The organism is Amycolatopsis sp. NPDC051903 (assembly GCF_044452505.1).
Taxonomy (GTDB): Bacteria; Actinomycetota; Actinomycetes; order Mycobacteriales; family Pseudonocardiaceae; genus Amycolatopsis.
Genome location: NZ_JBITBT010000042.1, coordinates 1 through 81,311, shown reverse-complemented (window position 1 = coordinate 81,311; position 81,311 = coordinate 1). Strand labels below are relative to the sequence as shown.

76 protein-coding genes and 3 pseudogenes are annotated in these 81,311 nt (G+C 72.3%); 40 read left to right on the top strand and 39 right to left on the bottom strand.

The features are described 5' to 3' along the window. Positions 1-69 precede the first annotated feature (69 nt). Entirely contained in the window at positions 70-1,053 is a 984-nt protein-coding gene (locus ACIA77_RS44470) for an Acg family FMN-binding oxidoreductase (RefSeq protein WP_395892212.1), read from the bottom strand. Positions 1,054-1,197: 144 nt separating this feature from the next. Between ACIA77_RS44470 and ACIA77_RS44465 the strand changes: the two genes are divergently transcribed. The 3 genes from ACIA77_RS44465 (at position 1,198) to ACIA77_RS44455 (ending at position 5,096) form a co-directional block, all read left to right on the top strand. Then, positions 1,198-2,925 carry a GAF domain-containing protein gene (locus ACIA77_RS44465; protein ID WP_395892211.1) on the top strand — a complete coding sequence of 576 codons (1,728 nt, stop codon included), beginning with the start codon at positions 1,198-1,200 and terminating at the stop codon, positions 2,923-2,925. Between the two features lie 153 nt (positions 2,926-3,078). Continuing rightward, positions 3,079-4,086 (top strand): Acg family FMN-binding oxidoreductase, encoded by a 1,008-nt coding sequence (locus ACIA77_RS44460; protein WP_395892210.1) that lies wholly within the window; start codon positions 3,079-3,081, stop codon positions 4,084-4,086. Between the two features lie 23 nt (positions 4,087-4,109). Next, positions 4,110-5,096: an Acg family FMN-binding oxidoreductase gene (locus tag ACIA77_RS44455; RefSeq protein WP_395892209.1), complete on the top strand. Its 987-nt coding sequence runs from the start codon at positions 4,110-4,112 to the stop codon at positions 5,094-5,096. 8 nt (positions 5,097-5,104) lie between these two features. Here the strand turns inward: ACIA77_RS44455 and ACIA77_RS44450 are convergent, their stop codons facing one another. Continuing rightward, positions 5,105-5,545 carry an HPP family protein gene (locus tag ACIA77_RS44450; protein WP_395892208.1) on the bottom strand — a complete coding sequence of 147 codons (441 nt, stop codon included), beginning with the start codon at positions 5,543-5,545 and terminating at the stop codon, positions 5,105-5,107. A gap of 198 nt (positions 5,546-5,743) precedes the next feature. Between ACIA77_RS44450 and ACIA77_RS44445 the strand changes: the two genes are divergently transcribed. Beyond that, entirely contained in the window at positions 5,744-6,199 is a 456-nt protein-coding gene (locus ACIA77_RS44445; RefSeq protein WP_395892207.1) for an SRPBCC family protein, read from the top strand. A 454-nt stretch (positions 6,200-6,653) separates the two neighbouring features. On the opposite strand, the gene mftR is transcribed toward ACIA77_RS44445, so the two are convergent. Continuing rightward, positions 6,654-7,286, bottom strand: coding sequence for a mycofactocin system transcriptional regulator (gene mftR / locus ACIA77_RS44440; RefSeq protein ID WP_395892206.1), 633 nt, complete (start codon positions 7,284-7,286; stop codon positions 6,654-6,656). Positions 7,287-7,408: 122 nt separating this feature from the next. Here mftR and mftA point away from each other — a divergent pair, with 122 nt between their 5' ends. The 11 genes from mftA (at position 7,409) to ACIA77_RS44385 (ending at position 18,007) form a co-directional block, all read left to right on the top strand. Beyond that, positions 7,409-7,522, top strand: a complete 114-nt coding sequence (mftA, locus tag ACIA77_RS44435) for a mycofactocin precursor MftA (protein ID WP_395892205.1) — start codon at positions 7,409-7,411, stop codon at positions 7,520-7,522. Continuing rightward, positions 7,512-7,820, top strand: a complete 309-nt coding sequence (gene mftB / locus ACIA77_RS44430) for a mycofactocin biosynthesis chaperone MftB (protein ID WP_395892204.1) — start codon at positions 7,512-7,514, stop codon at positions 7,818-7,820. Before mftA ends, mftB begins: the two co-directional genes overlap by 11 nt. Continuing rightward, positions 7,820-9,004 carry a mycofactocin radical SAM maturase gene (mftC, locus tag ACIA77_RS44425; protein WP_395892203.1) on the top strand — a complete coding sequence of 395 codons (1,185 nt, stop codon included), beginning with the start codon at positions 7,820-7,822 and terminating at the stop codon, positions 9,002-9,004. Before mftB ends, mftC begins: the two co-directional genes overlap by 1 nt. Positions 9,005-9,006: 2 nt before the next feature. Further along, positions 9,007-9,696, top strand: a complete 690-nt coding sequence (gene mftE / locus ACIA77_RS44420; protein WP_395892202.1) for a mycofactocin biosynthesis peptidyl-dipeptidase MftE — start codon at positions 9,007-9,009, stop codon at positions 9,694-9,696. Next, positions 9,693-10,487, top strand: a complete 795-nt coding sequence (locus ACIA77_RS44415; protein WP_395892201.1) for a mycofactocin-coupled SDR family oxidoreductase — start codon at positions 9,693-9,695, stop codon at positions 10,485-10,487. Before mftE ends, ACIA77_RS44415 begins: the two co-directional genes overlap by 4 nt. Next, positions 10,484-11,950: a mycofactocin biosynthesis glycosyltransferase MftF gene (gene mftF / locus ACIA77_RS44410; protein ID WP_395892200.1), complete on the top strand. Its 1,467-nt coding sequence runs from the start codon at positions 10,484-10,486 to the stop codon at positions 11,948-11,950. Before ACIA77_RS44415 ends, mftF begins: the two co-directional genes overlap by 4 nt. Further along, positions 11,947-13,143 carry a pre-mycofactocin synthase MftD gene (gene mftD, locus ACIA77_RS44405; protein ID WP_395892199.1) on the top strand — a complete coding sequence of 399 codons (1,197 nt, stop codon included), beginning with the start codon at positions 11,947-11,949 and terminating at the stop codon, positions 13,141-13,143. Before mftF ends, mftD begins: the two co-directional genes overlap by 4 nt. A 56-nt stretch (positions 13,144-13,199) precedes the next feature. Beyond that, positions 13,200-14,849 (top strand): sigma-54-dependent Fis family transcriptional regulator, encoded by a 1,650-nt coding sequence (locus ACIA77_RS44400; protein WP_395892198.1) that lies wholly within the window; start codon positions 13,200-13,202, stop codon positions 14,847-14,849. 175 nt (positions 14,850-15,024) lie between these two features. Further along, positions 15,025-16,146 carry an NDMA-dependent alcohol dehydrogenase gene (locus tag ACIA77_RS44395; protein WP_395892197.1) on the top strand — a complete coding sequence of 374 codons (1,122 nt, stop codon included), beginning with the start codon at positions 15,025-15,027 and terminating at the stop codon, positions 16,144-16,146. Beyond that, positions 16,143-17,078 carry an AAA family ATPase gene (locus tag ACIA77_RS44390; protein WP_395892196.1) on the top strand — a complete coding sequence of 312 codons (936 nt, stop codon included), beginning with the start codon at positions 16,143-16,145 and terminating at the stop codon, positions 17,076-17,078. The genes ACIA77_RS44395 and ACIA77_RS44390 overlap by 4 nt, the downstream gene beginning before the upstream one ends. Then, a complete protein-coding gene (locus ACIA77_RS44385; RefSeq protein WP_395892195.1) occupies positions 17,075-18,007 on the top strand; it encodes a VWA domain-containing protein in 933 nt (310 codons plus the stop codon). The genes ACIA77_RS44390 and ACIA77_RS44385 overlap by 4 nt, the downstream gene beginning before the upstream one ends. Before the next feature lie 31 nt (positions 18,008-18,038). Here the strand turns inward: ACIA77_RS44385 and ACIA77_RS44380 are convergent, their stop codons facing one another. After that, on the bottom strand, positions 18,039-19,664 hold the full coding sequence (locus ACIA77_RS44380; RefSeq protein WP_395892194.1) for an amidohydrolase: 1,626 nt from the start codon (positions 19,662-19,664) through the stop codon (positions 18,039-18,041). 99 nt (positions 19,665-19,763) lie between these two features. Between ACIA77_RS44380 and ACIA77_RS44375 the strand changes: the two genes are divergently transcribed. Beyond that, entirely contained in the window at positions 19,764-20,138 is a 375-nt protein-coding gene (locus ACIA77_RS44375; RefSeq protein WP_395892193.1) for a hypothetical protein, read from the top strand. 9 nt (positions 20,139-20,147) lie between these two features. Here the strand turns inward: ACIA77_RS44375 and ACIA77_RS44370 are convergent, their stop codons facing one another. Together ACIA77_RS44370 and ACIA77_RS44365 are read right to left on the bottom strand one after the other, a co-directional pair. Further along, positions 20,148-21,467, bottom strand: a complete 1,320-nt coding sequence (locus tag ACIA77_RS44370) for an MFS transporter (RefSeq protein ID WP_395892192.1) — start codon at positions 21,465-21,467, stop codon at positions 20,148-20,150. A gap of 117 nt (positions 21,468-21,584) precedes the next feature. Beyond that, the gene (locus ACIA77_RS44365; protein ID WP_395892191.1) at positions 21,585-23,063 is read right to left on the bottom strand and encodes a flavin-containing monooxygenase; all 1,479 of its coding nucleotides are present in this window, start codon (positions 23,061-23,063) and stop codon (positions 21,585-21,587) included. A gap of 95 nt (positions 23,064-23,158) precedes the next feature. Here ACIA77_RS44365 and ACIA77_RS44360 point away from each other — a divergent pair, with 95 nt between their 5' ends. Further along, positions 23,159-23,638: a MarR family winged helix-turn-helix transcriptional regulator gene (locus ACIA77_RS44360; RefSeq protein ID WP_395892189.1), complete on the top strand. Its 480-nt coding sequence runs from the start codon at positions 23,159-23,161 to the stop codon at positions 23,636-23,638. A gap of 288 nt (positions 23,639-23,926) precedes the next feature. On the opposite strand, the gene ACIA77_RS44355 is transcribed toward ACIA77_RS44360, so the two are convergent. From ACIA77_RS44355 to ACIA77_RS44335, 5 genes are all read right to left on the bottom strand, one after another. Then, positions 23,927-25,207 (bottom strand): APC family permease, encoded by a 1,281-nt coding sequence (locus tag ACIA77_RS44355; protein WP_395892188.1) that lies wholly within the window; start codon positions 25,205-25,207, stop codon positions 23,927-23,929. A gap of 28 nt (positions 25,208-25,235) precedes the next feature. Continuing rightward, complete coding sequence (locus ACIA77_RS44350; RefSeq protein ID WP_395892187.1) at positions 25,236-25,625, bottom strand: VOC family protein; 390 nt, start codon at positions 25,623-25,625, stop codon at positions 25,236-25,238. Further along, positions 25,622-26,386 carry a metalloregulator ArsR/SmtB family transcription factor gene (locus ACIA77_RS44345; protein ID WP_395892186.1) on the bottom strand — a complete coding sequence of 255 codons (765 nt, stop codon included), beginning with the start codon at positions 26,384-26,386 and terminating at the stop codon, positions 25,622-25,624. The genes ACIA77_RS44350 and ACIA77_RS44345 overlap by 4 nt, the downstream gene beginning before the upstream one ends. Before the next feature lie 88 nt (positions 26,387-26,474). Beyond that, positions 26,475-27,749, bottom strand: coding sequence for an MFS transporter (locus ACIA77_RS44340; protein WP_395892185.1), 1,275 nt, complete (start codon positions 27,747-27,749; stop codon positions 26,475-26,477). Next, positions 27,746-29,119 carry a rhodanese-like domain-containing protein gene (locus ACIA77_RS44335; protein ID WP_395892184.1) on the bottom strand — a complete coding sequence of 458 codons (1,374 nt, stop codon included), beginning with the start codon at positions 29,117-29,119 and terminating at the stop codon, positions 27,746-27,748. The genes ACIA77_RS44340 and ACIA77_RS44335 overlap by 4 nt, the downstream gene beginning before the upstream one ends. A gap of 83 nt (positions 29,120-29,202) precedes the next feature. Between ACIA77_RS44335 and ACIA77_RS44330 the strand changes: the two genes are divergently transcribed. Both ACIA77_RS44330 and ACIA77_RS44325 read left to right on the top strand, forming a co-directional pair. Beyond that, a complete protein-coding gene (locus ACIA77_RS44330) occupies positions 29,203-29,916 on the top strand; it encodes an ArsR/SmtB family transcription factor (RefSeq protein ID WP_395892183.1) in 714 nt (237 codons plus the stop codon). 173 nt (positions 29,917-30,089) lie between these two features. Then, positions 30,090-32,489: a heavy metal translocating P-type ATPase gene (locus ACIA77_RS44325; RefSeq protein WP_395892182.1), complete on the top strand. Its 2,400-nt coding sequence runs from the start codon at positions 30,090-30,092 to the stop codon at positions 32,487-32,489. A gap of 37 nt (positions 32,490-32,526) precedes the next feature. Here ACIA77_RS44325 and ACIA77_RS44320 read toward each other — a convergent pair. Then, positions 32,527-32,832: pseudogene (locus ACIA77_RS44320) on the bottom strand (YnfA family protein); the annotation flags it as partial. Positions 32,833-32,859: 27 nt separating this feature from the next. Beyond that, positions 32,860-33,303, bottom strand: coding sequence for a hypothetical protein (locus ACIA77_RS44315; RefSeq protein ID WP_395892181.1), 444 nt, complete (start codon positions 33,301-33,303; stop codon positions 32,860-32,862). Between the two features lie 79 nt (positions 33,304-33,382). Between ACIA77_RS44315 and ACIA77_RS44310 the strand changes: the two genes are divergently transcribed. Together ACIA77_RS44310 and ACIA77_RS44305 are read left to right on the top strand one after the other, a co-directional pair. Next, a complete protein-coding gene (locus tag ACIA77_RS44310; protein ID WP_395892180.1) occupies positions 33,383-33,733 on the top strand; it encodes an ArsR/SmtB family transcription factor in 351 nt (116 codons plus the stop codon). Then, positions 33,730-34,428, top strand: coding sequence for a cation transporter (locus tag ACIA77_RS44305; protein WP_395892179.1), 699 nt, complete (start codon positions 33,730-33,732; stop codon positions 34,426-34,428). The genes ACIA77_RS44310 and ACIA77_RS44305 overlap by 4 nt, the downstream gene beginning before the upstream one ends. Before the next feature lie 32 nt (positions 34,429-34,460). Here ACIA77_RS44305 and ACIA77_RS44300 read toward each other — a convergent pair whose 3' ends face one another. Beyond that, positions 34,461-34,931, bottom strand: a complete 471-nt coding sequence (locus ACIA77_RS44300; RefSeq protein WP_395892178.1) for a MarR family winged helix-turn-helix transcriptional regulator — start codon at positions 34,929-34,931, stop codon at positions 34,461-34,463. A 67-nt stretch (positions 34,932-34,998) separates the two neighbouring features. Here ACIA77_RS44300 and ACIA77_RS44295 point away from each other — a divergent pair, with 67 nt between their 5' ends. After that, complete coding sequence (locus ACIA77_RS44295) at positions 34,999-36,204, top strand: FAD-dependent oxidoreductase (protein ID WP_395892177.1); 1,206 nt, start codon at positions 34,999-35,001, stop codon at positions 36,202-36,204. Here ACIA77_RS44295 and ACIA77_RS44290 read toward each other — a convergent pair. Genes ACIA77_RS44290 through ACIA77_RS44280 form a run of 3 tightly spaced genes read right to left on the bottom strand, consistent with a single transcriptional unit; the run spans position 36,162 to position 37,782 of the window. After that, a complete protein-coding gene (locus ACIA77_RS44290; protein WP_395892176.1) occupies positions 36,162-36,461 on the bottom strand; it encodes a hypothetical protein in 300 nt (99 codons plus the stop codon). The genes ACIA77_RS44295 and ACIA77_RS44290 overlap by 43 nt on opposite strands. Before the next feature lie 52 nt (positions 36,462-36,513). Beyond that, complete coding sequence (locus tag ACIA77_RS44285; protein WP_395892175.1) at positions 36,514-36,747, bottom strand: SHOCT domain-containing protein; 234 nt, start codon at positions 36,745-36,747, stop codon at positions 36,514-36,516. Positions 36,748-36,762: 15 nt separating this feature from the next. Beyond that, positions 36,763-37,782: an Acg family FMN-binding oxidoreductase gene (locus ACIA77_RS44280; RefSeq protein WP_395892174.1), complete on the bottom strand. Its 1,020-nt coding sequence runs from the start codon at positions 37,780-37,782 to the stop codon at positions 36,763-36,765. A 273-nt stretch (positions 37,783-38,055) separates the two neighbouring features. Between ACIA77_RS44280 and ACIA77_RS44275 the strand changes: the two are divergent. Next, positions 38,056-38,676: pseudogene (locus tag ACIA77_RS44275) on the top strand (IS481 family transposase); the annotation flags it as partial. Between the two features lie 41 nt (positions 38,677-38,717). Here the strand turns inward: ACIA77_RS44275 and ACIA77_RS44270 are convergent. Beyond that, positions 38,718-39,116 carry a molybdopterin-binding protein gene (locus ACIA77_RS44270; RefSeq protein ID WP_395892173.1) on the bottom strand — a complete coding sequence of 133 codons (399 nt, stop codon included), beginning with the start codon at positions 39,114-39,116 and terminating at the stop codon, positions 38,718-38,720. A gap of 137 nt (positions 39,117-39,253) precedes the next feature. Between ACIA77_RS44270 and ACIA77_RS44265 the strand changes: the two genes are divergently transcribed. Next, positions 39,254-40,384, top strand: coding sequence for a phosphoribosylaminoimidazolecarboxamide formyltransferase (locus ACIA77_RS44265; RefSeq protein ID WP_395892172.1), 1,131 nt, complete (start codon positions 39,254-39,256; stop codon positions 40,382-40,384). Between the two features lie 38 nt (positions 40,385-40,422). Here the strand turns inward: ACIA77_RS44265 and ACIA77_RS44260 are convergent, their stop codons facing one another. The 4 genes from ACIA77_RS44260 to ACIA77_RS44245 form a co-directional block, all read right to left on the bottom strand. Then, positions 40,423-40,899, bottom strand: a complete 477-nt coding sequence (locus ACIA77_RS44260) for a (2Fe-2S)-binding protein (RefSeq protein WP_395892171.1) — start codon at positions 40,897-40,899, stop codon at positions 40,423-40,425. 9 nt (positions 40,900-40,908) lie between these two features. Beyond that, the gene (locus tag ACIA77_RS44255) at positions 40,909-43,239 is read right to left on the bottom strand and encodes a molybdopterin cofactor-binding domain-containing protein (protein ID WP_395892170.1); all 2,331 of its coding nucleotides are present in this window, start codon (positions 43,237-43,239) and stop codon (positions 40,909-40,911) included. Positions 43,240-43,393: 154 nt separating this feature from the next. Beyond that, positions 43,394-44,623, bottom strand: coding sequence for a PucR family transcriptional regulator (locus ACIA77_RS44250; protein ID WP_395892169.1), 1,230 nt, complete (start codon positions 44,621-44,623; stop codon positions 43,394-43,396). 126 nt (positions 44,624-44,749) lie between these two features. After that, positions 44,750-45,559: an IclR family transcriptional regulator gene (locus ACIA77_RS44245; RefSeq protein ID WP_395892168.1), complete on the bottom strand. Its 810-nt coding sequence runs from the start codon at positions 45,557-45,559 to the stop codon at positions 44,750-44,752. A gap of 458 nt (positions 45,560-46,017) precedes the next feature. Here ACIA77_RS44245 and ACIA77_RS44240 point away from each other — a divergent pair, with 458 nt between their 5' ends. Genes ACIA77_RS44240 through ACIA77_RS44230 form a run of 3 tightly spaced genes read left to right on the top strand, consistent with a single transcriptional unit; the run spans position 46,018 to position 48,876 of the window. Next, positions 46,018-46,881 (top strand): ABC transporter permease, encoded by an 864-nt coding sequence (locus ACIA77_RS44240; RefSeq protein ID WP_395892167.1) that lies wholly within the window; start codon positions 46,018-46,020, stop codon positions 46,879-46,881. A gap of 53 nt (positions 46,882-46,934) precedes the next feature. After that, a complete protein-coding gene (locus tag ACIA77_RS44235) occupies positions 46,935-47,978 on the top strand; it encodes an ABC transporter substrate-binding protein (protein WP_395892166.1) in 1,044 nt (347 codons plus the stop codon). A gap of 52 nt (positions 47,979-48,030) precedes the next feature. After that, positions 48,031-48,876: an ABC transporter ATP-binding protein gene (locus tag ACIA77_RS44230; RefSeq protein WP_395892165.1), complete on the top strand. Its 846-nt coding sequence runs from the start codon at positions 48,031-48,033 to the stop codon at positions 48,874-48,876. Between the two features lie 52 nt (positions 48,877-48,928). On the opposite strand, the gene ACIA77_RS44225 is transcribed toward ACIA77_RS44230, so the two are convergent. Beyond that, positions 48,929-49,744, bottom strand: a complete 816-nt coding sequence (locus tag ACIA77_RS44225; RefSeq protein WP_395892164.1) for an IclR family transcriptional regulator — start codon at positions 49,742-49,744, stop codon at positions 48,929-48,931. 156 nt (positions 49,745-49,900) lie between these two features. Here ACIA77_RS44225 and ACIA77_RS44220 point away from each other — a divergent pair, with 156 nt between their 5' ends. From ACIA77_RS44220 to ACIA77_RS44175, 10 genes are all read left to right on the top strand, one after another. Continuing rightward, a complete protein-coding gene (locus ACIA77_RS44220) occupies positions 49,901-50,716 on the top strand; it encodes a sugar phosphate isomerase/epimerase family protein (protein ID WP_395892163.1) in 816 nt (271 codons plus the stop codon). Next, positions 50,713-51,216 (top strand): MaoC/PaaZ C-terminal domain-containing protein, encoded by a 504-nt coding sequence (locus ACIA77_RS44215; RefSeq protein ID WP_395892162.1) that lies wholly within the window; start codon positions 50,713-50,715, stop codon positions 51,214-51,216. Before ACIA77_RS44220 ends, ACIA77_RS44215 begins: the two co-directional genes overlap by 4 nt. Then, positions 51,216-51,971, top strand: a complete 756-nt coding sequence (locus tag ACIA77_RS44210) for an SDR family NAD(P)-dependent oxidoreductase (RefSeq protein WP_395892161.1) — start codon at positions 51,216-51,218, stop codon at positions 51,969-51,971. Before ACIA77_RS44215 ends, ACIA77_RS44210 begins: the two co-directional genes overlap by 1 nt. Further along, positions 51,968-53,626 carry an acyl CoA:acetate/3-ketoacid CoA transferase gene (locus ACIA77_RS44205; protein ID WP_395892160.1) on the top strand — a complete coding sequence of 553 codons (1,659 nt, stop codon included), beginning with the start codon at positions 51,968-51,970 and terminating at the stop codon, positions 53,624-53,626. Before ACIA77_RS44210 ends, ACIA77_RS44205 begins: the two co-directional genes overlap by 4 nt. Positions 53,627-53,631: 5 nt before the next feature. Beyond that, positions 53,632-54,888 (top strand): CaiB/BaiF CoA transferase family protein, encoded by a 1,257-nt coding sequence (locus ACIA77_RS44200; RefSeq protein WP_395892159.1) that lies wholly within the window; start codon positions 53,632-53,634, stop codon positions 54,886-54,888. Positions 54,889-54,911: 23 nt separating this feature from the next. Next, positions 54,912-56,087 carry a DUF993 family protein gene (locus tag ACIA77_RS44195; protein ID WP_395892158.1) on the top strand — a complete coding sequence of 392 codons (1,176 nt, stop codon included), beginning with the start codon at positions 54,912-54,914 and terminating at the stop codon, positions 56,085-56,087. Continuing rightward, complete coding sequence (locus ACIA77_RS44190) at positions 56,084-57,460, top strand: four-carbon acid sugar kinase family protein (protein ID WP_395892157.1); 1,377 nt, start codon at positions 56,084-56,086, stop codon at positions 57,458-57,460. Before ACIA77_RS44195 ends, ACIA77_RS44190 begins: the two co-directional genes overlap by 4 nt. Beyond that, positions 57,457-58,434: a D-erythronate dehydrogenase gene (denD, locus tag ACIA77_RS44185; protein ID WP_395892156.1), complete on the top strand. Its 978-nt coding sequence runs from the start codon at positions 57,457-57,459 to the stop codon at positions 58,432-58,434. Before ACIA77_RS44190 ends, denD begins: the two co-directional genes overlap by 4 nt. 59 nt (positions 58,435-58,493) lie before the next feature. After that, on the top strand, positions 58,494-59,795 hold the full coding sequence (locus tag ACIA77_RS44180) for an MFS transporter (RefSeq protein WP_395892155.1): 1,302 nt from the start codon (positions 58,494-58,496) through the stop codon (positions 59,793-59,795). A 75-nt stretch (positions 59,796-59,870) separates the two neighbouring features. After that, positions 59,871-60,722, top strand: a complete 852-nt coding sequence (locus ACIA77_RS44175; protein ID WP_395892154.1) for a class II fructose-bisphosphate aldolase — start codon at positions 59,871-59,873, stop codon at positions 60,720-60,722. Positions 60,723-60,734: 12 nt separating this feature from the next. On the opposite strand, the gene ACIA77_RS44170 is transcribed toward ACIA77_RS44175, so the two are convergent. Beyond that, positions 60,735-62,078 (bottom strand): MFS transporter, encoded by a 1,344-nt coding sequence (locus ACIA77_RS44170; protein ID WP_395892153.1) that lies wholly within the window; start codon positions 62,076-62,078, stop codon positions 60,735-60,737. 16 nt (positions 62,079-62,094) lie between these two features. Then, a complete protein-coding gene (locus ACIA77_RS44165) occupies positions 62,095-63,369 on the bottom strand; it encodes a hydroxyacid-oxoacid transhydrogenase (protein ID WP_395892152.1) in 1,275 nt (424 codons plus the stop codon). A 117-nt stretch (positions 63,370-63,486) separates the two neighbouring features. Here ACIA77_RS44165 and ACIA77_RS44160 point away from each other — a divergent pair, with 117 nt between their 5' ends. Next, positions 63,487-66,360, top strand: a complete 2,874-nt coding sequence (locus tag ACIA77_RS44160; protein ID WP_395892151.1) for an FAD-binding and (Fe-S)-binding domain-containing protein — start codon at positions 63,487-63,489, stop codon at positions 66,358-66,360. Here the strand turns inward: ACIA77_RS44160 and ACIA77_RS44155 are convergent. The 6 genes from ACIA77_RS44155 to ACIA77_RS44130 all read right to left on the bottom strand — a co-directional run bounded on the left by ACIA77_RS44155 (position 66,347) and on the right by ACIA77_RS44130 (position 71,209). Then, a complete protein-coding gene (locus ACIA77_RS44155) occupies positions 66,347-67,138 on the bottom strand; it encodes an IclR family transcriptional regulator (protein ID WP_395892150.1) in 792 nt (263 codons plus the stop codon). The genes ACIA77_RS44160 and ACIA77_RS44155 overlap by 14 nt on opposite strands. A gap of 74 nt (positions 67,139-67,212) precedes the next feature. Beyond that, on the bottom strand, positions 67,213-67,938 hold the full coding sequence (locus ACIA77_RS44150) for a sulfite exporter TauE/SafE family protein (protein ID WP_395892149.1): 726 nt from the start codon (positions 67,936-67,938) through the stop codon (positions 67,213-67,215). A gap of 79 nt (positions 67,939-68,017) precedes the next feature. After that, positions 68,018-68,299 carry a muconolactone Delta-isomerase gene (gene catC / locus ACIA77_RS44145; RefSeq protein ID WP_395892148.1) on the bottom strand — a complete coding sequence of 94 codons (282 nt, stop codon included), beginning with the start codon at positions 68,297-68,299 and terminating at the stop codon, positions 68,018-68,020. 4 nt (positions 68,300-68,303) lie between these two features. Further along, entirely contained in the window at positions 68,304-69,149 is an 846-nt protein-coding gene (gene catA, locus ACIA77_RS44140; RefSeq protein ID WP_395892147.1) for a catechol 1,2-dioxygenase, read from the bottom strand. A 54-nt stretch (positions 69,150-69,203) separates the two neighbouring features. Then, a complete protein-coding gene (locus ACIA77_RS44135; RefSeq protein WP_395892146.1) occupies positions 69,204-70,307 on the bottom strand; it encodes a mandelate racemase/muconate lactonizing enzyme family protein in 1,104 nt (367 codons plus the stop codon). Then, positions 70,304-71,209, bottom strand: a complete 906-nt coding sequence (locus ACIA77_RS44130) for a LysR substrate-binding domain-containing protein (protein ID WP_395892145.1) — start codon at positions 71,207-71,209, stop codon at positions 70,304-70,306. Before ACIA77_RS44130 ends, ACIA77_RS44135 begins: the two co-directional genes overlap by 4 nt. 239 nt (positions 71,210-71,448) lie before the next feature. On the opposite strand from ACIA77_RS44130, the pseudogene ACIA77_RS44125 reads away from it, so the two are divergent. Then, positions 71,449-72,108, top strand: a pseudogene (locus tag ACIA77_RS44125) (SRPBCC family protein); the annotation flags it as partial. Further along, on the top strand, positions 72,085-72,867 hold the full coding sequence (locus ACIA77_RS44120) for a LuxR C-terminal-related transcriptional regulator (protein WP_395892213.1): 783 nt from the start codon (positions 72,085-72,087) through the stop codon (positions 72,865-72,867). The pseudogene ACIA77_RS44125 and the gene ACIA77_RS44120, both read left to right, overlap by 24 nt. Position 72,868: 1 nt before the next feature. On the opposite strand, the gene ACIA77_RS44115 is transcribed toward ACIA77_RS44120, so the two are convergent. The 8 genes from ACIA77_RS44115 to ACIA77_RS44080 all read right to left on the bottom strand — a co-directional run bounded on the left by ACIA77_RS44115 (position 72,869) and on the right by ACIA77_RS44080 (position 81,098). After that, on the bottom strand, positions 72,869-73,636 hold the full coding sequence (locus ACIA77_RS44115) for a GntR family transcriptional regulator (RefSeq protein ID WP_395892144.1): 768 nt from the start codon (positions 73,634-73,636) through the stop codon (positions 72,869-72,871). A gap of 74 nt (positions 73,637-73,710) precedes the next feature. Next, positions 73,711-74,778: an amidohydrolase family protein gene (locus tag ACIA77_RS44110; protein ID WP_395892143.1), complete on the bottom strand. Its 1,068-nt coding sequence runs from the start codon at positions 74,776-74,778 to the stop codon at positions 73,711-73,713. Beyond that, positions 74,775-75,608 carry an ABC transporter ATP-binding protein gene (locus ACIA77_RS44105; protein ID WP_395892142.1) on the bottom strand — a complete coding sequence of 278 codons (834 nt, stop codon included), beginning with the start codon at positions 75,606-75,608 and terminating at the stop codon, positions 74,775-74,777. Before ACIA77_RS44105 ends, ACIA77_RS44110 begins: the two co-directional genes overlap by 4 nt. Positions 75,609-75,622: 14 nt before the next feature. Beyond that, positions 75,623-76,609 carry an ABC transporter substrate-binding protein gene (locus ACIA77_RS44100; RefSeq protein WP_395892141.1) on the bottom strand — a complete coding sequence of 329 codons (987 nt, stop codon included), beginning with the start codon at positions 76,607-76,609 and terminating at the stop codon, positions 75,623-75,625. Between the two features lie 46 nt (positions 76,610-76,655). Beyond that, positions 76,656-77,393, bottom strand: coding sequence for an ABC transporter permease (locus ACIA77_RS44095; protein WP_395892140.1), 738 nt, complete (start codon positions 77,391-77,393; stop codon positions 76,656-76,658). 295 nt (positions 77,394-77,688) lie between these two features. Then, a complete protein-coding gene (locus ACIA77_RS44090) occupies positions 77,689-78,177 on the bottom strand; it encodes a beta-class carbonic anhydrase (protein WP_395892139.1) in 489 nt (162 codons plus the stop codon). Positions 78,178-78,349: 172 nt separating this feature from the next. Next, positions 78,350-79,588, bottom strand: a complete 1,239-nt coding sequence (locus ACIA77_RS44085) for a flavin-dependent oxidoreductase (RefSeq protein ID WP_395892138.1) — start codon at positions 79,586-79,588, stop codon at positions 78,350-78,352. Positions 79,589-79,733: 145 nt separating this feature from the next. Next, positions 79,734-81,098, bottom strand: a complete 1,365-nt coding sequence (locus ACIA77_RS44080) for an MFS transporter (RefSeq protein WP_395892137.1) — start codon at positions 81,096-81,098, stop codon at positions 79,734-79,736. Positions 81,099-81,311: the final 213 nt, after the last annotated feature.

The window sequence follows — 81,311 nt, the reverse complement described above, 5'->3', positions numbered from 1 at the left end:
GGCATGGAACGGCGCACGCAGGCCGCCGTGCTCGCGACGGAACTGCGTGAGCGGAAGGAGGAGTAGCGTTCAGGCGGTGAGCGACGGCGGCTCCAGGAGCACGTCCGCGAGCGCCCGGCGCGGCGTCCACGCCACCGGCGAACCGTGGCCGATGCGCAGCACGATCTGGGGCCACAGCCCGTCGCCGAGCAGGTGGCGCAGGCGGACCCGGGTGGCGCGGACCTCGACCGGCTGGGAGATGAACGACGCGTCGAACCCGTTGGCCGTGGCGGTCAGCAGCACCCGCTGCATCGCCTGGCCGGCTCGCAGCCGGTCGGCGGGCGTGTCGCCGAACGACCCGACGACCACCACGAGCGGTGGGGCCGCGGGGACCCGGGCGGCCGGGTCGCCGTAGTCGCGCAGGACCCAGGTGTCGTCGGCGACCGTGGAGCCGCCGGCGGCGAACGGCACGCCGTCCCGGCTGGTGGGCGCGCGGCCGGTCCACCGGCGCCACTCCGCGCCGAAGGCCGGATCGCGCTCCTGGAGGAGGTGACTTTCGTGGACGAGCTCGTGCAGGCCGGTGAGCTGGTTCTCGTCGAGCTGCGGGAGCCACGCCTGCTCGGCTTCGGCGGCGTGGCGGAGCAGGCCGACGATCGACGGCGGAACCGGTTCACCGCCGAAGGGCGTGCGGTTGGTGTGCCGCCGCGGGATGGCCTGCGCCAGCTCCGAGAGCCGGCGGTCGACCGGGGTCGCCGTCCGCGGCCGGACCACGGCGAGCAGGTCGGGTACGTCGCGGCGGGGGAAGACCGTGGTGTCCGGGTGCACGCCGAGCGCGTGGATCGCGGTGCGCAGGTTGAACAGCGCCGCGCCGCAGGAGATGAGCAGCTCGCGCCGGTCGGCGTCGGCGACGGGCAGCACCCGGTCGGCATCGGCGTACAGCTCGATGCCGTCGGCCCCGGTGGTGAACAGCCAGGGCTGGGTGTTGTGCGTGGACGGCGCCAGCGTCGCGGCACGGAGCACCGAGATCACCTGATCGGCGCTGAGCCGTCCGGCCGGAGCCACTCGGAGCGTCATGGGTCTCCCCGCGCCGCGCGAAGCGGCGGAGTGTCGGTGGTGAGCAGTCGTCCCAACCAGCTTGGGTGGTTTCTCCCCGGGCGCACAGGGGAGAAAGTCATCTCTCGACCGGGGGCCAGCTGGCAACGTGAGGGAGGGTGAGGGATGCCGGCGACGGAACCGGGTGTGGGCGGCCGCGGGCTGTCCGGCACGCTGTCGCAGCTGCGGCTGCGGGAAACGCTGCGCGACCTGCAGGACCGCATCGAAGTCCTGATCGGCACGCGCGACAAGATGGACGGCCTGCTCGACGCGGTGCTCGCCGTCGCGTCCGGGCTCGAGCTGGACACCACGCTGCGGCGGATCGTGCAGGCGGCGGTCGACCTGGGCGAGGCGCGCTACGGCGCGCTGGGCGTGCTGGGCGATGGCGGCCCGCTCGCCGAGTTCGTCTACCAGGGCATCGACTCGCGCACGCGTGAGCGGATCGGGCACCTGCCCGAAGGCCACGGCGTGCTGGGCGTGGTCATCGACGACGCCAAACCGCTGCGCCTGCGCGAGATCTCGGCTCACCCCGCGTCGGTGGGGTTTCCGGCCAACCACCCGCCGATGCACTCGTTCCTCGGCGTGCCGGTGCGGGTGCGCGACGAGGTGTTCGGCAACCTCTACCTCGCCGAGAAGCGCGGCGCGGACGAGTTCACCGACGACGACGAGGTGATCGTGCGGGCGCTCGCCGCCGCGGCCGGGATCGCGATCGAGAACGCCCACCTCTACGAGCAGACGCGGCTGCGGCAGCGGTGGCTGGGCGCGACCGGCGAGGTCACCACGGAGCTGCTGGCCGGCGCCGACCCCGTCGACGCGCTCGACCTGATCGCCAGCCGGGCGCTCGAGCTGACCGGGTCGGACGTGACGGTGCTGGCCCTGCCCGGGACGGGCCGGCTGGACTCCGACGACGACTGGGACGCCGAGACCGACGAGCTCACGGTGTCGGTGTGCGCGGGCGGACCGGAGGAGCTGCTCACCGGGCTGCGCATCGGCGTCACGGGCACCGTGCCCGGCTCGGTCTACCGCGACCGCACCCCGCGCCGGGTGCCCGAGCTGGTCCTGGCCCCGGGCCACCACTACGGGCCGGCGCTGGTGGTGCCGCTGCGAGCCGGGGACCGCACGTCCGGGGTCCTGATCGTCACCCGCGAGCCGGGCGCACCCGCGTTCGAGACGGCGCAGCTGCCGGTCGTCGCGTCGTTCGCGGACCAGGCGGCGCTCGCGTTGCAGCTGGCCGCGCAGCAGCGCGCGGCCCGGGAGCTCGACGTGCTGTCCGACCGCGACCGCATCGCACGGGACCTGCACGACCACGTCATCCAGCGGCTCTTCGCCGTCGGGCTCGCGATGAAGGGCACCCAGCGCCGCGCGCAGGACCCGGACCTGCGGCGGCGCCTGCAGGAGAGCATCGACCAGATGCACGAGATCGTGCACGAGATCCGCACCGCCATCTTCGACCTGCACGGCGGCGTCGCGGGGGAGACGCGCCTGCGCCACCGGTTGCACGACGCGATCGCCGAACTCACCGACGACGCGCCACTGCACCCGACGGTGAGCATGGCCGGCACGCTCGACACGCTCCCGCCGCAGCTGGCCGACCACGTCGAGGCCGTGGTGCGCGAGGCGGTCAGCAACGCCGTGCGCCATTCGGGCGCGGCGACGCTGACCGTGGCGGTTTCCGTGCGCGACGGCGAAATCCGCGTCGCGGTGGCCGACGACGGTGCGGGCTTGCCCGCGGACGTGGCCACCAGCGGCCTCGGCAACCTCCGCGACCGCGCCGAATCCCTGGGTGGCGCGTTCACGGTCGATTCTCGCGCGGGCCGGGGCGTGCGGCTGGAGTGGACCGCGCCGTTGTCCTGAGCCGTGGGAGGTCGGCTGTCCCGGGCCGTGCTTTGCGCCGGGTGCCGGGACGTCTGCCGCCGGGGTGGGGACTTTGGGCCCCATCGGCGCGCGGGCGCGGCGGCGAGCATGGGGATCGCCGGAGCGACCGTCTCCGGGTCAGGAGTGGTGGATATGACCTCGGCCCCGGCGACGGACCTCGCGCCCTCCGAGATCGCGGTGCTGGCGCGCGCGGTGAGCCGCGCCCCGTCCGTGCACAACACGCAGCCGTGGAGCATGCGGGTCCGGCACACCGACGTCGACCTCATCGAACGCACTTCCGTGGCGCTGCCCAGCCACGATCCGGAGGGCCGCGATCGCACCCTGTCCTGCGGTTCGGCGCTGGCGCACCTGCAGCTGGCCGCGCGCGTGCTCTGCCGCGCGACCACCACGTGGTGCCCCGCCGACGGCGAGGTCGTGGCCACGGTCCACGCCGTCCCGGGCGACAGCCCCGATCACGACGCGCTCGCGCGGTTCCACGCCATCGGGCGCCGCCGCAGTCACCGCCGGTGGTTCGCCGCCGAGCCCGTGTCCGAAGTGGACCAAGCGGCCGTGGCGGCCGCGGGCGAAGAGCCGCGCGTGCGCGTGGTGGCCCCGCGCCACCGCGACGCGCTGGCGGCGATGCTCGGGTTCGCCACGCGGGTCTTCCGCGCCGACTCGGCCTACCAGCGCGAGCTGGGCGCGTGGACCGCGCACACCTTCGGGCCCCGGGCGGCCGGCGCCGACGAGGGCGTGCCCGAAGACGCGCTCTGCGACGAATCGCTGCCCGCCGCCGGGCTGGTGCGGCGCGACACCCCGGTGCCCGACGACGACCACCTCACCGCGCGGCTCGAGCTGGAGCACCTGCTCGTCTTCTGCACCGACGGCGACAGCCGTCGCGAGCACGTCGCCGCCGGCGCCGCGTGCGCCCGCACCTGGCTGGAGGCGACCGCGCGCGGCCTCGCCGGCTCGGTCCTGACGCAGCCGCTGCACCTGCTCGGCTTCCGCGAACTGCTCGCCGAGCGGCTGGAGCTGCCGGGGCTGCCGCAGGTGATCTTCCGCTACGGCCACCCGGTGGTGCCCGTGCCCCCGTCACCCCGCCGGCCCCTCGGTGACCTGCTGCCGGGCGAGTTCCCCGGCCGCCTGCCGTGGCAGCCGGACTGAAGAAGCCGACCCCGGAGGCCCCCATGACCACCGCACTCGCCGCCGCCGTCGAACAAGCCCTGGCGGCCGCGGTTCGCGCGCCGTCGCCGCACAACACCCAGCCGTGGCGCTTCGTCGTCGACGGGCCGCGGATCGAGGTGTGGCTGGACCGCGACCGGGTGCTCACCGTCGCGGATCCCGCAGCGTGCGAGGCCCGGCTCGCGTGCGGCGCCGCGGTGTACAACCTGCTGCTCGCCCTGCGGGTCGGCGGGTTCAGCGCCGTGCTCCGGATCGTGCCCGATCCCCCCGACCGGGACCTGCTGGCCGTGGTGCGGGTCGACGGGACCGTGCGCGCGACCCCGCCGGACCGCCGGCTGGCCGACGCGGTGTGGCGCCGGCACTCCAACCGCCGCCCGCTGTCCGCGAAGCCGGTCGGCGCCACCGCGCGCGCCCGGCTGAAGGCGGCCGCGCTCGGCGAGGGCGGGCTGCTGGAGTTCCTCGACGCCTCGGGGCGCTACTCGGCGGTGACGTCGCTCGTCCGGCGCGCCGATGCCGAGCAGTCCGCCGACCCGGCTTACGTGGCCGAGACCGCGCGCTGGGCCGGCCGTGCGCCCGACAGCCCGGACGGTGTGCCGACGGCCGCGTTCGGGCCGCGGGCCGAGGTCCCCGGGGCGCTGACGCTGCGCTCGTCGCACGAGAACCCGGACTTGGCGCCGCGTCCCTTCGAACAGGATCCGGCGCTCGCGGTCGTGCTGACCCGCGATGACGGAACCCCCGCCGACGTGCGGGCGGGGCTGGCCCTGCAGCGCGTGCTGCTCACCGCGACCGTCGAGGGCCTCGTCACGACGTTCGTGTCGCAGCCGTTCGAAACGCCCGGCACGCGCGGACCGCTGCGGGAACTCTTCCGCGGGGTCGGCCGGCCGCACACGCTGCTGCGGCTCGGTTACGGCCTGCCCGTCCGGTCCACGGCCCGCCGGCCCGCCGGCGAGGTGACGACGGTGCGCGCCACGCCGGACGTACCGGCGCGCTGACCGGCCACTCAGGACCAGATCGAGGTGCGGTCCCGGCGGTCGTCCTGCGGGCACAGCGCCCGCAGCACGTCCTGGAACGTCACCATGCCCACGAGCGCGCCCCGGTCCATGACCGGCAGCGCGCGCACGCCCGCTTCGGCCATGCAGTTGCCGAGCTCCGCCGTGCCGAGGTCCGTTTCCGCGACGACCCCGGGGGTGCGCATGACGGCCGCGACGGTGCGCGGGCTGCCGAGCATCGCGCCGGTGTCGGGATCACCGCCGGTCGGTTCGCCGGGGAACCCGGCCCGCACGAGGTCCGTCTCGCTCACCAGGCCGAGGAGCTTGCCCGAACGATCCACGACGGGCAGCGTCGTGAACCGGTGCCGGGTCATCAGCTCGGCCGCCTCGGCGAGTGAGGCCGAGGGAGCCACCGTGACCACGGGGGTGGTCATGATGTCGCGAGTCTGCATGACGGGTTCTCCGTTCCGTCGTCGCCTTCGTCCGACCCTCGCTGCCCGCGCTCGCGGCGAAAAGGGTCTTTGGTCCTCGAAGCGCCGAGTGCTGCGGAGGTGAGCCACGCGGTCGCCGGCTGTGGAGCGCCCGGGTGGTGACGATCCTCGGTGCCGCGCGGCTCGGTGGCGGCACGCCGAAGTGGTTCAATCGGTTGCATGGCCGATTCCGCACTCCCGACCGTCGTGACCGCAGACCGCGTCATCGCCGCCGGCGCGCCGCGGATCTTCGAGCTCATCGCGGATCCCGCGCACCAGCCCCGCTGGGACGGCAACGACAACCTCGCCGAAGCCCAGGACCCGCGGCGCGTCCGCGGCGCCGGCGACGTGTTCACCATGCTCCTCACCTCCGGCGGGGTGCGCGCGAACCACATCGTCGAGTTCGAAGAGGGCCGGCGCATCGCGTGGCTGCCGTCCGAACCGGACAACGACCCGCCGGGCCACCTCTGGCGCTGGGCCCTGACCCCCCTCGACGACGGCCGCTCCCGCGTGACCCACACCTACGACTGGACGAACCTCACCGACGAGAAGCGCCTCGTGCGCGCCCGCGCGACCACACCGGCCAAGCTCCGCGCCTCCCTCGACCGCCTGGCGGAACTCGCCGAAGCGGACTGAACCGATCGGCACCGCCGATCGGCCGGGTACCAGTGGGTGCCGGTGGCCCAGCCTAGGAACCGCCGACCGGAACCGCCGGCGACGCAGCCCGGCCCGGTGAAGCGGCCGCCGTCGAGAACGTGGGCGAGGCCGTCGATCGCGGGGGCGAGCCGGGGCTCGATGCCGGCCCGCGCGGCCACCGCGGTCCGCCGGGTCTCCTCGGAGCCGAAGCTGAGGAAGAACGGCGCCACGCGTACGCGGCGTTCTTCAGCGTCAGGTGGGCCGCGTGCCAGTCGCCGACGCGCAGGGACAGCCGGTGCACCAGCCAGGCGAGCGCGCCGGTGGCGGGCTGGGCGCCCGTCGGGACGTCTTGCCACTGCCCGAGCTCGGCTTCCGCACGTCGCCGCGGCGCGCTGTCCTTTGCGGACACCGCGCCGTGGGCCGCCCGCTGAATTTTGCCCGGACGGGCCGGGGTTCACTCCCCAGCGGGTGCCGGTTCAGCCGTGAGCGACGGGTCGGCAAACCCCGACGCCACGGCCCGCAGCGACGCGTCCAAGTACACGGTCAGGTCGGCGTCCGCGCGGGCGGACCAGCGTTCGTAGGCCGCGCGGCACGCCGCGAGGACCACGCGGCCGACGGCCAAGGGGTAGAGCGAATCCGCGGGCTGGCCGATCCGCCGGCCGACGTAGGCGCTCACCGCGCGTTCCCAGGCGTCGTAGTGGATCGCGGCGCTGGCGCCGAGTTCGGTGACCGTGTTGATGAGCTGCATGCGCATGCGCAGTTCCGGCACGTCGCTCGCGTGGTAGTGGTTGGCGGCCAGCACCGCTTCGCGCACGGCGTCGAAGACGGGCAGCGCGTCGGAGGTGCCGGCGAGCAGCTTGCGGATCGTCTCGACCTCGGAGTCGAACTCGTTCCACAGCACGTCCGCTTTGGACTCGTAGTAGCGGAAGAACGTCCGGCGGCTGACCCCGGCCGCCGAGGCGATGTCGTCGACCGTGGTCTCGTGGAAGCCGCGCTCGGTGAACAGGCGCAGGGCGATGACTTCCAGGGCACGGGCGCTCGTGCCGGGCGGCCGGCCGCGGCGGTTCCCCGTGGTGCGTTCGGTCATGCGAGTGTCGTTCCGTCCGGAGCCTTGTTTTTCGACACCCCGTGACGTTACTCTCCCCGATATTCGTCACCCGGTGTCGAAATGAACAGTACCGAAATCCGCTGCGTGCCACAGGAGCCACGATGAGCGAGAAGACCGCCGAACTGTCCGACCGTGCCGAAGCCGACGAAGACGTGGTGGCCGAGGACCTCCTGGTGGAGGAGGTTTCGATCGACGGGATGTGCGGTGTCTACTGACGCCGCGGCCGGCCCGTTCGACCTGGACGCCCCGTGGCGGCCGGACGAACGGGTCGCCATCCGGCCCGAGCGGTTCGGGGCGCTGCTGTACCACTTCGGGACGCGGCGCCTGTCCTTCCTCAAGAGCCCGGCACTGCTGGCGGTGGTGCGCGGGCTGACCGAGCACCCGGACGCGCGCGCCGCGTGCACCGCGGCCGGGGTCGCCGAAGCCGAGCTGCCGCGGTACCGCGTCGCGCTGGCCGCGCTGGCCGCGTCGCAGATGATCCAGCCGCGGATGATCCAGCCGAGGAGTGCCTGATGTCGCTGGTGGAGGAGTTCCAGTACGGGCTCGACGCGCCCATCTGCCTCACGTGGGAGCTGACCTACGCGTGCAACCTGTCGTGCGTGCACTGCCTGTCCTCGTCGGGGCGGCGGGATCCGCGGGAGCTGAGCACGGGCGAGTGCAAGGCGCTGATCGACGAGTTCGAGCGCATGCAGGTGTTCTACGTCAACATCGGCGGCGGCGAGCCGACGGTGCGCCCGGATTTCTGGGAGCTGGTCGACTACGCCACCGAGCACCACGTCGGGGTCAAGTTCTCCACCAACGGCGTGAAGATCACGCCCGAGGTCGCGCGCCGGCTGGCGGCGAGTGACTACGTCGACGTCCAGATCTCCCTCGACGGCGCCACCGCCGAGGTCAACGACCACGTCCGCGGCCCGGGTTCGTACGCGACCGCGATCCGCGCGATGGAGCACCTTTCCGGCGCGGGTTTCGAGAACTTCAAGATCTCGGTCGTGGTGACGCGACAGAACGTGGGCCAGCTCGACGCGTTCAAGGCCATCGCCGACCGCTACGGCGCGCAGCTGCGCATCACCCGGCTGCGCCCGTCCGGGCGGGGGGCGGACGTGTGGGACGAACTGCACCCGACCGCCGCGCAGCAGCGCGAGCTCTACGACTGGCTGGTGGCGCACGGGGAACACGTGCTGACCGGCGATTCTTTCTTCCACCTCGCCGGCTACGGCGACGGCGGGCTGCCCGGCCTGAACCTGTGCGGCGCGGGCCGGGTCGTGTGCCTGGTCGACCCGGTCGGCGACGTCTACGCGTGCCCGTTCGCCATCCACGACACCTTCTTGGCCGGCAACATCCGCGCCGAGGGCGGGTTCACGAGCGTGTGGCGCGAATCCGAGCTGTTCACGGAACTGCGCAACCCCCAGGGCGGCGGCGCCTGCACGGCGTGCTCGGCCTACGACGCGTGCCGCGGCGGGTGCATGGCCGCGAAGTTCTTCACCGGTCTTCCGCTGGACGGGCCGGACCCGGAATGCGTGCGCGGCCACGGGGAACTCGCGCTCGCGGGGGTCGCCGCGGGCAGCGCGCCCAAACCTTCGCTCGACCACTCCCACCGCAAGCGCACCCCGGTTCCGGTGACCATCGGCATGCGCCGCCCGCCCGACCGGGCCTGCGACGAAAACCCCCTCGCCGGATTCACGCCGCCGGGGCGTTGACGATGAAGCTCGCGGACCTGGCGTGGCCGGACGTCGCCGAACGGGCGGCGGCCGGGGCGATCCTCGCCGTGCCCGTCGGCGCGACCGAACAGCACGGGCCGCACCTGCCGCTGTCCACCGACACCGACGTCGCACTCGCGCTGTGCGAACGGCTCGCCGCCGCGCGCCCGGACGTGCTCGTGGCCCCGGCCGTGCCGTACGGGTCCAGCGGTGAGCACGCCGGGTTCGCCGGCACCTTGTCGATCGGGCAGGCGGCGACCGAACTGCTGCTCGTGGAACTCGGCCGCTCGGCGTCCGGCCCGTTCCGGCGGCTGCTGTTCGTCTCGGCGCACGGCGGCAACGCGGGTCCCGTCACGCGGGCCGTCGCCCGGCTGCGGGCGGAATCACGCGACGTCGAGCTGTTCCAGCCGCGCTGGCGTGGGGATCCGCACGCCGGACGGCCGGAAACCGCGCTGCAGCTTGCTCTGCGGCCGCACGCGGTGCGGATGGACCGGGCCGTCGCGGGGGATCGGCGCCCGCTCGGCGAGGTGCTGCCGCTGCTGCGCGAGGGCGGGGTTCGTGCGGTCACGGACACCGGTGTCCTCGGTGATCCGCTCGGCGCGACGGCCGCGGAAGGCGAAGCCCTGCTGGCCGAGCTGGCCGCCGCGCTCGAGTCCCAAGTGGACGCTTGGCATCCGGCGGTGCCGGCGTGAGCGCGCGGATCGCGGTCGTCACCGGCGCGGCGCGGGGGATCGGCGCCGCGACGGTGCTGGCGCTGGCGAAGCGGGGATACGCCGTGCTCGCCGTGGACCGCGCCGCCGACGATCCCGACCTCCCGTACGCCATGGGCACCGCCGCGGAGCTGGCCGCGGTCGTCAAGGCCGCGCGCGAACACTCCGCGGAGGTCGAGGAGTTCGTGGCCGACGTCCGCGATCCGCGAGCGGTCGCCGCCGCGGTCGCGGACGCGGAAAACCGCTGGGGTGGCGTGGATGTCGCCGTCGCGGCCGCCGGGGTCATCGCCGGTGGGGTGCCGCTGTGGGAGGTGCCGCCGGAGCAGGAACGTGCCGTGCTGGAGGTCGACCTGAACGGCGTGGTGCACCTCGCGCGCGCGGCGATCCCCGCGCTGCTGCGGCGGCCGCGGCCGCGTTCGGGCCGGTTCCTCGCCGTGGCTTCGGCGGCGGCCACCCGTGGATTGCCCATGCTGGCCGCGTACTGCGCGGCGAAAGCGGGCGTCGCCGGGCTGATCCGCGCGCTCGGCGTCGAGCTGGCGGACTCCGGCGTGACTGCCAACGCGGTGAGCCCCGGGTCGACCGACACCCCGATCCTCGCCGAGAGCGCCCGGCTCTACGACCTGCCCGAAGCGGCCGCGTTCGCGAGCCAGCAACCGGTGGGGCGCCTGCTGCACCCGGCGGAAGTCGCGTCGGTGCTGGCGTTCCTGGCCGGTCCGGACAGCAGCGCGATGACCGGCGCGGTCGTGCCGGTGGACGGGGGACTGGCCCTGTGAAGACTCCCGCCTCCGAGAACCCCGCCGCGAAGGTCCCACCGCTGCCCGCCGGCTTCCGCATCGAGCTGGACCAGGACACCAAGCCGCTGACCGACGAGCTGTGGTTCGGCGGCTCCCCGGCCCGGGTCCTGCGCCTCACCGCCGCGGGGCGGGCCGCGTGGCGCGAACTCGAAACCGGCCCTGTCGTCTCGAAGGCCGCCGGAGTCCTCGCGCGCCGGCTCACCGACGCGGGGTTCGCGCACCCGATCCCGCCGGAACCCGCGCGCGAGCCCGACCTCACCGTCGTGATCCCCGCCCACAACCGGATCGGGCTGCTGGAGCGCTGCCTCGCCGGTCTTGACGGCAGGCACCCCGTGCTGGTGGTCGACGACGATTCCGACGACGCGGCGGCCGTCGCCGCGGTCGCCGCGAAGCACGGCGCCAAACTGGTCCGCCGCGAAAGCAACGGCGGCCCCGGTGCCGCGCGCACCACGGCGCTCGAGCACGTCGACACCGAACTCGTCGCCTTCCTCGACAGCGACTGCGTCCCCGCCGACGGCTGGGCCGACCGGCTCGCCGCCCACTTCGCCGATCCGCTGCTGGCCGCCATCGCACCCCGGGTGCGCGCGCTCGCCGGAGACACCTGGGCCGGGCGCTACACCCGGGCCGCCGGCAGCCTCGACCTCGGTGACCGCCCGGCGCGCGTCGCGCCCGGCACCCGGACCTCCTACGTTCCGACCGCCGCTCTCGTCGCGCGCCGGGCCGCGCTCACGGCGGTCGCGATCGACGGTGCGGTGTTCGACCCGCGGCTGCGCGTCGGCGAGGACGTCGACCTCGTCTGGCGCCTGCACCGGGCCGGGCACCGGATCCGGTACGCCCCGGACGTGCACGTCGACCACCACGAACCCGAGACCTGGCGCGGGCTCCTCGGCCGCCGCGCCCGGTACGGCACGTCCGCCGCCCCACTGGCCCGGCGGCACCCGGATGCCCTGGCGCCGCTGGCTTTGCACCCGTGGCCCACCCTCACCGTCGGGGCGCTGCTGGCCCGCCGCCCGCTGCTCGCCGCGGCGGCGTTCGGCGGCTCGGTCGCGAGCATGACCCGGCTGCTGCGGCGCGACGACATCCCCACGAGCGGGGTCGTCCGCGCGATGGCCACCGCAGTGGAACAGACCTGGCTCGGCTGCGGCCGCTACGGCACGCAGTTCGCCGCGCCGCTGCTCGCCGCGCTGATGGTGCCCGGCGGACGGCGGCGGTGGGGCCGCCGTGCGGCGCTGGCGTCGTTGCTGCTGGGGCCGCCGGTGTCCGCGTGGGTGAAGCGCCGCCCGGCATTGGACCCCGTCCGCTACACCGCCGCCGCCGTCGCGGACGACGTCGCCTACGGCGCCGGCGTCTGGGCCGGCTGCCTGATCCACCGCACCACCACGCCGATCCGCCCCGCCGTCGTCCGGCGGCCGCTGCGGGTCGACCCGAAGGGACAACGATGAGCAACCCGTGGTTCGAATCCGTCGCCGAAGCGCAGCGGCGCGCGAAGAAACGGCTGCCCGGCTCCGTCTACTCGGCATTGATCGCGGGCTCGGAGAAGGGCCTGACGCTGAGCGACAACCTCGCCGCGTTCGACGAGCTGCGCTTCGCGCCGCGCACGGCCGGGCAGCACGCGCAGCGTGAGCTGGGTACCCACGTCCTCGGCCGGGACGTCGCGCTGCCGGTGCTGATTTCCCCGACGGGGGTGCAGGCGGTGCACCCCGAGGGCGAGGTCGCGGTCGCCCGCGCGGCGGCCGCCCGGGGTACGTCGATGGGGCTGTCGTCCTTCGGCAGCAAACCGATCGAAGAGGTCGTCGCCGCCAACCCGAACACGTACTTCCAGGTGTACTGGACCGGCAGCCGTGACGACATCGTGCGCCGCCTCGAGCGGGCCCGGGCGGCCGGCGCCGTCGGGATCATCCTGACGCTGGACTGGTCGTTTTCCCACAGCCGTGACTGGGGCAGCCCGCACATCCCGGAGCGGCTCACCGCGCGGGAGCTGGTGCGCTTCGCCCCGGAAGGTCTGGTGCGGCCGCGTTGGCTGCTCGGTTACGCGAAGACCCGGCGGCTGCCCGATTTGTCGGTGCCGAACATGGCGTCACCGGGCGAGGCGGCGCCGACGTTCTTCGGCGCCTACGGGCAGTGGATGCAGACCCCGCCGCCCTCGTGGGACGACGTGGCGTGGCTGCGGGCGCAGTGGGACGGGCCGTTCCTGCTCAAGGGGGTGATCCGCGTCGACGAAGCGCGTCGCGCCGTTGGTGCCGGGGTCAGTGCGATCTCGGTGTCCAACCACGGCGGCAACAACCTCGACGGCACCCCCGCCACCATTCGCGCGCTGCCGGCGATCGCCGAGGCCGTCGGTGACCAGGTGGAGGTGCTGCTCGACGGCGGCATCCGCCGGGGCAGTGACGTCGTGAAAGCGCTCGCTCTGGGCGCCCGCGCGGTGCTGATCGGCCGCGCCTACCTGTGGGGCCTGGCCGCCAACGGCCAAGGCGGCGTGGAGAACGTCCTCGACGTCCTCCGCAACGGCATCGACTCCACGTTGCTCGCCCTCGGCAAACGCGGCGTCCGGGACCTGACCCCGGAGGATCTCGTTGTGCCACCGGGGTTCCAGGCCGAGCTCGGCTCGGTGGCCAAGACGCCCGTCGGGTCCTGACCTGGCCTTGTCCGCACACGACCGGTACCGTCGATCGAACGAACGAAGGTGTTCGCATGTCGGGAGGAGTCTTGCCACTCGCGCAGCTGCCGGACCACGACGCGAAGCTTCGACCGCAGATCGCGGACTCCTGGCGTCGTTCGCAGCTGTTCGGGGTCGCGCCCGATCTGGATCCCGGAGTCGTCTCCCTCGCGGACGTCGACGCGGGCAGCCGGCTGATGGTCGCCGCCGGTCCCGTCCTCGACCGGCTCACGCAGCAGCTCGAAGGCACGCGCTTCTGCGTCCTGCTCGCCGATCGCGACTGCCGGCTCGTGTTCCGCTGGTTCGGCCACCGGCCGTTGCAGCTCGAACTGGAGAACATCGGCGTGCTCCTCGGCTCCCACTTCGCGGAGGGCCGTGTCGGCACCAACGCGCTGGGCACGCCCTACGAATCCCGCCAGGCGGTGGTGATCCACGGCGCCGAGCACTACGCCCACGCGCTCAAGCGGTTCAGCTGTTACGGGCACCCGATCCACCACCCGCTCACCGGCCGGCTCGAGGGCGTCCTCGACATCACCGGCATGAGCGACGACGAGAACCCGTTGTTCGGACCGCTCGTCAGCCGCGCCGTCGCCGACATCCGCGACGCGATCGTCGAGGGCGCCCGCGCCCCCGAACGCCAGCTGTTCCTGGCTTTCCAGCACGCCACGCAGCGCCGGTCGGCGCCGGTCGCGGTGCTCGGCGGTGACGTCGTGTTCGCCACCGAAACCTGCATCGAGCAGCTGCGCCCCGGCGATCCGGCCCTGCTGCGGACGCTGCTCCCGGACGTGCCGCCGCGCGGTGTCCTCACCACGCGCCTCGCGGTCGCCGACGGCGTCGACGTCGCGGTCACCGCCGAACGCGTCGACGGCGCGCCCGGCGGCGCGGTGTTCCAGGTGTGCCGCACGGCCGGGCGCTGCCTCGTGCCGCGCGCGGAAACGCGGCGCACGGGCCGGGCCAGGCTGATCACCGGCGAACCGGGCACCGGCCGGTCGACCCTCGCGTCCGGCGCCGGCGACGTCGAGGTCCTCGGTGCGGCCACGGCGCTTCGGCTCGAGCCGCGCGAGTGGGCCGCCCGGTTCACCGACCTCACCGCGCGGGCGGGCACGACCGTCGTCGTCGACGACGTGCACCTGCTGCCCGACGCGTTCCTCGTCCCGGTCGCCGCCGCCCTGGACCACGGGTGCCCGGCGAAGCTGGTCCTCACCGCTTGTCCGGCCGGCGAACTCCCCGCGGCCGCCGCGGCCGTGGTCGCCCGCTGCGACGAAGCGCAGGCGCTGGCCCCGCTGCGCGACCGCCCGGACGAACTCCCGGCGCTGCTGTCGGCCATGATCCGCGCCGACCGGCCCGAGTGGCGGCCGCGGTTCACCGGCGGTGCCCTCGCCGCGCTGCGCGCGCACCTGTGGCCGGGCAACCTGCACGAACTCCGCTCCGTCGCCCGCCACGTCACCGCGCTCCCGTGCACCGGGGTCGTCGACGTCGCCCAGCTCCCGAAGCAGTACCGGTCGACCGTGAAAACGCGGCGGCTGGGCGGAAGGGAGGCCGCCGAGCGCAACGCGATCGTCACCGCGCTGCGCTCGAACGCCGGGAACAAACTGCGGGCCGCGCGGGAGCTCGGCGTCAGCCGCACCACGCTCTACCGCCGCATGCAGGCTCTCGAGATCGCCGAGGACTGTCCAGTTCTGTAACAGTCCGACCCCTCTCCGCCGGGTGACCATGGCCTCGGCCCCGACCCGAGGAGGCGTCAGGTGACAGCAACGGTGCTCGGCGCCCGGCCCGCCGCGGTTCCCCACCTCCACCCGAAGACGCAAGCCGTCACCATCGCGCGATGACGCGATCCGTCCGAACAAAGGAGTTCAGGAGATGAAGACGAAGGCAGCAGTCGTCTACGAGGTGGGCAAGCCCATCGAGGTCGTCGAGCTCGACCTCGACGGACCGCAGCAGGGCGAGGTCCTCATCCGTTACACGCACGCCGGGCTGTGCCACTCCGACGTGCACATCGCGCACGGCGACCTGGAGGCGCGCCTGCCCATGGTGCTCGGGCACGAGGGCGCGGGCATCGTCGAGGACGTCGGTCCCGGCGTGACCCGGGTGAAGCCGGGCGACCACGTGGTCTGCTCGTTCATCCCGAACTGCGGCACGTGCCGGTGGTGCGCCACCGGCCAGCAGGCGATCTGCGACATGGGCGCCACGATCCTCGAGGGCTACCTGCCGGGGGAGCGGTTCCCCTTCACCGGCCCCGGCGCGGTGCGTGAATACGGCGCCATGTGCATGCTCGGCACGTTCAGCCAGTACTCGGTGATCCACCAGAACTCGGCGGTCAAGGTCGACGACGACCTCCCGCTCGACAAGGCCGTGCTGGTCGGGTGCGGTGTGCCGACGGGGTGGGGTTCGGCCGTCAACGCCGCGGACGTGAAACCGGGCGAGACGGTGATCGTGTCCGGCGTCGGCGGCATCGGGATCAACGCGGTGCAGGGCGCGCGCTACGCCGGCGCGAAGAACGTCATCGCGCTGGACCCGCTGGAGAACAAGCGCGAGAAGGCGATGGAGCTCGGCGCGACGCACGCCGTGGCCACGCCGGAGGAAGCGGCGGAGCTGGCGCAGTCGTTCACCAACGGCAACGGCGCGGACAAGACGATCGTCACCGCCGGGGTCGTCACCGAGGACATCGTCACCGGCGCGTTCAACGCGACGGGCAAGGGCGGCACGGTCGTGCTGACGGGGCTCAACAAGCTGTCGGTCAACAACGTGACGCTGCCCGGCTCGATCCTGACGCTGTTCAAGAAGACGGTGAAGGGCTCGCTGTTCGGCGACTGCAACCCGACGACCGACATCCCCAAGATCCTCGGCCTGTACCAGAGCGGGGACCTCAAGCTCGACGAGATCATCACGCGCACGTACACGCTCGACGAGGTGAACCAGGGCTACGACGACCTGCTCGAAGGTCGCAACGTCCGCGGCGTGCTGGTCCACGACGCGCCGTGAGCGGTCTGCGTGCGGTGCGGGGGCCGGGCGAGCAGCCCGGTCCCCGGGCCTTCGGCCACGCTGTCGTCGGGCGGGAGCGGGAGATCGAGCTGCTGCTCGCCGGCCTCGACGCCGGGGCCCACGTCGTGCTCGAAGGCCCGCCCGGTACCGGCAAGACCACGCTGCTGCGCGCGATCGCGGAGCGGGACGGCACCGAGTTCGTGTTCGTGGAGGGCAACGCGGAACTCACGCCCGCGCGGCTGATCGGGCACTTCGACCCGTCGCAGGTGCTCGCCAAGGGCTACACCGCGGAGACCTTTGTGGACGGTCCGCTCGTCGAAGCGCTGTGGTCCGGCGGGCTGCTCTACGTCGAGGAGGTCAACCGGGTTCCGGAGGAGACGCTCAACGTCCTCATCACCGTGATGTCCGAGGGGGAGCTGCACGTGCCGCGGCTCGGCGTGCTCGTCGCGGCGCCGGGGTTCCGGCTCGTGGCGGCGATGAACCCGTTCGACGCGATCGGCACGGCCCGCATCTCGGCGGCGGTGTACGACCGGGTCTGCCGCATCGTCATGGGGTACCAGACCCACGGCGAGGAGAGCGAGATCGTCGCCCGGCGCTCGCCCGAGGTGCCCGGGGCCTGGCGCGACCAGGTCGTGGACCTCGTGCGGCGCACGCGTGAACACGACGACCTGCGGGTCGGCTCGTCGGTGCGCGGCGCGATCGACGTCGTGCGGGTGGCGGTGTCGCTCGCGCGCATCCGGGAAACCGAACCGCTCGACTGGCAGGTCGGGTTCGACTCGGCGATGGTCGGGCTGTCCGGCCGGGTCGCCGTGCGCGAGGGGTGCGGCCGGACCGCCGAAGCGGTGATCGAGGAGCTCTACACGGCGGTGTTCGGGGCGAAACCCGCCGAGGACGGCGATCGCCCGGGAGGTGACTCGCCGGGGGAAGCGTGAGCCCGCCACCGGCGGGCCCCTCGAAACCCCGGCCGCGGCCCGGTTCCGGGCGGCGCAGCACCCCGCGCGCCGACCTCGCGAAGCAGGCGCGCTTCGGCGAGATCTCGCCCGAGGTGGGCGTGCTCGACGAGACCGCGTTCGACACGGTCTTCCGCGACGACCCCGACCAGGCCGTGTCGCTGCTGGTCGAAATGGCGTCGGCCACGGACGAGCGACTCCGCGCCGCCGCGCGGCGGCTGGCGACCGGTCTCGTGCTCGACCTCGCCCGGCAGGGGGTGGCGAGGAGCCGCGGGGTCGGCCGCCTGCGCCCCGTCCGAGCCGACCGCGGCGGTGATCTGGATCTCGACGCGTCGATGCCGGAACTGCTCGACGCGGCGGCCGGGGGCCGCGCGCCCCGCCCGGACGAGCTCGTCGCCCAGCAGTGGGGCCGGCCGGAACTCGCGCTGTGCCTGCTGATCGACACGAGCGGCTCGATGACCGGCCGCCGCCTCGCCGCCGCGGCACTGACCGCGGCGGCCTGCGCGTGGCGGGCACCCGGTGACCACGCCGTGCTCTCGTTCGCCCGCAAGACGGACGTCATCCGTCCACTGTGGTCGGCCCGCACGCGCCCCGCGGTCGTCGACTCGGTGCTGTCACTGCGCGGCCACGGCGTCACCGCCCTGGCCACCGCACTGCGCGAAGCGTCCCACCAGCTCGCCGCTTCCCGCGCGGCGCGCAAGGCCGTGCTCCTGTTCTCCGACTGCCGCGCGACCGACGACGAGGACCCCGTCCCCGCCGCGCGGTCCTGCGAGGAGCTGCTCATCCTCGCCCCCGCGGAGGACTCCGAAGAGGCAGCCCACTTCGCCACCCGCGCCGGCGCGCGGTGGCGCCCGCTCGCTGGCCCCGCCGCGGCCCCCGCGGCCTTGGCGGAGCTGCTGGACGGCCGGTGATCGTCGCGCGGTCCCGGACTCGCGCGGGTCGTCAGCTGAGCCGGTCGTGGACGACCCGGCCGCCGACCGCGGTGGCCAGCACTTCGATCTCCCCGACATCGGCCGGGGCAACGGATCGGGGGTCCGCGGACAGCACGACGAAGTCGCCGAACCGGCCCGGTGCCAGCGTGCCGGAGACGTTCTCCTGGCCGGCGCACCACGCGCTGCCGGTCGTGTAGAGCTCGAGCATCGTGGCGACGTCGACGGCCCATTCCGCGCCCAGGCACCCGGAGTCGCGGGTGTTCCGGGTCGCGGCCGTGGCGATGCCCGCGAGCGGCGCGAACGGGGCGACCGGGCTGTCCGACCCGCCGCCGACGCGCCCGGGCAAGTGGCGCACGAGCTCGGCCAGTGGACCGATGTCGCGCGCTCGGCCGGCGCCGAGGTAGTGCGTGAAGCCGCCCGCAAGCTGCCAGAACAGGCCCGGCTGGGCGGTGACCGAAAGTCCGAGGTCGTCGATCACGGGCCAGTGCTCGGCGCGGGGGTTGAGCAAGTGGATCAGCGTCCACCGGGGGAGTGCGGCCACCGCCGCCGCGGCGCGGAACGCGTCGAGCACCAGGTCGGTGGCCGCGTCGCCGAGGACGTGTACGCCGACGTGCCACCCCTGCGCGGCCGCGCTCGTGCACACGGCTTCGAGCACGTCCGGTGTCAGGAGCGGTTTGCCCCACGGGTGGGCCGGATCGTCCGGCTCGGCGTAGTGGTCGCGGTAGTACCCGGTCTCGACGCCGCCGTCCGCGATCAGCTTGATCCCCAGGGTGCGGCACCAGGGTGACCGGAGATCGGGCTCGAACCCACCGGACCGCACCGCGTCGAGCGCCCCCGTGGCGTCCAGCCCGGCGATCGGCGGCAGCCACATCATGCTGGTGCGCACGGTCAACCGGTCCTCGGCGGCCAGCGATCGGTAGACCGCCATCTGTTCGGTCGTCAGGCCCGGATCGATCACGGCGGTGATGCCTGCCGCGGCGTACGCTTCCGCCGCGGCGGCCACGGCGGCGGTCCACTGTTCCCGGGTGACCGGAGGGACCACAGCGAGGACCGGGGCCAGCGCCGCCTTGCCGGCCAGGTGCCCGGTGAGCCGGCCCCGCGCGTCACGCACGAAGGTGCCACCCGCCGGGCTGGTGGCGTCCGCGGTGATTCCGGCCCGGCGCAGCGCCTCGGAGTTCAGCACCATGTTGTGCCCGCCCCGGCGGATCACCACCGGATGCGCGGGCGCGGCGGCATCGAGCTCGGCGGCGGAGGGGAACCGGCGTTCCGCGAGCTGGTTCTCGTGCCAGCCGGGCGCCGTCTCGATCCACTCACCCGGTGCCGTGGTCGCGGCTACGCGGGTGATGACGGCCAGCACGTCGGCGACGCTGCGAGCCTCGTTCAGACCGGGCCGGAGCAGGCCGAGCCCGGTGGTCATGAGGTGGTTGTGCGAATCGTGGAACCCGGGCATCGCGAACCGCCCGCCCGCGTCGAGCACCCGCGTGCGGGGACCCACGAAACCGCGGGTGTCGGCGTCTTCGCCGACGGCGAGGACGGTGCCCGCGCGCACCGCCACCGACGTGGCCACCGGGCGGTCCCGGTCCATCGTGAGAACGGCCGCGTTGGTCAGCACGAGATCGGCCGCTTCGGGGATCATCGGTTCTCCTCGTTCCGCGTCGGGGTGGTGTGTGCGCCGGTCGCCACGTGCTGCCGTCACCACGCCGACCGCCCGCCGTCGACGGCGAAGTTCGCGCCGGTGACCCAGGAGGCCTGGACCAGGTTGCTGGACCAGCACCTGCTCCGCCGGCTGGGCACGGCGGAGGACGTCGCCTACTGCGCCCTCTACCTGTGCTCGGACGAGGCCTCCTGGGACGACTGCAGGTTCACGATCCGCACTGAGCTCGACTTGCGGTACTGGTCCGGCCCGCCCTTCGCCGCACCGTGCGCGAGGAAGCCGCTCCCCGCGACCGTCCCGACGGCCGACGTGACAACACCGCGTCGGCCCCGAGGTTCGGCCGGGCCGGCGAGCCGTCCTCCCGACGACCGTCGCGCCGTGGCGGGCGAACAGCAGCGCCGCGGCGCGGCCTTGCCCGCTGGCCGTGCCGGTGATGAAGGCGCGTTTTCCCCGTAGGCGCACAGGTCACACCGCCGCTTCCGGCGCCGCGCGCCGGGTCCGGGACGGGCGCACGATCAGCAACGTGCCGACGGCCACGGCGGCGAGCAGGATCAGGTACAGCGCCACCGGCCAGGACGCCCCGTAGGCGGCCAGCAGCGCCGTCGCGATCAGCGGGGAGAGCCCGCCGCTGAACGCGGACGAGACCTCGTGCCCGAGTGCGAGGCCGGAATACCGCACTCCGGTGTCGAACAGCCCGCTGAACAGCTTCGGCTGAACCGCGTTCATCGCGGCGAAGGAAAGGCTGTTGGCGCCGAAGAAGGCGAGGAAGATCGCCACCCCGTTGCCCGTGTCGAGCAGGCCGAAGAACGGGAAGGCGAACAACCCCATTCCGAAGGCGCCGGCGAAGTAGATCGGCCAGACGCCGATTAGGTCCGACAGCCAGCCGAAGAAAACCAGGATCGGCAACTGCACCAGGAAGGAAATGATGAGCGCGAGCTGGACGGTTCCCGCATCCAGTTTCGCGAAGCTCGCGTAGGCCAGTGAAAACGTGACGAAGATGTAGGAACCGCCGTTCTCGGCAACGCGGAGTCCCATTGCCGTCAGCACTTGCTTCGGCTGGGTGCGCAGCGTCTGCAGGACCGGCAGCTTCTGTTCCCGGGCTCGATCGCGAAGTTTCGTGAACTCGGCGCTCTCGGGAATCCGGAACCGCAGCCACAGTCCCACCGCGAACACGATCACGCTGAGCAGGAAGGGGATTCGCCAGCCCCACGTCGTGAACTGGCTCGGCAGCCACGTCTGCACGGAGAGGAAGGCGGCTGACGCGAGGATGAACCCGGCGCTGAGCCCCGCCTGGCCGAACGAGGAGTAGAAGCCCTGGCGCCGCTGCGAAGCGTTCTCCGTGACGATCAGGACGGCGCCGCCCCACTCGCCTCCGGTGGCGATGCCCTGGAACACGCGCAGCACGACGAGCAGGACGGGTGCCCAGATGCCGATCTGGGCGTAGGTGGGGAGCAGGCCCATCAGGAACGTCATCGCGCCCATCAGGACCAGGGTCGCCAGCAGCACGTTCTTCCGTCCGTACCGGTCGCCGAAGTGGGCGAAGACGATGCCGCCGATCGGCCGCGCCAGGAAGCCGAGCGCGAACCCGGCGAACGCCCCGAGCGTCCCGATGATCGGATCCGTCCCCGCCGGGAAGAAGAGCTTGTTGAAGACCAGCGGCGCGGCGAACCCGTACAGGAAGAAGTCGTACCACTCGAGGGCGTTGCCCAGCATGGACGCGAGCACCAGACGGCGGATCGGCGGCCGGTGCCCGACGGTGTTTCCGGTCTGCGAGGGGGACGTCATGGGGGATCCTCCACTCTTCGGTGAGCACTGCCTTGATGACGTCGGCCCGTCGAGTGGTGCTCAGGCGGGCCGTGCCGGTTGTCGCGGACGCACGGGGTCTGCAGTGGACGGTCGTGGTCAGGTCGCCGGAGCCGCGGAGCGGGCGACGACGCGGTACGCCGACGCGTCGAACGTGCTCAGCGCTTCGGCCATGTCTCGCACGGACCCGGGCCACGCGGCCTTGTTGTGGCCGAGTTCGTCCTGCGAGTAGTTGGTGCAGCCGCCGGCCACCACCGGCCCGTTGTCGAGAATCGCGTCGGCGCGGCGCTTCCAGCCGGCTTCGGCGGCCTCGTCGACCTCGAGCGCCAGCACTCCGTTCTCCGCCATGAAGTCGAAGGCGGCGAGGAGGTACCGGGCCGTGGCCTCCCCGGCGAACATCCCGTGCCAGATCTGCCCGTTCGGCGCCGGGCCGCCGATCAGGAACAGGTTCGGGCACCCGGCGACCGACACCGACTTGTACGCCTGGGGGTGTCCCGCCTGCACCTCGGCGACCGTCCTGCCGTCGCGGCGCTTCACCCGCGCAAGCACGTGCCCGCCGAAGTGGAAGCCGGTCGCGAAGACGATGGTGTCGGCTTCGATCTCCGCACCGCTCGCCGCGGTGATGGTCGACGCGCCGATCCCGACGGCCGCTTCGGGCACGATCCGCACGTTCGGCTGTTGCAGGGCGGTGAAGTAGTCGTCGCTGTAGAGCGTTCGTTTGCAGCCGAACCGGTGCCGCGGGGTCAGCAGCGCGCGAAGTTCCGGATCGCCCACCTGGGCCTCGAGGAACTCGCGGGCCAGTTCCTCGTTCTTCGCCAGGCCCTGTCCCGTGATCACGTCGGACCACGCCTTCTCACGGCGCGAGAACGTCTCGCCCCGGTGTGCTGCGGCGGCTGCTGCCGCTTCGTGCACGCGCTCGTGGTCCTCGAGCGCGAGCTTCTCGTTGCGCTTCGGCAGCACCCAGGTCGGGGTGCGCTGGAAGACGGTGACCGCGCAGGCGTGCTTCTGCAGTTCCGAGACGATCTGCATCCCCGACGATCCGGTCCCGATCACGGCGACGTGTTCGCCTTCGCCGGTGTAGCCGTCGGGCCACTGCGACGAGTGGAACAGGCGCCCCTCGAACGCATCGCGACCCGGGATCCGGGGCAGGACCGCCTCTTCGAGGTAACCGGTGGCCAGCAGGAGGAAGTCGGCGTGGTACGTGCCCTGCGTCGTGCGCACCTCCCAGCAGTTCTCGCCGCCGAGCCAGTCCGCCCCCGTCATCTCGGTCCCGAAGTGCGCGTGGCGGTACAAGTCGTTGTCCGCGGCGACCTTCTGCAGGTACGTCAGCAACTCGGGTTGCCGGGCGTAGACGGCGCTCCAGTCACCGGTCACGGCGTAGCTGAGCTGGTACAGCTCGGACGGCACGTCGACCTCGCACCCCGGGTAGGTGTTCTGGAACCAGGTCCCGCCGAAGTCCGAGTGCTTCGAGATGATCAGGAAGTCGTCGATGCCCGCGCGTTTGAAGTAGACCGCGGGCGAGATGCCGTTCCCGCCGGAGCCGACGATGAGGGCCTTGGTGTGTGCGACGAAGTCCACGAACATTCCTCCAGGTGTTCAGGAAAGTGCGGCAGCCGTGGTGTCCGCGGGCGGCCTCGGCGGGATCGGTCTCGCGTTTTGGTACGATTAATGGCGTGCAGAACCCGGAACGGACTTCACCGGAACCTCCCGAGATCGGTGGCGGATTCTTCGCGAACGAATTCATGCCGGCCCTTCTCAACCAAGCCATGAATCTGTTGAACGAACGGTTCAAGGCCGCGCTGAAGCCGCACGGGATCTCCATTTCCCAGTGGCGGACCCTCGCCGCTCTGACCTATGCGGACGACCTGTCCCTGACCGAAATCGTCCGCTTGACGGCCATCGGCCAGACGACGCTGAGCCGCGTCGTCGACGGGCTGGCAGGCAAGGGGCTCGTCCGGACGGCACCCCGGGCGGCCGACGGGCGGTTCGTCGCGATCAGGCTGACCGACGCGGGCCGGGCTCTGGTCGACGGAGTGTGGCCGACCGCGTGGTCGCATTCGGAGGACGCCGTCGCCGGGTGGGACGAAGGGGAGCGTGCGGATCTCCACCGCCTGCTCCGGAAACTGGTCGCCGGCCTGCAGGGCAAGGAATGAGTGGTGGCGCCCGCTTGATCGCCGGGCGATGCTGTCATGGCCGTCCTCCTCGTTCGGGAACGAGTCTTCCGGGCCTGCGCGCCGCGGCGAACCAGCCGCGTCGCTCGCTGCCCGCACCGGCGCACCGTGGCCGGACCGGGTGCCGCGACGTTCGCCACCGCACCGCTTGAAGATCGGCCAACCCGCTCGGGACGAGGTGACCGTGCCGTGACTTCATATGATTATGCATATGAAGTTTCATGTCAATGGCTGTCCGCCGGCTTGGCTCGGCTGTGGATCGGCGCGCGCTTACTCGGGATCGGCGCCGCGGCGGCGGTGGAGGAGCAGGCGCCCGCCGAGGCCGACCGCGAAGACCGCCAGCCCGGCGAGGATCGAGGGCCAGGGGAGGGTTGCGACGAGCGCGACGCAGCCGAGCAGGCCGAGCACGTGCAGCCAGCGGGGCCAGCGCCGGTGCGGTGCGCGCTGGGTGAAGGCCGACGTGTTGGCGATGGCGTAGTAGACGAGCACGCCGAAGGACGAGAACCCGATCACGCCACGCAGGTCGACGGTCAGCGCGAGCACCGACACGACGACGGCGAGCGCGAGTTCGGCGTGGTGGGGCACCCGGTAGCGGGGGTGCACGGCGGCCAGCGGGGCGGGCAGGTCGCGGTTGCGGGCCATCGCGAGACTGGTGCGCCCGATCCCCGCGATCAGTGCGAGCAGGGCGCCGAGGCTGGCGACGGCGCCGCCGATGCGCACGACGGGCGCCAGGTCGCCCGCGCCGGCGTCGGTGACGGCCGTGGTGAGCGGCGCGGCGGATTCCGCGAGGCGGGCCGGCCCGGAGGCCAGGAGCGCGGCGACGCCGATGATCAGGTACACCAGCACGGCGATCCCCAGCGCGAGCGGGATCGCACGGGGAATCGTGCGCGCGGGGTCGCGGACTTCTTCGCCCATCGTGGCGATGCGCGCGTAGCCCGCGAAGGCGAAGAACAGCAACCCGGCGGCCTGCAGGATGCCGTACACCCCGCCGGAGGTCCACGCTCCGGCGCCGCCGAGGTGAGCCGGGGAAGCCGCGCCGCCGAAGGCGATGCCGAGCACCACGACGGCGAGCGCGGCGAGGGTGATCGTGACCAGGATCCGGGTCAGCTGCGCGGTGCGGGTCACGCCGCGGGTGTTGAGCACGGCGAGGGCGAGCACTCCCGCGACGGCCACGAGGCGTTGCAGCCACCACGGGCCGGGCACGGCGTAGGTGGCGAAGGTCAGCGCCATCGCCGCGCACGAGGCGGTCTTGCCGACGACGAACCCCCACCCGGCGGTGAATCCCCACCACGGTCCGAGCCGCTCCCGCCCGTACGCGTAGGTGCCGCCGGACGTCGGGTACTGCGCGGCGAGCTGCGCCGACGACACCGCGTTGCAGTACGCGACGACTGCGGCCAGGACCAGTCCGAGCAACAGGCCGGTGCCGGCTGCTTTCGCGGCGGGGCCGAACGCGGCGTACACGCCGGCGCCGATCATGGAGCCGAGCCCGATGACGACGGCGTCGCCGGTGCCCAGCCGCCGCGCGAGCGCGGGCGGGTTGCCGGTGATCATGGCGGGTGGTTCTCCTCGGGGACTCGGGTCAGGTGCGGGGCTGGAACAGCTCGATCGGGTTGCCCGCGGGGTCGTCCAGCACGATCTGGCGGCCGCCGGGGCCGCTGACGACGTCGCTGCGGAACTCGACACCGGCCGCGCGCAGCCGGGCGACTTCGGCGTCGATGTCGTCGACGATCAGGTGGATGCGGTTCCAGCCACCCGGGCCGGGTTTGGTGCCGTCCGGCATCGCGCGGCCGGCCGAGCTCGCGGGGCCGCTCAGCAGCAGCCGCAGGTTCCCGCGGGTCACGTCGGCGAACGCGGGGGCGAAGTGCGTGCGCACGGTGAACCCGAAGTTCTTGGTGTAGAAGGCGATCGCGGCGTCGACGTCGTCGACGAGGTAGCGCACGCTCACCAGTGTTTCCAGGTCGGTGGTCATGATCGGCTCTCCTCAGCTTCGGTGGCGAGGGACAGCGGCAGGAACCGGATCCGGGTGTCCAGCTCGGCGGCGGTGCGCTGGAACGCGGGCAGCGTGTCCCCGGCGGGATCGGGTTCGCGCGCCGGATCGGGCAGGCTCCAGTGGATCGTCACGGGCCGGCCGGGGAACTCCGGGCGGACCTCGCGGACGCGGTCGCACAGGCTGACCACCCAGTCGAACCGCTTGTGCCGCACCGAATCCAGGTGGGTCGGCTCGTGTTCGAGCGTGATGCCGTACTCGGCGGCCACGCGCACGGCGTTGGGGTGCAACGGTTTCGGGTGGCTGCCGGCGCTGGCCACCTCGACCGCGCCCCGGGACCGGTGCCGTAGCAACGCTTCCGCCAGCGGGGACCGCCCGCTGTTGCCGGTGCACAGGAACAGCACCCGGGCGCGCGCCGGTCGCCGCCGCGCCGGCGAGCCGAGCGCCGGGTGCAACGCCGCCCCGGCCTCGGCCCACGCGTCGGCGCACCGCGCGAGGTCCAGGTGGTAGTAGCTGTCCCGCCCGTCGTAGCTGCTGCGCCGCGCGGTCACCAGCCCCGCCGCCCGCAGTTGCCGCAGGTGGTAGGAGACGAGGTTCTGCGGCTGCTCGAGCGCCGCCACCAGTTCGCGCACCCGCCGGTCACTGCCGGCCAGCTCCCGCGCCAGCCGCCAGCGCACCGGATCGGCCAGCAACCGCACGAACGACGGCGGCCCATCGGACGACAACACCGCCTGAAAATACATCAACCTGGTTTGATGGATCAACCCCAAGGCGGCGCGGGTGGTGATCGAGACCGCCCCGACCTCGGGAAGCATTGCTGCACCCGGTGGTTCAGGCGGTCGGGTTCTGCTCGGGGCGGCCGGTGATCCAGCGGGCGGCCAGCAGCCCCGACGCGGCGGTGAGGACGGCGGCGGCGATGACCGTGGCGTTGAGCCCGAGGGCGTCGGCGAGCAGACCGGCGAGGAGGGCGCCGGCGGCGTACCCGGTGTCGCGCCAGAAGCGGTAGGTGCCGAGGGCGTTGGCACGCCAGGCCGGGTGGGCGTGGTCGGAGATGGCGGCGATGAGCGCCGGGTAGACCATGGCGGTGCCGAGCCCGAGGGCGGTGGCGGAGAGGATCCCGGCGAGCAGCGGCCAGTGCAGCAGAGCCAGGGCGAGGACGAAACCGCCGGCTTGCACGAGCATGCCGGTGACGATGAGGGGTTTGCGGCCGATGCGGTCCGACAGCTGGCCGGTGGGGATCTGGCCGAGGCCCCACAACAGGGGGTAAAGCCCCTTGATGAGCCCGACGGCGGCGAACCCGAGGCCGTGGTCGGTGAACAGCAGGGGGAACACGCCCCAGGTGAGGCCGTCGTTGAGGTTGTTGACGAAACCGGCCTGGCTGGCGCCGCGCAGGGAGCGCTCGCGCCAGGTGGTGCGGGCGAAGGTGGCGGCGAGGCCGGTGCGCGTGTCGGTGCCGGGGCTGGGCCCGGGGTGCTGCGCGAGTTCGAGGGCGACGTGGGCGGCGGTGTCGCGGACGACGAGGGACAACGCGAGGCCGGCAGCGACGAAGACGACGCCGATGAGCTCGGGGACCGGGCGCAGGCCGTGGGTGGTGGCGAGGTAGCCGGTGAGCAGCGCGACGCTGCCGACGGCGACGTAGCCGGCGGCTTCGTTGAGCCCGGTGGCGAGGCCGCGGCGGGTGGGGCCGACGAGGTCGATCTTCATGTTGACGGTCATGGACCACGTCAGGCCCTGGTTGAGGCCGAGGAGCACGTTGGCGGCGACGATCCAGCCCCACGCCGGGGCCCAGGCGAGCGCGAACGGGACCGGGATGCCCAGGAGCCAGCCGGTGATCAGCAGCCGGCGGCGGGTGTAGCGGGCCGTGAGGGCGCCGGCGGCGAGGTTGGTGGCTGCTTTGGTCACGCCGAAGGCGATGATGAACGAGAAGACGGCGAGGTCGCTGGTCAGGCCGAAGGTTTCGGTGCCGATGAGGGGCACCGTGGTGCGCTCCAGGCCGACGAGGGCACCGACGCAGACGTTGACGACGACCAGCAGGCTGAACTGCAGCCAGTTCTCCCGCAGGCCGAGCCGGACCGGCTCGGCGGCGTGGGTGGCGGCGTTGTTCACCGTGGCCCTTCTCCGGCATCGAGCCGCAGGTCGTGGGCGTGGGCGTAGTCGGCCGGGCCGCCCTGCAGGACGGTCAGGTCGGTGCGTCCCGCGCGTTCGAGGATGCTGGCGGCGGTCATGGCGCGCTCGCCGTGTCCACACGCGACGATCGCGCCCGGCGGGACGTCGGCCGCGCGCGCGGCGAGGGACCCGAGTTCGAGGTGCACGGCGGCGGGCACGTGACCGGCGCGGAATTCACTGGCTTGGCGCACGTCGAGGTACGGCTGCCCGCCGACGTGCGCGGCGTCGGCGAACGCGGTGGTGGAGTGCGGGCCGTCTTCGGCGTGCCACGCGGCCATGCCCCCGGCCAGCTGGCCCGCGAGGCGTTCGTAGCCGATCTTGTAGGCGGGCCAGACGAGATCGCCGACTTCTTGGTCGAGGTTGAGCACGAACACGAGTGGCGCGGTGTCGGGCAGCAGCCAGCCGAGCCAGGTGGCGAACTGGTCCCGCAGCGGGATGGAAAGGGCGCCGGGAATGTGGCCGGCCGCGAAATCGGCCGCCGGGCGCACGTCGACGACGTGGCCGCCGGCGGCGAGGTGGGCGCGGACGTCGGCGGCGGTGAGCGCGGGCAGGGCCGGGGTGCCGTCCACGACGGCGGGGCCGCGGCGGTTGACCTCGGCCAGGTGGTCGAAGTAGCGCGGGTAGCTGCCGAGTCCGGCGACCAGTGCGCGCACGAACGCGTCTTCGTCGGGCGCGGCCAGCAGCGGGTTGGCGAGCTTCTGCGCGCCGATGGTGGTGGTGCGCTCGGCGCCCGGCGGGGCCGAGCAGAACGAGCCGGCGCCGTGCGTGGGCCAGACGGCGACGTCGTCGGGCAGGGTGATCAGCCGGTGCAGTGAGCGGTACTGGTCGCGCGCGAGCTCTTCGGTGCGGCCGGCGCCCAGCAGATCGGGGCGCGCGGCGGAGTTCACGATCAGGGACCCGCCGGTGAACACGCCCAGTTCGCGGGCGCCGTCGAGCAGCAGGAACGCCAGGTGCTCGTCGGTGTGGCCCGGGGTGGCCAGCGCGCGCAGGGTGAGCCCGCCCAGGTCGACCTCGTCGCCGTCGGCGAGCCCGGTGTGCGCGAACTCGCGCCTCCCGGCGGCCGACGCCAGCACCGTCGCGCCGTGGTCGTGGGCCAGCTGCACGGCGCCGGAGAGGAAGTCCGCGTGCAGGTGGGTGTCGGCCGCGAACGCGACCCGCAACCCGCGTCCGGCCGCCGCGGCGTGCAGGCCTCTCAGGTCCCGGCTGGCGTCCAGGGCCAGTGCCCGGCCGTCGCCGAGGTCCACGAGGTAGGAGCTGTTGCCCAGGCCTTCGTCGACCAGCGGGATCAGGTGCTCGGTGGAGAAGCTCACGACGTGCCTCCTCGTAGTCGGGTCGGTCGGCCGACGGTCCGGTGTTGGGCTACGCTATTCCATGGATTTATGGAGGATAGTCCATGAGCAGGCGTGACGTAGTAGATCCGGCCACGAAGTCGCGGGCGAAGGCCGAGTTGTACGCGGCGTTCGCGGCCAGCGGCAAGGCGCTGGCCAACGGCACCCGGCTCGAGCTGCTGGACCTGCTCGCGCAGGGTGAGCGGACGGTGGACGCGCTCGCGGCGGCGGCCGGGCTCAACCTGACCACCGCGTCGGCGCACCTGCAGACGCTCAAGCAGGCGGGGTTCGTGGCGACCCGTCGCGACGGCGTGCGCGTGCACTACCGGCTGGCCGGCGACGACGTCGCGCAGCTGTTGGCGCTGCTGCGCACGGTCGCTCTCACGCACCAGGCCGCGGTTTCTCCCGCCCGCGACGCCTACCTCGGGCTCGGCGCCGGAACCGATCCGGCGCGGGCCACCGAGATCACCCGCGAGCAGCTGCGCGACCGGGCCGCGGCGGGACACGTGGTCGTGCTGGACGTGCGGCCGGCGCACGAGTACGCCGCCGGGCACATCCCCGGCGCGGTCAGCATCCCGGTCGAGGAGCTGGCCGAGCGGATCACCGAACTGCCCGAGGGGGCGGAGATCGTGGTGTACTGCCGCGGCGAGTTCTGCGTGCTGGCCTACGACGCGGTGCGGCTGCTGACCGACCGCGGCCGCCACGCCATCCGCCTCGACGACGGCATGCTCGAGTGGCGGCTGGCCGACCTGCCGGTCGACACCGGCGAACTCGCCTGAGCACCGGGCCTCGACACCCGGCGTCGAGTTCGGCTGCGGCACAAGGGCTTCCGGACCGCGAAGCCCTCCGGTGAAAGCTTCGCCTCTGGCGCTCACTACCCCTGGGGGGTACAACGGCAGGGTGGCGGTGACGGGTGCCGCCGGACCACGAGCGAGCCAGGGAGACGGCAGCGATGCGCGACCACACCGCTCAGGCGAACACTTCCGAGACGGTGGTCCTCGACGTACGGGGGCTCTTGCGGGCGTCCGAGCAGGCAGTCGTGGCGACCCGGCTCGGACGGCAGCCGGGGGTGGTGGCGCTCGACGTGAACCCGGTCGCCCAGACGGCGACGGTGACCTTCGACCCCGCGCGCACCTCGGTGGCGGATCTTCGGCGGTGGGTGATCGAGTGCGGTTACCACTGCGCAGGGCGATCCGTGCCGCACCACGTCTGTGATCCGCTGTCCGAGCCCGGTCCCCCCGATGCGGATTTTCGGGTACCCGAGCATGCGCCGTCTGTCCACGACGGAATGGACCACAGTGGACACGACGGGATGTCGATGGCGTCGATGACGGCCGATCTGCGCAACCGGTTCCTGGTCGCGCTGGTGTTCTCGGTCCCGATCGTGCTGTGGTCGCCGATCGGGACCGCGGTGTTCGGCCTGGATCTGCCGGTGCCGTTCGGCTGGCGCGCGGACGTCTGGGCGCTGGTGCTGAGCCTGCCGGTGGTCTTCTACGCCAGCTGGATCTTCTTCGCCGGAGCCGTGCGGGCCCTGCGCGCGCGGACCCTCGACATGATGGTGCTGGTCGCCGTCGCGGTGGCCGCGGGGTGGCTGTACTCGCTGGTGGTGACCCTCACCGGCGGTGGTGAGGTGTTCTACGAAGCGGCCACGGTGCTGGCCGCGTTCGTCCTGCTCGGGCACTGGTTCGAGATGCGCGCCCGTGGCGGGGCCAATGACGCGATCCGCACGCTGCTCGACCTCGCTCCGCCGAAGGCCGTTGTGCTGCGGGACGGCGAGGAGATCGAGATCCCCACCGCCGAGGTGGTGGCCGGGGACCTGCTGCTGGTGCGGCCCGGTGCCAAGCTCGCGGTCGACGGCGTGGTCGAGGCCGGCGAGAGCGAGGTGGACGAGTCGATGGTCACCGGGGAAAGCCTGCCCGTTCCGAAGGTGGCGGGCAGCCCGGTGATCGGGGCGACCATCAACACCACCGGCGCCCTGCGGGTGCGGGCCACCAAAGTCGGCTCCGGCACGGCGCTGGCGCAGATCGTCGAGCTCGTCCAGCGGGCCCAGAACTCGAAGGCACCGGGTCAGCGGCTGGCGGATCGCGCGGCGTTCTGGCTCGTGTTCGTCGCTCTCGTCGGTGGTGCGGCGACGCTGGTGGCCTGGCTGCTGGCGGGCAGCCCGTTCGCCGCGGCGATCCTGTTCGCCATCACGGTCGTCGTGATCACCTGCCCGGACGCGCTCGGCCTCGCGACGCCGACCGCGATCATGGTCGGCACCGGACTCGGCGCAAAGCGGGGCGTGCTGGTGAAGAACGCGCTGGCGCTGGAGACCTCGGCGAAGATCGAGGTCGTCGTGCTGGACAAGACCGGCACCCTCACCCGGGGCGAACCCGAGGTCACCGACGTGGTCACCGCCGCCGGAACCAGCGAGCTCGAGCTGCTGCGGCTGGTCGCCGCGGTGGAGCGGGAATCCGAGCACCCCCTCGCCGAGGCGATCGTCCGCTACGCCGACGCCCGGGCGCCGGCGGCGGCCCGCGCGGTGCGGTTCGAGAACGTGCCGGGGCACGGCGCGATCGCCGAGGTCGACGGCCGCCGGGTCGTGGTTGGTACGGCGCGCCTGTTGCGGCGCGAAGGCATCGACCCGGGGGAGCTGATGAGCCGGCGCGTTGAGCTGGCCGCTACCGGGCGCACCGCGGTGCTCGCCGCCGTCGACGGTGCCGCGGCGGGGATCCTGGGCCTCGCCGACGCACCCCGGGACACGTCGGCCGCCGCCGTGGCCGAGCTGCACGCGCTGGGGATCGAAGTCGTCATGCTGACGGGCGACAACCAAGCCACCGCCGAGCGGATCGCCCGCCGGCTCGGCATCGACACCGTGCTCGCCGACGTTCTTCCCGGCGACAAGGCGGCCGAGGTCGCCGATCTGCAGGCGGCCGGGCGCCGGGTCGCCATGGTCGGCGACGGGGTCAACGACGCGCCCGCGCTGGCCCAGGCCGACCTCGGCATCGCCATCGGGGCGGGCACCGACGTCGCGATCGAGACCGCCGACGTCGTGCTGATGCGCTCGGACCCGCTCGACGTCCCCACCGCCCTGCGCATCGGCCGCGGCACGCTGCGCAAGATGCGCCAGAACCTCGGCTGGGCCATCGGCTACAACGCGATCGCCCTGCCCATCGCGGCCGGGGTGTTCGACCCGGCGTTCGGTCTGGTGCTGCGACCCGAGATCGCCGCGCTGGCGATGTCGGGCTCCAGTTTCATCGTCGCCGTCAACGCGCTGACCCTGAAGCGGCTTCGCCTGCCGGACGCGGGCACGGCGGACCAGGTCGCGGCGGAGAGCGCCGAACCCGCCGACGTCGCGGCGGCGCGGCCGTGAACTCGCTTCCAGCCGGGGGGCGGGGCTGCCGCTTCCGTCAGCCGCGCGGCGCGCACCTGATCACGCCAGCTCCGGCGAGGCAGAGCACCGCGCCGATGACATCGAAGCGGTCGGGCCGGTAGCCGTCGGCGAGCACGCCCCACAGAATTGATCCCACGACGAACACCCCACTGCAGGCGGCGAGGATGCGGCCGACCCGGGCGTCGGGTTGGAGGGTCGAGACGAACCCTCAGCGGCCCAGGGCGACGACCCCGCCGGCGATCCGGGCCCAGCCGCGGTGGTCGCGAATTCCTTGCCACACCAGCCAAGCGCCGCCGATTTCGAAGACCGCGGCCGGCGCGAACGGCCCTCTCGGGGAACCAGGGCCGGGTCAGCGAGCGGTGCTGAACACGTCGGCCAGCAGGGGAGCCGCCTCGGCCGGTGCGCGCACCTCGAACTCCAGCCCGCCGCCCGCGAACCGCAGCGTGAAGGTACAAAACGCGCAGCAGTCCTGCTTGGCGGCGGCCACGCGGCCCGCCGACTCGGCCGCGAGCCGGAACTCCAGCCTGCCGTCGAAGGCTTCGCGCTCGGCGCCGGCGAGCAACTCCCGCCACTGCACGCCGCGCTCAGCCTGCGCACTGCCGGTCACCGTGCAGGCGATCGGCACGGGCTCCGGCCGGTGTGCGCTGAGGTCGGTTGCCGGCTGGCCCTGCTGCAGGAAGCCGCACCTGGGGTCGCAGCGCCCGGGGCGGGGTGGTCCGTCGATCTCGGCCATGCGGGCCAGCAGCATCGGGCGCAGCCGGGACCGTAAACGTTCCAGCCGCTCGAAGGTCAAGCCCGCACGGCGCCCGTCGCTACCCGATCAACTGTTCAGCCCTTGCTGATAGATCAGCCACGGCTGTACTGTTCGGGCCATGCTGACGTGTGAAACGCGGGGTGCCGCGCTGGCGCGGCTGGGCAAGGCGCTGGCCGACCCGACCCGGTGCCGGATCCTGGTGGCGCTGCTCGACGGCGTGCACTACCCGGGCCGGCTCGCCGAACAGCTGGAGCTGTCCCGGTCGAACGTGTCGAACCACCTGGCGTGCCTGCGCGGCTGCGGCCTCGTGATCGCGACCTACGAGGGCCGGCAGGTGCGCTACGAACTGGCCGACGCGCACCTGCAGAAGGCGCTGAGCGAGCTCGTCCACGTGGTGCTGGCGGTCGACTCCGAGGAACCGTGCCTGAACGACGAGCCCGTCGCGACCACCGCGAGGGTGGCCCGGTGAGCGACTCCCGTGAGCCACTGAACCTGCCGCTCAGCACGCAGCCGGCGGAGTGCGCGGACGACTGCTGTGCCGCGGCTCCTCAGGCACCGGCACCGGTGTCCGCCGCGCGCCGGGCGGTGCTGTCGCGCCGGGTGCGGCTGCTGGTCGCGAGCACGATCGCCTACAACGTGGTCGAAGCGGTCGTGGCGATCTCCGCCGGCTCCGTCGCGTCGTCGACAGCGCTGATCGGCTTCGGGCTGGACTCGGTGATCGAGGTTGCCTCGGCCGCGGCCGTGGCCTGGCAGTTTTCCGGGCGTGATCCCGAATCGCGCGAGCGCGCCGCGCTGAAAGTGATCGCCCTGTCGTTCTTCGCGCTGGCCGCCTACGTGGCCGTCGAATCGATCCGCAGCCTGGCCGGGGGCGAGTCCGCCGGGCACTCGACCGTGGGCATCGTGCTCGCGGCCGTGTCGCTGCTCGTGATGCCGGTCCTGTCCCACGTCCAGCGCCGCGCCGGGCGCGAGCTCGGCTCGGCCAGCGCGGTTGCCGACTCGAAGCAGACCTTGCTGTGCACCTACCTGTCCGGTGTCCTGCTCGCCGGGTTGCTGCTCAACTCTCTGTTCGGCTGGTCCTGGGCCGATCCGATCGTCGCGCTGGTCATCGCGGCCGTGGCCGTCAAGGAAGGTCGCGAAGCCTGGCGCGGCGAGCACTGCTGCTGAAGCCGTCGGCTATCTCTCCGCGGTGGCGCCGGCTAGTGCCGTGACCCGTCCGAACCTGCCGGGGGAGTGCTGCGGTAGCGGCGCAGCACGGCAGCCGCGCCGTCGAGGAACCGGAGCACGGTCTCCTGCTGGTCGGCGGTCAGGTCGCCCGTCAGCGCGGCGAGGTCGTGGACCAGAGGCGCGAGGACCGTCCGCACCTCCTGCTGCGCGGAGTCGGTGACGCGGAGGGCGACGCGGCGGCCGTCGCTGGGGTGCGGGGTGCGGGTGACGTGCCCGGCGGTTTCGAGCCGGTCGACGAGCACGGCGGCCGAGGCGGAGCGGATGCGCAGGAGCCGGGCCAGTTCGACCGTGCCGGTCGGGTGGTCGGAGCGGGCGAGGTGCTGCAGCGCCTCGGCGTCGGTGGTATGGATGCCCAGCTGCGCCGCCAGGAAGTCCTGCGTCGGGCTCGCCTCCGCGAGGAGGTCGCGCAGGGCGCGGCCGATCCGCTCGCCGCCGTTCGTCATGCGGGTCAGGGTAGCGGTCGCTAGTCTTTCTAGGGAAATTGGCTAGACTATCTAGCGAGGTGAGCTCGTGGTGGACGTCGTCATCGCCGGCGGAGGGCCGGGCGGCATGGTGCTCGGGTACCTGCTGGCGCGGGCCGGGGTCGAGGTGACCGTGCTGGAGTCGCGGCAGGACTTCGACCGGGACTTCCGCGGGGATTCGCTGCACCCGTACACGTTGGAACTCCTCGATCAGCTCGGGCTGGCCGACGACCTGCTGCGGCTCGGCCACTACAAGGCGCGCTCGTTCCGCTTCCACACCACGAAAGCCTCCTTCAGCGTCGCGGCGTACGACCGGCTCGACACGCCGTTCGACTACGTCGCCTTGATGCCACAGGCGCGCTTCCTCGACTTCCTCGCGGCCGAGGCGGCCCGGTTGCCGACGTTCTCCCTGGAGCTGGGCGCGAAGGTCACCGGTCTGCTGACGGACGAAACGGGCGTGGTCGCGGGAGTCCGGCACCGTCGCGGGGAGATCCGCTGCGAGCTCCTGGTCGGCGCGGACGGGCGCTTCTCCACGGTGCGCCGGCTGGCCGGCCTGCCCGCGCGGTCGCTCGGCGCCACGACCGACATCCTGTGGTTCCGCCTCCCGCGCGACCCGGCCGACCCGCCCGGGGCCGACCTCGAGCTGTACTTCGGCCCGGAGAGCTACCTCGGCGTGCTCGGCGGCGTTCGCGACTGGCAGGTCGGCTACAGCGTCGCGAAAGGCGACTACGCGCGCCTGCGCGAGCGGGGGATCGAACCGGTCCGCGAGTTCGTCCGCGCCCGGGTGCCGTGGCTGGCCGACCGCGTGCACCTCCTGACCGACTTCGCCCAGACCACGCTGCTGTCGGTCGACATCTCCCGCGTGGACCGCTGGTACCGCCCGGGCCTGCTCCTGCTCGGCGACGCCGCCCACGTCATTTCCCCGGTCGGCGGCAACGGCATCCTCATGGCCGTGCAGGACGCCGTCGCCGCGGCCAACCGCCTCGTGCCCGCCTTCCGCCACGGCACCCCGGCCACCGAGGACCTCGCCGCGATCCAGCGCGACCGCTTGCCGGCGATCGAAAAGGTGCAGGCCCAGCAGGTCCGCGTCGAACGCCGCTCCGCCCGGGCCCGGGCGCGCGGCCGCGGTGCCGAGCCACCCGCCTTCCTGCGCCGCCTGTTCGCCATTCCGGCGCTGCGCGCGAAAGGCGCCCGGGACAACGCCTACGGCCCCTACCCGCCTCGCCTGGACCCGGTGGTGCTGTCGGCGCCCTGATCTCTCCCCGCCGGCAGCCGGCCGCAGGCGAAGTACGTGAGCGGCCCGGCGAAGTTGACGGCGATCACCGCCGCCCACAAGGGTTTCGGGCCGCGGACCTGATCCGCCGGGCGGTGCGCGAGGTCGCACCACGCCGTCGCGGCCAGAGCGAGCTGGACGGCCGCGGCACCCTTCACGACCCGCTGCTCGCCGGGGGAGAGGTCGGCCCACCGGCGCCGGCCGGTGCGCCCGGCCGCTTGATGACGTTCCCGCGGCACGCGTGGCTCCCTTCGTTGTCGCAGCACCTTGGCGGCGACGGTGGACCGGGGTTCAGCGTCCGAGCGCGGCGCGCCGGCGTTCGTACTCGTCCTGATCGATCTCCCCGCGGGCGAACCGCTCGCGCAGGATCCCCACGGCCGAGTCTTCCGGCGAAGGGGCCTTCGGAGTCCGCCGGATCAGCAGCGCCGTGACGACCGCGGCGACGGCGAACAAGACCAGCAGTCCGACGATCACCAGGACGAGTCCGATCCAGCCGCCTCCGTCTCCGTAGTGCCAGTAAGACATTTCGCCCACCTCCGATCAGTGCCACCGGCCGGCGCCACCGGGCAGCTGCGCCGTGTCGAGCGGTGCCAGCACGTCCGCCAGGTCGCGGCGCGGAGTGGCGGGCAGGGGGTCCGCGTTCGCGGGCGCCCAGCCGACGCGGAGCACCATCTGCGGGAAGCTGCCGGCGGAGACCTTCTGCTCCACGGTGCGGCGGACGTCCGGCAGTTCGAGCGGCTCGGTCAGGGGACAAGACGCCAGCCCGAAGGCGGTGGCCGTGAGCAGTGCCGCGCTGGTGGCTTCCCCGGCGCGCAGCCGGGACATCAGGTCGTCGGACGCGGTGCTCAGCACCAGGAGCACGGTTTCGTCGTCCTCGGTGGCGGCGCCGGGCTCTTCGGCCAGTTCGGGGTCGGCGAACGGCCGCGCCGGCAGCGTCCCCGGGGTGCCGTCCGGCAGCGGGGTGTTGCGCGAGGGCACTCCGTCGGGAGCGGCGCGCCGGCCGCTCCACGCCGCCAGCTCCAGGCGGTACGCGGGATCGGCGTTGTGCCGCTGCGAAGCTTCTTCGATGGCCGTGGCCAGGTAGTAGCGCTCGGCGCCCTCGGCGACCCGCAGCACGACGCCCTCGTCGGCGACCGCTTCGGCGATCGGTTCGAGGTACCCGCGCGGAACTCCCCACGAGCTGTGGCGGCGCCGGTCGGTGCGGCGCCGCGGGATGGCGGCGGCGAGCGCGACCTCGCCGGCCGTGGGCTCGCGGCGGCGGAACTCGATCGCGGCGAGGTGATCCGGCTCCGCGGGATTGGGCAGGCGGTGCACGTCGGCCTCCCAGCCCAGTGCGGCGAAGCCGATGCGCGCGTGGTGCAGCGCCGCGCCACAGCTGATCAGGAGGTCCCGCCGGTCGGGGTCGGTCTGCGGAAGCCGGCGCGCAGGGTCGGCGTAGAGGTGGAGCGTGCGGTAGCCGACGGCCCAGCGCCAGGGCTGGGAGTTGTGCACCGAGGGGGCGCGGACGGCCATGGCCACCGCGGTGTTGACGGTGAAGCTGTCGGGGTGTCCGTGGTCCATGCCGCGCCCGCCTCGTCGTGTCGGGAGGTCGTCGGCTCGAACGTGCCACTCGCGGACCGTCCCCTTGGAGAGTCGGAGTTCCCCGGGCGGTGGGACTTTCGCCGCACGATGGCCGTGGTGGGCGCCGTGGCCTGGACGAGGTGTGCGGGTGGTGATCGGAGAGGTTGGTCGTGTGACGACACGATCTGATTGATCTTGATAGGCGAAGACCTCCGGTGGTGTGGAGCTGTCTGACGGCATCCACCCGCTCACCGGAGGTCTTCGTGGTCCACGCTGACGCAGCACCTGACTCCACGCGCTCGTCTGAAATCGGCGCGGTTGGTCGTCGATGAACACTGGCCGGTCGCGCGTGCCGCAGAACGGTTCCAGGTGTCCTGGCCGACCGCGAACCGCGGGGCCCAGCGGTCCGACAGGCCGGTGAGCACACCATGACCGATCGCTCCAGCCGGCCGCAGCACAGCCCCCGCCGGACACCACCGGCACCGACAGTACGAGCGACCGTGCACCTGCGCTTTAAACACAAGCTCGGCGCGGTTCCCATCGCCGCCCGCATCGGTTGGGCACCCGCGACCGCGCACCAGGTCCGGCGATGCCGGATCAACCGGCTCTCCCACATCGACCGGGTCACCGGCGAACTGGTCCGCGCCTGCGAACACCCCCACCCCGATCGCTGGTCCACGTCGACGTCAAGAACCTCGGCAACATTCCGACCAGGGCGGATGGCGGTTCGTCGGTCGCCACCAGGGCAGGCACAACCGAGCCGCCACACCCGGTAAACTTCGCGACGCCTACCGCAACCCGAAGATCGGGACCTCGTTCGTGCACACCGTGCTCGGCGACCATTCCCGCGTCGCCTACGCCGAAATCCACGACGACGAAACCGCCGCGACCGCCACCGGACCCGCCCTATCAGCCCCAGACCAACGGCAATACAGCTAGAGGTTCGGGGTTTCGACCACCACGGTCGTGGATTTGATGATCGCCACCGCCAGAGACCCCGGCACCAGGCCCAGGTCACGCACGGCCTCCGTGCTCATCAGCGACACCACGCGCTCCCGGCCGCACTGCAGTTCGACCTGGGCCATGACCGTGTCGGCGGTGATGTGGGTGACGAGGCCGACCAGGCGGTTGCGCGCCGAGCGCAGCACGGGCGACGGGTCACGCACCGGCTCGGCCTGGTGCTGGGCGAGCTCGGCGAGGTCGGCACCCTCGATGACGGAGCGCCCGGCGTGGTCCTTGGTCGCGGCGACGGCGCCGGCGTCGATCTGGCGGCGGAGGGTGTCGTCGCTGATCCCGAGCAGCTTGGCGGCCTCGGAGATCCGGTACTGCGGCATCGGGCGAGTATAGGCGGCTAGACTCGGGCCGGCCGCGACTGGCGAGGGTGGACGACCACCGGGGAGCGGCCGTGACCGGACGCGAGCGTCGACCGCCTGGGCGCCTCCGTCAGCGAAACCGCTGAGGAGGGCACGAAGTGGACTTGCGCTACGGCACCAACCCGCACCAGACGGCCCAGGCCGCGCCCGTGACGCCCGGCCGGTGGCCGCTGCGGGTGGTGCACGGGGAACCGTCCTACGTCAACGTGCTGGACGCGCTCACCGCGTGGCAGCTCGTGCAGCAGGCGGCAGGGGCGCTGGGCAAGCCCGCCGCCGCGTCGTTCAAGCACGTGTCCCCGGCGGGGGCGGCGGTGGCGGGGCCGGTGGACGACGTGGTCACGAACCGCTCCGGCGTCAGGCCTGTCGCGGGCGCGTACCTGCGCGCGCGGGACGCCGACCCGAAATCGTCCTATGGGGACTTTGCGGCGGTTTCGCACCCGGTCGACGAAGAGCTCGCCGAGGTGCTGAGCGGCGTGGTGTCCGACGGGATCATCGCGCCGGGCTACGAACCCGGCACGGTCGAGCGGCTCAGCCGCAAGAAGAGCGGGCGGTTCCTCGTCCTCGAGGCCGATGCGGCGTTCGTCCCGCCGCAGCGGGAAGAACGCGAGGCTTTCGGCCTCCGCCTCACCCAGGACCGGGACCGGACGCCGATCTCCGCGGCACTGCTGGGGAACACCGAGCTGCCGGACGACGCCGTCGAAGACCTCTTGCTGGGACTGGTGGTCGTGCGCTTCACCCAGTCCAATTCGGTCTGCTACGTCCGCGGCGGCAGGACGCTGGGGATCGGCGCCGGTCAGCAGTCCCGGGTGGACTGCACACGGCTCGCCGGAGCGAAGACCGCCACGTGGTGGCTCCGCCGCCACCCGGCCGTCCGCGCGCTCACCTTCCGGCCGGAGGTCCGCCGGCAGGACCGCATCACCTGGCGGATCCGCTTCGCCGAGGGCGACCTGACCCCGGACGAAACCCGCCGCCTCGCCGACGCGCTGACCGAGCCGGCCGGCGAGCTCACCGCCGGGGACCGCACGAGCTGGCTGGCCGCACTCGAGGGCGTCGCCTTCGTTTCGGACGGCGCCCTCCCGTTCCGGGACAACGTCGACCACGCACGCCGGCACGGGGTCCGTTACCTCGCCGAACCGGGAGGGTCCGTCCGCTCACCCGAGGTCGAGGCGGCCTGCCGCGAGCACGGGATCACACTCGTCCACACAGGACTGAGGTTGTTCCACCACTGAACGGGGCGTGGGAGGGCCGGGCCGGCTCTCCCACACCGTCACATGTTCTTCGCGCCCGTCACGATCGCCTCGCGGATCCGGGCGTACGTGCCGCAGCGGCAGATGTTGCGGATCTCGTCGAGGTCCTCGTCGGACACGTCGCGCCCGGCCGCGCGGGCCTGGCGCACCTTGGCGACCGCGGCCATGATCTGGCCGGGCTGGCAGTAGCCGCACTGGGCGACGTCCATCTGCAGCCACGCTTCCTGCATGGGGTGCAGGTCCTGGCCGACGGTGGCGGGCAGCCCTTCGATCGTGGTGATCTCGTCGGTCGCCTCGATCTTCGAGACGGGCACCGAGCACGGGTTGAAGGCCTTGCCGTTGATGTGGCTGGTGCACGCCTTGCAGACGTCGAGCCCGCAGCCGTACTTGGGGCCCTTGACGCCGAGCCGGTCGCGCAGCACCCACAGGAGCCGCTCCGTGTCTTCGGCCTCCACGGTGACCTGCTCGCCGTTGAGCTTGAAGGTGTGTTGGGGCACAGGGGACTCCTAGAAGGCGTGGTCGAGACCGTCGACGGGGGAGGGCGGGGTGGAGGGTTCGAGCGGCAGCGGCTCGAAGCTGAGCGTGCCGTGGTTGATCGGGAACGTGGTCGGCACCTTGCCCACCGCACGCGCGTATGCGCACGCCACGGCCGCGAACGACGGCGCGACGGCCAGCTCGCCGGCGCCGGACGGGGAGTCCGAGGTGTTCGGCATGATGACGATCTTCGTTTCGAGCGGCGTGTTCCACTCGCGGGTGTAGAAGTAGTTGTCCCAGCTGCCTTCGAGCGGGATGCCGTCCTTGATGTGCAGGCTGGACGTCAGGCACATCGCGATGCCGTCGTTGAGACCGCCGATCATCTGCGCTTCCAGACCGCGCGGGTTGATCGCGAAGCCGGGGTCGACGACCACGAGCGCCTTGGTCACGCGCGGACCGGTGACGCCTTCGGTGACCTTGCGGTTCACCGTCTCGGGCCGGCAGTCGATCTCGATCAGCACCGCGACGGCGCCCTTGTACTCCGAGTGCAGCGCGATGCCCTGGGCCGTGCCCGCCGGCATCTTGCGGCCCCATTCGCCGACCTGCACGGCCTTGTCGAGCACCGCGCGCAGCCGGGGATCGCGCAGGAAGTCGCGCCGGAACTGCACGGGGTCCTTGCCCATCTTGGCCGCCAGCTGGTCGACCACGAGCTCCTCGGCCGTGACCACGTTCGGCGAGTAGATGTTGCGCATGCTGCCGGTGTTGAACTTCAGCGGGATCTCGTTCAGCAGCTGCGTGGTCACGCCGAAGTTGTACGGCGAAGACTGCGACAGCTCGAAGATCGACTCCGCGAAGCTGAGGTTGCCCCCGATGGGCAGCTTCGAGGCCGTCGACGTGATCATCTCGCCGAGGCCGTGGCTGAACTCCGTCTGGACGCTGGTGTGGCGCTGCTCGAAGCTCACGACGTTGCCGAGCGCGTAGGTGGCGCGGACGCGCGACACGCACATCGGGTGCACGCGGCCCTGGCGGAAGTCGTCGGTGCGCGACCACATGAGCTTGACCGCTTTGCCCATCTTCTTCGACGCCTCGGCGGCTTCGAGCGCCGCGTCGTGGAACAGGTGCCGGCCGAACGAGCCGCCGCCCTGCGTCACGTGCACGGTGACCGAGCTCTGCGGCAGTCCCACGGCCTGCGCGATCTGCTCCTGCGCCACGATCGGCACCTTGAGGCACGACCAGATCTCGGCGCGGTCCTCGCGCACGTCGGCGATCGCCGAACCCGTCTCGAGCGGGCTGTTGCTGGCGAACGCGAAGGTGAACTCCGCGTCGATCGACTGCGTCAGCACACCGGGCACGGCCAGCGGCAGCTGCGCGGCCTTGAGCTTCTTCAGCACGGTCGCGTCGGACTCGCCGTCGACGGTGCCCGGACCCCAGGTCACCTTCAGCGCGCGGATCGCGTCGATGCACAGGCTGAAGGTCTCGGCCCGCACCGCCACGCCGTGCGAGATCGCCGCGATGTCGGTGACGCCCGGCATCGCCTTGACCTCGGCCTCGTTGTCGATCGAGCGCGGGGTGCCGTTGATCGTCGGCGGGCGCGCGACCATCGTCGGCAGCGCGCCGGGGACGTCGAGGTCCAGGGTGTACTGCTTGCGGCCGGTCACCGCCTCGAGCGCGTCGATGCGGTTCTGCGCCGTGCCGAGCACCGTGAACGCCGAGCTCGGCTTGAGCTGCGCCGTGGCGGTGGCCGTCTTCGCGGCGGCCGCGGCCTTCGACAGCGAGCCGTAGGACGCCTGCTTCCCGCTGGAGTGGTGGACCACGCCGTCGGCGGTGCGCAGCTCGGACTCCGGCACGCCCCACTGCGCCGCGGCGGCCGCGACGAGGCGCGAGCGGGCGATCGCGGACGCGGTGCGGATCGGCGTGTACATGCTGCGCATCGAGTTCGACCCGCCGGTGAGCTGGTTCATCAGCAGCTCCGGGCGGGCGTCGGCGAGCGTGACGTCGATCTGCGAAAGTGGCAGGTCGAGCTCTTCGGCGACGATCATCGCCACCGCCGTGGTCATGCCCTGGCCCACCTCGCACCGCGGCACGGCGAACGCCGCGCGCCCGTCGGTTCCGATGTGGACGGTGATGAGGCCGGACGTGGGAGCGGCGGCGAGGTTCTGCAGATCGCCGAGGTCGAAGAGGTCCTCGGGCTGCGGCAGCGTGGGGATCGCCGCGTCGGCTTCCTGCGGTGCCAGGGAGGATTGGGTGATCTGCGCGGCGACGGCGAGTGTCGGCGCCGCCAGCACGAACCCGAGGAAACGGCGGCGGCCGAAGTTCCGGGGCGCGTCCGGGGCCGGCCGGGTGTACTGGTCCTGCTGTGCCATGTGCGGCGGGTTCCTCTCGAACGACGTTGTCGGAGAAGTGCGCGGGGAGTGTTCGGGGCGCGCCGCAGTGTTACACGCATCACCCCGCGACACCATGACCTGGCTGCCTACTTTTGGCGTAACGCGGCTGTGCGCGGCGCACAACCACCGCCACTCACGCGGGGCGCCGCGGCGGGAGGAACGGCAGCGCGCGCACGACGAGGGCCAGCTCAAGCGGGATGTCGCCGCTGTCGAGGCGGCGCCCGGTGAGCACCTCGACCCGGTGCATCCGGTTGAGCACCGTGTTGCGGTGGCAGTGCAGCAGCTGGCCGGCGCGCGTGGCCGATCCGCCCGTTTCCACCCACGTAGCGAGGGTTTGCAGCAGAACGCGCCGTTCGTCTCCGGCCAGGTCCAGCAGTCCGCGCAGCCACTGCTGCATCAGCGAAGCGGTGAGCTCCGGTGAGCTCAGCAGCATCGCCTCGGGCAGCCGCTCGGCCAGGCACACCACGGCTTCGTAACCGTGCGGCACGGTCCGCAGCGCGAGGACGGCCTGCCGGTGAGCGGTGTGCACCTCGGCGAGCCCGTCGACGACGAGCGAAACGCCCACGGGTCCGCGGACGGCGCCCAGGACCTTCGTGAGGTCCGCGGTGCCGGACGCCGGCAGCGCGGCGAGCCCCACGAGCACGTCGGCGCGCACCTGCCACGCCGAGCGGATACCCGCGTCGTCGAGGCCGCGGCCGAGTTCCTCGGTGAGCTCGCTCGTCGCGAGCCGCCCTGGCGCGGTGACCGCGGCGTACGCCCCGTCCACCGGCAGCCGGAGGATCCGCGCCGCTTCGTAGGCGAACGCGGCGTCGGACGCACGGCCCTGCAGCAGCCCTTCCCACAGCGCCGCTCGACGCTGCTCGTCGGCGCGGACCAGCGTCTGCTCGGCGGCGTGGTAGGACGCCGCGACCTGGGCCGAGAGCGCGTCGACCAGCTCCCAGATCCGGGTCGCGAGGTCGAGCAGGTCGTCGGGATCGGCCGCGTGCTCGGCGCGGGCCTCGGCGATGAAGGCCTGCCACAGCAGCCGGCCGCCGATGCGGAACGACCGCAGCAGGTCGTCCAGCGGCAGCCGCTGCTGCGCGCGCCGCTGCCCGGTCGCGCGGGCGGCGTCGAAGAACTGGGCCGTCCGCTCGGCCTCGTCACCGCACTCGGCCACGAGCTGCAGCACGCGCTCGAGGTTGTCGTGGCACGACTTCCACAGGTCGTCGTCGGGCACGACGTTGAGCTGCCGGTAACCCGGGTTCTGGTCGTTGATGGTCCCGACCAGCTCGTCCGTCAGGTCACCGACCCGGCCCAGCAGCGCGGTGGCCAGCACGTGCGCCGCCGCGGCCTGCGGTCCCTCCTGGGGTTCTCCAGAGCCCACGGCACACCACCACCCCGACGTCGACGGCCTCGCGGCCGGGCCTCGATGCTAGCCCGCTGGAGTGCCGGTCGCGGGCTGAGCGCCCGCGTCGCCGCCGAGTCCACTGTGGAGAGTGCGCCGGGCGGGTCAGCCCGCTACGCCGTACCCGTTGCGGGACCGCAGTTCCTGGGACAGGCTGCCGGCCAAACCGGACAATTCCGCAGCCGTTTCGAGCAGCCGGGGTGCGAGTTCCTCCATGCGCGAGTCCGGCAGCTGCAGGCTCGGCCCGGCGATGCTGACGACTCCCAGCGGCGCCCCGTTGTCGGGATCGACCAGGGGAGTGGCCATCGCCGAGATGCCCTCCTCGACGCTGTCGTGGACGCGGGCCCAGCCCTTCGCACGCGCCTCCTGGATCCGGGCCTGGACCTCGGCGAGGCTGGTGGGCGCGTTGTGGCCGGCGGGATAGCGCTCGTCGTAGTCCTGGCGCGCGACCAGGCGCAGGGCGTCGTTGTCGCTGAGGCCCGACAGCCACGCGACACCGCTGGCGGTGGAGGCGAACGGGACCTCCGAGCCGTGATCGGGGTCGTACCGCAGGCCGGCGCGGGCGCCCTGGGATTTGGCGACCCACAGCAGCTGCTCGCCGTCCACGAGACCGAGGCGCACGAGCTGGCCGGACTCCGTGGCGAGCCGCGCGAGCACGGGTACGGCGAGCTCGAAGATCGTGCTGCTGGCCAGGTGCTTGAGGCCGAGGCTGACGATCCGGAGGGTGAGCGCGTAGTTGCCGGTGGGCTCGTGCTGCCGTGCGAACCCCTCCTCGACGAGGGTGACCAGGATCCGGTGGGCCGCACTCTTGGGCAGGTCCACGGCCTCCGCGATCCGGGCGAGGGGCAGGCCCTCCGGGTGGCCGACCAGGCACTGCAGCACGCCCAGCCCGCGCGCCAACGCCCCTGCTGCCATGGGTTCCCCGCTCTCCGCCGCGCCGAGGTCCGGCCACCGCGGCCGGGCGCGCTCGGGTTGGTCATCGGTCGATTGACATCGTATCAGAACGGTGTTCCACTCTTGAAGACCGTTCCATCTTGTGGTGCACTGTCGCCCTCGCGGAGACACCGGGCCCACCCGGGGCCGGGTTCCGAGAACCGAAAAGGAGCCGACGATGACTCCCGCCGACACCGTGCGCGAGCACCTCGCCTGACCCGTCCGGAGCGCGACGATGACCAGTGGCAGCGAAGCCACCGTCCCGAGTGGACGGAACCCGCGGCGCCGAGGCGCCCGCAGTTCTTGCGGGGCACCGCTTTCTCGCCGGCGGCGCGCCGGACGGCACCGCCGGCAGCCACGTCGCGCCTGAATTCCCGCACCACTTCTCGCGGCCACCGAGGCCGCGAACTCGGCCGCACCTTTCGAACAAAGGAGTTTGGATGTCTTCGTCGCTGTCGGCAGCACAGGACGCGCCCCCGCCGAAGGACGCCCGGCCGCCCGCGCCGCCGCCCGCCGGACGCTCGGCCGCGGCGCGCCGGCGGCGGGTGCGGCAGCGGATCTGGAGCGTCGTCCCGATCGCCACGTTCGTCGGCATCATCGCGCTCTGGGCGCTGGTCGTCGCCGTGCTGAACATCCCGGCCTACCTGCTGCCGAGCCCGTGGGCGGTGTTCGAGCAGATCTTCACCGGCTGGCCCGTGCTGTGGGAGAACGCGCAGACGACGATCGCCGAGGTCCTGCTCGGCTTCGGCATTTCGATCGTGATCGCGATCCCGCTGGGGCTGCTGGTCGCCCGGTCGCTCGCGGCGAAGCAGATCATCTACCCGCCGGTGATGCTCGTGCAGCTCGTGCCGAAGGTCGCCGTCGCGCCGCTGTTCGTGGTGTGGCTCGGGCTCGGCTTCAGCTCGAAGCTCCTGCTGACCGTGCTGATGACCTTCTTCCCGTTGCTCGTCTCCAGCATCAGCGGCTTCTCCATCCTGGACACCCGGCTGCTGTACCTGACGCGGTCGATGGGGGCGAGCGGCTGGCAGACGTTCCGCTTCCTGCGGTTCCCGGCCGCGCTCCCGGTGATCTTCTCCGGGCTCAAGACGTCGGCCACGATGGCGGCCACCGCCGCGATCGTCGCCGAGTTCGTGGGGTCCAACAGCGGGCTCGGGTACGTGCTGCTGCAAGCCACCAACACCCTCGACGCCACGACCGTCTTCGCGGTCCTGGTGCTGCTGACGCTGCTCGGCGTGGTGCTGAACTACCTCGTCGAGCTGATCGAGTTCCTGCTGACCCCGTGGCAGCGCGCCAAGCTCACCTGATGCGGCGCCCGCAGTCTCCCCGAATCCCCTCCCTGAAACCGAAAGGTCTTCCCATGCACGCCGCCATCAGAAAGGCCCTCGCCGCCGGTGTCGCCGTCGTCGTCGCGACGCTCGGCGTCGCCTGCTCCTCCGACGGCTCCGGGGCCTCGTCCGCCGGCTCGGGCGGGACGAAGCTCAGCTTCCAGCTGAACTTCCCGCCGGGCGGCTCGAACGCCGGGTTCGCCGCGGCGCTCGAGGAGGGCTACTACAAGGCCGCCGGCCTCGACGTCACGATCGTGCCCGGCACCGGCTCGTCGCTGACCGCGCAGATGGTCGCCTCCGGGCAGGCCTCGATCGGCTACGCCGACTCCACCGCCACCGCGCAGCTGATCGCCAAGCAGGCGCCGCTGTCGGTGCTGGCCACGGTGTACCAGTCGAACCCGAACGCGGTCCTCGCCCTCCCGGGCAGCGGCATCCGGTCGGTCGGCGACCTGAAGGGCAAGAAGGTGGGCACCCCGGTCCCGTCGTCCCAGGCGACGATGCTGCCGCTGTTCCTCTCGGCCAACGGACTGTCCGCACAGGACGTCGACCTCGTGAACCTGGCGCCCACGTCGCTGGTCCAATCGCTGCTGCAGCACCGGGTCGACGCCATCCTCGGGTCGACGGACGCTTACCAGGTTCAGCTCGAGCAGCAGAACGCCGGGCAGCTGTTCGTCGCGCCGTTCGCGACCAACGGCGTGCCCACGGTCAGCACGTCGATCTTCGCCGACAAGGACTGGGCCTCCTCGCACGCGAACGAGGCGAAGGCGTTCGTCAAGGCGTCGTTGCAGGGCTGGCACTTCGCCGCCACGAACCCGGACAAGGCGACCGCGGACGTGAACAAGCTGTGGGGTGCCAAGGCGGACAAGGCTTCCGGTGCCGAGCTGAAGGCGATCATCGGCAGCAACCTGCTGTGCGCGGGCGGCGCCAAGTTCCTCGGCAAGGCCGAACCCGCCCAATGGGCCAAGACGCAGGACCTGCTCTCGCAGGTCGGGTTGCTGCCCAAGGGGATCGACCCGACCAAGTACTACACCTACGACTACCTGCCGGCCGATCTGCAGCCGTGCCCCGTCAAGTGAGGCCCGGCGTGATGACTCCGCGAACAGCACCCGCTTCCGGGAGGTCCCGATCATGACCGCCGCGCAGTCCGCCGGCTCCGAAACCCGGGCGGCGAGCACACCGATCGTCGTCGACGGCGTCGGCAAGGTCTTCGGCGAGGAGACCGACAAACCCTTCGAAGCCGTGCGGAACGTGTCGATGGACATCGCCCCGGGCGAGTTCGTCTCGGTCGTCGGCCCGTCCGGCTGCGGCAAGAGCACGCTGATGCTCATGGTCGCCGGCCTGCTGGAGCGCTCGGCCGGCACCATCACCGTGGGCGGCGAGCCCGTGACCGGCCCGATCACCGACGTCGGCATCGCGTTCCAGGACCACCTGCTGCTCGACTTCCGCACGGCGGAGAAGAACGTGTTGCTGCAGGCCGAGATCCGCGGGCTGGACCGGACGAAGCTGAAGGCCCGCTCCGACGAGCTGTTCGAGCAGTTGCGCCTCACCCAGGCCAAGTCGCGGTACCTGCGGCAGCTCTCGGGTGGCATGCGCCAGCGCGTCTCGCTCATCCGCACGCTGGTGCACGACCCGTCGGTGATCCTGATGGACGAGCCGTTCGGCGCGCTCGACGCCCTCACCCGGCTGCAGGTGCGCACCGACCTGGAAGCGCTGTGGCTCGAGCGGCGCCCGACGGTCGTGTTCATCACGCACTCGGTGGAGGAGGCCGTGGGCCTGTCCGACCGGATCTTCGTGATGAGCCCGAGCCCGGGGGAGATCGTCGACGAAGTCGTGGTCGAGCTGCCCCGGCCCCGGCCGATCGTGCTCGGCGAGTCGCCGGAGTTCTTCGCCTACGTGGACCGCATCTACAAGCAGTTCCAGCGGATGGGTGTCCTGCACGGGATCGAGGTGCCCACCACCGGCCGCGAGTCGTGACGGCGCTGTCCCGGTGTGCGCCGCGGCGCGGGCACCGGGACGGCGGCGCGGGTCAGCTCGAAGCGCCGAGCTCGCTACGGGCGCGGATCTCCTGCGACAGGCTGCCGGCGAGGCCGGACAGCTCCGCGGCCGTTTCGAGCAGGCGCGGTGCGAGTTCCCGCATGCGCGAGTCCGGCAGCTGCAGGCTCGGGCCGGCGATGCTCACGACGCCCAGCGGCGTGCCGGTGTCCGGGTCGACCAAGGGGGTCGCCATCGCGGAGATGCCTTCTTCGACGCTGTCGTGGACGTGCGCCCAGCCGCGTTCGCGGGCTTCGTGGATGCGGGCCTGGACTTCGGCGAGGCTGGTGGGTGCGTTGCGGCCGGCGGGGTGGCGCTCGTCGTAGTCCTGGCGCGCGACCAGGCGCAGGGCTTCGTCGTCGGTGAGCCGCGAGAGCCACGCGACACCGCTGGCCGACGACGCGAACGGGATCTCGGAGCCGTGGTCGGGATCGGGGTCGTAGCGCAGGCCCGCCCGGGCGCCTTGCGATTTGGCCACCCACAGCAGCTGCTCACCGTCGACGAGGCCGAGCCGGACGAGCTGGCCGGACTCTGTGGCGAGCCGGGCCAGCACGGGCACGGCGAGTTCGAAGATCGTGCTGCTGGCGAGGTGGCGCAGGCCGAGGCCGACGACCTTCAACGTGAGCGCGTAGTTGCCCGACGGCTCGTGCTGGCGCACGAACCCTTCTTCGACGAGGGTGACCAGGATGCGGTGTGCCGCGCTCTTGGGCAGGTCCTGCTCCTCGGCGATACGAGCCAGGGGCAGCCCCTCCGGGTGCCCGACCATGCTCTGCACCACGCCCAGACCGCGCGACAATGCTCCTGCTGCCATCGCTCCCCGTTCTCCGCACCGTCGTCCGGCTAGCGTAGCCGAGCGCTGCCACGGCGGTGCTCTGTGTGTTCTTCGGCTGATTGACAATTTATCAGAACGGTGTTCCACTCTTGAAGACCGTTCCAGTTGTGGTGCACCTGCGTCGAAGGAGCCCGAGTGCCGCCCGTCGAAACCGTGCTGAGCCAGGGGAGTTTCCGGCACCTGGACACCGGCGAGTTCGCGCTCGCCGCGGCCGTGGCCGGGTTCGACGCGCTGGCGGTGTGGCGGCAGGCGCCGGGATACCGCGGCGCTCGCGCGACGGCGCGCGCGGCCGCGCAGGCGGGCATCCGCGTCGACACGGTGTGCCGCGGCGGGGTCCTCGACCGGGCCGGGCACGACGACACGGTGCGGGCGCTCGGCGAAGCCGCCGAGCTGGGCGCGGGGGTGCTCGTCGTGATCGCCGGGCCACCACGCCCGGCCGACCCGCGGGCCGCCGGCGCGGACCTGCGCGCCGCGCTCGAACTCGCGGTGCCCGCCGCGGAACGCGCGGGAGTCGTGATCGCGCTGGAGCCGTTCCACCCCGTGCTCGCGGCCGACCGGTCGTGGCTGGTCACCCTCGCGCAGGCCGTCGACGTCGCCGACGAGTTCGACTCACCGTTCCTCGGGATCGCCGTCGACAGCTACCACCTGTGGTGGGATCCGCTGCTCGCCGCCGGCCTGCGCCGGGCCGGTAGCCGGATCGCCGCCGTGCAGCTCGCCGATTGGGTCGTGCCCGAGCCGGGCCTGCTGCCGCCGCGGGGGCTCCCGGGCGAGGGGGTTGTCCCGCTCCGGGAATTCGTGAAGCTGACCCGGGAAGCCGGGTACCGGGGCGCGCTCGAGATCGAGGTGCTCGGCGACCGCTTCCGGTCGCTGCCGGCGCCCGACGCCGCCCGTTCGCTCAAGACCGCTCTCGACGACACCGCTGTCGGGGCAGAGGAAGGAAGTCACGCATGAGCAAGGAGATCCCCCGGCAGGGACTGCTGTACGAGGACCTGTCCGTCGGTCTCTCGTTCCGCAGCCCGGGCCGCACGATCACCGACGCCGACGTCCTCGGCTTCGCCGGGCTCACCGGGGACTACTCCGAGGTGCACACCAGTGACGTGTACGCCAAGGCCAGCCAGTTCGGCCGCCGGATCGCTCACGGCATGCTCGGGCTGGCGTACGCGCACGGGCTGATGTGGCCGCGCACGGAGCTGCTGCGCCACACCGCGATCGCGTTCCTGGGCATCAAGGACTGGCGGTTCGTCGCGCCGATCTTCCTCGGCGACACGATCTTCGTGAACTACTCCGTCGCCGAGATGCGCGATTCGAAGTCCAAGCCGGACCAGGCCATCGTGACCTTCGACGTCGAGGTGGTCGACCAGGACGGGCGCGTGTGCCAGCGGGGGCAGAAGGTCGAGCTGCTGTCGAAGGTGCCGCTGGCCGGCGTCACCGCGAGCGGGCAGGCCGGCTGATGGCCGGGCGGTTCGCCGGCAAGCGCGCGCTGGTCACCGGTGGCGGCCGGGGCATCGGCCACGCGATCGTCGCGCGGCTCGCGGCCGAAGACGCCGAAGTCGTGGTGGCAGACGTCGATCCGGCACAGGCGAAGGCCGTGGTGGAATCCTTGCGGGACAAGGGGTTCACCGCCGAGGCGCGCACCCTGGACGTGGGTGACCCGGCGTCGTTCGCCGCCGTCGGCGAGCGGCTGGACGTCGTCGTCGCGAACGCGGGGATCCAGACCTTCGCGCCCGCGAGCGAGCTGACCGTCGCCGACTGGGACCGCGTGCTCGACGTCAACGCGCGTGGCACGATGCTCACCCTCCAGCTGGCTGCGCGGTGCCTGCGCGAGGGCGGCGCGGCGGTCACCGTCGCCTCCATCCAGGCGCTGCTGCCCAATGCGCTGTCGGCGAACTACGCCGCGTCGAAGGCCGCCGTGCTGAGCCTGACGAAGTCGTTCGCGGCCGAGCTCGCGCCGCGCGGGATCCGGGTCAACGCGGTGGCGCCGGGGCGGATCGACACGCCGCTGTCGGACTTCGGCAGCGAGCAGGTCGGGCGCATCACCGGCCAGGACGCGGCCGAAGCGCTCGAGCGCCGCCTGTCCACCAACCCGCTGGGCCGGATCGGCCGGCCCGACGAGGTGGCCGCCGCGGTGGCGTTCCTGGCGTCCGACGACGCGTCCTACATCACCGGCGAATGCGTGAACGTGTGCGGTGGGGACGTGATGCTGTGATCCCGCTCGACGCGGCACCGTCCGGGCGGGACCGCACCAACGTGCACCTGTCCCCGGAAGAGGCGGTCGCGCTCGTGCCCGGCGGCGCGACCGTGGCGGTCGGCGGCACCGGCTCTCTGCTGCAGGTTCCGGAAACGCTGCTCGCGGCGCTCGAACGGCGGTGGGAGGACGGCGGTTCGCCCGCCGGTCTCACCGTCGTGCACGTGATGGGGCTGGGTGACCACGAGGGCCGCGGTGTCGACCACCTCGCGATCCCCGGGCTCGTGCGCCGCTTCATCGGCTCGCACTTCGTGCTCTCGCCCCGGGAGCAGGGCGTGATCGCGCGCGACGAGGTCGAGGCCATCGGCCTGCCCGCGGGTACGATCTCCTTGCTGTACCGGGAGATCGCCGCGCGCCGGCCCGGCCTGTTCACCGACATCGGGCTCGGCACGTTCGTCGACCCGCGCCGGCAGTGGGGCCGGATGAACGCGCGTACCACCACGGGCCTGAGCGAACTGGTGACCGTCGGCGGCCAGGAGTGGCTGTTCTACCCGCGGTTCGACCTCGACGTCGCGCTGCTGCGCGCCACCGAGGCCGACGTCGACGGCAACATCGGCATGGACGACGAAGCCGCGTTCGCCGACAACCTGGCGATCGCGCAGGCCACGCACAACAGCGGCGGACTGGTGCTCGTCGAGGTGAAGCGGCTCGTCGACCGCGGCGAGCTCCCGGCGAACCGCGTCCGCATCCCCGGGCCGCTGGTGGACCACGTGGTGCTCACCGACTTCCCGAACCAGACGCCGATCACGGTCGCCGACCCGCGGCGCACCGGCACGTTCCCGAACCGCCCGACGCAAGTCGAGGCGTTGCCGTTCGACCAGCGCAAGGTGGTCGCGCGCCGGGCGGCGATCGAGCTGCACGAGGGCGATCTTGCCAACCTCGGTGTCGGCATGGCCAACGGCATCAGCTACGTCGCGCTGGAAGAAGGGTTCCTCGATCGCTTCACGCTCACGGTGGAGCAGGGGATCTTCGGCGGCCTGCCCGGTGTCGGCCTCGACTCCGGCACCGCGATCAACCCGTCGGCGATCGTGGACATGCCGAGCCAGTTCGACCTCTACGACGGCGGAGCGCTCGACTTCGCCGGGCTCGCGTACGCGGAGGTCGACCGGCACGGCAACGTCAACGTGGCCGCCGCCGGCGGGAAACCGATCGGCCCCGGCGGGTTCATCGACATCAGCCAGAAGGCCCGCACGATCGTCTTCTGCGGCACCCTGCGCGGCGGCGGGCTCGAAGTCGGGATCACCGACGGGCAGCTTGTCATCACCCAGGACGGGCGCTACCCGAAGTTCGTCGACGAGGTCTCCCACATCTGCTTCAGCGCCGAACGCGCCCAGGCGGCAGGCCAGGAAGTGCTCTACGTGACCGAACGCGCGGTGTTCCGGCTTGCGCCCGACGGCGTGGAGCTCATCGAGGTCGCGCCCGGCGCCGACCTGCAGCGCGACGTGCTGGACCGGATGGGGTTCACGCCGGTGCTGCGCGGCGAACCCCGCCTGATGGACCCGCGCCTGTTCCGGCCCGAGCCGGCCGGGCTGAAACCGCGCCCGCGCCGGGACAAGACCGGCCCCGACAAGACCGGCCGCGACAAAACCGGCCGGCAGACCACAGAAAGGCCGTAGTCCTCATGACCGATGCGTTCGAAGGCGTCCGCATCCTCGACTTCACGCAGCTCGAGCAAGGCCCGTCGGCCACGCAGGTCCTGGCCGACTTCGGCGCCGAGGTGATCAAGGTCGAGCGGATCGACGCCGGGGAGATCGGCCGCTTCCAGCCGCCGTTCCTGGCCAACGGGTTCAGCCCGCACTGGTCCGCGACCAACCGCAACAAGATGAGCATCAGCGTCGACGTGAAATCGCCGGAGGGCAAGGAGCTCATCCACGCACTGGCGAAGGACGCGGACATCGTCGCGAGCAACTTCCGCCCCGGCGTGATGGACCGGCTCGGGTTCGGCTGGGACGCGCTGTCGGAGATCAACCCGCGGATCATCGTCGCGTACGCGTCGGGCTACGGGCTGTCCGGACCGTACGTGCACCGGCGGGGCCAGGACCTGGCCGCCCAGTCGATCAGCGGCCTGATGGCGCTGACCGGCAGCCAGGAGACCGGCCCGGTGCCCGTCGGCACGTTCATGGTCGACTACCTCGCGTCCATGCAGTTCGCGCAGGGCATGATGATCGCGCTCGCCGCGCGGGAGAAGACCGGCCGCGGCCAGGTCGTGGACTCGAACCTGCTGAACGCCGCGATCACCAGCCACCTGCAGGAAGGCACGACCTACCTCAACACCGGCCAGCGGTTCGACCGGCCGTCCGCCGGGATCGCCCACGCCCACAACACCGCGCTGTACGGCTACTACGAAGCCGCCGACGGCCTGTGGTTCACGCTCATCGGCGAGTTCTACGTGGACGAGCAGTGGCGGCGCTCGGCCCGCGCCTGCGGGCTCGCGCCCGAACACGTCGAGGACCCGCGGTTCCGGACGATCGAAGGCCTGCGCGAGCACACCGAGGAGACGCACCGCCTGCTCGCCGACGCCATCCGGAAGTTCCCGCGCGCCGAGATCATGGCCCGGTTCGAAGCCGAAGACGTGCTCGTGGCGCCCGTGCACGAGTACGACGCGGTGTTCGACGACCCGCAGGTGCGCCACAACGGGCTCGTGATCGAGTCCGAAGTGGACAAAGTGGGCACGGTCCGCTGGGTCGGTATGCCCGTCGCGCTCTCGGACACCCCGGCGCGGCTGCGGCACGTCCCGCCGAAGATCGGCCAGCACAACGACGACGTCCTCACCGCCGCCGGCCTCAGCGCCGACCGGATCGCACAGCTGAAGGCCGCCGGTGTCGTCGGCTCCGAGGCCGACCGCGAACGCGCCGGCGGCGACCCCGCCTGGTCCTGACCCCAGCAAGGAGATCCCCCGCAGTGACGACCCTGAACTCGAGCACGCTCGTCCTCCCCACCGCGGACGGTGGCACCACCCGGCACGTGATGCACGAGGCCGTCGACTACCCGCACCACCCCGCGCCGTTCAGCTCGCGCACCGTGCTCGCCGCCGCCCACGTGGTCGCCGACACGCGCGCGGACTACCAGCCGGGCCAGGAACCGCCGGTCGACTGGGAAGCGACCGTCGCGTTCCGGCAGCACCTGTTCTCCTACGGCGTCGGCATCGCCGAGGCCATGGACACCTCCGAACGCGGGCCCGGCGGCCTGAGCTGGCGCCAGGCCCAGGAGCTCATCCGGCTCGGCGTCGCCGCCGCGCGCGAGGCCGGCGCCGCCGTGGTCGCCGGCGCGGGTACTGATCAGCTCACGGCCGCGGCCCCGGCGCTGAACCAGATCGTCGAGGCCTATCTCGAGCAGCTGGAGTTCGTGCAGGCGCAGGGGAGCGCGGCGGTGCTGCGCGCGAGCCACGCGCTCGTGTCCGTCGCGCAGACCGCGGACGACTACCTGTCGGTGTACCGCGACGTGCTCGCCAAGACCGACAAGCCCGCCATCGTGCACTGGCTCGGCACCGGGTTCGACCCGAGCCTGGCCGGCTACTGGGGCCACACCGACGTGCTCGCGGCGATGGACGTGGTCGTGCAGCTGGCGCGCGACAACGCCGAGAAGCTCGAAGGCATCAAGTTCAGCCTGCTCGACCACGAACTGGAACAGGAGTTCCGCCGCCGCCTGCCCGCCGGCGTGAAGGTCTTCACCGGCGACGACTACGGCTACACCGACCTCCTGCTGGGCGACGGCGAACACCACAGCCACGGCCTGCTCGGCGTGCTCGACCCGATCGCGCCCATCGCGTCGGCCGGCTTCGCCGCGCTCGACGCCGGCGACGAAGCCGGTTTCACGGAGACGATGAACCGCTCGATCCCGCTGGCGGTCAAGATGTTCGAGGCCCCGGCCGACCGCTACAAGGTCGGCACGGTGTTCGTCGCCTGGCTTTCGGGTCACCAGGACCACTACCGCATGGTCAGCGGCCGGGAAGGGATGCGGTCGCTGCAGCACCTGACCGACCTGTTCGTGCTGACCGACGAGCTCGGCCTGTTCCCCGACCCCGAGCTGGCCGCCCACCGCATGCGGTTGCTGCTGGCCGCCGAGGGGGTCGAGTGACCCCGCCGGTGCGCCGGGTCGCGGCTGCGGAAGTGCGCGCTGCGTTGGTGGGGGCGCGACAGGTTGCGGTGCTCGACGACGATCCGACGGGGACGCAGACGGTGCGGGATCTGCCGGTGCTGACGCGGTGGTCGGCCGACGACATCCGGTGGGCGCTGCGGCAGGGCCGGGCCGGGTTCTTCGTGCTCACCAACACGCGCAGCCTCGCGCCGGGCGATGCGGCCGCGCGGGATCGGGAGGTGGCCGAGGCGTGCCTGGCCGCGGCCGAGTCGGAGGGCGTGCCGCTCGCGTTCGCCAGCCGCAGTGACTCGACGCTGCGCGGGCACTTTCCGCTGGAGACCGATGTGCTGGGCGAGGTCGTGGCTCGGCACGGGGGCGAGGTGGACGGGATCCTGCTGGCTCCGGCCTATGTGGACGCCGGGCGGGTCACGATCGACGGCACCCACTGGCTGCGCACCGGCGAGGATTTGGTGCCGGTGGCCGAGAGTGAGTTCGCGCGGGACGCGACCTTCGGTTACCGCTCGTCGCGGTTGGCCGAGTGGGTGGCGGAGAAAAGCGCCGGGCGTATCCCGAGCTCTTCGGTGGCCGAGTTGCGGTTGACTGCGATCCGGACCGGCACGACCGATACGCTGAGGGCTGGGCTGCAGGGTCCGGTGGTGGTGCTCGACGCCGACGAGGACGACGACCTCCGCGCGAGCGTGCTCGCGATCCTCGCGGCGGAGGCCGACGGCAAGACCTTCCTCTACCGGGTGGGCCCCTCGTTCGTGCGGGCCCGGGTCGGGCAGGACGCGCACCCGCCGATCGACGACGCCACGCTCGCGCAGCTGGTCCGCCACGACACCCACGGCCTGGTGGTGGTCGGTTCCCACGTCGGGCTGACGAGCCGGCAGCTGGCGCACCTGGCCGGGCGGCGGGCGTTCACCACGGTCGAACTCGACGTGCCGGTGCTCCTGGACGAGGCCCGGGCCGAGCAGCACCTGCGCGACGCCGTGACCACGGCGACGACGGCGCTCACGGAATCGCTGGTCGTGCTGCAAACCTCCCGGACGCTCGTCACCGGGCAGGACGAGGCCCACAGCCTCGACATCGCCCGCCGCGTGAGTGCGGCGCTGACCCGGGTGGCGGGGGAGATCGTCGCGGCCCGGCGACCGTCCTTTGTGGTCGCGAAGGGCGGGATCACGTCCTCGGACGTGGCCACCGGCGCGCTCGGCATCGACCGGGCGTGGATCCGGGGGTCGCTGCTGCCCGGGATCGTGTCGCTGTGGGAACCGGCGTCCGGGCCGGCGCAGGGCCTGCCGTACGTGGTGTTCGCGGGCAACGTGGGCGGCAAGACTTCATTGGCGGACGTCATCGAACGGCTGGAGAACGCATGAGCACCCGCATCGTCATCACCGGCGGCGCCGGTTTCCTCGGCACCGTCCTGGCCCGCCGGCTGCTCACCGCCCCGGTCGGTCTCGGCGGCGCCGCCGTCGAGGAGCTGGGGGAGCTGGTGCTGGTGGACCTGTTCCCTCCGCCCGCCGACCTGACCGCGGACCCCCGCGTCCGGGTGATCACCGGCGACCTGGCCACCGCGCCGGCCGAACTGGGCGAGGTGGACGCGATCGTCCACCTGGCCGGGGTGGTCAGCGGCGCCGCCGAGGCCGATTTCGACCTGGGCATGCGCACCAACCTCGACGGCACCCGCGCCCTGCTCGAACACGCCCGCAGCCTGGCCGATCCGCCGGTGCTGGTGTTCTCCAGCTCGCTGGCGGTGTTCGGCCGCGACCCGGCGCTCGGGCCGCTCGGCGTGGTCGACGACGACACGCTGCCGCGGCCGCAGTCCAGCTACGGGATTCAGAAGTTCATCGGCGAGCAGCTGGTGACCGACTACACGCGCAAGGGCTTCGTGCGCGGGCGCTCGGTGCGGCTGATGACCGTGGCGGTGCGCCCGGGCAAACCCAACGCGGCGGCGTCGAGTTTCCTGTCCGGGATCATCCGCGAACCACTGGCCGGGATCAGGGCCGCCTGCCCGGTCCCGCCCGACACCCCGATCGCGCTGTCCTCCCCGCGCAAAACCCTCGACGGGCTGCTGCGCGCGCTCGAGGTCGACGACGCGGCGTGGGGCAGCCGCACCGCGATGAACCTGCCCGCGCTCACCACCACCCCGACGGAGATGGCCGCCGCGCTCGACCGCGTCGCCGGGGCGGGCACCAGCGACCTCATCGACTGGACCGACGACCCGGCCGTCGGCGCCATCGTCCGCAGCTGGCCCGCGCGCATGCACACCCCCCGCGCCGCCGCCCTCGGCCTCACCCCCGAACACACCTTCGACGACATCGTCCGCGCCTACCGCGACGACCTCCGCTAAAGGAAACCCCACATGACCCCGGTTTCGAAGCCACTGTCCGGTTCGGACGGAGGCGCGCCATGACCGTCGACGACCTGGACTCCGACGTGTCCCGGCACACAACGAAGCAGGTGCGCCGGGTCGGCCTGGCCGGCGGCATCGGCACGCTCATCGAGTACTACGACTACGCCCTCTACGGCTACGTTTCGGCGATCATCGCGCCGTTGTTCTTCCCCGGCAAGGATCCCGTCGCGTCCCTGCTGGCGGTGCTGGCCGTGTTCGCGCTCTCCTACGTGATCCGACCGGTCGGCGGGATCGTGTTCGGCTGGATCGGCGACCGGTTCGGCCGCCGCCGCGCGCTGCTCGTCACCGTCGTCGGCATCGGGCTCGCGAACACCGCCATCGGGATCCTGCCGACGTACGCGATGGTCGGGGTGCTCGCCCCCGTTCTGCTGCTGGTCGTGCGGCTGGCTCAGGGCTTCTTCGCCGGCGGTGAAGTCGGCGGTGCGGCCACGGTCATCGCCGAAGCGGCGCCACCCGGCAAGAAGGCGCGCTACGGCGCGTTCACGCCGATGGGCACCAACGCCGGCTTCGCGATCGCGTCGGCCGCCGTCGGGATCGTGTCCGGGGTGCTGGCCACCGAGCAGCTGAACTCGTGGGGCTGGCGCATCCCGTTCCTCATCGGGCTCCCGCTGACGGTCGTGTGCTACCTCGCGCGGCGCACGCTGCCCGACGTCGACCGCGCCGTCGCGACGGCGAAGCACGGCTTCCCGCTCACGTCCGCCCTGCGCTCGTACCCGGGCGCGCTGATCAAGGCCACCGCACTCGGCGTCGGGGTGCAGGGCGCGGCCTACATCGGCTCGACGTTCATCTCGATCTACCTCGTGACCGACCTGCACTACGCCAAGTCGCCGGTCTACTGGATCACCGCCGCGGTCACGCTCGTCGCGGTGGGGCTCATGCCGCTCACCGGGCGGCTCGCGGACCGCATCGGCCCGCTCAAGGTCGCGGTGATCGGGCTCGGCGGTTACGCCGTGATCACCTACCCCGGGTTCCTGCTGATGGACGTGGGCAACCTGTGGCTCGCCGCGCTCGGCTACGTGCTGATCATGGTCAACATGGCGTTCCTCCAGGTCGCCTCCTACACCGTGACGCCGCAGCTGTTCCCCGACGAGGTGCGCTACACCGGAACCGCGCTGGCCACGAACATCTCCGTGGTCATCGCCGGCGGCACGGCGCCCTACATCGGGACCTGGCTGGTCAGCGCGACCGACGACCTGCGCTCGCCGTACTACTTCGTGCTCACCACGTCGGTCATCGGCCTGATCGCGGTGGCGACGATGCGCACCCGCCGCCACCTGACGGCACCCGTCGCCGCCTGAGCCGGCTGCAAGGACTCCGGGTGGCCGCGACCCGTCGCGGCCACCCGGCCCCACCGGAAAGGACCTGCCCGCCCGATGCGAGCGGCACTCGACGACCTGGTCACGCGGCGCCTCGCCGGCCGTGCGGCCGTGCCCGCCTTCACCTGCTACGGCGCCGACACCGCACTGGCGGTGGTGAACGCCGCGGAAGCCCTTGGCCTGCCGGTGATCCTGCTGGTCGCCCCGTCGTCCGCCGGCGCGGACACCGGGCCGCGGCTGATCCGGATCCTGCGCGCCATCGCGGACGACTCGGCCGTCCCCGTGTGCGTGCAGCTCGACCACGCGAAGGACACCGCACTGATCCGCTCCGCGATCGCCGCCGGCGCCGACGCGGTCCTCGCCGACGGCTCCCACCTCCCGCCGGGCGAGAACGCCGCGTTCGTCCGGCAGGTGCACGAGTTCGCGGCACCCCGCGGCGTGGTCGTCGAGGCCGAACTCGGCAGCGTCCCCGGCGCCGAGGACCACGCCTCCGCCCACGCCGCCGACGACGCCGTCAAGACGGATCCAGCCCTGGTCCGGGCCTTCCTCGCCGAGAGCGGCGCCCGGCTGCTCGCGTGCGGGGTCGGCAACGTGCACGGCCGCTACCGCGGCACACCCGCGATCGACTGGCCCCTGCTGGCCCGCGTCCGCACCGAAGCCGGCCCGGTTCCGCTCGTGCTGCACGGCGCGTCCGGCCTGCCCGCCGCCGACCTGCGCGCCTGCGGTGCGGCCGGCGTCGGGAAGGTCAACGTCAACACCGAACTGCGCACCGCGATGCTGGCCGCCGCCGAAGACCGGCTCGGCCCCGCTCGCGCGGCGGGTGAAGACATGCTGACCTTCACCCGAAGCGTGCTGGCCGCGGCCACCGGCGTCTCCCGCGAAGTGCTGCGCACCTTGAGCGGCAGCTGAACCGGTCGTGCGTCAGGTCGTGCGCGGTGCGGCCGCGGCCCGTTGCCGGATCCGGACGTCGTCGTCGAACAGGTCCCGCTGCCGGATCGCGAGGGCGCACACGACGCTCACCACCGTGGTCGCCACCAGGTAGATCACGACCCCGGTGGTGCCGGTCCGGCCCGCGAGGTAGGCGAGGATCAGGGGCGTGAGCCCGGACGCGACGACACCCGAGAGCTGGTAGACGACCGAGATCCCGGTGCAGCGCCGGGAAATCGGGAAGAGCTCCGCGTAGAACGCCGCCTGCGGGCCGTACATCACGGGGTAGCTGATGCCCAGCACCGCCACGAGCGAGAGCGTGATCAGCACCGCGTTGCCCGAGTGCAACGCCGCCAGCGCGGGGATCGCCAGCACCAGCGTCGTCACGGCCCCGGTCGCGAACGTCCGGCGGCGGCCGAACCGGTCCGACACCCGGCCGAACACCGGGATGAACACGACCATCACCGCGGCCGCGATCATCACGCCGACCAGCAGCGGCTGCCGGTCGAGCTTGAGCGTGCCGCTGCCGTAGGAGATCACGAAGACCGCCCACGCGTTGAACGCGACGCCTTCGGTGAGGCGGCTGCCCATCCCGAGCAGCAGGTGACGGCGGGAGAGGCGGTCGCGCACGAGCTGGAGCGCGGGAACGGTGGCCGTGCCCTCTTCGGCGGCCATGGTGCGGAACGCCGGTGTCTCCATGATCCGGACCCGGACGATGAGCCCGACGACCACGAGCACCGCCGAGAGCAGGAACCCGATCCGCCAGCCCCACGCGAGGAACGCCGCTTCGGTGGTGACCGCGTTGAGCAGCGCCAGCACACCGGTGCCCAGGGTGAGCCCGATCGCCAGCCCGATTTGCGGGAAACTGCCGTAGAGGCCCCGTTTTCCGGCGGGGGCGTACTCCGTGGCCATGAGCACGGCACCGCCCCACTCACCGCCGACGGCCACGCCCTGGGCGAGCCGCAGGACGACGAGGATGACCGGGGCGGCCGGCCCGATCAGCCGGTAGTCGGGCAGCAACCCGATGAGGCAGGTCGCGGTGCCCATGATGAGCATCGTCGCCACGAGGATCCGCTTGCGCCCCAGCCGGTCGCCGAGGTGGCCGAAGATGAAGCCGCCGACGGGCCGGGCGAGGAACCCGAGCGCGAACGTGGCGAAGGCCAGGACGGTACCCACCAGCGGATCGTCGCCGGGGAAGTAGAGCTTGTTGAACACGATCCCCGCGGCGGTGCCGTAGAGGAAGAAGTCGTACCACTCGACGGTGGTGCCGAACACGCTGGACGCGACCACCAGGCGGACGTCGGAGCCGCCGGTGCGCGGTGCAGGAGTCGTCGTCATTGAGAACTCCCCGGAGTCAGAGCGAGCGGCGGTAGATGTCTTCGAGCGCGGACCGGGTGACCGGCCGCGGCACGACGGCGAGCTGGCGAGTCTGCTTGAGCGTGCCGTCCACGAGGGTGTCGACGTCGGCCTCGCCGTAGCCGAAAGCGTGCAGGCCCTTCGGCATCTGGATGTCGGTCATGAGCTCGGCGAGGACGTGGGGGAGGGCGTCGGCCCCGTCCGTGGCGGTGAAGGTCTGCCCGCCCGAGAGCAGGTGCGCGGCGTGGAGGTGACGTTCGGGCGCCGCGGGATAGGTCCAGCGGAACACCTCGACGGCCGTGGCGGACACGGCTTGGCCGTGGGGGACCATCGGCATCTCCGGGTAGCCGGCGGCGTGGTACTGCTTGACCGCGCCCGCGATCGGATAGGCGTTGGCGTGGGGCAGGTGGGTGCCGGCGTTGCCGAAGCCGGTCCCGGCGTAGGTCGACGCGAGCGCCATCTGGGTCCGCGCCGTGAGGTCGCGCCCGTTGAGGACAGCGGCGCGCAGGTGCTTGCCCACCAGTGACAGCGCCATTTCGCACCACACGTCGCTGATCGGGTTGGAGCCGCAGAACGCCGGGCGCCGCATCGGGTCTTCCGGCGCGGGCTTCGCGTCGTAGGCGACGCTGGTGTAGCTCTCCAGCGCGTGCGACAGCACGTCCATGCCGCTTGCGGCGGTCACAGCGGCGGGCAGCGTGATCGTCGTGCGGGGGTCGACGATCGCGAGCGCCGGGCGCAGGGCCGGGTGGCTGATCCCGGCCTTGAGGTGCAGGCCGAGCAGGTCGACCACGCAGATCGTGGTCGATTCGGAACCGGTGCCCGCGGTCGTCGGCACGGCGATCATCGGCTTCAGCGGCAGCCAGGGCGCTTTCCCGGCCCCGATCGGCGGCGTCACGAAGTCCAGCAGCTCACCGGGGTGGGTGGTGAGCAGGTTGACGGCCTTGGTGGTGTCGATCGCGGAACCGCCGCCGATGGCGACGAAGCAGTCCCAATCCTGCTGGCGGGCGAAGGCGACGGCTTCGGCGATGCTGGCGTCGGTCGGTTCGACGCCGACGCCGTCGAAGATCTCACCCTTGACGCCGGCCGCGCGGATCGCGTCGAGCGCCCGGTCGGGGACCCCGGTCGCGCGGACCCCGGGGTCGGTCAGCACGAGGCAGGACTTCGCCTGCCGGGCGGCCACCTCCGCGCCCAGTTCATCGAGCGCGCCGGCACCGAACTTCAGCGGCGGGGCAGCCCAGGTGAACACGTTCTCGTTCCGGGGCAGGTCGGTCATGAACCACTCCTCACGTCGACGTTGACAACATGTGGAAATACTCTCCACTATGTGGCGAGCATTCACGGTAGCTGTGGAGGACGGCGCTGTGAACCCCCGAGTTCCCAGGAGAGGCCCATGCCGGGACGAGCCCGTTCCCGTTCCCCGCTGCAGGAAGCGCTCGAGGCCGCCGTGTCCGGCGAAGTGGCCGGCGACCCCGCCACCCTGGCGACGCACTCCACCGACGCGTCGAACTACCGGCACGTCCCGCTGCTGGTGGTGCGGCCCCGGAGCGCCGAAGACGTCATCACGGCGCTCGAGGTCTGCGCCGAGCACGAAGCGCCGGTCCTGCCCCGCGGGGCGGCGACGAGCATCGGCGGCCAGGCGGCCAACCGCGCCGTGATCCTCGATTTCACGCGCCACCTCAACCGCGTACTGGAACTCGACCCGGCGGGCCGCACCGCGCGCGTCGAACCCGGTCTGGTCCTCGACGACCTGCGCGAGCTCGCCGCACCGCACGGGCTGACCTTCGGCCCGGACCCGTCGACGCACAGCCGCTGCACGCTCGGCGGCATGATCGGCAACAACGCCTGCGGCTCGCACTCCGTGGCGTGGGGCAAGACGGTCGACAACGTGCGCCGGCTGGAGATCGCCCTCCGTGACGGCACGCGGCTGGAGGTCGGCCCGACCTCGCCCGAGGAGCTCGAGAGCTGGTGCGCACGCGACGATTCGGCCGGCCGGCTGTACCGGGCCCTGCGCGACTTGCGCGATGAATACCTGGCCGACATCCGCCTCGGTTACCCGATGCTGCCGCGGCGAGTCTCGGGCTACAACCTCGAGCACCTGTTGCCCGAGAACGGGTTCGACGTGGCCAAGGCACTGGTCGGAACCGAGGGCACCTGCGCGACGGTGCTGAGCGCCGTGGTCGACCTGGCCCCGGCGCCCGCGGCACGAGCCCTCGCCGTGCTGGGTTTCGGCAGCAGCGTCGAAGCCGCCGACGCGGTGCCGGACCTGCTCGACCTGCCGGTGCTGACCGTGGAGGGCATCGAAACCGGCCTGGTGGCAGCGCTCGACGCGCGCAAGCCCGGTGAGTGCAGCGAACTGCCCGAGGGCAACGCCTGGCTGTACCTCGAAACCGGCGGTGGCTCAGCGGCCGAAGCGCGGGAGGCGGCGCAGCGGGTCGCCACCCGCGCCGGGCGGATCGGCGCGAGCGTGCTCGTGGTCGACGAGCCCGCGGAGCAGCGCAAGCTCTGGCGCATCCGGGAAGAGGGGGCCGGTCTCGCGACGCGGCTGGCCGACGGCTCCGAGGCGTGGTCGGGCTGGGAAGACGCCGCGGTCCCACCGGACCGGCTCGGCGCCTACTTGCGGGAATTCGAGCTGCTGCTGGAAAAACACGGCCGCAAGGGCGTGGTCTACGGGCACTTCGGCGACGGCTGCCTGCACGTGCGCATCGATTTCCCGTTGGCCGCACCGCAAGCGCGGCAGGCCTACCGGGCCTTCCTCACCGACGCGGCGGAGCTCGTGGTGGCCCACGGCGGATCGCTGTCCGGTGAACACGGCGACGGCCAGGCGCGCGCCGAGCTGCTGCCGTTGATGTTCCCGCCGCGCCTGCTGCGGGCGTTCGCCGAGTTCAAGGCGGCGTTCGACCCCGGGAACGGGATGAATCCGGGCCGGGTCGTCGATCCCGCGCCGCTCGACGCCGATCTGCGCACCGTCGTCGCGCCGCCGGTCCTGCCGACCCGCGCCCGCCTGGCCCTGCACGCGGACGGCGGTGACCTGGCCGCGGCGTCGCGGCGCTGCGTCGGGGTGGGCAAGTGCGTGTCCGCGTCCGGCGGGGTGATGTGCCCGAGCTACCGGGCCACCGGGCAGGAGGAGCACTCGACCCGCGGTCGGGCGCGGCTGCTGTTCGAGCTGCTGGCCGGTGACGTCATCACCGACGGCTGGCGTTCGGCCGAGGTCCGCGACGCGCTCGACCTCTGCCTCGGCTGCAAGGCCTGCAAGTCCGACTGCCCGGTCGGCGTGGACATGGCGTCCTACCGGGCCGAATTCCTCAGCCGGCACTACGAGCACCGCGTGCGCCCGATGGCGCACTACACGATGGGCGCGCTGCCCCGGTGGCTGCGCCTGGGTGCGCCGTTCGCGCGCGGGATCAACGCGGTGACGGCCGGCCCGTTGCGGCCCTTGCTCAACCGCCTCGGCGGGATCGCGGCCGAACGCGAGCTGCCGGCACTGGCGGCACCCACGTTCCGTTCGTGGTTCCGCCGCCGGGAGAGTCCACATCGGACGCCGGCGAGGTCCCCGGTCGTGCTGTGGCCCGACACCTTCACGAACTTCTTCGACCCGCAGGTCGGCCGCGACGCGGTGGCGGTGCTCGAAGCGCTCGGGCACGAGGTGCTCGTCCCCGCCCGCCCCGTCTGCTGCGGTCTCACCTGGCACAGCACCGGGCAGCTGCCGGCTGCGCGCCGCGTGCTGCGCCGTTCGCTCGACGCGCTGGAACCCTGGCTGCGGGAAGGCATTCCGGTGCTGGGGCTGGAGCCGAGCTGCACCGCGGCGCTGCGGGAGGACAGCCCGGAGCTGCTCCCCGGCGATCCGCGGACCGGGCTGCTGCGCGCCAGCGTCCGCACCTTCGCCGAACACGTGGCCGAGGCGCACCTGCCCGCGATGACGAAGACCGAGGACCGCGTGCTCACCCAGGTCCACTGCCACCAGCACGCCGACCTCGGGCACGACGCCGACGCGCGGCTGCTCGGCCGGCTCGCGGAGCACTCGAAAGTGCTGCGCGAGGGGTGCTGCGGGCTGGCGGGGAACTTCGGGTTCCAGCGCGGCCACTACGACGTGTCCGTCGCCGTGGCCGAGCACCAGCTGCTCCCGGCGCTGCGGGCCGCGCCCGAAGGCACCGTCGTGCACGCCGACGGCTTCAGCTGCCGCACGCAGATCCGGCAGCTGTCCGGGCACCGGCCCGTCCACCTCGCGTCGCTGACCGCGCGGGCGCTGGGCGTCAGTGCGCGCTGAGCCGGCCCGGCGGCAGGAACGGCGCGATCTCCGCCGCCGCGGCGACCGCCCGTGCACCCAGCTCGGGAATCCGGTCCTTCGGCAGGCGCACCGTGGGCACCTGGATGACCACGGCCGCGCGGGCCAGCCCGCGATCGTCGAGCACACCGGCGCCGACGCACCGCACGCCGTCGACGTTCTCCTCGTCGTCGATGCTGTAGCCGCGCTCGCGCGTCTCGGCCAGCTCGCGGGCGAGGTCGGCGCGGGTGGCGAGCGTGTGCGAAGTGACGGCGGTCAGCTGCTCCGGCAGGTTCGCGAGGTAGGCCTCCGCGTCGGGCGAGTGCGCGAGGATGACCTTGCCCGACGCCGTGGCGTAGAGGGGGAACCGCGCGCCCGGGTGCTGCTCGAACCGCAGCGGCAGCGTGGACTGCGCGCGCAGCAGCACGACCGACTCGGTGCCCTCGCGGATCGTGAGGTTGACCGATTCGCCCGTGTCCGCGTTGACCTGTTCGATCACGGGCAGCGCGCGGTGCAGGCCGTGCACCCGCTGGGCCGCCTGGCCGAGCAGGATCGCGCCGGGACCGAGGTGGTAGCTGTCGGTGCGCGGGTTGTGGGTCACGAGGCCGTCGGCACTCAGCGCGCCGACGACGCGGTAGGTCGTGCCCGTGGTGAGGTCGAGCTTGCGGGCGATGGCCGAGAGCGACAGCTCGCCGCCTTCGTCCTTGAGCAGCCTCAGAACTCCGAGTGCACGCCGGATGGCCTGGGTTCCGGCGGGTGGCTGTGCTCCGGTCTGGTTCACCTGGGTTCCGTCGTCGTCGCGCGGGGGGTCCGAGCCAGGTTAACGCGAGCCGGGAACGGCCCGCTGCCACGGAGTCACGACAGGGCCGTCGTCACCCCGGAGATCAGCACGAGGATCGCGACGACCTTCGCGAACGCCCGGCGCGGGATCGCCCCCGACACCGCGCTGCCCAGCTGGTTGCCGGCGATGGCCGCGGCCAGGAGCACCGGCAGCGCCGGGAAGAGACCGTGGCGGGGCAATCCGCCGGTCACCGCGAGCGTGACCAGCGAGATCGAGTTCGTGCAGAGGAAGTAGCACGCGAGGTTCGCGATGAACACGCGCACGGGCAGGTCCACGCGGCCCAGCAGCGCCGCGACCGGCGGGCCGTTCAGGGAGACCGAGGTGGCCAGGTATCCGCTGAACAGCCCGGTCACCACGTGCGGGACCGGCCCCGGGCCGGTGGACGTGCGGTCGCCGGCGGGGAGCAGCAGGAGCAGCCCGAGCAGCGTGACGAGCACGCCGGCCCCGATCCGCAGCGCGTGGACCGGGATCGCGCCGACGGTCAGCGCACCCAGCACGGCACCGGGTGCGCTGCCCGCCAGCAGCAGCCCGACCCGCCGCGGTTCGACCTCGCGCCACGACCGGCCCACGACGAGCAGGCGCGACACCAGCGTCGCCGAGAGGTTCGCGGTCACGACCACCGGCACGTCGTACCCGAGCAGCAGCAGCCCGGGGGTGGACAACAGCGAAGCGGCGAACCCCGTGGCGCCGCCGACGAGCGCGGACACGCCCATGACCAGGGCGGAGAGGAGCAGGGTCATTCAGCGGCCACCGGCGAAATCGGGAACGTCCACCACCCCATCTTGCGGGTGGTGGACGCGGGCCGTCCTCCCGCCCCGCTCAGCCGTCGATCTTGGAGGGATGCCTCGCCAGCGGAGTCACGTGGATGTCCATGAACGGGAACAGCGGCAGGTTGCTCAGGATCCCGTGCAGCTCGTCGTTGTCCTCGACGTCGAACACGGAGAAGTTGGCGTACTCACCGGTGATCCGCCAGATCTGCGGCCACTTCCCCTTGCGCTGCAGCTCCTGGCTGTAGGCCTTCTCGCGGGCGATCAGGTCGTCGCGGGCCGGGGCCGGGAGGTCCGGCGGCAGGCGGACGTCCATGCGTACGTGGAAGAGCATCGCGTCACGCCCGGTCGAGGACGAAGCCGTAGTCGATGGTCTCGCCGTCTCCGGCGGGTTTCGGGTCGAGCATGAGCTCCGGCTTCACGGCCGAGGCGATGTCATCGGTGTTGTGGACGTCACCCGGGAAGTACAGCTGGGCCGTCAGCAGTTCGTGGCCCGGGGCCGACACCTTTACGTGCAGGTGGGCCGGGCGCCAGGCGTGCCAGCCGGCGGCGGCGATCAGTTTGCCGCACGCCCCGTCGGTCGGGATCTGGTACGGCGCGGGCCGGACGGTGTGGATCTCGAAGCGGCCCGAGTCGTCGGCGGTGAAGGAGGCGCGCAGGTTCCACTCCGGCAGGTCCGGGGCGAACTGCGAGTACAGGCCCTCGGCGTCGGCGTGCCAGAGTTCGACCTTCGCGCCCGCCAGCGGGGTGCCGTCGGTCGAGGTCACGGCGCCGGTCCAGACCAGGGGAGTGCCGGGCTCGTCCGCGCGCATCGGCACGGTGCCGGTGGCGCCCTGTTCGGGCGCGCCGGGCACGTAGTACGGGCCCTCGATGGTGCCCTTGTTGCCCCTGCGGTGCCCGGTCGCGACCTCTTCGACGACGTGCTCGACCCACACGTCGAGGAACAGCGGCCACTCGCCGTCCTCGCCGACGCTGATCAGCCACGACTTGAGCGCGTTGTACTCGGCGTAGGTGACCTTCTGCTCGCGGATCGTCGCGTGCACGGCCTCCAGGACGGAGCGGGCGAGCTGGCTCACGCGTTCCTTCGGCGTGTCCGCGACGCCGGTGGTCTTGTCGGTCTTGAACCGCTCGGTGGCGCTGGCGCCCGAAGCGGCGGCGGTCGGTTCGTGGTGGGTGGTCGTCACGGGAATCCTCCTTGATCCTCAGTGCTGTCCGGCTGCTGATCCGCTGACGGTTGCTCAGCGGTCCTGGCGGTACAGCTCGAGCTTTTCCGGGTCGAGTTCGGCGCCGAGCCCGGCGCCGGGGCGGACGGTGACCTCACCGTCGGAGATGGTGAGCGGTTCGGCGAGCAGGTCGTCGGCCATGTCGAGGAAGTTGGACAGCTCACCGGGCCGGCGCGAGGTGAGCCGGAAAGCCGCTCCGAACGCGACAGTGCACAGTGAACCCAGCTGGCCGTCGATCTGGTTGCCCATCACCACTTCCAGGCCGAGGCCCTCGGCGAGGTGGTGGGTGCGTTGCGACTGCGTGAACCCGGTGCGCGCGGTCTTGATGCTGATCGCCGTGGCCGAACCGCCCAGGATCTCGCGCGTGACGTCGGCGGGCGTCACTGCGGACTCGTCGGCGATGAACGGCACGTCGAGCTGCGAGACGAGCCAGCGGCGGCCCAGCACGTCGTCGGCCGGGCAGAGCTCCTCGGCGAACAGCAGCCCGAGATCGGCCATCTCGTGCATCGCCCGCGCGGACTCCGCGGCCGTCCAGCCGCGGTTGCCGTCGACGTAGAGGTCCACCGAGTCGCCGAACGTCTCGCGCAGCGCCCGCACCACGGCGGTGTCGAGCGAGACCGGCCGGCGCCCGACCTTCACCTTGAACGACGTGATGCCGTAGGACTCTCGGATGCGCGACGCCTCGGCGACCATCGCCGCCGGTTCGTCGAACCCGAGCATGTGGGTCACGCGCATCCGGTCGGTGTAGCCGCCCAGCAGTTCGGTCACCGACACGTCGAGCGTGCGGCCCAGCGCGTCCCACAACGCCATGTCCAGCGCGGACTTCGCGGCCGGGTTGCCCACGGTCCGGGCCAGCCGCGCGTGCACGGTCTCGCGCTCCAGCAGGCTCAGCCCCACGACCTGCGGCGCGAAGATGTTCTCGAGCACCGCGACGATCCCGGCCTGGGTCTCGCCGTAGGTGAACGGCCGCGGCGGGGCTTCGGCGATCCCGACGACGCCGTCGTCGGTGTGCACCCGCACGAGCACGTGCTCGGCGGTGCGCACCTCGCCCGAGGCGAACCGCAACGGTTTCCGATAGGGGATGGCGAACGGGATCGCCTCCACCTGAGTGATCTTCACCTGGTCACCTCGGCTGTGGAACGAGTGGGAAAGACGTCTTCGAGCACCTCCAGCACGGCACCGACGAGCGGCGACGCGTGCTCGCGGTGCCAAGCGAGCGCGAGCTGCACGCATTCGGCACCGGCGAGGTCGCGGAACACGACCCCGCCCAGGGGCAGCGAACGGGCCGACGCGGGCACCACGCCGATCCCGAGCCCGCCCGCGACGAGCGCGAGCAGCACCGCCGTGCTGGCGGCTTCGTGCTCCCGGCGCGGCGCGAACCCGGCGGTGCGGCAGCTGCGCAGCACCGCGTCGTTGACCACGGAGTCCTTGCCCGCGTAGGCGATGAAGCCCTCCGTGCGCAGGTCCGCCGTCGCGACGATCGGCTCGACGGCCAGGCGGTGGTCGGCGGGCACCGCCAGCACGAGCGGCTCGCTCTCGATGACCCGCACGGCGAGACCCTCACCGGGCACCGGCGGGCGCAGCAGCCCGAGGTCGAGCGTGCCGCTGCGCAGCCCGGCGCACTGCGCGGGCGTCAGCAGGTCGGCGTGGACCTCCAGCTCGACCTGCGGCAGCCGGTGCTGCAGCGTGCGGGCGAGCTGGGGCAGGTGCGAGAACGCGGCCGTGCCGGTGAACCCGATGCGGGCCAGGCCCATCCGGCCGTCGCTGATGCGCCGGACCGCACGCACGCCGTTGTCCACGCCCTCGAGCACCCGGCGCGCCTCGGCGAGGAAGAACTCCCCGGCCGGGGTGAGCCGGACCTGCCGGGTGGTGCGGGTGAGCAGCACGACGCCGAGCTCGCCCTCCAGCTGGCGCACCGCGTGCGAGAGCGCCGGCTGCGCCATGTGCAGGGCCTCGGCCGCGCGGCCGAAGTGGCACGTCTCGGCGACGGCGGCGAAGTAGCGCAGGTGCCGCAGTTCCATCCCGTGCCTCCTCACCGGCGTCCGTCGGATTGATTCACGGTAAGTCCGGATATTGCGCCGACACAAAGACCGATTCATGCCGGACTCATAAGCGCGGTCGATCAATGCCACCCTGGCCCAGGACTGGGTGTTCGCCTGGGGTGGCGCACCCCGCCGTCTGTCAAGGTCCTGGGTCAAGCCGCGGCGGACGAGGGGGCCGCCGCGGGCCGGTCAGAGCCGATCGAAGCCGAGGAGGACCCATGACCGAGCCGCTGGAACGCGTTTCCGCCGTCGTCGCGGACGCGGTGGTCGAGGACCCGGCCGCGGGCGTGTACCGCGCGAACCGCCGGATCTTCACCGACGAGGAGCTCTTCGAGCTCGAGCTGAAGCACATCTTCGAGGGCAACTGGCTCTACCTCGCCCACGAGAGCCAGGTGCCCGAACCCGGGGACCAGTCGCCCGACGGCCTGGAAGTGCTGCGCGGCGCGTCCACCTACACCTACAACGGCAACTGGAAGGTGCAGGCGGAGAACGGTGCCGACGGCTACCACGTCACGGCCACGCACTGGAACTACGCGGCCACCACGGCGAGGCGCACCACGGGTGAGTCGCAGAACGACACCAAAACCCTCGACGCCGGCAGCTGGGGCAAGTCCGGCTGCGGCTACTGGTCGTTCCCGCACGGGCACCTGTGCCTGTGGACGTGGGCGGGCAACCTGCAGGACCGTCCGCTGTGGAATCGGATGGCGGAGCTGAAGGAGTAGTTCGGCGACGCCAAGGGCGAGTTCATGGTCAAGGGCTCCCGCAAGCTCTGCCTGTACCCCAACGTGTACCTGGTGGACCAGTTCTCCACGCAGATCCGGCACTTCCGCCGGATCGCGCCCGACAAGACCGAGGTGACGATCTACTGCATCGCGCCGAACTACCTGATCAGGCAGCTGCCCGGCCGGCTCGCCCGTGCCCTCGTCGCCGAAACCCGCGCCGACTCCGCCGGCGTGCTGCGCGCCCTGCACCCGCTCACGCGCCCGCGACTGCCGTCCGGCGTGGACGAACCCGGCCACTGGCCGTGGCACGACGTGCACGCCCACGCCCTGATCCTCACCGGCCGCCTCGACGAGGCCGACGCTTTCCTCACCCCGCACGAGCGGCTCGCGGAAAAGCGCGAGCACGTTTCGGCGCGAGCCCGCCTGGCCTCGGCTCGCGGCCGGCTCCTGGGCGCCCGCAACGACCTCGCCGGTGCCACCGCCGCGTTCGACGAAGCTCGCGAGCTGATCGCCACGCTGCCCCTGCGCTACGACCGGGCCCGCATCGACTTCGCCCACGGCCAGACCCTGCGCCGCCTCGGCCGCCGCGCCCGCGCCGACACCGCGCTGACCGCCGCCCGCGAAGGCTTCGCCACACTGGGCGCGGCGACCTACGTCGCCCGCTGCGACCGCGAACTCAAGGCCGGCGGCGTCCACGTCCCCCGCGCCGACCACGGTGACCTGACGCCGCAGGAGGAAGCGGTCGTGCAGCTCGTCTCACGTGGACTGTCCAACCGGGAGGCCGCGGCGGAGCTGTTCTTGTCCGTGAAGACGGTTCAGTACCACCTGACGCGCGTGTACGGGAAGCTCGGGATCCGCTCCCGCACGGAACTCGCCGCGCGGCGCAACCCGGACGGACCCCGCACCGGCGACTGAGTCACTGGTCCAGGTAGGTCCGGATCACCGAAAAGCGCACGTAGTCGTCGTTGACGTGGACGATCGTGACCGCGACGGGCAGCTCGTTCGCCTGGACGTGGGTGTGGCGCAACCGCAGCACGGGGTGGGCGGGGGAGAGGTCCAGCGCCGCCGCGACGGCGGGCGGGGGCAGCACCGGCCGCACCTGGGCCACGGAGTAGCAGACGGGCAGCCCGGTGTCGATCTCGACGAACTCGAACGTGGAGCTGCGCGGGTCCCGGTCTTCGGGGTGCTCGCCGAGCAGGCCCGCGGGAACGTGGTCGACGCTGTGCACCGCCGGGCGGCCGTCGGCTTCGAAGACGCGCTCGATGCGCAGCGCCCGCGAGCCGGGGGCGACCTCCAGCGAGGCGGCGAGGTCGTCGTCGAGTTCGATCACGCGCTGGCCGACCGTGCGCACTCCCGGCTCGTACCCCGCTTGCCGGAGCAGGTCGACGAACGGGCTCGCGTCGGCGAGGTTGGCGGTGACGCCGATCGCGTGCCGGTTGATGAACGTGCCGTGCCCGTGCAGCCGCCGGATGCGGCCCTCCTTCTGCAGCGAGTGCAGCACCGAGCGCAGCGTCGCCCGGCTGACACCGAGCGCCGCCGTCAGCTCGGCCTCCGACGGCAGCCGGTACCGACCTTCCTCGGCCAACCGGCTGATCGCGGCGCGCAACCGCTCCTTCGTCTGCCGATAGGAATCCGCGGCAACCGACTCGATGCCCGCCCGTCCGGCGGGACCACCTCCGGTCATCGGGACTCCAGCGCGGTGATCACCATCCCCTGATCGTAGTGAACCGGCACCGTTCGGGTGGTGCGCAGCGCCGGTCAACCCGCCGGTCGCAGTCGTGCGCGCCACCGCGGCTCCCACGTCTCCAGCTGCGCGAGCGTCTCCTGCTCGCTCCACTCCGTCAGCCCCGCGAACCGCGCCCAGTTCCCGCCGACGAGGTTCGCCAGGTCGATCCGCGAGATCGGGGCACCCGGATCGGCCACGTCGTTGACGAGCGTCAGCTTCGGCAGCAGCTCCGCGGGTTTGCCGCCGCCCGGGTAGTCGGTGCCCCAGCAGATCCGGGACAGCGGGCAGCCGAGCTGCCGCGCGCGCAGGAGGAACTCGTACAGCTGGTGTTGCGTGCACTTGGTGGCGAACATGCTGAGGTCGAGGTAGGTGTTGTCGTGGCGGGCGACCACCGCGAGGCATTCGTCGACCCACGGGAAGCCCGCGTGGCACACCAGCAGCGGCAAGCCGGGGAACCGCCGGGCGACCTCGTCCAGCGCGCCGGGCCGGCCGTACTCGAACACGGCGTCCTTCGCCGAAGAGGTGCCCATGTGGACCATCACGCCGATGCCCAGCTCCGCGGCCCGCTCGTAGATCGGGAACGCGAGGTCGCGGTCGGCCGGAGCCCAGTGGTCGTACATCGGGTAGAGCTTGAGCCCCTGCAGGCCGAGCTCGGTGACCGCGCGGGTCAGCTCGTCGCGCGCCCACGTGACGCCGCGGAACTTCGGGTTCACCGCGCACATCCCGATCAGCTCGGTGTGCTGCCGGGTCAGGGCGGCGAGGTAGTCGTTGCTCTTGGCGACGTCCAGCGGACCGGGCACGCCGGTCACCCGGCCCAGGTCGATCGTGCCCCGGTCGCCGTACGCGGTGTAGGTGGACGGCGCCACCGCCAGCACCGTCGCCCGGTCCACGCCCGCGCTCACGTGGTCCTCGACGAGGGTGCGCGGGTCGATCGGATCGAGGTCGGCCTCGAGGCCGGCCCAGTCCTCGTCGGTGGCGGGCCGGTAGCCGGGCAGCCGGCCGGCGCGGCGGTGACCCGGCGCGCGCATCTCGCGCACGAACCGCTCGTGCCCCGGCGGCAGCGCGGTGGCCAGCACGTGGTTGTGGCAGTCGATGATCACCGTCGCTCCTCGTCGAACTCCTCGGCCAGGCTCCGCCAGATCGCCCGCTGAAGCCGCTGGAACTCCGGCTCGAACCGGACCTCCTGGAAGTGCCGCGGCCGCTCGAGGCCGATCGTGAACTCCTCCTTGATCGTGCCGGGGCCGCGGCTCATCACGAGCACCCGATCGGCCATCGCCACCGCTTCCTCGACGTCGTGGGTCACGAACACCACGCTCTTGCCGAGCGTCTCCCAGATCGAGAGGAATTCGCCGCCGAGCCGGATGCGCATCTGCGCGTCCAGCGGCCCGAACGGCTCGTCCATGAGGTAGACGCCGGGGTCGTAGGCCAGAGCCCGGGCGATGCCCACCCGTTTGCGCATGCCGCCGGAGAGCTGGTTCGGGTAGCGCTGTTCGAAGGACGTCAACCCGACCAGGTCCACGAGCCGGCGTACCTCCTCGCGCTGCCGTTCGGCGGGAACTCCCTTGAGCGCCAAGGGGAAGCGGATGTTGTCCGCGACGGTTCGCCACGGGAACAGCGCGTCCGACTGGAACACCAGCCCCACACCGTCGGGGACCCCGTCCGGAACCGGGACGCCGTCGAGGAGGATTTCGCCCGTCGTGGCCGGGAGCAGGCCCGCGATGAGCTTGAGCAACGTCGACTTCCCGCAGCCGCTGGGGCCCACGAGCGCGACGAACTCGCCGGCGGCGAGGTCGAGGCTGACGCCGGTCAGCGCGGTGAACCGGCCGTTCGGCGTCCGGTACCCGAGCCCGACCTCGCGCAGGCTCAGCTTCGGCGTGCTCGAACCGGGCGCCGCCACCGCGGCCCCGTCAGTGTCCGTCTTCGTGGTCATCGTGCTCCTCCCGGCTACTTCGCGGGCAGCAGGCTGTCGTCGAAGATGTCCTGAGTGGACGGTACGGGTTTCGTGAGGAACCCGGTGCGCACCAGCAGGTCCGTCGACGAGTTCACCACCGCGTCGTCGGCGTGGAAGCTGTCGGGCACGCTCTTGAGCGCTTCGGTGACGATGGTCTTGAGGTCGGCGTCGCCGATCTGGTACCCCTGCTTCTTCATCCACGTCGTCGCTTGGTCGGGGTTCGCCTTGGCCTGCCGCGAAGCCTCGCTCATCGCGGCCAGGAAGGTCTTCAAGAGATCTTGGTGCTCACCGACCCAGTCCTGATCGGCCATCGTGACGATGTCGACGTAACGGTAGTCCGGCTGCTGCCACAGGACCCGGAACTTCCCGGTCCGCAGCAGCTGCAGCGTGTCCGGCTGGCTCGTCATGCCGGCGACGACCTGACCACTGGTCAGCTCGGCCTGCATCGTCGCGCCGGCGCCGCCACTGACGACGGTCAGGTCCTTCTTCGGGTCGAGTCCGGCGTCGAGAGCCGCCTTCTGCAGTTCGGTGTCCGACAGCGTGCCCGGCGCGGTCACCGCGACCTTCTTGCCCTTGAGGTCCTTCACGGTGGCCAGGTCCGGGTCGGTGCGCGCGACCATGAGGTAGGAGAACCGGTCGTTGACGACGCCGTAGGCCTTCATCTTCACCCCGCGCTTCTGCGCGAGCACGACGTGCCCGATGTCGCCCATGAACACGTCCGCGCTGCCGCCGATGAGCGCGTTCGTGGCCGCCGAGCCGCTCGTGACGCAAATCGGCTTGATCGTGATGCCCCGCTTCGCCGCGACGCCGCTGTTGAGGGCGAGCTCTGCCGCGATGGGCGCGAGGCCGCTGCAGAACAGTTCGACGCGGATCGTCTTGCCGTCGCCACCGGCGGCGGAAGATCCGCCGCCGCACGCCGTGAGCACCGCGGCCGCGCCGGCCAGCGCGATCGCGTGGCGGAACCTCGAAAACGTGGTCATCTTGCACTTCCTCTGCTGGAGGGGATCCGGAGGGGATCGGGGAGGTTCAGTGGGTGCCGCGGTGGCGCAGCACCCGGCGTTCCACGAGCGCGATGAGCTGCTCGGCGAGCACGGCGATCACCGTGATGATCACCAGTCCCGCGAAGACGCCGGTCGTGTCGAGCACGTTCGCGGCGTAACCCAGGTAGTAACCGAGCCCCTGGCTCGCCCCGACGAGCTCGGCGATCACCGCGCCGATCAGCGCGAGCGCGATCGACAGGCGGAGGCTCGTCGGGATCCACGGCGCGATGGCGGGCAGGACGGCCCAGCGCAGCCGCGCCGCCCAGGGCGCGCGGAAGCTGCGCGTCATCTCGAGCAGCTCGGGGTCGATCCCGCGCACCCCTTGGTAGGTGTTGTAGAAGGCGACGAAGACGACCATGGTCACGACCATGAAGATCTTCGACTCCAGGCCGATGCCGAACCAGACGATGAACAGCGGCGCGAGCGCGACGCGCGGCAGGCTGTAGAGCGCCATCACATACGGGTAGAACCAGCGGCCCACCGTCCGGGACGACGCGATCAGCACGCCGAGCGCCACCCCGGCGACCATGCCGATCGCCAGCCCGGCGAACGTCTCGACCAGCGTCGTCCCGAGATCGGCCCACAGCGTGCCGGTGCCGATCAGCTCGCCGATCCGCTGCACGATCAGCCACGGGCCGCTCAGCGTGAACGCGCCGAAGACCTGACCGGCGATCTGCCACGCCGCGAGGACGAGCACACCGACACCCAGCTGCCCGCCCCGCACGACGCACCGGTGCCGGCGATCCGCCCGCCGGTCGCGGTCGTCTTGATCCGGTCCGGGGTGGGGTCCGTCCGTGCGCGCGGATGAGCCGTCGACACGACCTGGTGCCACGAGAGCCTCCTGTTCAGACGTCAGACGTCTGACGGACCCTAGGGAGCCGCGTTCTCGTGGCACAAGAGCTCTCAACAGGTGGAAGTCAGGTGGTACAAACCGTTGTGCCGTCCCGGAAGACGGGATCGGCCCGGCAGGGAAGTCCCTGCCGGGCCGATCGCCGGGGTGCTGGTGTGGTGCGGACCCGCTACCGCACTTCGCCGAGCTTCCCCGTGGCGACGTCGAACACGAACCCGCGCACTGAGTCCGTGCGCGGAACGAAGGGGCTCGCCTGGATGCGGGCGACCGATTGCCGGACGTCGCCCTCGAGGTCGTCGAAAGCCTCGGCGGCCCAGGCGGGTTTGAGACCGGTTTCGTCCTGAATGGACTTCCTGAACCCGTCGTCGGTGAACGTGAGCATGCCGCAGTCGGTGTGGTGGATGAGGATGATCTCCTCGGTGGGGAGCAGGCGCTGGCTGATGGCCGGCGAACGGATCTCGTCCTCGGTGACCACGCCGCCGGCGTTGCGGATCACGTGCGCTTCGCCCTCGTTGAGCCCGAGGATGCCGTACACGTTCAGGCGCGTGTCCATGCAAGCGAGGACCGCCAGCTTCTTGCCGGGCGGCAGCGGAAGCGGGCCCGTGAACGTCTCGGCGTAGCGGGCGTTGGTGGCCAGCAGTTCGTCGGTGACCGACATGACGGCCCCTTTCGTCGGTGGTCCGGGCCGGTCGAGTCGACCGCCGCCGTCCGTTGTCCGCAAGGGCGTCCAGGTCGTGGAAGCCCGGTGGGCGATCGGTGCCCGCCCGGGCCGTAAGAGCGAGGCGTCGGCACGGGCGGGCTCGACGGGTCTGGCCGACGTGCCCGGCGCGTCACGCTTCGCTGAGGGCCGTGAGTGAATAGCCGGCCGTGCGTTTGTAGTTCGTGAGGATCGCGTCCAGTTCGGACTCGGTGATCACCTCGCCGATGGTGTCGAACGGGCGGTCGCCCGTGCGTTCGTAGACCTCGCGCAGGATGGCGTCCGGCGGGTTGGTGCGGTTGGCCCGCACGACGGCCGCGGTGGCGGGGCGGCGCAGCTGCTCGTAGGCGGCGAAGGCGTCGGGGATGGTGGCGTGGGTCCGCAGGGCTTTCGCGAGCGCGGCGGCGTCGAGGATGGCCTGGCCGCCGCCGTTGGAGCCGCGCGGGACCATGGGGTGGGCGGCGTCGCCGAGGAGCGTGACGCGGGCGGTGCCCCACCACGGCAGCGGGTCCTGGTCGACCATCGGGTACTCGAGGACCGATTCGGCGCCGCGCAGCAGGGCGGGCACGTCGAGCCAGTCGAAGTGCCAGTCGGCGAAGTGACCGAGGAAGTCTTCCGCGCGACCGGCCCGGTTCCAGTCGCGGCCGGTGTGCTGCGGGGTCTCGATCTCGACGACCCAGTTCACGAGCTGGCGGCCGGCCGCGTCCACGGCGTCGCGGATCGGGTAGACCACCAGCTTGCCGGTGGCGAGCCAGCCGGCGCGGATCATGCTGGCGCCCGAGCGGATCGGCTCGTGCACGGTGACCCCGCGCCACATGGTGTAACCGGAGTAGACGGGCTCGCCCTCGTCGGGGTGCAGCTGCTTGCGGATCGCCGAGTGGATGCCGTCGCACCCGACCACGGCGGCGGCGCGTTGCGTGGTCGTGGTGCCGTCGGGGAGGGCGAAGGTGAGGGTGACGCCGGTGCTGTCTTCGGCGGCGTCGACGCAGGTGTGCCCGGTGACGAGGGCGTCCGGGCCGAGCCTCGCCCGGACCGCATCAGCCAGGACCGCCTGCAGGTCGCCGCGGTGGATGGAGAACTGCGGCCAGCGGTAGCCCGCGGCCACGCCGGTGGGCTCGGTGTGGATGTGCTGGCCGAAGCGGTTGAAGAACACCGACTCCCGCGTGCTCACCGCGGCCGCGGACAGCTGCGGGAGCAGGCCGAGCCGGTCGAGCTGCCGGGTGGCGTGGGGCAGCAGGTTGATCCCGACGCCGACGGCCGAGAGCCGGGGTACCGACTCGAACACCCGGCATTCGACACCGGCCGCGTGCAGTTCGAGCGCCAGCGCCAGGCCGCCGATACCACCGCCGACGATCGCGACGGGCACGGTCATGGGTCCTCCGTTCAATTCCATCGAGCGTGTTCCTCCGCCGCGGGCCGCGGCGTCGGCGGCACGAGGTCTTCGCGCCGCGTCCACGGAGGACGCAGGCCGGCGGCGAAGCCCTCGTGGTGCCGGTCGAGCGCTGGTTCCGGCGAGGTCACGCGGGAACCTCTTGTTGTGGTTCCGCCGCACCGACGGCGGCGGCGTTGCGGTCGGTCACGAACGACGTGCTCACGACGGCGAGCGCGGCGGCGACGGCGACCGCGAAGAACAGCGCCGAGGTGCCGCCGAAGGCGCCCAGGAGCGAGCCGCCGATGGTCGGGCCGAGGATGCCACCGACGCGGCCGAAGCCGAGCATCAGGCCGGCGCCGGTACCGCGGGCGCGGACGGGATAGGTGATGGCGCAGACGTTGTTGAGCAGGAACTGGCCGCCGATGATGCACAGGCCGGCCGCGGCGACGGCGATGACGTCCACGGCCGTGCCCCCGGCCAGCGCGATCACGATCGCGGCCACCACACCGAGGGCGCACCACAGCATCAGGCTGCGGCGCGCGCCGAGCCAGCGGTCGGCGACGAACCCGCCGAGCACCGCGCCGACGATCGACGTGCCCTGCAGCACCGCGCCGAAGCCGAAGCCCGCGGCGAAGCCGTGGCCGCGTTCGATCATCAGCTCCGGCGTCCAGGCGGAGAGGCCGTAGACGTTGAACAGCAACAGGAACGACGAGACCCACAGCGCGATCGTGCGCACGCGGTAGCGCGAGGACAGGACGAGCTTCAGGTCGCGCGTCGGCGGATGGGCGGCGACGACGAGACCGCGGGCTTCGTACAGGGCAACGCGATCGGGGCGGATCTTGCCCAGCAGCCGGATCGCGTCGGGTGTGCGGCCGTGCGCCACCAGGTATTCCACGGATTCCGGGAACACCACGAGGTAGATCAGCCCGAGCACCAGCGCGCCGCCGCCGACGTAGAACAGCGATTGCCAGTTGCCGCCGCTGGTCAGTGAAACGCCGAGCAGGGCGGCCAGCACGCCGCCGAGGGCGAACCCGGTGCCGCCGAGCACGGCCAGCCGGTGGTGCACGCGGTTCGGCAGGTATTCGTTCACGTACGCCGTGCCCAGCGGCAGCAGCACGCCCAAACCGAGACCGGTCAGGGCGCGCAGCGTGATGAACGACGCGTACGAAGTGCCGAACGCCCCGGTCAGCACGCTGAAGCCGCCGGAGATGAGCAGGCCGGCGATGAGCGTGGGCCGGCGGCCGATGCGGTCGGCGACCACACCGTGCACCACCGAGCCGACGGCGAAGCCGATGAGCCCGGAGGAGACGAGGAACCCGACCTGGCCTTCGGACAGGTGCCAGGGCTTGGCGACGAAGTGGATGACGTACGACGGGATGAGCGTGTCGTAGCCGTCGAACAGGGTCGCGAGCGCGACCAGGCCGACGATCAGCCAGTGGAACGGTCGAAGCGGCGCGGCACCGAGTTCGGTGCGCGCGTCCGGTGTGGAGTCAGGCGCGGGGACAGGCACGGGGAACCTCCCGGCGGGCAGCGTTGCCCGGTGGACTGGGACCCCGGAACCGTAAGCACGAATCCCGGCCAGGAGAATCGAGGTGTTCTACAATTCTTTCGTGCAGAACAAACCCGGGTAAGTGATGTCTCGTAACTGATGCTGTTGTTGGTGTTGCTGGGTGTTGCGGTCAGCCAGCGAGGAGGATGTTGTGCAAGTGTGCGATTCCGGAGA

Bases quoted from the DNA above. Each gene is read 5' to 3' on its own strand.
- ACIA77_RS44355 (WP_395892188.1), bottom strand. From the start codon at position 25,207: ATGATCACCGGCAACCCGCCCGCGCTCGCGCGGCGGCTGGGCACCGGC.
- ACIA77_RS44100 (WP_395892141.1), bottom strand. From the start codon at position 76,609: ATGACCACGTTTTCGAGGTTCCGCCACGCGATCGCGCTGGCCGGCGCG.
- ACIA77_RS44240 (WP_395892167.1), top strand. From the start codon at position 46,018: ATGTCTTCGTCGCTGTCGGCAGCACAGGACGCGCCCCCGCCGAAGGAC.
- ACIA77_RS44280 (WP_395892174.1), bottom strand. From the start codon at position 37,782: ATGGACCACGGACACCCCGACAGCTTCACCGTCAACACCGCGGTGGCC.
- ACIA77_RS44300 (WP_395892178.1), bottom strand. From the start codon at position 34,931: ATGACGAACGGCGGCGAGCGGATCGGCCGCGCCCTGCGCGACCTCCTC.
- ACIA77_RS44090 (WP_395892139.1), bottom strand. From the start codon at position 78,177: ATGTCGGTCACCGACGAACTGCTGGCCACCAACGCCCGCTACGCCGAG.
- ACIA77_RS44215 (WP_395892162.1), top strand. From the start codon at position 50,713: ATGAGCAAGGAGATCCCCCGGCAGGGACTGCTGTACGAGGACCTGTCC.
- ACIA77_RS44105 (WP_395892142.1), bottom strand. From the start codon at position 75,608: ATGACCACGAAGACGGACACTGACGGGGCCGCGGTGGCGGCGCCCGGT.
- ACIA77_RS44460 (WP_395892210.1), top strand. From the start codon at position 3,079: ATGACCTCGGCCCCGGCGACGGACCTCGCGCCCTCCGAGATCGCGGTG.
- mftC (WP_395892203.1), top strand. From the start codon at position 7,820: ATGTCGCTGGTGGAGGAGTTCCAGTACGGGCTCGACGCGCCCATCTGC.
- ACIA77_RS44380 (WP_395892194.1), bottom strand. From the start codon at position 19,664: ATGATCCCCGAAGCGGCCGATCTCGTGCTGACCAACGCGGCCGTTCTC.
- ACIA77_RS44325 (WP_395892182.1), top strand. From the start codon at position 30,090: ATGCGCGACCACACCGCTCAGGCGAACACTTCCGAGACGGTGGTCCTC.
- ACIA77_RS44310 (WP_395892180.1), top strand. From the start codon at position 33,383: ATGCTGACGTGTGAAACGCGGGGTGCCGCGCTGGCGCGGCTGGGCAAG.
- ACIA77_RS44245 (WP_395892168.1), bottom strand. From the start codon at position 45,559: ATGGCAGCAGGGGCGTTGGCGCGCGGGCTGGGCGTGCTGCAGTGCCTG.
- ACIA77_RS44180 (WP_395892155.1), top strand. From the start codon at position 58,494: ATGACCGTCGACGACCTGGACTCCGACGTGTCCCGGCACACAACGAAG.
- ACIA77_RS44445 (WP_395892207.1), top strand. From the start codon at position 5,744: ATGGCCGATTCCGCACTCCCGACCGTCGTGACCGCAGACCGCGTCATC.
- ACIA77_RS44115 (WP_395892144.1), bottom strand. From the start codon at position 73,636: ATGACCGGAGGTGGTCCCGCCGGACGGGCGGGCATCGAGTCGGTTGCC.
- ACIA77_RS44330 (WP_395892183.1), top strand. From the start codon at position 29,203: ATGAGCAGGCGTGACGTAGTAGATCCGGCCACGAAGTCGCGGGCGAAG.
- mftA (WP_395892205.1), top strand. From the start codon at position 7,409: ATGAGCGAGAAGACCGCCGAACTGTCCGACCGTGCCGAAGCCGACGAA.
- ACIA77_RS44130 (WP_395892145.1), bottom strand. From the start codon at position 71,209: ATGGAACTGCGGCACCTGCGCTACTTCGCCGCCGTCGCCGAGACGTGC.
- ACIA77_RS44085 (WP_395892138.1), bottom strand. From the start codon at position 79,588: ATGACCGTGCCCGTCGCGATCGTCGGCGGTGGTATCGGCGGCCTGGCG.
- mftR (WP_395892206.1), bottom strand. From the start codon at position 7,286: ATGACCGAACGCACCACGGGGAACCGCCGCGGCCGGCCGCCCGGCACG.
- mftD (WP_395892199.1), top strand. From the start codon at position 11,947: ATGAGCAACCCGTGGTTCGAATCCGTCGCCGAAGCGCAGCGGCGCGCG.
- ACIA77_RS44235 (WP_395892166.1), top strand. From the start codon at position 46,935: ATGCACGCCGCCATCAGAAAGGCCCTCGCCGCCGGTGTCGCCGTCGTC.
- catC (WP_395892148.1), bottom strand. From the start codon at position 68,299: ATGCTCTTCCACGTACGCATGGACGTCCGCCTGCCGCCGGACCTCCCG.
- ACIA77_RS44210 (WP_395892161.1), top strand. From the start codon at position 51,216: ATGGCCGGGCGGTTCGCCGGCAAGCGCGCGCTGGTCACCGGTGGCGGC.
- ACIA77_RS44150 (WP_395892149.1), bottom strand. From the start codon at position 67,938: ATGACCCTGCTCCTCTCCGCCCTGGTCATGGGCGTGTCCGCGCTCGTC.
- ACIA77_RS44200 (WP_395892159.1), top strand. From the start codon at position 53,632: ATGACCGATGCGTTCGAAGGCGTCCGCATCCTCGACTTCACGCAGCTC.
- mftE (WP_395892202.1), top strand. From the start codon at position 9,007: ATGAAGCTCGCGGACCTGGCGTGGCCGGACGTCGCCGAACGGGCGGCG.
- ACIA77_RS44470 (WP_395892212.1), bottom strand. From the start codon at position 1,053: ATGACGCTCCGAGTGGCTCCGGCCGGACGGCTCAGCGCCGATCAGGTG.
- denD (WP_395892156.1), top strand. From the start codon at position 57,457: ATGAGCACCCGCATCGTCATCACCGGCGGCGCCGGTTTCCTCGGCACC.
- ACIA77_RS44285 (WP_395892175.1), bottom strand. From the start codon at position 36,747: ATGTCTTACTGGCACTACGGAGACGGAGGCGGCTGGATCGGACTCGTC.
- ACIA77_RS44395 (WP_395892197.1), top strand. From the start codon at position 15,025: ATGAAGACGAAGGCAGCAGTCGTCTACGAGGTGGGCAAGCCCATCGAG.
- ACIA77_RS44465 (WP_395892211.1), top strand. From the start codon at position 1,198: ATGCCGGCGACGGAACCGGGTGTGGGCGGCCGCGGGCTGTCCGGCACG.
- ACIA77_RS44175 (WP_395892154.1), top strand. From the start codon at position 59,871: ATGCGAGCGGCACTCGACGACCTGGTCACGCGGCGCCTCGCCGGCCGT.
- ACIA77_RS44170 (WP_395892153.1), bottom strand. From the start codon at position 62,078: ATGACGACGACTCCTGCACCGCGCACCGGCGGCTCCGACGTCCGCCTG.
- ACIA77_RS44165 (WP_395892152.1), bottom strand. From the start codon at position 63,369: ATGACCGACCTGCCCCGGAACGAGAACGTGTTCACCTGGGCTGCCCCG.
- ACIA77_RS44225 (WP_395892164.1), bottom strand. From the start codon at position 49,744: ATGGCAGCAGGAGCATTGTCGCGCGGTCTGGGCGTGGTGCAGAGCATG.
- ACIA77_RS44160 (WP_395892151.1), top strand. From the start codon at position 63,487: ATGCCGGGACGAGCCCGTTCCCGTTCCCCGCTGCAGGAAGCGCTCGAG.
- ACIA77_RS44455 (WP_395892209.1), top strand. From the start codon at position 4,110: ATGACCACCGCACTCGCCGCCGCCGTCGAACAAGCCCTGGCGGCCGCG.
- ACIA77_RS44350 (WP_395892187.1), bottom strand. From the start codon at position 25,625: ATGACCACCGACCTGGAAACACTGGTGAGCGTGCGCTACCTCGTCGAC.
- ACIA77_RS44450 (WP_395892208.1), bottom strand. From the start codon at position 5,545: ATGCAGACTCGCGACATCATGACCACCCCCGTGGTCACGGTGGCTCCC.
- ACIA77_RS44400 (WP_395892198.1), top strand. From the start codon at position 13,200: ATGTCGGGAGGAGTCTTGCCACTCGCGCAGCTGCCGGACCACGACGCG.
- ACIA77_RS44255 (WP_395892170.1), bottom strand. From the start codon at position 43,239: ATGGCACAGCAGGACCAGTACACCCGGCCGGCCCCGGACGCGCCCCGG.
- ACIA77_RS44370 (WP_395892192.1), bottom strand. From the start codon at position 21,467: ATGACGTCCCCCTCGCAGACCGGAAACACCGTCGGGCACCGGCCGCCG.
- ACIA77_RS44270 (WP_395892173.1), bottom strand. From the start codon at position 39,116: ATGCCGCAGTACCGGATCTCCGAGGCCGCCAAGCTGCTCGGGATCAGC.
- ACIA77_RS44345 (WP_395892186.1), bottom strand. From the start codon at position 26,386: ATGTATTTTCAGGCGGTGTTGTCGTCCGATGGGCCGCCGTCGTTCGTG.
- ACIA77_RS44230 (WP_395892165.1), top strand. From the start codon at position 48,031: ATGACCGCCGCGCAGTCCGCCGGCTCCGAAACCCGGGCGGCGAGCACA.